Consider the following 113919-nt stretch of genomic DNA (forward strand, 5'->3'; position numbering starts at 1 on the left):
ACGTCGCCGCGCTCACCGTGGACGGCGACTTCGGGGCGGCGACGGACGCTGCGGTGCGTTCCTTCCAGTCGGCGCACGGGCTGAGCGTCGACGGCATCGTGGGCCCCGACACCTGGCAGGCGCTGATCGTCACCGTGCGGCAGGGCTCCACCGGCCAGGCGGTGTCGGCGGTGCAGAGCCAGCTCGACGCGCACGGCGCCGCGCTCACCGTGGACGGCGACTTCGGGGCGGCGACGGACGCTGCGGTGCGTTCCTTCCAGTCGGCGCACGGGCTGAGCGTCGACGGCATCGTCGGCCCCGACACCTGGCAGGCCCTGGTCGCCTGACCGCCGCCCGCTCTCCCGTCCCGTTCGTCAGAACTCTCCCGTCCCCGTTCCAGAGAAGAGGAGACACGCATGAACGAGTCACAGCCGCACGACCAGGTCATCGGGCGGCGCACGCTGCTGCGCGGCGCGGCCGGCGTGACCGCCGCGCTCGGCGCCGCGGCCGTCACCCTGGGCACGGCCGGCCCCGCCTCCGCGTACGGCTGGTCCCGCACCCTCCAGCAGGGCGCCTCCGGCTCCGACGTGGTCGAACTGCAGATCCGCGTCGGCGGCTGGGCCGCGTCCGGGGCCTCCCAGACGTACATCGCCTGGGACGGCGACTTCGGCCCGGCCACGGACGGCGCGGTCAGACGCTTCCAGTCCGCCTACGGCCTGAGCGCGGACGGCGTCGTGGGCCCGCAGACCCAGAGCGTGCTCAACAGCCTGGAGAGCGGCGACGGATCGACGGCGCACTTCGACTGGAGCGAGTTCACCTCGCACGACGGCTCCGGCTTCGGCGGCGGCAAGGTCGGCTCCGCCACGGTCAAGGAGAACGTGCGCCGGCTGATGTACAAGCTGGAGGCGCTGCGCAAGAAGGCCGGCGACAGCGCGGTCACCATCAACTCCGGCTTCCGCAGCGTCTCGTACAACTCCTCGGTGGGCGGCGCCTCCAACAGCATGCACTGCTACGGCGTCGCCGCGGACGTCGTGGTCTCGGGGCACACCACCTACCAGGTCTACAAGATCGCCGAGACCTGCGGGTTCTCCGGCCTGGAGGCGTACTCCCACTCCTGGCAGCACTGCGACAGCCGGGTCCAGTACCCCTCGTACGGCTCCGGCTCCTGGTGGTGGGAGAGCGGCGTGGTGTGACCGGCCGGGCGTTCGCGGCCCCCGGCACATGACAGCTGACAGATATTGAAATCTGTCAGCTGTCATGGCAGGGTGGGCGCCATGACGATGCGAACCCGAACCCTCGGAACCACCGGCCCCCAGGTCTCCGCCCTGGGCCTCGGCTGCATGGGCATGTCCGCGCTCTACGGCGACGCCGACCGCGCGGAGTCCATCGCCACCATCCACGCCGCTCTCGAAGCGGGCGTGACCCTGCTGGACACCGGCGACTTCTACGCCATGGGGCACAACGAGATGCTGATCGGCGAGGCCCTGCGCACCGCCCCGGCCGCCCTGCGCGAACAGGCCCTGACCAGCGTGAAGTTCGGCGCCCTGCGCGACCCGGAGGGCAACTGGAACGGCTACGACGGCCGCCCGGCTGCCGTGAAGAACTTCGCCGCCCACTCCCTCCAGCGCCTCGGCGTCGACCACATCGACGTCTACCGGATCGCCCGCCTCGACCCCGAGGTGCCGATCGAGGAGACCGTCGGCGCGATCTCCGAGCTGATCGAGAAGGGGTACGTCCGGCACGTCGGCCTCAGCGAGGTCGGCGCCGAGACCATCCGCCGGGCCGCCGCCACCGCCCCCGTCGCCGACCTGCAGATCGAGTACTCGCTGATCAGCCGGGGCATCGAGCGGGAGATCCTGCCGGCCACCCGCGAGCTGGGCATCGGCATCACGGCGTACGGCGTGCTCTCCCGCGGCCTGATCTCCGGGCACTTCTCCCGCGACCGGCAGCTGGCCGCGAACGACTTCCGCGCCCACTCGCCCCGCTTCCAGGGCGAGAACCTCCAGCACAACCTGAACCTGGTCGAAGCCCTGCGCAAGATCGCCGAGCAGAAGGGCGCGAGCGTCGCGCAGATCGCCATCGCCTGGGTCCTCTCGCGCGGCGAGGACATCGTGCCGCTCGTCGGCGCCCGCACCCGGGAGCGGCTCGGCGAGTCCCTCGGCGCGCTGGACGTCACCCTGGACGCGGCCGACCTCGCCGCCATCGAGGAGGCCGTGCCGGCGGACGCGGCGGCCGGCGACCGCTACCCGACCGTGCAGATGGCACACCTCGACAGCGAACGCTGACCGGGTGGCCGGGTACGGTCTAGGCATGGCACCGCCCGCAGAGACCCTGACCGCCGAGCGCATCCTCGAAGCGACCGAGGAGGTGCTGCGCCGCCACGGCCCGGCCAAGGCCACCGTGGTGGACGTGGCCCGCGCGCTCGGCGTCAGCCACGGCAGCGTCTACCGGCACTTCCGCACCAAGGCCGCGCTGCGCGAGGCGGTCACCAAGCGCTGGCTGGACCGGACGGCGGAGAAACTCGCCGTCATCGCCGCCGGGGACGGCACCGCGGAGGAGAAACTACGGGCCTGGCTCGCCGCACTGTTCGAGGCCAAGCGGCACAAGGCGGGCGACGATCCCGAACTGTTCGCCACCTACACGGTGCTGACCGACGAGAACGGCACGGTGGTCGGCGAGCACATCGCCGACCTGACCGGGCAGCTGACCCGGATCATCGCGGAAGGGGCCGGGTCGGGCGCCTTCCCGGTGCCCGACCCGGCCACTGCGGCCCGAGCCGTCTTCCAGGCCACCGGCCGCTTCCACGACCCCTGTCACGCCCGGGAATGGACCGTTCCCGGCGTCGACGAGGAGTTCACGGCCGTAGTGGACCTGCTGATACGAGGGCTGACGACACCCGCACGGTGAGCCTCGGGTGCGGGGGACGGCTCACCCGGGGGTCAGCTCACCTTCACCGTGACGGTGGGCGAGTGGACCTTGCCGGCCATGGTCGCGCTTGCGACGCGCAGCTTCTGGGAGCCGGTCTTGGTGAGCTTGGCGGTGATCGCGTACGAACTGCCCGTCTTCACCTTGCCGGTGGCCTTCAGCGGCACCCACTTGCCGTTCGTCTCCTGCTGGACGATCAGCGGGGAGCCGACCTTCAGGCCCTTGGTGCGCCCGGTCAGCAGCACCGTGTGACCGTGCTTCACCGAGGTCGGTCTGGCGGTGGCGGTGATCGACGCCATCCCTGCGGTCGGGCTGGCCATCGTCTTGGTGGGCGTAGGACTGGGACTCGGGCTCGCGGCGAACGCTCCGGCCGTTCCGCCGGAGAGCAGCGCCGCGGACAGGGCGCCGGCGCCGAGCGCGCGGCCGTAGTTGTGACGGAGTACCGAGGTCATGGTCGTCTCCTGTCGCTCGTGGAAGGGACGTCTCAAGGCTGACCCCGGTCCGTCACGCAGGCCACTCGAGTTGTCACGGTCCGTGACATTTGACCTCAACGACCCATCTGACCTGCGCTCTTACCCTCTTTTTCTTACCTTGACGGCTGCCGGGCGGCCGCCGGGTCGACCGTCGCCTGATGGGCCTCGGCCAGATGCTCCTCCGCCTTCAGCCACGGCAGGAACTGGGCCCCTCTGCGCCAGCCGCACGTGTCGCATCTGATCGTGCGCTGCACCCCGGTGCGCTGCACCCGGACCACGTGCTCCCGGCCGTGCCCGTCCCAACGGCTCACCTTGCTCGTGGTGTTGCCCTGCGCCATGACGCCTCCCGCTCCCTCGCGTCCGCGAACCCCGGCCGGACAGGAGTGTGCAGCACAACGAACATCAACAGGGGGAGCTTCACGCGGAGTTGTCCGAGCCGTGGCCGGGAGCGGGACCCTCCCCGCTCCGCCCGCCCGGCTCAGCCGACCTCGCGCGGCAGCCGCAGGCTGAGCAGCCCGGTCAGCACCACCCCGGCCAACTGCACCAGCAGCGTGGTGACCAGCGCGTCCCGCATCCCCATGCGCGGCACCAGGGTGAGGAACAGCGTGCCCAGCGTGGCCACGCCGAGCGCGAGCGCCGACTGCTGGGTGGTGACCATCACACCGCTGCCCACTCCGGCCCGGGCGGGCGGCACCTCGGACATCACGATCCGGAACACGTTGGGCAGTTGGAGCGCCTGCCCGGCACCGGCCACGGCGGCGCCCGGCAGCAGCGAGCCGAAGTCCAGGTGCGGCCAGTCCCGCCACGCCGCCAGCACGATCAGCAGCACGCCCACGCCCTGCACCACCGAACCGGCGGTCACGACCCGGGTGCCGTACCGGCCGATCAGCCGCGGCCCGGCGAGGGAGACGAACAGGAACGCCACGGCCATCGGCGCGAGTGCCAGCCCGGCCGGCACCGGACCGAGCCCCGCGCCCTGCTGCAGCGCCAGCGCGATCACGAACATGAAGCCGCTGAAGCCGATGGAGAACGGCAGCATCAGCACCAGACCGCGCCGCAGCGAGGCCAGCGCCAGCAGACTCGGCGGCACCAGCGGGGTCCGGCCCGCCCGGTCGGCCCGCCGCTCCACGGCCCAGAACGCCCCCGCGGCGAACGGGAACGCGGCCAGCGACAGCCAGGTCCACAGCGGCCAGCCCGCGGCCCGGCCCTCGGTGAGCGGGGCGAGCAGCGTCAGCAGGGAGGCCGCGAGCAGGACCGTGCCGGGCCCGTCGACGGGGTCGGGGTGCTGCGAGCGGGTCTCCGGCACCGCCCGCACGGCCAGGACCAGCCCCACCGCGACCACGGGCACGTTGACCAGGAACACCGACCGCCAGCCGGTCCCGGCCACGTCGGCGGCGACGAGGACCCCGCCGAGGATCTGCCCGGCGACCATGGACAGTCCGGCGGTGGCGCCGTACAGGCTCATGGCTTTGGCTCGGCGCGTGCCGCGGGTGGTGGCCTGGATGGTCGCGAGGACCTGCGGCAGCATCGCCGCGGCCGAGGCGCCCTGGGCGACCCGCGCCGCGACCAGGCTCCAGGCGCCGGGCGCCAGCCCGCAGGCCAGCGAGGTCAGGCCGAACGCGGCCATCCCGCCGAGGAACAGCCGGCGCCGTCCGAACAGGTCGCCGAGCCGCCCGCCGAGCACCAGCAGCACGGCGTACGCGACCCCGTACCCGGCCACGACCAGCTCCAGCACGGCCTCGCCCGCGGCGAGATCGGCGCCGATGGCCGGCAGGGCCACGTTGACGATGAAGAAGTCGACCAGCGGCAGCGCCGCTGCCAGCAGGACGGTGAACAGCCCGAGCCCGCCGAGCGCGGGCGGCGCGGCCGTCGTACGGACGGCCCGGGTGGTGACGGTTTCACTCATGTCCCCGAGCCTGCGCCGCCGCCCAGGGGGGTACCAGAGTGTCCTCATCCTGGTACAAGAACTACCTGGCAACAGGATCACGGACAGGGCACCCTGGGACCATGACGACCATGGCCACGGACCGGACCAGCCCCCCGCAGACGGCGAGCCGGGGCGGCTCGGAGATCCGGCGGCATGAACTGGCCGCGTTCCTGCGCAGCCGGCGTGAGCGCATCACCCCCGAGCAGGTGGGCCTGCCGCGCGGCGCCCGCCGCCGCACCCCCGGACTGCGCCGGGAGGAGGTGGCCCAGCTCTCCGCGGTCGGCGTGACCTGGTACACCTGGCTCGAACAGGCGCGCGACATCCAGGTCTCCGTGCAGGTGCTGGACGCCCTCGCCCGCACCCTGATGCTGGACGCCAGCGAACGCGCCCACCTGTTCCAGCTCGCCGGCGCCACCGACCCGACGCCGGCGACGAGCTGCCCGAGCGTGACCCCGGCACTGCGGCAGGTGCTGCGCCGGCTGGACCCGAACCCGGCCCTCATCCAGAACAGCCGCTACGACATCGTCGCCTACAACCGCACCTACGCCCTGCTCCTGGGCGACCTGGACGCGATCCCGCCCGAGGACCACAACTGCATGCTCCTCATCTACACCAACGAGGAGTGGCAGGGCTCGATCGTCCACCTCGAGGAGACCCAGCGCCTGATGGCCGCCAAGCTGCGCGCGTCCCTGGCCGGTCATCTCGGCGAGCCGGCCTGGAAGATGCTCCTGAAGCGACTGGAGGCGGAGTCCTCCGACTTCCGCGAGCACTGGCAGCGTTACGAGGTCGTCGGCAGCCGCACCCGGACCAAGGAGTTCCTCAACGCGCACGTGGGCCGCCTCAAGCTGGAGCACACCGACCTGTGGCTCGGCCCGGAGCAGGGCCCTCGCCTGGTGACGTACACCCCCGCCGACGAGGAGACCCGCGAGCGCCTGGAGCGGCTGTACGCCATCGCGCTCGCCCGCACCACCGCCAGGGCCTAGCCGGCCGAGGGGCGCTCGACGCGGCCGCGCCGCAGGGGGCCGGTGCGGGTGGCCGGCCGGGAAAACCGCTGTCCGGACGGCAGGGCGCGGTGATAGACAGCCGAGGTGGAAGAGACTCTGGAGTTCCCCGACCTGCTGCGGCTGATCGACGAGCGGTCGACCGCGTTCCGTGCCGCGGTCGCGTCCGCGCCCGGCCTCGACGCGCGGGTGCCGACCTGCCCCGAGTGGACCCTGTCCGACCTGGCGCGGCACCTGGGCGAGGGACGCCGCGCCTGGGCCGCCACGATCGCCGCGGGCCCGGCCGCCACGGCCAAGTCCGCACCGCAGGGCCCGGCCGCGCCCCAGGAGCGCGGCGCCCTCGTCGAGTGGCTGGCCGAAGCGACGCGGGAGCTGCTGGAGGCCTTGCGGGAGGCCGGCCCGGACCGCGGCTGCTGGACCTGGTGGGGCGCGTCGCAGTCGCCGCGGACCTGCGGCGCCGTCGCCCGGCACCAGCTCCAGGAGATCTCCGTGCACACCTACGACGCCCAGCTCACCGCGGGCGCGCCGCAGCCGCTGCCGGAGAGGGTGGCGCTCGACGGGGTCGAGGACTTCCTGTTCACCTGCTGCGCCACGACGGCCGCCTGGCCGCACCGGCCCGCCGTCGTCGACTACCACGCCACCGAGGGCCGCTCCTGGCGCACCTGGCTCTCCGCCGACGGCGCCCGGACCGCGCGCCTGCCCGCACCTGCCGCCGCTGAGCCCGGGGCGGCCGACGCCTCCCTGCGGGGCACGGCCGGTGACCTGGTCCTGGCCCTCTACGACCGCATCCCGCCGGACTCCCTGGACCTCGAAGGCGACGGCCGCCTCTTCGATCTGCTCCAGGCCTGGGAGCCGGAGGAGTAGAGCGGGACCCGGCGAAGGGCCGGGAACCCCTCGGCGCGGCCTAGCCGCGCCCCGGTGCTCCCACCGGCTGGCGGATCTCCGCCGCCTGGAGCTTCTCGGCCGTGCGCTCCGCCGTGCGGTGGGCCCAGGGGCCGCTGGTGAGCAGGCCGAGGACGAGGACGGCCAGGCCGCAGGCGGTGAGGATCCACCAGCCGGGGCGGGCCGCCGGGACGAAGGTGTCGCGGATGGCGGAGGCGTGGATGCCGGAGGCCAGCACCGCGCCGACCACCGCGACGCCGAGGGTCTGGCCCAGCTGCCGGCTCGTGGAGGCGACCGCGGCGGCGACGCCGGCCTGGGCGCGGGGCATCCCGGAGACGGCCGTGTTGGTGATCGGCGCGTTCACGAAGCCGAATCCGATGCCGAACAGGACGTAGCCGACGAGCAGGGTGGCGTTCGACGTCTCCGCCTCGAAGGCCGCGAAGAGGGCGCCGCTCGCCGTCATCGCCGTCCCCGCGATCAGCAGGGGCAGACGGGGGCCGCGGCTGCCGACCAGGCGGCCGGACAGGGGCGCGCACAGGAAGGTCGGCGCGGCCATCGGCAGCATCCACAGGCCCGCGTGCAGGGCGTCCAGGCCGCGGACGTTCTGCAGGTACAGCGTGGACAGGAACAGGAAGCCGCCCAGCGCCGCGAAGGCGCTGATCGCTATCACCGTGGCGCCGCTGAACGGGGCCGAGTGGAAGAAGCGCAGGTCGATGAGGGGTTCCTCGCGCCGCGGCTCGTACCAGAGCAGGCCGAGCAGGGCCGCGAGGGCGATCGCCGCGTAGGGGGCCACCGCGGCCGGGCCGGAGTCCGGCGCCTCGATGATCGCGTACGTCAGCGAGCCGAACAGGGCGATGACCAGGATCTGGCCGAGCGGGTCGGGCCTGCGGGCCTTGGGAGCGCGGGACTCGGGGACGAAGCGGAGGGTGAGCAGCAGCGCCGCGAGGCCCACCGGGAGGTTGATCCAGAAGATCGCGCGCCAGCTCACCGACTGCACCAGCAGGCCGCCGACCAGCGGTCCCGCCGCCATGGAGATGCCGACCACCGCGCCCCAGACGCCGATCGCGCGGGCCCGCTCCCGGGCGTCGGTGAAGGTGTTGGTGATGATCGACATGGCGACCGGGTTGAGCATCGAGCCGCCGACCGCCTGCACCATGCGGAAGATCACCAGCAGGGACAGGTTCGGCGCCAGCGAGCACAGCAGCGAGCCGACGGAGAAGACCACCAGGCCGGACATGAAGACCCGCTTGCGGCCGATCCGGTCGGCCGTCGACCCCGCGAGCATCAGCAGGGAGGCGAGGACCAGGGTGTAGGCGTCGATCGTCCACTGCAGGCCTGAGGTGCTGGCGTGCAGATCGCGCTGCAGGGACGGCAGCGCCACGTTCAGCACGGTGTTGTCCAGGCTCACGATCAGCAGGCTCATGCAGCAGATCGCGAGCACGAGCAGACGGCGGCGATGGCTCAACTCGGGCATGACGACAATCGTACGCTCAACTCGATAGTGCGTCTAACTAATAGTGTGCCTAATTGATGCGGTGTACACGATGATCGCTGCGGTCATCGTGCAGGGCCGGGGCGCGGACTCTCCCGGTACCCGCCCCGGCCGGAGGCCAAGCCGCCGCACCCCGCCGGTTCCTCGGCAGCGGCCTGCCGGGCCGGTCGTGCGGTGAGGGACAATGGGGGCTTGCCCCGTGTCCCGTGTCGTAGATCCGTCCCGGAGCCCTGTGATGACCCAGCCCCTGACCGTCGGCCCGCACGCCGTGACGCCGCCCGTCGTGCTCGCACCCATGGCGGGCATCACCAACGCGCCCTTCCGCACCCTGTGCCGTGAGTTCAGCGGCGGCAAGGGACTGTTCGTCAGCGAGATGATCACCACCCGGGCGCTGGTCGAGCGCAACGAGAAGACCATGCAGCTGATCAGGTTCGACGCGAGCGAGAAGCCCCGTTCGATCCAGCTGTACGGCGTCGACCCGGCGACCGTCGGCAAGGCCGTCCGCATGATCGCCGAGGAGGACCTGGCCGACCACATCGACCTGAACTTCGGCTGCCCCGTCCCGAAGGTGACCCGCAAGGGCGGCGGCTCGGCCCTGCCGTTCAAGCGGAACCTGCTGCGCGCCATCCTCCGGGAGGCCGTCAGCGGCGCCGGCGACCTTCCGGTGACCATGAAGATGCGCAAGGGCATCGACGACGACCACCTCACCTACCTCGACGCCGGCCGCATCGCCGTCGAGGAGGGCGTCACGGCGATCGCCCTGCACGGCCGTACGGCCGCCCAGCACTACGGCGGCACCGCCGACTGGGACGCCATCGCCCGGCTCAAGGAGCACGTGCCGGAGATCCCCGTGCTCGGCAACGGCGACATCTGGTCGGCCGACGACGCGCTGCGGATGGTGCGCGAGACCGGCTGCGACGGCGTGGTCGTGGGACGCGGCTGCCTGGGGCGGCCCTGGCTGTTCGCCGACCTGGTCGCGGCGTTCGAGGGGCGCACCTCCTTCGCGCGGCCGACGCTGCGGGAGGTCGCCGACGTCATGGTCCGGCACGCGACCCTGCTCGGGGAGTGGAGCGGCGACGAGACCAAGGGCGTGGTCGACTTCCGCAAGCACGTCGCCTGGTACCTGAAGGGCTTCGCGGTCGGCTCCGAGATGCGCAAGCGGCTGGCGATCACGTCGTCGCTGCAGGAGCTGCGGGCCGGGCTGGACGAGCTGGACCTCGACCAGCCGTGGCCGGCCGGCGCCGACGGGCCGCGCGGCCGTACCTCCGGCAACAACCGGGTGGTGCTGCCGGACGGCTGGCTGAAGGACCCGTACGACTGCGCGGGCGTCGGCGAGGACGCGGAGCTGGACACCTCCGGAGGGTGAGCTAGCCCTTCTTCGGGTGCGGGGTCGAGCCGTACGCCGTCAGGAAGCGGTCGCGGAACGCGCTCATCTTCCACACCGGGGCGTTGTGGGCGGGGCGCAGCCCGTCCGTCCAGCCCCAGGAGGCGATCTTGTCGAGGACCCTGGGGTCCTTGGCGACGATCGAGACCGGCACGTCACGGCTGGCGTGGTTGCCGCTGACCCGGGCGATGGGCTGGTGGTCGCCGAGGAAGACCAGCACGGTGTCCTTGCTGCCGTAGCGCGTCAGCCACTCGGTCAGCGCGGTCACCGAGTACTGGATCGACTTGCCGTACTCCTGGCGGGACTTGGTGGTGTCGGCGATGACGCCGGCCGGCTTGTTGCCGGCCGCCTGGATGCCCTTGAAGACCGACCCGTCGCCCAGCTGGTCCCAGCCGACCATCTTCGGGATCGGCGCCCACGGCTGGTGGCTGGAGGTGAGGATGAGCAGCGACATCCGCGCCTTGCCGTCGGCGGGCTTCTTGCTGTGCACCCGCTCCTGGTACTGCTGCAGCGCGTACTGGTCGGGCATGGTCGACCAGCTGAACTTCGGCCCCTTGTAGCCGAGTTCGAAGGCGTTGTAGACCTTGTCCAGGCCGTACCACTTCTGCTCCGGCCACGCCTTCTGCACGCCCGGCATGACCCCGACCGTGTCGAACGCGCCCGTCTTCCTGAACGCCTCGGTCAGGCTGAGGTGGTCGCTCGCCATGACCGTGCGGTAGCGCTGCTGGTTGCTGATCCACAGGCCCGACATGGTGGTGGAGTGGCCGAGCCAGCTGCTGCCTCCGTACGTCGCGGAGGTCAGCCAGCCGCTCTTGGCGTGGAAGCCCGCCTTGGCCAGGGCCTTGGTGCGGGCGTCGAGGGTCGCGTCGACGCCGGGCGCCATGATCGGGTCCTCGATCGCGCTGCGGCCGTAGCTCTCGATGAACGTGAAGATCATGTCCTTGCCGCGCAGATCCGGGACCAGCTGGCTGCCCGGGGTGTTGCCGAAGGCGTCGACCTTCGCCACCTTCTGGAACTCCGCCTCGTCCTTGAGCGTGGCCGACACCAGACGGGCCTGCGCCTTGAGCGCGTTGGCGGTGCTGTAGGCGGCGAGCGGCACGCCGGACACCTGCAGGCCCAGGGAGGAGCAGGTGATCCAGACCACCCCGGCGGCCAGCGTGCCCCGGGTCGCGATGCCGGTGTGCCGGGCGAGCAGATTGCTCAGCCGGACCATGGACAGCGCCAGCAGCAGGAAGAGGAGCAGCACCGCGGCGATCAGCCCGGCCACGGCGGCCAGCGTCTCCGTGCGGCCGAGCGAGTCCTCCAGATACGACTCCGCGTCACCGAACAGGCTCCAGTCCAGGACGACGTTGAAGCCGCGGCCGAGGTACTGCTTGAACCCCATGTCCAGCGCGTTCAGCACGGTCATCACGCCCAGCGCGACCCCGGACACCGCCGCCAGCGCCACCCGCGGCCGGCGCGGCAGCGCGATCAGCACGGCCGCGCCGATCACGGCCTCCGCCGGGATCCGCACGAACTGCCGCGGCTCCAGCCGGACCACGGAGTTCGGCATCACCAGCGCGGCGATCACCAGGGCGGCGGCCAGCACGGTGACGGAGACGGACACGCCCTGCGCCGCCGCGGGGTGCTCCTCGCGCCAGCGCCGGACACGGCCCCGCACCGCGGCCCAGGGGCGCGGCACGGAGCGGGCGCCGGGTACCGGGGGTGCGGACTGCTCCGGCTCGGCCTCTTCGGCTTCTGCTACGGCTGGTTCGCGCGTGCTCATGTCCTGGGACAACCCGGCGTCCTTCCCTACGTGACCCGATCCGCAGTCCCGTACGGCGACTCCCGGCCCCCTGTTCAGGGCACTGAGCAAACACCGGGCAAATACCGGCCCGGCAGAGGCGCTACACCCCGCCCATCGCCGTCAGCAGGGCGAGCGGCACCGCCGCCGACCGGGACTCGCGCACACACGCGTGCGGATACGGCACCGGCTCCGGATGCGTGTCCCTGCCGTAGCCGGCGAGCGCCTCCGGCAACCGGTGCCCGGCCGCCGTCGCCGCGTCCACCAGCGCGTGCGCCAGCGTCCGGGCCTCGTCGTGCAGGCCGTAGCGCGCGAGCCCCAGCGTGATCAGCGCGTTGTCGTGCGGCCACACGGAACCGCGGTGACAGGAGAGCGGATGGTACGCCGCCTGGCCCGCGGCCAGCGTCCGCACGCCCCACCCGGAGAAGAAGTCCGGCTCCAGCAGCCGCCGGCCCACGACCTCGCCGTACTCCTTGTCCAGCAGCCCCGACCACAGCAGGTGCCCGGCGTCGGACGCCAGCGCGTCGATCCGGCGGCCCTCGCCGTCCAGCGCGAGCGCCGGGAAGGAGTGCTCCGGCATCCAGAAGTCCCGCTGGAACCGGTCCCTGAGATCGGCGGCGGCCTGCTCCAGCAGGGCGCCGTACGTCTCGTCGCCCCACACCGTCCGCGCCAGCCACGCCGTGCGGCGCAGCGCGTCGTAGGCGTAGCCCTGCGCGCCCGCCGCCATCACCGCGCCGGTGGGCCGGGTGCCGTCGGCGCAGCAGATCGCGCCGGGGGAGTCCTTCCAGTTCTGGTTGGCGAGGCCGCCCTCGTCGGCGCGGTAGACGAGGTAGCCCCGCGAGGTCAGTCCGCCGTGGTCCAGCATCCAGCCGACGGCGGCCCGCGCGTGCGCCTGGAGCCGCAGGGCGGCCCCGGTGTCCCCGGTCTGTTCGACGTACGCGCCGAGCAGCACGAGGAACAGCGGGGTGGCGTCGACCGAGCCGTAGTACCGCCCGAACGGCACCTGCCCGAAGTGCGCCAGCTCGCCGTGCCGCACCTCGTGCACGATCTTGCCGGGCTGGGCGAGCGGGGAGGGGCCGGCGCCGGTGGCCTGGGTCGCGGCGAGCGCGAGCAGCGTGGCGGCGGCCGGCTCCGGGCGGTACGGCAGCGCGAACAGGGAGGTGAGCAGGGCGTCGCGGGCGAGCAGGGTGAGGAACCAGGGGGCGCCGCCGGCCGGGACCCGCAGCTCCTCGCCGTCCGGGCCGGTGGCCGGGACCTGGAGCGCGGCGAGGTCGGCGAGGCCCCGCGCGCAGGCCGCGGCCAGCTCCGGCCGACCGGTCGGGAAGGCCACGCCCTCCATGAACTCCCCCTCCAGCGCGAGGAGTTGACCATGCACGGCGGCCGGGTCGCGCGGCACCCGCACGGCCCGCCGCTCGCCGTGCGGACGGGCGATCACGCGCAGCAGCAGCTCGGTGCTGCCGTGCGGCGGCAGGTCCAGCGCCCACACCAGCCGCCGGGCGCCGGTGCCGGTCTCCTCCACGGCGTCGGGGGCGGGGTCCGCGGTGATCGTCGTACAGGACCGCCACTCGGCGCGCCGGTAGGTGAACTCGATGCCGTCGTCGAGGACCTGGCGGGAGCGTACGGCGCCGGGCTTGGCGTAGGTGCGGTGGTCCGAGCGGAGTTCGAACTGGTCGGTGAAGTCGGCGTCGGCGGTGACGGCGAGGCGGACGGTGGTGGGCACCGGACGGTTGCTGGTCACCCGCACGGACTCCACGAACGAGCCGTCGCCGACCGCCTGCCGGCGGAACAGGGTGTGCGCCGGGGGCTCCTGACGGCCGCCGCGCGGGACCAGGACGCAGCAGGGCGCGTCACTGTCGGTGACCGGGGCGAGAATCTCCGGGACGGCGCCGTCGACGGTGAGCTGCCAGCGGCTGAGGTGCCGGGCGTCCCGTACGAAGAACCCGTCCGGGGAGCCGCTGCCGCGGACCCCGCTGATGTCGCCCCGGTCGCCCACGGCGGCGAACGTCGCCCCGTGCACGAGCAGATGATGCCGGTCCGTCATCGCCGGATCCCTCCTTCGTCACTCCTGTCGAACGTGCCGGTGGCCGCCTCGGACACGCCCTCGCGCGCGCCCTTGAGAAGGTCTTGGTGCAGCTCGTGGTGCAGGTCCAGGGCGAGCGCCGCCGTCCAGCCGAAGCCGGTCGCGCCGCAGGCCTCGCCGGTGTACGGGTCGACGTACTCCGCGAAGCCGGTGGCCTCGGCGAGCTGCAGCACGGCCGCGCGCAGCGCGTCGGCCGACTCCTGCTCGCCGTGCACCCTGAGACCCCGCTCCAGCAGCCAGCTCGTGTTGAACCAGGCGGGCCCGCGCCAGTACCGGTGCGGGTCGAAGGCCTCACCGAGCAGGTCGTAGCTCGGCACCAGCCGGGTGCGGTCGCCGAGCCCGAAGTGCGGCCCGCACAGGGTGCGGACCAGCGCGGCGGCGATCTCACGCGGCAGCCCGGGCAGGAGAAGCGGCACCAGCCCCGACACACCCCGCTCGGGAACCAGCCCGCCCCGCGCACCGGGCACCCCCGCCGGCCCGTCCGGCCCGGGGCCCCTTTCCAGCCCGCTCGGGCCGTCGGTCCCCGGTGGGTTGCTCAGGCCGTTGGTCCACAGTGCGCTGCTCGGGCCGGGGCTCCGCTGCGGGTCGCTCGGGTCGCTCGCTCGCGGTCGGCCGCTCGTCCCCGGGCTCCGCTGCGGGCCGGTCGGGCCGGACGCCCCGGGGCGGTCGCTCCGGCCGGACACGTCCCGTCCGTCGTCCGGACCGGCCCCCCTCCGTCCACCGTCCGGGCCCGCCCCCCTTCGTCCACCGTCCGGACTGGACCCCCTCCGTCCGTCGCCCGGGCCGGGGCCGTCCCGCTCGGCCGCGTGCAGGTCCCGGCAGCGGAACATTCCGGCCGCCGGGTCCCACAGGCGGTCCACCAGCGCCGTCGTCAGCCGGTCGGCGCGGGCTCGGCGGGCGGCGCCGGAGGCGCCCAGTTCCTCGGCGATCCGGGCCAGGGCCTGTTCGGAGGCGATGAGCAGGGCGTTGAACGCCGGGTCCTCCACGGCGAACTCGCCCCCTCCGTCGGCGTACCCGGCGTCCCGGTAGTCGGCGGCCAGCCGCACGTACCGTCCGTAGTCCAGATCCGTCGGCCGGTCCTCGGGCGCGCCGTGGTCGAGGTCGGCGCGGCGGAAGGAGCGGGCCGGGGCCGGGGTGATCCGGGCGAGCGGAGCGTCCCAGCAGGGGCTGTTGTCCATGCCCTGCTCCCAGGGGTGGACCACGGACACCAGCCCGCCGCCGCCCAGGTCCCTGCGGTGCAGCAGATAGCGGTGCCAGGCGGCCAGCCGCGGGTACACCCGGGCCAGGAAGCCGCGGGCGCGCGACAGTTCGGGGTCGGCGCGGTGCACCAGCCAGGCCGCGAGCGCGTGCACGGGTGGCTGCACGATCCCGGACGTCTGTACGGTGCGCGGGGCGCCCGCCGCGCGGCCGGCGGTGGCGGAGCGCCAGAAGTCGGGGCTGGGGAAGTAGGCGTCGAGCGGTACGGAGGGGTTGAAGACGATGTGCGGCACACGCCCGTCCGCCCACTGGGCGGCCAGCAGCGTCTCCAGCTCGGTCTGCGCCCGCCGCGGCGAGAGGTGCCGCAGGCCGATCGCGATGAACGCCGAGTCCCAGGACCACTGGTGCGGATACAGGTTCCGGGAGGGGACGGTCGAGCCGCCCGTCCAGTTGGCGTCCAGCACGCGGGCCGCCTCGACGCGCAGGGAAGCGGTGGCCGGGGGAGCACAGGAGGTCCCGTACGGCGCGGGACGGACGGTGAGCTGCGTGCTGCGATCCACTCGGGGCTCCCCGAAGACGAAGACGCCCGGCCGGACGACCGGGTTTGGCGGTAACCGTCGTAGAGTTACGTCTATTTAACACGCAGAACTCACTATGTAATGCAGGGTTGGGGAACACAAGGGGGTGCGCATGACCGGACGTCCGGGAAGAGCCGGCAGGATCGGCGGACCGGCCGGCGCCGGAGAACTCCTCGAACTGGTCCGCAGCGGACGCGCGGTGACGCGCGGTGCGCTCCAGCAGGCGACCGGGCTGTCCCGGGCGACCGTCGGCCAGCGCCTGGACCGGCTGTTCCGGGCGGGCTGGCTGCGCGAGGGCGCCGGCGGCCCGGTCGGCTCGCCGCTCGGCGGCCGCCCCTCCATCACCCTGGAGTTCGACGACTCCCACGCCGTCGTCCTCGCCGCCGACCTGGACACCCGGCACGCCCGCGCGGCCGTGCTGTCCCTGACCGGCGAGATCCTCGCCGAGCACTCGGGGACCCTGGTGATCGGGGACGGCCCCGAGGTCGTACTGCCCGAACTGGGCGGCTGGTTCGGCGAGTTGCTGGAGAAGTCGGGTCGCCCCGCAGCGGACGTCTGCGGCATCGGCCTCGCCGTGCCCGGCCCGGTGGACACCCGGACCGGCCGGGTGGTGCAGCCGCCGATGATGCCGGGCTGGGACGGCTACGACATCACGGGCCGCCTGGGCCGCGCCTTCACCGAGCACACCGGCGCCCCGGCCGTCCCCGTCCTGGTCGACAACGACGCCAACCTCATGGCGTACGGCGAACAGCGCGCGGGCCACCCCGACTGCGCGGCCTTCGTCCTGGTCAAGGTCTCCACCGGCATCGGCGCCGGCGTGGTCGTGGACGGCTCGGTCTACCGGGGGATCGACGGCGGCGCCGGCGACATCGGGCACATCCGCATCGGCGCCGACGCGCTGTGCCGGTGCGGTGCGCAGGGCTGTCTCGCCGCCGTCGCGAGCGGGGGCGCCGTGGCCCGGCGGCTGGCGGAGAGCGGGGTGCCGGCCGCCTCCGGCGCGGACGTGCGGGACCTGCTGGCGGCCGGGCATCCGCAGGCGGCGGCGCTGGCCCGGGAGGCCGGGCGCCGGGTCGGCGACGTCCTGGCGACGGTGGTGACCCTGCTGAACCCCGGCGTGCTGATGATCGCGGGCGACCTGGCCGGAACCCCCTTCCTCACCGGCGTACGGGAGATCCTCTACCAGCGGGCGCTGCCCCGCTCCACGGCCCACCTGGACGTCGTGACCTCCCGGCTGGGGGAGCGGGCGGCGCTCATCGGAGCGGGGGCCCTGGTGGTGGAACACCTCTACGCGCCGGAGCGGGCCGAGGAGCGGCTGCGGGCGCTGGGCGTGTGACACGGGCGTGTGACATGGGAGTTTCCGGGTACTGGGCAGGGTCCGCATGGTGAAATCCGGCGGGCTGTGGCAGCGTGATTCTCGCCACCCTTGATAAGGGTTGCGCTCAGATGAGCGGATCTTGGGCGACTGCACTTCTCCAAGGGGTGGCACTGGGTGCCACCCCTTGATCGTTCATCGATCGAAATCAGACGTGCAGGATCCCCGCTCATGTGAGCGGAGAATGCGCCCTACGGAGGTAGTTGCATTCAAGAAGTGAACACATTCGATGGCGTCGGCTTGCCAAGCCTTGACTTTCGATCCGCTGGCGGACGACTGGTTACAGGCTCATGACGCACAAGTGGACGTACCGATGTTCCTTCGATCTGGGTATGTTCCTCGCCGTCAGGGCAGCCACCGCGGCCTCAAGGAGTCGAGACCCGTGTCGGAAAACAAAGAACCCCACGTAGTGAAGTTCGTTTACGACTTCACCGAGGGCAACAAGGACCTCAAGGACCTCCTCGGCGGCAAGGGCGCCAACCTCGCCGAGATGACCAACCTCGGTCTGCCGGTCCCTCCCGGCTTCACCATCACCACCGAGGCCTGCAAGGTCTACCTCGAGAGCGGCGAGGAGCCCGCGGCACTGCGTGACGAGGTGAGTGCGCACCTCGAGGCGCTCGAGGCCCGCATGGGCAAGAAGCTTGGCCAGCCCGACAACCCTCTGCTGGTCTCCGTCCGCTCGGGCGCCAAGTTCTCCATGCCCGGCATGATGGACACGGTCCTCAACATCGGCCTGTCCGACAAGTCGGTGCAGGGCCTGGCCGAGCAGGCCGGCGACGACCGCTTCGCGTGGGACTCCTACCGCCGCCTGATCCAGATGTTCGGCAAGACCGTCCTCGGCGTCGACGGCGACCTCTTCGAGGAGGCCCTCGAGGCGGCCAAGGAGGCCAAGAAGGTCACGGTCGACACCGACCTGGAGGCCGCCGACCTGAAGAAGCTGGTCACCAGGTTCAAGAAGATCGTCAAGGCGGAGGCCGGCCGGGACTTCCCGCAGGACCCGCGCGAGCAGATGGACCTCGCCATCAAGGCGGTCTTCGACTCGTGGAACGGCGAGCGCGCCAAGCTCTACCGCCGCCAGGAGCGCATCCCGCACGACCTGGGCACCGCCGTCAACGTCTGCTCGATGGTCTTCGGCAACCTCGGCCCCGACTCCGGCACCGGCGTCGCCTTCACCCGCGACCCCGCCTCCGGCCACCAGGGCGTCTACGGCGACTACCTGCAGAACGCCCAGGGCGAGGACGTGGTGGCGGGCATCCGCAACACCGTCCCGCTCGCGGAGCTGGAGAAGATCGACAAGAAGTCGTACGACCAGCTCATGCAGATCATGGAGACGCTGGAGAACCACTACAAGGACCTCTGCGACATCGAGTTCACGATCGAGCGCGGTCAGCTGTGGATGCTCCAGACCCGCGTCGGCAAGCGCACCGCCGGCGCCGCCTTCCGCATCGCCACCCAGCTGGTCGACCAGGGCCTGATCGACGAGACGGAGGCCCTGCAGCGCGTCACCGGCGCCCAGCTCGCCCAGCTGATGTTCCCGCGCTTCGACGAGGACGCGAAGGTCGAGCAGGTCGCGCGCGGCATCGCGGCCTCCCCGGGCGCGGCGGTCGGCAAGGCGGTCTTCGACTCGTACACGGCCGTCAAGTGGTCCCGCTCCGGCGAGAAGGTCATCCTGGTCCGCCGTGAGACCAACCCCGACGACCTGGACGGCATGATCGCGGCGGAGGGCATCCTGACCTCCCGCGGCGGCAAGACCTCCCACGCGGCCGTCGTGGCCCGCGGCATGGGCAAGACCTGTGTCTGCGGCGCCGAGGAGCTGGAGGTCGACACCAAGCGCCGCCGCATGACGGTCCCCGGCGGCCGCGTCGTCGAAGAGGGCGACGTCATCTCCATCGACGGCTCCACCGGCAAGGTCTACCTGGGCGAGGTCCCGGTCGTCCCGTCCCCGGTGGTGGAGTACTTCGAGGGCCGGATGCACCCGGGCGCCGACGACGCGGACGAGCTGGTCGAGGCGGTCCACCGCATGATGGCCTTCGCCGACCGCAAGCGCCGGCTGCGGGTGCGGGCCAACGCCGACAACGCGGAGGACGCGCTGCGCGCCCGCCGCTTCGGCGCCCAGGGCATCGGCCTGTGCCGCACGGAGCACATGTTCCTCGGCGACCGCCGCGAGCTGGTCGAGCGCCTGATCCTGGCGGACACGGAGGAGGAGCGCGAGGCGTCCCTGAAGGCGCTGCTGCCCCTGCAGAAGAAGGACTTCGTCGAACTCTTCGAGGCGATGGACGGTCTCCCCGTCACCATCCGCCTCCTCGACCCGCCGCTGCACGAGTTCCTCCCCGACATCACCGAGCTGTCGGTCCGCGTGGCCCTGGCCGAATCCCGCCAGGAGCCCCACGAGAACGACCTGCGCCTGCTCCAGGCGGTGCACCGCCTGCACGAGCAGAACCCCATGCTGGGCCTGCGCGGCGTGCGCCTCGGCCTGGTCATCCCCGGCCTGTTCACCATGCAGGTCCGGGCGATCGCCGAGGCGGCGGCGGAGCGCAAGGCGGCCAAGGGCGACCCGCGCGCCGAGATCATGATCCCGCTCGTCGGCACGGTCCAGGAGCTGGAGATCGTCCGCGAGGAGGCCGACAAGGTCGTCGCGGAGGTCGAGGAGGCGACGGGCACCCGGCTGAAGCTGGCGATCGGCACGATGATCGAGCTCCCGCGGGCGGCGCTGACGGCCGGTCAGATCGCCGAGGCGGCGGAGTTCTTCTCCTTCGGCACGAACGACCTGACGCAGACGGTGTGGGGCTTCAGCCGCGACGACGTCGAGGCCTCGTTCTTCACCGCCTACCTGGAGAAGGGCATCTTCGGCGTCAGCCCGTTCGAGACGATCGACAAGGACGGCGTCGGCTCCCTGGTGAAGGCGGCGGCGGAAGCCGGCCGCCGTACCCGCCCCGACCTCAAGCTCGGCGTCTGCGGCGAGCACGGCGGCGACCCCGAGTCGGTCCACTTCTTCCACGAGGTCGGCCTGGACTACGTCTCCTGCTCCCCCTTCCGCATCCCGGTCGCCCGCCTCGAGGCGGGCCGCGCGGCGACGCAGTCGGAGGGCAGCGACCACCGCTAGCCCCTTCCGGCCCCTCAACCCCGAAGCCGCCGCTGGTCCCCGACCCTCACCGATCGGCGGCGGCTTCGGCGCACCGAAGAGAGGGCGGCACCTTGTGCGGAGGTGCCGCCCTCTCGCGTGCCCGGCACCGACTGCGGCACCGACGACTTTCGGCCGGTGACCGGCGGTGCCCTCCGTGTGGCGATGGTCGGGGCTGTGTTCCGCTCAGAGAACTCCCTCCGTGTTCACCGGTCCCACCTGGAAGACGCCGGAGCAGATCGTCCACGGTGCCGGGAGCAGGGCTGCTGTGCGGGACGCCGGTGGGTAGATGCGCAGGTAGGCGCCGGTGCGCTGGCAGGCGCCGCCGACCGGGCCGTTGGTGGTGCGGACGGTCGCCGAGGCGGAGTGGCCGGGGGAGAGGGTGACCGTGCCGTAGGAGCGGCCGCTGCGGGTGGCGGCCGGGCCGATCTGGTGGTGGGCGGTGTCCAGGACGCTGACGCCCGGATAGCCGCGCAGGGCGCAGCTGCTCGTGCTGGTGTTGGTGAAACGGACCGGCCAGTACAGCGACCCGGCCGCGCCCTCCTTGCGGCCCATGGACAGGTACAGGTCGCTCACGGCACAGGTGCGGACCGTGGCCGGGGCCCGTGTGGCCGACCCGGTCGCGCTCCAGGCGGCTCCGCCCGCCGTGAGGCCCACGAGGGCGGCGGTCAGCGCGGTGGCCGCGGCGCGTCGGGGGAGGGTCCGGAGGAGTCCTGCGGACCCAGCGGAACTATTCGGATTTGTGTGAGGGAACATGGCACATCCGCCTCCATCGGGTGAACGGGTAGATGGGTGGATGAACGTCACTCTCTTTGATGCGTGCCGGGCCGGAAAAGTTGTGGGTCATCCGGCCAGGTTCGGGTCGGGTCCCAGCCATATGGAGGCCGTGCCCCGGGCGGTGACATGCGGCCGCAATCCGCCTTTCGCAATCGGCCCGCATGGTTGATCGTCGGGCGGTGCATCTATGACGAAGAGGCGACCGAGGTCTGGGGGACCGACGATGACGATGAGCCGTAGGGGAGTGCTGGCCGCGGGGGCCGCGGCGGGGGCCGGGCTGCTCGCCGCCTGCGGGTCGAACACCGGACGCGGCGGCGGGGCGTCGGGGACCGGGCTGTCGCAGTGGTACCACCAGTACGGCGAGACCGGCACCGAGCAGGCCGTGAAGCGGTACGCCGCCGCCTACAAGAAGGCGCACGTGAGCGTGCAGTGGCGGCCGGGGAACTACGACCAGCAGACCGCCGCCGCCCTGCTCACCGACTCCGGCCCGGACGTCTTCGAGGTCAACGGGCCGACGCTGGACCAGATCCAGGGCGGGCAGGTCGTCGACCTCACCGATCTGATCGAGGGCGTCAGGGACGATTTCAATCCGGCCGTGCTCACGCCGAAGACGTACGACGGCCGGGTCTGGGGCATACCGCAGGTCATCGACATGCAGATGCTCTACTACCGCAAGAGCCTGCTGAAGGACGCCGGACTCGAGCCGCCCGCCACGCTCGACGCGCTCGTGGACGCCGCCCGGGCGCTCACCAGAGGCAAGGTCAAGGGGTTGTTCCTGGGCAACGACGGCGGAGCGGGCGTGCTCGGCGGCACCCCGCTGTACGCCGCGGGGCTGCGGCTCGTCACCGAGGACGGCAAGGCCGGGTTCGACGACCCCGCCGCCGCCCGCACCCTCGGCAAGCTGCACCGGCTGTACGCCGACAAGTCCCTCCTGCTCGGGGCGCCCGCCGACTGGTCCGACCCGTCCGCGTTCGTCCAGGGGCTGACCGCGATGCAGTGGTCCGGGCTGTGGGCGCTGCCGCAGGTGCAGAAGGAGCTGGGGGACGACTTCGGCGTCCTGCCGTTCCCGAAGGACGGCAGCGCGGGCCGGCCCTCCGTGCCCGTGGGCGCGTACGGCTCCGCCGTCAGCGCGCGCAGCGGGCACAAGGCGGCCGCCAAGGAGTTCGTGCGCTGGCTGTGGGTCGAACGCACCGACTTCCAGGAGGACTTCGCGCTGTCGTACGGCTTTCACATCCCGGCCCGGATCTCGCTGGCGAAGAAAGCCGCCAAACTGCGCTCCGGCGCCGCCGCGGACGCCGTGCGCTTCACCACCGACCACGGCTACGCCCAGCCACTGCTGTGGACGCCGGCCGCCCAGACCGCCTACCAGGACGCGCTCAGCCGGATCATCCGGAACGGCGCGAGCCCGGAGAGCGAACTGCGGGCCGTCGTACGGAAGGTGACCGCCGAACTCGACCGCGTGAAGAAGGCGAAGAAGAACTCGTGAGGCGGCGCAGGACCCTGTGGTTCTGGGCGTTCGTGGGGCCCTTCGTGCTCGGGCTCGCGGTGTTCACCTACGTTCCGCTGCTGTGGAGCGTGGGCCTCAGCTTCTTCGACGCCCACAACACGGTCACGCCCACGCACTTCGTCGGGCTGGACAACTACACGGCGATGCTGCGGGACGACGCGTTCGTCGACAGCCTGAAGACCTTCCTCGCCTTCACGGCCTTCATCGTGCCGGTCACCTTCGTCTGCTCGCTCTCCCTCGCCCTGATGGTGAACCGGCTGGGGCGCGCCCGCGCGTTCTTCCGGTCGGTCTTCTTCCTTCCCGCCGCGTGCAGTTACGTCGTCGCAGCGCTGGTGTGGAAGATGTCGATCTTCAACGGCGTGCGCTTCGGGCTCGCCAACACCGTCCTCGGGTGGTTCGGCGGGGATCCCGTGGCCTGGCTGTCCACCACCGACCCGCCGTGGTACTGGCTGGTCATCGTGACCGTACGGCTGTGGCTGCAGGCCGGTTTCTACATGATCCTCTTCCTCGCGGGGCTCCAGCGGATCGATCCGGTGCTGTACGAGGCGGCCGCCGTGGACGGGGCCCGGCCCGGCTGGACGGTGCTGCGGCACATCACCCTGCCCCAGCTGCGGGCCACCTCGGTCGCGGTGCTGCTGCTGCTCGTCGTCAACGCCTTCCAGGCCTTCGACGAGTTCTACAACCTGCTGTCCGACGCCCGGGGTTACCCGCCGTACGCCCGGCCGCCGCTGGTCTACCTGTACTACACCGCGCTCGGCCAGGGGCAGAACCTCGGTCTGGGCAGCGCGGGCGCGGTGATCCTCGCGCTGATCATCGCGGTCGTCACGGTGGGGCAGGCGCGGTGGCTGCGGCTGGGAAGGACGGACACCGATGGATGACGCGCTGGTGCGGGCCGGGCGGGCGCTGAGGCTGGTGCTGCTGATCGTGCTCGCCCTGCTCTTCCTGGTCCCCTTCTATCTGCTGGTCCGCAACGGTCTGTCCGGTGAGCAGGACATCACCTCGCCCGGGTGGACCTTCTTTCCGCGCGAGGTGAGGTGGGGCAACGTCCGGGAGGTGTTCGACGATCCGTCCGTGCCGTTCGCCCGCTCCCTGCTCAACTCCGCACTGATCGCCCTCGCGACCACGCTGGGCACCCTGCTCCTGGCCTCGCTCGCCGGCTACGGCCTCGCCCGCATCCCGTACCGGCACGCGGACAAGGTCTTCTACGGCATCCTGGGCACCCTGCTGGTCCCGGCCGCCGTCACGTTCGTGCCGAGCTTCGTGCTGGTGTCGACGCTGGGCTGGATCTCCACCCTGCGCGGGCTGATCGTGCCGACGCTGTTCTCCGCGTTCGCCTGCTTCGTCTTCCGCCAGTACTTCCTGGGTTTCCCACGGGAGCTGGAGGACGCGGCGCAGGTCGACGGGCTCGGGTACTGGTGCACGTACTGGCTGGTGGTCGTGCCGAACGCGCGGCCGGTGTTCGCCGCCGTCGGCACCATCGTGTTCCTCGGGGCGTGGAACTCCTTCCTGTGGCCCCTGGTCATCGGGCAGGACCAGAGCGCCTGGACGGTGCAGGTGGCGTTGTCGTCGTTCACGACGTCCCAGGTGATCAGACTGCACGAACTGTTCGTCGCGGCCGTCGTGTCGATCCTGCCGTTGCTGGTGGTGTTCCTGTGCTTCCAGCGGTGGATCGTGGCGGGGGTGGAGCGGTCGGGGATCGACTGAGCGGGGTCAGGCGGTGGAGCCGCCGTCCACCACCAGGTCGGTGCCGACGACCGGGGCCGCCTCGTCCGAGGCCAGGTAGAGGACGGCCGCGGCGACCTCCTCGACGGTGGAGACCCGGCCGAGCGGGACCTCGGTGCGCATCCGCTCGGCCCGGCCGGTCTCGGTCTCGCCGGGCCCGAAGGACATGTCCGTGGCGGTGGGACCGGGGCTCACGGCGTTGATGCGGACGCCGTCGGCGATGTGGTCCAGGGCGGCGCTGCGGCTGAGGACGGACACGGCCGCCTTGGTGACGGCGTAGCCGGCGGTGCCGCGCAGCCGGCTGTGGACGCCGATCCGGGAGGCGATGTTCACGATCGCCCCGCCGTTCGGCTGGGTCCGCATCTGGGCGACCTCGGCCTGCGGGGCGAGGAGGACGCCGGTGACGTTGGTGTCGAGCATCGTCCGCCAGTCCTCCTCGGGCAGGTCCGCGGTGAGCCGCCCGCGCCCCGCCATGACGCCGGCGTTGTTCACCGCCACGTCGAGGGAGCCGAACCGCTCCACGGCGGCGGACACCAGGGCCCGCACCTCGGCGGCGCGGGTCACGTCCGCGCTGACGGCCAGCGCCTTGCCGCCCGCCCGCTCGATCAGTGTCACCGTCTCCTCCAGCGGCTCCCGGCGGCGTCCGGCGACGACCACGTTCGCGCCCTCGTCGGCGAAGGCGAGCGCGACGCCGCGCCCGATGCCGCCGCCGGCGCCGGTGACCAGGGCCGTGCGGCCGGTGAAGCGGGCACGTGCCGGGGCGGTGGTCATGATCTCCCCTGTTCTTGACCGATCGGTTAAGTATGAGGGTGGAAAAAAGCGCACCTCCGGTGGAGGTGCGCGAGTCAGTCCAGCAGCGCCAGGGCGCCCTCGGCGGCGGCCCGCACCCTGGCCGGGTCCGCGGAGGCCTTGCCGACCACCCGCAGCCCCTGCAGCACGACCAGCAGGGTGCGGGCGAGGGTCCACGGGTCGCGGTCCGCGGGCAGCTCGCCCTGCGCCTGGGCGCGGACCAGGGCGGAGTGCAGCAGGGTCTCCAGGTGGTCCCAGCTCTGCTCCACCCTGCGGGCGGCGGCGGGGTCGTGCGGGGTCAGTTCGACGGCCGTGTTGGTCACCAGGCAGCCCTGCTCCCGGGTCGGCCCGGCCGTGGCCTCGGCGGCGAACCGCCGGACCACCGCGCGCACCGCCGGCAGCACCGGGCCGGGCCGGGACAGCTCCCGGGTCAGCAGCGGGTGCTGCGCCTGCCCGTACCGGTCCAGCGCCCTCAGGTACAGCTCGTGCTTGCTGCCGAACGTCGCGTACAGGCTCGCCCTGCCGATGCCGAGGTGCTCGACCAGGTCGGCCATCGACGTCGCCTCGTAGCCGCGCCGCCAGAACAGCTCGAGGGCCGACTGCAGCGCGGCGTCCGGATCGAACTCCTTGGTCCTGGCCACGCGCCGCGGCCTAGGCTTTTCTGGAACGATCGGTCAAGCAAGTTGGCGATCGGTCAAGCAAGTTCAGGCCGCGCGCACCTCGTACGCCGCCACCCGGACCTCCGCGTCGTCCAGGCACTGGCCGCTGACCAGGTCGAAGCGCTGCTTCAGCAGCGGGGAGGCCACGAACGGGCGGCCGGCGTGGGTGCCGGTCAGACCGCGGGAGAGGACGGCGGCACCGGTGAAGGGATCGCGGTTGTCGACGGCGTACAGGCGGTCGGCGCGGTCCCGGAAGAGGGCCACCTGGCGGCCGTCCGGCAGCAGGGCGGCCACCCCGCGGCCCGGCGTCAGCGCGCTCAGGTCGCAGGCGGTGAACCAGCCCTCCGCCACGCGGAGCTGCACCTTCACATCGGTGGTCTCGACAGCCAGGGTCATCGGGCGCTTCCTTCCAGGACGTCGTCGGAGGGCCGCATGCCGATGTTCAGCAGCGGCAGGTCGGGCTTGATCTGGTCGCGCTCGGGGACGAAGGCGACGACCGGGTCCGGGGTGTCCGGGGCGTTCACGAAGGACACGAACCGGGCCAGCTTCTCGGGGTCGTTGATGGTCTCCGCCCACTCGTCGCGGTAGTGCGTGATGTGGGCCCGCATCAGCTGCTCCAGCTCGTCGCAGATGCCGAGCGAGTCGTGCACCACCACGTCCCGCACATGGTCGAGGCCGCCGGGGATGCGCTCCAGCCAGGTCGAGGTGCGCTCCAGGCGGTCGGCGGTGCGGATGTAGAACATCAGGAACCGGTCGATGAGACGGACCAGTTCGGCGTCGGACAGGTCCTGGGCCAGCAGGTCGGCGTGGCGCGGGGTGGCGCCGCCGTTGCCGCCGACGTACAGGTTCCAGCCGTTCGCGGTGGCGATCACCCCGAAGTCCTTCGACTGGGCCTCGGCGCACTCGCGCTGGCAGCCGGAGATCGCCGACTTCAGCTTGTGCGGCGACCTCAGTCCCCGGTAGCGCAGCTCCAGGTCGATCGCCATCCTCACCGAGTCCTGCACCCCGTACCGGCACCAGGTGGAACCCACGCAGGACTTCACGGTCCGCAGCGCCTTGCCGTACGCGTGGCCGGACTCGAAGCCGGCGTCCACCAACCGGGCCCAGATGAGCGGCAGCTGCTCGACCCGGGCGCCGAACATGTCGATCCGCTGGCCGCCGGTGATCTTCGTGTAGAGGCCGAAGTCGCGGGCGATCTCGCCGATCACGATGAGCTTCTCGGGCGCGATCTCGCCGCCGGGGATCCGCGGCACCACCGAGTACGAGCCGTTCTTCTGCAGGTTGGCCAGGAAGTGGTCGTTGGTGTCCTGAAGGGCCGCCTGCTCGCCGTCCAGGACGTAGCCGCTCGCGCCGATCGCCGGGGCGAGCGAGGCGATGATCGAGCCGACCGCCGGCTTGCAGACCTCGCATCCGTCGCCGCCCCGGGCGCCCTCACGGCCGTACCGGTCCAGCAGCTCCTGGTACGACGCGATGCGCAGCGCGAGGACGATCTCGTACAGCTCCTCGCGGGTCTGCGCGAAGCAGCCGCACAGGCCCTTGTCGACCTCCACGCCGGACGCCTCCAGCTCGGCGTCGACCAGCTGGCCGAGCACCTTCACGCAGGAGCCGCAGCCGGTGCCGGCCTTGGTGCACTTCTTCACCTCCAGCACGGTGGTGCACTGGTGCTCCGTCACCGCGCCCCGGATGGTGCCCTTGCTGACGTTGTGGCAGGAGCAGATGATCGCCTCGTCCGGCAGGGCGGCCGGGCCGAGCTGGGCCCCCGAGCCGGCTCCGGCGGGCAGGACGAGCGACTCGGGGGAGACGGGGGGCACCGAACCGGTCAGCGCGCGCAGGGTGCCGTACGCCTCGGCGTCGCCGACCAGGATGCCGCCGAGCAGCGTGCCGTCGGCGCCGATGACCAGCTTCTTGTACAGCCCGGCGCGGGAGTCGGAGTAGACGACGTCCAGGCAGTCCTCGGCGGTGCCGTGCGCGTCGCCGAAGGACGCCACGTCCACGCCGAGCAGCTTCAGCTTGGTGGACAGGTCGGCGCCGGTGAAGGACGCCTCGTCCTCGGCGATGGCGGCCGCGGCCGTCTCCGCCTGCTCGTAGCCGGGCGCCACCAGGCCGTACACCCGGCCGTCCGCCGCCAGCGCGCACTCGCCGATCGCGAACACGCGCGGGTCGCCGACGGTACGGCACTGCTCGTCGACGGTGATGCCGCCGCGCTCGCCGACCGGCAGGCCGCAGTCCCGGGCCAGCTGGTCGCGCGGGCGCACACCGGCGCTGAACACCACCATGTCCGCGGCCAGTTCGGAGCCGTCGGACAGCTTCATGCCGGTGACGGCGCCGGAGGCGTCCGTGACGATCTCCTGCGTGCCCACGCCCGTGTGCACGGTCAGACCCATGCCCTCGATGGTGCGCAGCAGCGCCGCGCCGCCGCCCTCGTCGACCTGCACCGGCATCAGGCGCGGCGCGAACTCCACGATGTGCGTGGCCAGTCCGAGCCCGTTGAGGGCACCGGCCGCCTCCAGGCCGAGCAGACCGCCGCCGACCACCGCGCCGGTCCTGGCCCTGGTCTTCGCGTACTGCTCGATGGCGAGCAGGTCCTCGATGGTCCGGTAGACGAAACAGCCCTCGGCGTCCTTGTTCGGCACCGGCGGCACGAACGGGTAGGAGCCGGTGGCGAGCACGAGGGTGTCGTACGCGAAGACCCGGCCGGAGCGGGCCGTCACCTTCCTGCCCGCCCGGTCGACGGTCTCGGCGGGGTCGCCGACGTACAGCTCGATGCCGTGCGCGTCGAGGAACCCCTGGTCGGTCAGCGAGAGTTCCTCGGGGCTCTTGCCCGAGAAGTACGAGGTGAGGGCGACGCGGTCGTAGGCGGGGCGCGGCTCCTCGCACAGCACGACCACGCGGTGCGTGGCGGTCAGGCCGCGCTCGGCGAGCGCTTCGAGGAAGCGCTGGCCGACCATGCCGTGGCCGACGAGCACGATCGTGGGGGTGGTGTCCGTGGACATCAGGAGCCTCCGTCGTTGGTGAGCAGGTGGAGCAGGGGGCCGCCGTCCGTCGGGAGCGGCTCTGCTCCCTCCCAGGCGCGGGCGAGCGCGCCGACGGTGCCGAGTTCGCCGACGAGGACCCCGCCGACCAGGCGGTCGTCGCGGACGACGACCTTGCGGTAGGTGCCGCGGGTGGCGTCGGCGAGCCGCACGACGTCGTCGCCCGGGCGGGCCTCGGTCTCGCCGAACGCGGCGAGGTCGAAGGGGGAGCCCGGGCCGGTGAGGGTCAGCCGGGTCAGGGAACGCGTGCCGGAGTACCGGGCGCGGGAGTCGCCGGCGAGCAACTCGGCGAGCGCGTCGGCCTGTTCGAGCGCCGGTGAGGCCAGGCCGTAGACCGTGCCGTCGTGCTGGACGCAGTCGCCGACGGCGTGGATGCGCGGGTCGGAGGTGCGCAGCTCGTCGTCGACGAGGATGCCCTTGTGGACGGCGAGGCCGGCCTGCTCGGCGAGCCCGGTGCGCGGGCGCACCCCGCAGGCGAGGACGACGAGGTCCGCGTCGAGCGCGTACCCGTCGGCCAGTTCCACCGACCGGACGGCTCCCGCGACCGAGCGCACGTCCCGCACCCGGCACTCGGTGTGCACCTCGACGCCCAGGTCGGTGAGGTGCCGCAGCACCAGCCGGGAGGCGTCCGGGTCGAGCTGGCGCTCCATGAGCCGCTCGGCCTGCTGGGCGAGGACCACCTGCGCGCCGCGTACGGCGAGCGCGCGGGCGGCGGAGACGCCGAGCAGTCCGCCGCCGATGACGACCGCGCGCGCCCCCGGCCGGACCGCCTTGGCCAGCCCCAGGCAGTCGTCCATGGTGCGGAACGCGTGGACGCCCTCGGGCAGTTGGTGGTCCGGGGTGAACAGGCCGCGCAGCGGCGGCAGCACGGGGTTGGACCCGGTGGCGAGAACCAGCGTGTCGTATGCGATCGAGGAGCCGTCGGCGCAGCTGACGGTCCGGGCGCCCCGGTCGATGCCGGTGACCCGGGCGCGCAGCAGCCCGTCCGGCGCGGGCAGGCCGATCACCTCGGGGGCGTACCGGCCGGCCAGCACCTCGGCGAGCAGCACCCGGTTGTACGGAGGGTGCTCCTCCTCGCCGACGAGCAGCGCGGGCGTGCCCAGTTCGCCGAGCCGCCGGGCGAGCCGTACGCCCGCGAGGCCGGCGCCGATCACCACCACACGCGTATTCGAGGTCATGTCCTCGAGCGTGCGGCCCCGACGTTACCCGGCCGCATCACCCCTGTTTCCCACGAGGAACGCTGCCCTCAGCCTGCGGCGCCTGGGCCTGTGAGGTCCGGAGGGTCGGTCGTCTCCCGGGTACGGCGGCGGCCTGGGGCTGGTCCCGGACCGGGGGACTGCCGTCTTGGCGGGCCGCGGGCCGGGCGGCTGTGTGGGTGGGGTCTTCCGTGCGGCGGGCGGCGGGCGGCGGGCCGGTGCGGCCTGCGTGGGCGGGGTTGCTGGTGTGGTGGGTCGCGGGCCGGTGCGGCTGTGTGGGTGGGGTCTTCCGTCGCGGCTGGTGGCGGGGCCGGTGCGGTCTGTGTCGGCGGGGGCTGCCGGTGTGGTGGGTCGCTCGGTGCGGCTGTGCGGGTGGGGACTCCCGTCACGGCGGGCCGCGGGCCGCAGGGCGATGTGGCCTGTGCCGGTTGGGACTGCCGCGTGGCGGGCGGATGGCCGGTGCGGTCTTTGTGGGCCGGGGCTGCCGGTGTGGCTGGTCGCATGGCGATACGGCTGGGCGTGCTTCGGGGGGCCGAGGTTAGGGTCGCGATCATGTCCGGCATACCTATGACGACCCTGGCCCTGCTGTGCGCCGCCTCGCTGGCGGCCGGGTGGATCGACGCGGTGGTGGGCGGAGGCGGCCTGCTGCTTCTGCCGGCCCTGCTGCTCGGGCTGCCGTCGGGGACCCCGGCCGCGTGGGCGCTCGGCACCAACAAGGCCGTCGCGATCGTCGGCACCACCGGGGCGGCGGTGACGTACGCCCGCAGGGCGCCGGTGGACGTCGGGACGGCCGTACGGATCGGGCTCGCCGCGCTCGCCGGTTCCTCGGTGGGCGCCTTCCTCGCGGCCGGGATGAGCACGGAGGTGCTCAAGCCGGTGATCATGGTGGTGCTGCTCGGGGTCGGAGCCTTCGTGATCCTGCGCCCGGCCTTCGGCACGGCTCCGGCGACCGGGCCGGCCACCCGGCGGCAGAAGCTCGCCGCGATCGGCCTGGCCGGCCTGGGCATCGGTTTCTACGACGGCCTGATCGGCCCCGGCACCGGGACCTTCCTGGTGCTCGCCCTGACCGCGCTGCTCCGGCTGGACCTGGTCACCGCCTCGGCCACCGCGAAGATCGTCAACTGCTGCACCAACGCCGGCGCCCTGGCGATGTTCTCCTGGCAGGGCACGGTCCTGTGGCAGCCGGCGGCCCTGCTGGCCGTCTTCAACCTCGCGGGCGGCGCCCTCGGCGCCCGCACCGCGCTCAAACAGGGCAGCGGCTTCGTCCGGGTGGTGCTGCTGACGGTCGTGTTCGCGCTGGTGGCGAACCTGGCGTACGAGCAGTGGGCGGCGTAGCGGACGGAAGGCCGGCGGCAGGCCGACGGTGGCTCGGCGTCCGGCGGGTCAGCGGCTCCCGGTGAGGTGCGCGAACACCACGACGTTGCCCAGGTAGCCGGTGCTCTTCGAGTAGCCGCCGCCGCAGGTGATGACCCGGAGTTCGGGGCGGGGGGCGGCGCCGTACACCTTGTCGTCGGGGAAGTTGTTCGCCGCGTACACCTCCACCGCGTCCACCGTGAACACGGCCACGGAGCCGTCCCGGCGGTCCACGTCGATCCGGGCGCCCCGCTTCAGCGCGCCGAGGTCGTAGAAGACGGCGGGGCCCTCGGCGTTGTCGACATGGCCGGCGACGATCGCGGTGCCGGTCTCGCCGGGCATGGTGCCGGCCTCGTACCAGCCGGCCAGGTTCTTGTTCCGGGCGGGCGGCACGTCCAGGCTGCCGGAGCGGGTGAGGGACAGGCCCATCAGCGGGGCGTTCACGCGTATGGAGGGGATCCGGATCCGGGTGGGCACCGACGGGGCGAGGGCGGGGGCGGCGGACCGCGCGCCTCCCGGCTCCGGGCGGCCCTCGGCGGCGGCCGGCTGGGGCGGCGCGTGCGTCTCACTGGCGCCGCCCAGCAGCCACACCCCGGAGCCGAGCGCCACGACGGTGACCGCGGCTATCGCGGTGTCGCCGAGCCTGTCGTGCCTGCTTCTGCTGCGCATACCAACCTCTCAGAAGGCAGACCCCGAGAACGCGTGACGGCGGGCCTCCGGGGACTTCGGTGGCGGCCCTCCCCCTCCGGGCCGCGAGGGGCATCGGACCCGGAGGGGGTGGACGTTGCGGTACCGGCGGACGGACAGCGGAGGGTGTCCGTCAGATCCCGTCGCCTCTCGCCCGGCGATGCAGGAGCCAGGTACCGCCCACGGCGGCGACGGCCAGTGCCGCCACACCCGCCGTGGTCTGCACGGGGTCGGTGCCGAGTGCGCCGCCGACCCCCGTCTTCATGCTTCCCCGCGGCTGCACCTGATCGTGCGCCGCGCTCACCGCGACCACCAGGTCGCCCGTCACCTGCCGTCCGCCCTCCGCGCACTTGGCGACGATCTCGTACGTCCCGGGCTGCGCCCCCGGCGGCACCTGGAACTGGCCGATCGCCTCGCCCTGGTGCGAGCTGGGCGCCAGCGTGAAGGTGCCGGCGCCGACCGCGCCCGCGTCCCCGACCGCCGAGCCCTTCTCGCCGCACGCCGCGGTGTTCACCGTGACCTGGCCGCCGGGCGTCACGGTCGCGGGGTACACGTCCAGGCTGCCGGTACCGGCCCAGGCGGGCGCCGCGGCCGCCACGACGAGCGCGGTACCGGTCAGCAGACGGGCGGTGCGTAGCATGGGTGCTCCCCAGAGCTTGTCCGACTGGTGTGTGCCCTGCCCTTCCGAGGTAACTGGCTCCGGCCCGCCTCCGCTCTCTGACGCCTCGTCAGGAATGCGGTGAACGGGTGTCGCGCCCCGCCCCCCACACGGACCAGCCACCGGCGTGTTCCCCCAGGTCACAGGCGGTCCGGCGGGGGCGGTGAGGGGGCTGTGCGAAGAGAACACGAATGGAGTGCGCCGGAACGCGGCAGGCCGGCGCCCGTCCCGGCGCCGGCCTGCCGCGTTCCGCACGCGTGAGGGTTCCCCGGTGTTCAGTTCACGTTGACGGCGCTCCAGGCCGAGGCGACGGCGTTGTACTCCGTGCTGCCCGCCCCGTACAGGTCCTTGGCGGCGTTGAGGGTCGCCGTGCGCGCCCCGGCGTAGTTCGTCGAGGAGGTCATGTAGACCGTCAGCGCCCGGTACCAGATCTTGCCGACCTTGTCCCGCCCGATGCCGGTGACGGTGGAGCCGTTGTACGTCGGCGAGTCGTAGCTCACCCCGTTGATGGTCTTCGGGCCGCTGCCCTCCGCCAGCAGATAGGCGAAGTGGTTGGCGACGCCGGAGGAGTAGTGGACGTCGAGGTTGCCGACCGAACTGCTCCAGTAGTCCGCCGAGTTGCCGTCCCTGGACGGCTTGTCCATGTAGCGCAGGGCGGTCTGGCCGAAGCCGGGCTTCACGATCTTCTCGCCGATGAGGTAGTCACCGGGGTCGGAGGGGTTGTTCGCGTACCACTCGACCATCGTGCCGAGGATGTCCGAGGTGGCCTCGTTGAGCCCGCCGGACTCGCCCGAGTAGGTCAGCGCGGCCGTCTTGGAGGTGACGCCGTGCGTCATCTCGTGCCCGGCGACGTCGAGGGCGACCAGCGGCCCGAAGGTGGTCCCGTCCCCGTCGCCGTAGGTCATGCAGAAGCAGCTGTCGTCCCAGAAGGCGTTGTTGTAGTTGCTGCCGTAGTGGACGCGGTTGTACGACCCCTTGCCGTCGCCGCCGATGCCGTTGCGCCCGTGGACGTTCTTGTAGTAGTCCCACGTCATGTCCGTGCCGTACTGGGCGTCGACGGCGGCCGAGGCGCGGTCGGCGGTGGTGCCGCTGCCCCAGTGGTTGTCGGCGTCGGTGAACAGGTCGGCGGGCGCCCTGCTGAAGCAGATGCCGAGGACGCACAGGTCCGTCTTGCCCCCGGCGTCCCCGGTGTAGGTGTTGCCGCGCGTGGGGTCCTTGAGCTGGTACGACGACCCCGACTGCGTCGTCTCGAGCGGCACCGTCCCGCTGTAGAGGGACTTGCCGTCGCCGGCGGCGGTCTCGATGCTGTCCCAGGCGTCGATCTGACGGCCGGTGCGCGCGTCGGTCAGCACCGTGCGGGCGACCGGGTTGCCGAGCGAGTCCACGCCGGCCGCGTCGGTGCGCCAGGCGAGCTTCGGGGCGCCGTGCAGGGCGTCGACGATCAGCTCGGGCCTGGCCTTGACCTGCCTGAGCGTGTCGCCGAGATGGAGGGCGCGCAGCGCGTTCACGGCGAGGCCGGCGGCCTTGGTGGCGGAGACCGCCGGGAGGACCGAGTCCAGGGATATGGTCCCGCGGGTGGCCCGGTTCGCGCTGCGGTAGGCGCCGTCCGGGGCGAGGTGGACCACGAAGTCGCCGCCCAGCACGGGCAGTCCGCGGTAGGTGCGGTCGTAGCGGACGTGCTGGGTGCCGTTGCCGTCCACGATCACGTCGCGGACGCTGGTCTGCTCGGCGGAGGTCAGGCCCAGCCCGGCGGCGTGGGCGAGGAGCGCGGACGCCGCGTTCTGGATCGCGGTGGCCCGGGTCGGTCTGGCGTCGGCGTGGGCGGTGGGGGACAGGGCCACGGACAGCAGGGTCGCGGTGGTGACGGCGACGCTGGCGGTGGTGGCGAGACGACGGGATCCTCGGACGTGCTGGCCTATCCGGCTCATCGGTCTCCTCGGGGGGAAGCGCCTGGCTGGGCGTGGGGGGCGGCGGCGCTGTTCCCAGAGATTTAAGGAGCCATGACATGTCATGTCCATAGCCCCTTCATGGAGATGTGTGTGGAGCCGAAGGGGGTACAGAATCGTTTCCGTGATCACTGAGGAGCTCGAGGAGCCCGGAACCCCGCTGCCCTTCTTCGTCTACGGCACGCTCCGCCCCGGCGAACCGAACCACGACCTGTTCCTGCGGGACCGCACCGCGTCCGAGGAACCGGCCCGCCTGCGGGGCGCCGCACTGTACGACGGCCCCGGCTATCCCTACGCCGTGGAACACCCCGGCGCCGAGATCCACGGCGAACTCGTCACCGCCCGCCCCGAGTCGTACCCCGGCCTGCTCGCCGCCCTGGACCGCCTGGAGGAGTACACCCCCGGCGACCCCCGCAACCTGTACGAACGCGCCGCCAGACCGGTCACCCGCGCCGACGGCACCACCGCCCTCGCCTGGGTCTACCTCGCCGCCGAGCCCGTCGCCGCCCGCCTGCGCGCCACCGGCACCCCCATCGACGGCGGCGACTGGCTGTCCCGCCGCTGACGACGGCTCACCCCACCACGCCAGAACGCCCGCGCGGGCTTCTTGACCCTCACACCGTGTCAGGCGGTCGGCTCGGAGACATCATGTTCACCATCGGAGACTTCGCCCGGCACGGCCGCGTCTCGGTCCGGATGCTGCGTCACTACGACGCGACCGGACTGCTGCGCCCGGCCCACGTCGACCCCGTGAGCGGCTACCGCTACTACACCGCGGCCCAGCTCGCCCGCCTCAACCGGATCATCGCGCTGAAGGACCTCGGCTTCTCCCTGCGGCAGGTCCGGGACATCGTGGACGAGAAGGCCGGCGCCGAGGAGCTGCGCGGCATGCTGCGGCTGCGGCGGGCGGAACTGGAGACCGCCGCGGCCGCCGCGGCCGCACGGCTGGTCCAGGTCGAGGCGAGGCTCCGAGCGATCGAGAGCGAGGGGCACATGCCCACGAACGACGTCGTCCTCAAGAACGTCCCCGCCGTCCGGGTGGCGGAGCTGACCGCCACCGCCGCGAGTTTCGGGCCCGAGCACATCGGCCCGGTCATCGGCCCGCTCTACGCCGAGCTGTTCCGGCGCCTTCGGGCGGCGGGCATCACCCCCACGGGCCCCGGCATCGCCCACTACGAGGACGCCCCCGAGGGCGGCGGCAGGATCACCGTCCACGCCGCCGTCCAGGTCTCCGCCCCCGTCCAGGACGGCACCTTCCGGATTCTCGACCTGCCCTCCCTCGGCCGGGCGGCGACCATCGTGCACCGCGGTTCCATGGACACCGTCCTGCCCACCGCCCAGACCCTGGCCCGCTGGATCGACGCAGGCGGCTACCGGTCGACCGGCTACCCCCGCGAGGTCAACCTGGAGTGCCCCGAGAACCGCGACGACTGGGTGACGGAACTCCAGGCGCCGGTCACCCGGGCCTGAGGCGTCCCGCCGCCCGGCCTCAGCGCGCGGCCTCCACCCGCACCGCGCACGACTTGAACTCCGGCATGCGGGAGGTGGGGTCGAGGGCGGGGTTGGTGAGGGTGTTCGCGCGGCCCTCGCCCGGCCAGTGGAAGGGCATGAAGACGGTGTCCGGGCGGATCGCGGTCGTGATCCTCGCCGGCGCCACGGCCCGGCCCCGCCGGGAGACCACCGCCACCGGGTCGCCCTCCGCCGCTCCGATCCGGGCCGCGAGGCGCGGGTGCAGCTCCACGAAGGGGCCCGGCGCGGCGGCGTTCAGGTCCGCCACGCGCCGGGTCTGGGCGCCCGACTGGTACTGCGCCACCACCCGGCCGGTGGTCAGCAGCAGCGGGTACTCGGCGTCAGGTTCCTCCGCCGTCGGGCGGTGGGCCACCGGCACGAACCGGGCCCGGCCGTCCGGCGTGGCGAACCGGTCCAGGAACAGGCGCGGGGTGCCCGGATGGGCCGCCTCGTCGTCGGACGGGCACGGCCAGAACACCCCGTTGTCCTCGGCCAGCCGCCGGTAGGTGATCCCCGAGTAGTCCGCCGGGCCGCCCGCGCTCGCCCGGCGCAGCTCCTCGAAGACCTCCTCCGGGTCGGCCGGGAAGCCCTTCTCCACCCCCAGCCGGGCCGCCAGCTCCCGCAGCACGTACAGGTCGCTGCGGACGCCGGGCGGCGCGGTGACCGCCCGGCGGCGCAGCAGGACCCTGCCCTCCAGGCTGGTCGTCGTGCCCGTCTCCTCCGCCCACTGGGTGACCGGCAGCACCACGTCCGCCAGCTCGGCCGTCTCCGACAGCACCACGTCGCAGACGGCGAGGAAGTCCAGCGACCTGATGCGCTCCTCGATGTGTGCCGCGCGCGGCGCCGACACCACCGGGTTGGAACCCATCAGCAGCAGCGCCCGGATCTCGGTGCCGAGGGCGTCGAGGAGCTCGTAGGCGCTGCGTCCCGGGCCGGGGAGGGCGTCCGGGTCGACCCCCCACACGCCGGCCACGTGCGCCCGCGCCTCGGGGTCGTCCAGTTTGCGGTAGCCGGGCAACTGGTCGGCCTTCTGGCCGTGTTCACGCCCGCCCTGCCCGTTGCCCTGACCGGTCAGGCAGCCGTACCCGGACAGCCGGCGGCCCGCCCGCCCCGTCGCCAGGCACAGGTTGATCCACGCACCCACCGTGTCCGTGCCCTTGGACTGCTGCTCCGGCCCGCGCGCGGTCAGCACCATCGCGTTCTCCGGCTCGCAGAACATCCTTACCGCCTCACGGAGTTGCGGGACGGACACCCCCGTGATCCGCTCCACGTGCTCCGGCCAGTGCGCCATCGCCGCGGCCCGCGCCTGCTCCCAGCCGCTGGTCCGCTCCCGGATGTACGCCTCGTCCGTCCGTCCCTCGGCCACCACCAGGTGCAGCAGGCCCAGCGCCAGGGCGAGATCGGTGCCGGGGCGGGGGGCCAGGTGCAGGTCCGCCTGCTCTGCCGTGCGCGTCCGGCGCGGATCGACGACGATCAACGTGCCGCCGTTCTCCCGCAGTTCCGTGAAGAACCGGAGCGACGGCGGCATGGTCTCGGCGAGATTGGAGCCGACGAGGATCACGCAGCCCGTCCTCGGGATGTCCTCCAGCGGGAAGGGCAGGCCCCGGTCGAGACCGAACGCCCTGGTGCCGGCCGCCGCGGCCGACGACATGCAGAACCGGCCGTTGTAGTCGATCTGCGAGGTGCCCAGCACCACCCGCGCGAACTTGCCGAGCGCGTACGCCTTCTCGTTCGTCAGCCCGCCCCCGCCGAACACGCCCAGCGCGTCCGCGCCGTGCTCCTCGCGTATCCCCCCGAGCCGCTCGGCGATCCGGTCCAGCGCCTCCGCCCAGCCCGCCTCGACCAGCCGGCCGCCGGAACGCACCAGCGGCGAGGTCAGCCGCACCGCGGGCGACAGCACCTGGGCCGCCGTACGGCCCTTGCCGCACAGCGCGCCCCGGTTCACCGGGAAGTCCGCCCGCTCCGAGACCTCGGCGCCGCCCTGCGGCAGGGGCGTGACGTTCATCCCGCACTGCAGGGCGCAGTACGGGCAGTGGGTCGGCGTCGCGGCGATGGTCTCCATGCCGCCAGCGTGCGTCGGACGTGTTACGGCACCGCCCGCCTTTCGGTTACACGCCCGGCACGGCGGCCTCCCCGCCCGGCCGGGGGCGCCGTGAGGTCCCTACTGGCGGCTCAGGGAGCGGCTGACGCCCGCCGCGATCGTCGTGGCCAGCACCCAGCCGGTGACGATCAGCAGGTACGACAGCCACTGGTACCAGCCCCGCGGCGCGTACGCCCCCTCCTGGCCGAAGTCGATGATCGGCAGCAGCAGGTCGAGGGTGTAGAAGAGCGGGTTGAACCCGGGCGCCTCCGACGGCTTCAGCGCGGGCGGACGGTGCAGGGCGAAGGCGAGCGTGCCGGCGCACAGCAGGAGCAGCAGCCAGAGCGCCGCCCGCATCGGCCGGAAGCCGTAGCCGACGGCCGCGTCCTGCAGCAGGCCCCACAGCCGGGCGTACGGCGGCAGGGTGCGGCGGTGCCGGCGCAGCTTGGCCAGCTGCACGGTGCGCGCGGCCGCGTCGTCGCCGACGGTGCGGTACGCCGTGGCGAGCTGCTCGTAGGGGTGCGGAAGGTAGCCGTCCCGGTCGCGTTCCAGCAGCGGAAGACGCCGCTCGGCGGGCAGGTGCGGGGTCAGCATGCGGTAGCCGAGCCCGTCGAGCTGCACCCGCCCGGGCCACACCTCGGGCGGCACGTGCAGCAGGTCGAGCTGGGCCCGGCGCAGGTTGACGTCCCCCTCGACGGGCGCGGCCTCCCGCAGCCACAGCTCGCCGATGGCGCTGCTGCTGGCGCGCAGGGCCGGGCCGCCCGGGTTGGACAGCCGGGCGTACGCCAGGTTGAGCTGGCGGGGTATCCGGGCGCCGCTCAGGTTGACCCGGCCCCGGGCGCGCAGCCGCATGGCGTGCAGGTCGGTGCCGACCGTCAGGACCTCGGCGTGCAGCGCGGTCCTCCCGGGGGCGTTCAGCTCCGCGTCGTTGAGGTTGACCTGGTTGCGGACGACCGCGCCGTTCAGGTGCACCTCGCCGTGCGCGACCAGCCCCCGGGCCCACACGTCCGCGCCCACCTCGGCGTGGCCGAGCTGGAGCACGGCCTCCTCGGGCACCTCGCCGGGCGTGCCCAGGTGCGCGCCGTTCGCGAAGAGCGCCCCGGCCAGCTTCGCCCCCTGCAGCCGCACCGGCCCCGGGATCCGGCAGCAGGTGAGCCGTACGACCCCTTCGGCCCGGAGATTCCCCGCGGTCAGCCCCGGCAGCACCGAGTCGCTCAGGACCAGGGCGACCATCCGCGCCCCGTACAGATCGGGCGCCTGCTCGAAGTGGCAGTGGCGCAGCCGGACCGGATGGCCGACCGTGCCGTACGTCAGGTCCAGCCGGCCGGTGATCCGCGCGCCCGTCACCTTCAGCCCGGCGACGCGTCCCTCCCGCACCGGGCCGCCCAGCAGCAGCTCCCGCAGCACCCGGGCCCGCAGCGTGCGCCCGGGCCCCCACGCGGCGCCGTCCGCGGCGTCCTCGTCCTCGCCCTCCCGGAAGTCGATGCCCTCGCCGAGCGGGAAGGCCTCCCACACGCGGCGCTCGGCGGGCGTCAGGTCCGTGATCTCCACGCTCAGCCCCGTGCTCCCGCCAGCGCCCTGGCGACCCCGGTCTCCCGCGGTCCGAGGAACGTCGGATCCGGGTGGAACACCGCGTCCAGCAGCGCCTTGCCCGCCGCGAACACCTCGCGTGTCCCGCCGTAGTACCAGGTCACGTCGTGTTTTTCGGCGACCCCGACGCCGTACGAGTCGATCCCCGCAGCCTCGCACAGCGTCACCGCGCGCCGGATGTGGAAACCCTGGCTGACCAGCACGGCCCGGTCCACCCCGAAGATCTTCCTGGCCCGCACACAGGAGTCCCAGGTGTCGAACCCGGCGTAGTCCCGGACGATCCGGTCGCCGGGCACCCCGTGCCGCGTCAGGTAGGCGCGCATGGCGTCCGGCTCGTCGTAGTCCTTGCGGCTGTTGTCCCCGGTGACCAGCAGGACCTGCACCCGCCCCTGCCGGTACAGCCGCGCCGCCGCGTCCAGCCGGTGCGCCAGGTACGGCGACGGCTCCCCGTGCCACAGCCCCGCGCCGAACACCACCGCCACGGGCGCCCGCGGGACGTCCGCCGCCGTGCGCAGCCGGCCGTCCGTGGACAGGAACAGCCAGGTCGCCGGCAGCAGCGCCAGCACACACCCGGCCATCACGGCCTGCACCAGCCGCCGCTGCCCCGTGCGGGTGCGCGGCAGCCGCGGTCGACGGATCCTCATCCGGCCCCCCAAGATCTGCTGTCGCCCGGGAAAGACGCCGTCCGCCCCCGTCCGGTTCGCCTCACATCGAGCGTCCGTACGACGTGAAGCAGCGGAAAACGCCCGTCACCGCCCGGCAACGGCCCCGCAACCTCACGCCGTCAGGATCCTGTCATGACGGCGTCGCATCCTCCCCGCTCCGAGCCCCGCGCCCACCTCGACAGCACGGCCCACCTCATGGACAGCATCAGCAGCCAGGTCACCGGCCGGCTGCGCCTGCTGTCCCCGCTCGGCCGGCGCCGCCCGGCCCCGGCCCTGGTCCTGGTCGCCCACGGCAGCCGTGACCCCCGCGCCCTCGAGACCGTGCAGGCCCTTGCGGAGCGGGTGCGCGAACTGCGGCCCGCCGTCCCCGTCCGCCTGGGCCACATCGAGCTGAACGAGCCGCTGCTCCCGGACACCCTCGCCGCCCTCGGCGACACCTCCGCCGTCCTCGTCCCGCTGCTGCTGTCCCGCGGCTACCACGTCAAGCGGGACATCCCCGAGCTGGCCGCCGCCGCCCCGGCCCGCACCCGCCGGGCCGCCCCGCTCGGCCCCCACCCGCTGCTGGCCGAGGCCCTGTACGACCGCCTGGTGGAGGCGGGCTGGCCGACGGCCATGGACGCCGCGACCCGGCGCGCGAGCGCGGTGGTCCTGGCGGCGGCGGGCTCCCGCGACCCCGACTCGGCCACCGACACCCGCCGCACCGCCCGCCTCCTCGCCGACCGCCTGGGCGTGCCGGTCGTCCCGGCCTACGCCTCGGCGGCGACCCCGGCCGTCCCCACGGCCGTACGGGCCCTGACGGCGCGCGGCCGGCACCGGGTGGCGGTCGCCTCGTACTTCACGGCACCGGGCCGCTTCGCGACGCAGTGCGCGGACGCGGCGCCGTGGACGGCGTCGGCCCCGCTGGGGACGCACCCGGCGATGGCGCGTCTGGTCCTGCACCGGTACGACGAGGCGAGGGCGATGGGGCAGGCGGAACTGGCTTCAGCGTGAAAGAGGCGCGGGGCAGTACCGGCTGAGGGGCGCGGGGCTGTGTCGACATGCGGCTCCGCCGCGTGGGCGCGGGAACCGCGACGCACCCGCACCCGCCCGACAACAGAACCCGGCAGACGAGTGGGCTTACTGTCGAGCTATGGAAGGCGCACCCGACGCAGCGTACGACCCCACCTCAGCGGAGCGTTACGCCCCCGAGCCCGACAAACGCCCCGGCCGCACCGCCTTCCAGCGCGACCGCGCCCGCATCCTCCACTCGGCCGCCCTGCGCCGCCTCGCCGGAAAGACCCAGGTCGTCACCCCGGAAGCCCGCAGCCGGGTGTGGGACGCCAGCCCCCGCACCCGCCTCACCCACTCGCTCGAATGCGCGCAGGTCGGCCGGGAGCTGGGCGCGGCCCTCGGCTGCGACCCGGATCTGGTGGAGGCCGCCTGTCTGGCCCACGACCTCGGCCACCCGCCCTTCGGGCACAACGGCGAACAGGCGCTGAACGCCTTCGCGGACGACTGCGGAGGTTTCGAGGGCAACGCCCAGTCGCTGCGGATCCTGACCCGCATCGAGCCGAAGCGGTTCACCGAGAAACGGTCCGTCGGCCTCAACCTCACCCGGGCCGCCCTCGACGCCGCCACCAAGTACCCCTGGCCGCGCGGCGCCCACCCCACCGACCCGGCGTCGCGGAAGTTCGGCGTCTACGAGGACGACCGCCCGGTGTTCGACTGGGTCCGCGCCCACGCCCCCGGCATCCGCACCTGCTTCGAGGCCCAGGTCATGGACTGGTCCGACGACGTGGCGTACTCGGTGCACGACGTGGAGGACGGGCTGCACGCCGGGCACATCGACCCCAACTGCCTGCACGCCGAGCCGGAGCGGCAGGCGGTGTTCGAGGTGGCCGTCGGCCGGTACGCCCCGGCGGACACCGACCCGGCCGAGCTGGCCGCCGCCCTCGACCGGCTCCAGGACGAGGAGTGGTGGCCGCACGGCTACGACGGCACGGCGGTCGCCCAGGCCCGCCTGAAGGACGCCACCAGCCAGCTCATCGGCCGGTTCTGCCTGGCCGCCGAGGGCGCCACCCGCGCCGCGTACGGCTCCGGCCGGCTCACCCGCTACGGCGCCGAGCTGGTCGTACCCCGCGAGACGCGGATGGAGTGCGCGGTGCTCAAGGCGGTCGCCGACCGGTATGTGATGCAGCGCGCCGAGCAGGAGCGGCTGCGCGCCGATCAGCGGGTCGTCGTGGCCGAGCTGGCCGAGGCGCTCACCGCCCGCGCGCCGGACGGCCTCGACCCGCAGTTTCGGGCACTGTTCGACGGGGCAGACGACGACCACGCGCGCAAGCGGGTGATCGTCGACCAGATCGCCTCCCTCACGGACGCCTCCGCACGCTCGCTCCACGCGAGACTGACGGGGCATATGTGAAAGGAACATGTCGTCCGTGGCCTGATCGGGTCACTCCCCCTTCCCGCAGCACGCCCGGTGCGGGACGCTCGCATGTGGCGGCACCCTTACGAGGAGGCATCAAGTGGTCGACGCGGATCAGACATTCGTCATCGTCGGGGGCGGACTCGCCGGCGCGAAGGCGGCCGAGACGTTCCGGGCGGAGGGCTTCACCGGCCGGGTGATACTGATCAGTGACGAGCGCGACCACCCCTACGAGCGTCCGCCGCTGTCCAAGGGCTACCTGCTCGGCAAGGCCGAGCGCGACAGCGTCTTCGTGCACGAGCCGGCCTGGTACGCGCGCAACGACATCGAGCTGCACCTCGGCCAGTTCGTCGACCGCATCGACCGCAGCGCGAAGACGGTCCGCTTCGGCGACGACGGCACCCTGGTCCGCTACGACAAACTGCTCCTGGTCACCGGCGCCGAGCCGCGCCGCCTGGACATCCCCGGCACCGACCTGGCCGGCGTGCACCACCTGCGCCGGCTCGCGCACGCCGAGCGGCTCAAGGGCGTGCTCGGCTCGCTCGGCCGGGACAACGGGCACCTCGTGATCGCGGGCGCCGGCTGGATCGGCCTGGAGGTCGCGGCGGCGGCCCGCGAGTACGGCGCCGAGGTCACCGTGATCGAGCCGTCGCCGACCCCGCTGCACGGCGCGCTCGGCCCCGAGCTGGGCGAGGTCTTCGCCGAGCTGCACCGCGAGCACGGCGTCCGCTTCCACTTCGGGCGCCGGCTCACCGAGATCGTCGGGCAGGACGGCATGGTCCTCGCCGTGCGCACCGACGACGGCGAGGAGCACCCGGCGCACGGCGTCCTCGCCGCGATCGGCGCGGCCCCCCGCGTCGGCCTCGCGGAGGCGGCGGGCCTTGAAATCGCCGACCGGGCGCAGGGCGGCGGCATCGTCGTCGACGAGCGGCTGCGCACGTCCGACCCGGACATCTACGCGGCCGGTGACGCGGCGAACTCCCCGCTCGTCGGGTCCGGCACCCGGGTGCGGGTCGAGCACTGGGCCAACGCCCTGAACGGCGGACCGGCCGCCGCGCGCGCGATGCTCGGCCAGGAGGTGACGTACGACCGCGTGCCCTACTTCTTCACCGACCAGTACGACCTCGGCATGGAGTACAGCGGCTGGGCGCCCGCCGGGTCGTACGACCAGGTGGTGATCCGGGGCGACGCCGGGAAGCGGGAGTTCATCGCCTTCTGGGTGAAGGAGGGCCGGGTCCTGGCCGGGATGAACGTGAACGTGTGGGATGTCACAGAGCCGATCCAGAAACTCATCCGGTCCGCGGCGCCGGTGGACCTGGACGCCCTGGGCGACCCGCACGTGCCTCTGGACAGCCTCGCTTCCTGAGCACAGGGTGTGTCAGCGCACCCCGGGTGTGTCGGCGGTGCCCCGTAGAATCACCTCGTGGCAGGACGGATCAACGACGAGGACGTGAAGGCGGTACGGGACGCGGTCCCGATCGACGCCGTGGTCTCCGAGTACCTCCAGCTGCGCAACGCGGGCGGCGGCAACCTCAAGGGCCTGTGCCCGTTCCATGACGAGAAGTCGCCGTCCTTCCAGGTCAGCCCGAGCAAGGGACTCTTCCACTGCTTCGGCTGCCAGGAGGGCGGCGACACCATCACCTTCGTGATGAAGGTGGACCACCTGTCCTTCTCGGAGGCGGTGGAGCGGCTGGCGGCCCAGGCCGGCATCACGCTGCGCTACGAGGAGGGCGGGTACAACCCGGCCCACCAGCGCGGCGAGCGCATCCGCCTGGTCGAGGCCCACAAGATCGCCGCGCAGTGGTACGCCGAGCAGCTCGCCACCAGCCCCGAGGCCGAGACCGGCCGGGTCTTCCTCGCCGAGCGCGGCTTCGACCAGGCCGCCGCCGAGCACTTCGGCGTCGGCTACAGCCCCCAGGGCTGGGACCACCTCACCCGCTATCTGCGCGGCAAGGGCTTCACCGACAAGGAACTGCTCCTGTCCGGTCTGGCCCAGGAGGGCCGGCGCGGCCCCATCGACCGCTTCCGGGGCCGGCTCATGTGGCCGATCCGGGACATCAGCGGCGAGGTCGTCGGCTTCGGCGCCCGCAAGCTGTACGAGGCGGACAACGGCCCGAAGTACCTGAACACGCCCGAGACGGCGATCTACCGCAAGAGCCAGGTGCTGTACGGCATCGACCTCGCGAAGAAGGAGATCGCCAAGACCAGCCGCGCCGTCGTCGTCGAGGGCTACACCGACGTCATGGCCTGCCACCTCGCCGGGGTGACGACGGCCATCGCCACCTGCGGTACGGCCTTCGGCGGCGAGCACATCAAGATCCTGCGCCGGCTGCTGATGGACAACGGCAGCGCGCGCGTCATCTTCACCTTCGACGGCGACGCCGCCGGCCAGAAGGCGGCCCTGCGCGCCTTCGAGGACGACCAGAAGTTCGCCGCCGAGACGTACATCGCGATCGCGCCGGACGGCATGGACCCCTGCGAGCTGCGGCTGGCCAAGGGCGACGAGGCGGTGGCGGACCTGGTCGAACCCCGCACCCCCCTCTTCGAGTTCGCGCTCCGCCACATCGTCAGCCGCTACGACCTGGACACCCCGGCCGGCCGGGCCGCCGCGCTGGACGAGGCGGCGCCCGTCGTCGCCCGCATCAAGAACAGCGGCGCCCAGCACGAGGTCGCGGTCGAACTCGCCGGCATGCTCGGCATCCTCGACACCCAGTTCGTGGTCCGGCGGGTGGCCCAGCTGGCCCGCTGGGCGAGGGAGGGCAAGGGCTCCGCGCAGCAGGACCGGACGCGCCCGGCCGACCGGCAGTGGGCGGCGCCCGCGTCCCGCCCGGTCAGCAGCGGCCCGGCGCTCACCCTGCGCAACCCGGTCTACGCCGCCGAGCGGGAACTGCTCAAACTCGCCCTGCAGCGCCCCGAACTGGTCTCCCCGGCCTTCGACGCCTACGGCGTGGACGAGTTCACCGCGCCGCCGTACGCGGCCGTGCGCCAGGCGATCGCCGAGGCGGGCGGCGCCGAGTACGGCGTACCCGACCCGCAGGAGTACCTGGTCCGGGTCCGCGAGGCAGCGCCCGACGACACCGTGCGCGCGATGGTCACCGAACTGGCGGTCGAGCCGATCCTGCGCCGCACGGTCGACGAGGTCTACGCCGGCACGGTCCTGGTCCAGATCCGCCGCCGCGCGGTGGAACGCCGCATCCACGACATCCAGTCCCAGATGACGCGCCTCGCGGGCGGCGGCGACCCCGCCCGACTGGCCGCCGTACAGAACGAGCTGTGGGTCCTCCAGCAGTACGACCAGGCACTCCGCGAGCGGGGCGCGGAGGCGCTGTAGGGGCCTGCACCGCCCTGCCCCCCTCCGGTACCCAAAGGCCCGCAGTTGCCGAGCGCATAGTCCGGCGAACCGGGTAACCGACCGGTGACGGACCGGACGCAAAAAGTCACCGCACGCCCCTCGTGGCGGGGATGTGTCTTCCCCCACACTGGGTCCGGTGCCCGAGTCCTCGGAGCGCAGGCCGTCGACTCTCCGCTTCCGAAGTGCCGCTGCCGCAGCCGACGGCAGCGATCATCCTGGAGGTCGCCCCCGTGCAGACCCAGACCCTCACCCAGACCGACAGCGCCACCGGTACCACCGCGGACGACCCGGACGCCGAGCCGGACGTCCTCATGGCCGTGCCCCCGCAGAGCCGCCCCGTCCTCCACCCGGAGAACGGGCCCGCCGAGCCGGCCGAACCGCCGGCGGAAGCGCTCGTGGACGAGCCCGAGGAGACCGCCGAACCCGTCGAGGCGGCCGTGTCGGCGCGGACCGAGACCGCCGGCCCCTCGGCCGACCTGTTCCGCCAGTACCTGCGCGAGATCGGCCGCATCCCGCTGCTCACCGCCGCCGAGGAGGTCGAACTCGCCCGCCGCGTCGAGGCCGGCCTGTTCGCCGAGGAGAAGCTGAGCAACACCCCTGACCTGGACAGCGAGTTGGCCCTCGATCTGGACCGGCTCGTGGTCATGGGGCGGATGGCCAAGCGGCGGCTCATCGAGGCCAATCTGCGGCTCGTCGTCTCCGTCGCCAAACGCTACGTCGGCCGCGGCCTGACCATGCTCGACCTGGTGCAGGAGGGCAACCTCGGTCTGATCCGCGCGGTGGAGAAGTTCGACTACGCCCGCGGCTACAAGTTCTCCACCTACGCCACCTGGTGGATCCGCCAGGCCATGTCCCGGGCCCTGGCCGACCAGGCCCGCACCATCCGCGTCCCGGTGCACGTCGTCGAGCTGATCAACCGGGTCGTCCGGGTGCAGCGGCGCATGCTGCAGGAACGGGGCTACGAGCCGACGCCCGCGGAGGTCGCCGCGCACCTCGACCTGCCGCCCGAGCGGGTCTCGGAGGTGCTGCGCCTCGCCCAGGAACCGGTCTCGCTGCACGCCCCGGTCGGCGAGGAGGACGACGTGGCCCTCGGCGACCTGATCGAGGACGGGGACGCCGCCAGCCCCGTCGAGTCGGCCGCGTTCCTGCTGCTGCGCCAGCACCTGGAGGCGGTGCTGTCGACGCTCGGCGAGCGCGAGCGGAAGGTCGTACAGCTCCGTTACGGGCTCATCGACGGCCGGCCCCGCACGCTGGAGGAGATAGGCCGGCTGTTCGGGGTGACCCGGGAGCGGATACGGCAGATCGAGTCCAAGACCCTCAACAAGCTCCGGGACCACGCGTTCGCGGATCAGCTCAGGGGCTACCTGGACTGAGAAGACCGGAAAAGAGGGGGACCGCCGGCCGGCGGTCCCCCTGGTGCCTAGTCCACCTCGGCCACGGCTTGCGTGAACTGGGCCTTGTACAGCCGGGCGTACGCGCCGTCGGCCGCCAGCAGCTCGGCGTGCGCGCCCTGTTCGACGATCGACCCGTTCTCCATGACGAGGATCGTGTCGGCGTCCCGGATGGTCGACAGCCGGTGCGCGATCACGAACGAGGTACGTCCGGCCGCCAGCTTCGCCATCGCCTTCTGGATCAGCACCTCGGTACGGGTGTCGACGGAACTCGTCGCCTCGTCCAGCACCAGGATCACCGGGTCGGACAGGAACGCCCGCGCGATGGTGATGAGCTGCTTCTCACCGGCGCTGACCCCCGTCCCCTCGTCGTCGATGACGGTGTCGTACCCGTCGGGCAGGGTGCGGATGAACCGGTCGGCGTGCGCGGCCCGCGCGGCCTCCTCGATCTCCCCGCGGGTGACCTCCCGGGAGGTGCCGTAGGCGATGTTCTCCGCGATGGTGCCGCCGAACAGCCAGGTGTCCTGCAGCACCATGCCGATCCCGGACCGCAGTTCGTCGCGCGTCATCCTCCGGATGTCCACCCCGTCGAGGGTGATCCGGCCGCCGGTGACGTCGTAGAACCGCATCAGCAGGTTGACCAGCGTGGTCTTGCCCGCGCCGGTGGGGCCCACGATGGCCACCGTGTGACCGGGTTCCACGGTCAGCGACAGGTCCTCGATCAGCGGCTTCTCCGGCTCGTACCGGAACGACACGTGCTCCAGGCACACCCGCCCGCGCAGCTCGGCCGGCCGCTCGCCCGGCACCGGGTCCGCCTCCTGCTCCTCCGCGTCCAGGAGTTCGAAGACCCGCTCGGCCGAGGCGACACCGGACTGCACCAGGTTCGCCATCGACGCGACCTGCGTCAGCGGCATGGAGAACTGGCGCGAGTACTGGATGAACGCCTGCACGTCACCGATGGACAGCGCGCCGGACGCCACCCGCAGGCCGCCGACGACCGCGACCAGCACGTAGTTCAGGTTCGACACGAACATCATCAGCGGCTGCATGACGCCGCTGTTGAACTGGGCCTTGAACGCGGCCTGGTACAGCGCCTCGTTCTGCTCCGCGAACTGCTTCGCCGACTCCTCCTGCCGGCCGAACACCTTCACCAGGGCGTGCCCGGTGTACATCTCCTCGACGTGGGCGTTCAGCTTGCCGGTGGAGCGCCACTGCTGCACGAAGTGCGGCTGCGACCGCTTGCCGACGCGGGTCGCCACCAGGAACGACAGCGGCACGGTGACCAGCGCGACCAGCGCCAGGATCCAGGAGACGTAGAACATCATCGCGAGCACGCCGATGATGCTCAGCACCGAGTTGATCAGCTGGCCCATCGACTGCTGGAGCGTCTGCCCGATGTTGTCGATGTCGTTGGTGGCCCGGCTCAGCACCTCGCCGCGCTGGCGCTGGTCGAAGTACGACAGCGGCAGCCGCGACAGCTTCGTCTGCACGGCGCCGCGCAGCCGCAGCATGGTGCGGTTCACGGACCGGTTGACCAGCCGGGTCGCCACCGCCATCAGCAGGCCGGCGACCAGGAACGTGCACAGCGCGAGCAGCAGGACGGTGCCGACGGCGCCGAAGTCGATGCCCTTGCCGGGCGTGAAGTCGGTGCCCTGCAGCATGTCCGCGATCCGGCCCTGGCCATGGGCCCGCATCTGTTCGAGGACCTGCTGCTTGGTGGCCCCGGCGGGCATCCGCCGGCCGATGATGCCGGAGAAGACCAGGTCGGTGGCCCGGCCCAGGATCTTCGGGCCGATCACGTTCAGGGTCACGCTGACGACCACGCAGAGCAGCAGGCCGTAGATGGTGAACCGTTCGGGTCTGAAGTGGGACAGGAGCCGTTTGCCCGACCCCTTGAAGTCCATCGAGCGCTGGTCGGGGCCGCCCCCGGCCATCATGCGTCCCATGGGCCCGGCCATCAGGCAGCCTCCGCTTCCGTCAGCTGGGAGAGCACGATCTCCCGGTAGGTCTCGTTGGCCGCCATCAGTTCCCGGTGCCGGCCGGAGCCGACGACCCGGCCCTCGTCCAGCACGATGATCCGGTCGGCGTCGCGGATGGTCGCCACCCGCTGGGCGACGATGACGACGGTCGCCTCGGCGGTCTCCCGGGCGAGCGCGGCGCGCAGGGCGGCGTCGGTGGCGTAGTCGAGCGCGGAGAAGGAGTCGTCGAAGAGGTAGATCTCCGGCCGCTGCACCAGGGTGCGGGCGATGGCGAGCCGCTGCCGCTGACCGCCGGAGACGTTGGTGCCGCCCTGCGCGATCGGCGCGTCCAGCCCGCCCTCCAGTTTCCGCACGAAGTCCTTGGCCTGCGCCACCTCCAGCGCGTGCCACAGTTCCTCGTCGGTCGCGTCCGGATTGCCGTACCGCAGATTGGTGGCGACCGTGCCCGCGAACAGGTACGGCTTCTGCGGCACCAGTCCGACCGTCCGGGCGAGCAGCTTCGGGTCGACCTCGTCCACCCGCACGCCGTCGACCAGGACTTCACCCTCGGTGGCGTCGAACAGCCGCGGGACCAGCCCGAGCAGCGTGGACTTGCCGCTGCCGGTCGAGCCGATCACGGCGGTCACCTCGCCCGGGCGGGCCACCAGGTCGACGGCCTTCAGCACCGGCTCCTCGGCGCCCGGATAGCGGAAGCCCGCGCCCCGGAGCTCCAGATGGCCGTGCGCGCGCAGCTCGGTGACGGGCGCGGCCGGCGGGACCACGCTGGAGTCGGTGCCGAGGACCTCCTCGACGCGCTCGGCGCACACCTCCGCGCGCGGCACCATCATGAACATGAAGGTGGCCATCATCACGGACATGACGATCTGCATCAGATAGGCGAGGAACGCGGTCAGGTCGCCGATCTGCATCCCGCCGCTGTCGATGCGGTGGGCGCCGAACCACACCACCGCGATGGACGACAGGTTCACCACCGTCATGACCATCGGGAACATCAGCGCGAGCATCCGCCCGGTGGCCAGCTGCATGTCGGTCAGGTCGCCGTTGGCCTTCCCGAACCGCTCCTGCTCGTAACCGTCCCGCACGAAGGCGCGGATGACGCGGTTGCCGGTGATCTGCTCGCGCAGCACCCGGTTCACGGTGTCCAGGCGCACCTGCATCGACCGGAACAGCGGCCGCAGCCGGCGCACGATGAGGGTGACGCAGAGCGCCAGCACCGGCACCACCGCGACCAGCACCCCGGACAGCGGCACGTCCAGGCCGAGCGCCAGCACGATGCCGCCCACGCACATGATGGGCGCCGACACCATCAGGGTGAACGACATCAGGACCAGCATCTGGATCTGCTGTACGTCGTTCGTCGTACGGGTGATGAGCGAGGGCGCGCCGAAGTGACCCACCTCACGCGCGGAGAAGGACTGCACCCGGTCGAAGACGGCGCCGCGCACGTCCCGGCCGAGCGCTGAGGCGGTCCGCGCACCGAAGTACACGGCACCGATGTTGCACACGACCTGCGCCAGCGAGATACCGATCATCAGGGCGCCGAAGGAGAGGATGTAATCCGTGTCACCCTTCACGACACCGTTGTCGATGATGTGCGCGTTCAGCGTGGGCAGGTAGAGGGTGGCGCAGGTCTGCAGGAACTGCAGCAGTACCAGGAGGGCGATGGGCTTTCTGTAGGGCCTGAGATAGGCCCGCAGGAGTCGTATGAGCACGCTGGGTCTTCCGGAGGTCGGCGGGCGGGAGCTGGTGAGGTGTCCTTGGCCCCTATCGTCCGACACTCCACCCGCGTTACCTCAACCGATTAACCGGAGGACGGGCCGCATCGAGCCGTCGGCGGTACGGGACGGCCGCCCGTGCCGGGGTCAGGCGTGGAACGCGCCCGGGTGGGTCTGTTCGCGTACCGCCGTGAACTGCTGCCGTACCGCCTGCCCCACGGCCAGCTCGTCGCCCGGCTCCAGCACCTGCGCCGCCGCGCCCTGCCAGGCCGGCGGGGTGCGCGGGTCGAGGGCGCCCTGCGACACGCCGAGCGCCCAGGCCGCCTGCCGGGCCGCGCCGATCGCCGCGTAGTCGGCCGGCTGCGGCACGACGACCTGCGCGCCGAACAGCGAGGGCGCCGAGGCCTGCACGGCGGGCAGCTCGGCGGCCGGGCCCAGCAGGAAGATCCGCCGCACGTCCACGCCCCGCCCGCGCAGCACGTCCAGCGCGTCGCCGAGCCCGCACAGCATGCCCTCGAACGCGGCCCGCGCCAGATGCTCGGGCTTCATCGACTCCCGCCTGAGCCCCGCGAGGGTCCCCGCGGTGTGCGGCAGGTTCGGCGTCCGCTCGCCCTCCAGGTAGGGCAGCAGCACCAGCCCGTGGGCCCCCGGCGTGGACTTCATCGCCAGCTCCGACAGGCTCTCCAGGTCCGGCAGCCCGAGGAGTTCGGCGGTCCCGCGCAGGGTCCGTACGGCGTTGAGGGTGGTGACGACCGGCAGGTGCATGCCGGTGGCGTCGGCGAGCGAGGTGATCATCCCGGACTGGTCGGCGAGCGCCTCGGGATGCACGGCCATCACGGACCCGGACGCCCCGAGCGAGACGACGGCGTCCCCCAGCCCGATCCCGAGCCCGAACGCGGCGGCCATGGTCTCCCCGGTCCCGGCGGAGATCAGCAGCCCCTCCGGAGTCGTACCGGCCGCGTCCGACGGGCCGATCACCTCCGGCAGCATCGCCTGGTGCCCGAGCGCCAGCTCGACCAGATCCGGCCGGTACGCGCCGGTGGCGGCCGACCAGTACCCGGTCCCGGAGGCGCCACCGCGGTCGGTGGTCCTGCGCACCGGCCGGCCCAGCAGCTGCCAGACCAGCCAGTCGTGCGCCTGGAGCAGTACGGCGGTCCTGCGGGCGTTCTCCGGCTCGTTCTTGGCGAGCCAGCGCAGCTTGGTGACCGGCTGCGCGGCGGAGGGCACGCACCCCACGGCCTGCGCCCAGGCCTCCCGGCCGCCGAGCGCGTCGACGAGGTCGGCCGCCGCGACCTGCGCCCGCTTGTCCCCGCCGGCCATCGCCGGGCGCACGGTGCTGCCCTGCGCGTCCAGCGGGATCAGCGCGTTCTGCTGGGCCGACACGCCGATGGCCTGCACGCCCTCCAGCAGCCCGCCGCCGGCCGCCTCGCCGAGGGAGAGCAGCCACGCCTGCGGATCCACGTCGCTGGGCCGGCCCTCGACCGGGTGCGGGGCGTACCCCTGCCGTAGTACGGCACCGGTGTCCGTGTCACAGACCACGATGCGTGTGAAGTCCGGTGCGCTGTCCAAGCCGGCGACTATCCCCATGCACCGAATTTTGCAGCATCGGCGGGGATGCTCGTCGCCTACGTGTCGCTGGTGCCCCAGTCGTCCTCGGGCGTGCCGTTCAGGCTCCGGTCCCGCAGGGACCTGACGCGCTGGGCCACGCTCTCGGGAACCCGGTCGCCGACCTTGTGGCCGACCGTGTGGAAGGCCTTGCCCGCGTACTGCCGGCCCTGCTGGGCGGCGGTCTCGGCGGTGTTGCGCACGGCGGGGTTCTGCGCGATCCGCTGAGCGGACTTCTTCAACTGCTCGTACCGCTCGCGTCCGGCCCTCGTGCCGAGTACGTAACCGAGGGCCAGTCCGGCGACGAACGTGAGCCGGTAGCGCATGGCTGCCACCCTTCCCTTGTCCAGGACTGCGGTGCGACGTGGGGCGCCGAGGGGAACCGATTGGCGGAGCACCCCCCTGCTTGCGCTAATGTATGTGTCGCAGCGAGCGCCCGCCCCCTGGCGAATACCCAAGGAGCTACGTTCGATGCAGTCGAGGCGATCCTCCGTAGCTCAATTGGCAGAGCAGCCGGCTGTTAACCGGCAGGTTACTGGTTCGAGTCCAGTCGGGGGAGCTTCGGTCCTCCGTAGCTCAATTGGCAGAGCAGCCGGCTGTTAACCGGCAGGTTACTGGTTCGAGTCCAGTCGGGGGAGCGCGGTGAAGAGGACCCCTTGGGGGTCCTTTTTCATGCCCGCGGGAACCGCCGTGCCTGCGCTGTTGTCCTCAAGGTCATGAGCAGCGCGGAAGCCGGTCTTCCGAAGCAGGAGATCGTATGAGCGGCTATGCTGCGGCAGACGGCGCGCACACATGTACGCGACACGCCGTTATGGGGCGGTAGCTCAGCCGGTTAGAGCAGCGGACTCATAATCCGTCGGCCGTGGGTTCGAGTCCCACCCGCCCCACCGGGCACTGCACGCGCAGAAGCGTTTCTACCTGCAGAAACGTATGACGGAGGGCCGCCACGCCAGCGTGGCGGCCCTCCTTCACTCCCTCAGACCAAGATCCAGGGGACACACAGGGGACACGGTGCGGGCGACATACGAGTCATAGGAGAAATCGGCCGTATCACCTGATCGGTGCCGTGGAGGGAAAGTGTCGAGCGAGGCCTCGGCTCTCTGTCGCCTCTTCCGCACGCCGGGGCGCCGCAGCTCTTGGCGCGGCGTATCGCTGATCTCGGCTCACCGGTACTGCGACCGTGTCCATTGGCTTCGGGATTGCCCCCTCGGCTGGAGCGAGGGCTCGACAGCGGCTACCCGTCTGACCCGCGAAACGGGAACACACAGGCGAGATCGAGGCCGGGGCCGAACGGGGGGCAGGGGAACGCATTCCGCACCTGCCGCCTCGCGGTTGAATGGCGGGCGTGGCACGGAAAGTGGTGGGGTTCGACGAGGACGATCTGCGGGCGCTTGCGGGGGCTCGGTCGTTCGAGCGGGGGCTGGGGTACCTGGACGCGGTGAGCGGTCTGGAGGTGGGGGAGGGCTCGGTCACCGCCGTGGTGCACGGTACGGATGTCTACGAGGTGGAGCTCACCCTCGGCGGGGACGACGGGCTCTCGGGATGGTGTGACTGCCCCTACGGGCAGGAGGGCAACTTCTGCAAGCACTGTGTGGCCGTGGGGTTGACCCTGCTGCGGCTGGCGAAGACGATCCCGCACCAGCGGGCAGTTGCACAGGCGCGCGCCTCCGGGCTGGAAGCGTGGCTCACGGCGCTGTCACGTGACGAACTCCTGGCGCTGGTGCGGGAGCAGATCGCCGAGGACCGACGGCTGCGCAGGCGACTGGAGTTGCGGGCCGCCGCCGCTCACTCCGACCTCGGTACGCTCCGGGACCGGATCATGACCCTGATCGATCCGCGCCCCTTCGCCCGCTACGGATATGTCGAGTACGCCGAGGCCCCCGGGTATGCGCGGCAGGTGGCAGAGGCGGCGGCCGCACTGCGCGCCCTGAGCGCCGACGGGCGAGCGGCGCACGCGGTCGGCCTGGCCGAGGAGGCGATCCGGCTGCTGGGGGAGGCCTATCGGGAGATCGACGACTCCGACGGCGTGGTCGGGGAGGCCGCGGCCGCGGTGGCCGCGGCCCATCTGGAAGCATGCGGAGCCGCGCGCACCGACCCGGAGCGGCTGGCCGAGTGGCTGGTCGGCCACGTACTCGGCGATGACAGTGAGGTGACGGATCTGGATCCGCTCGACTACACCGAGGTGCTGGGGCCGAGCGGGCTGGCCCGCATGCGGCAGCTGGCGACCGAGGCGCGGCGGCGCAGCCCGTCCGGCTGGGCGGAGCGGTATCTGATGGAACGTCTGGTCAAGGCGGAGGGTGACGTCGACGCGCTGGTCGCCCTGTATGCACAGGACCTCGACCCGTCCGGTGCCACGCATCTGCACATCGCTGAGGAGCTGGAATCGGCGGGCCGCGCAGACGAGGCGCTGGCCTGGGCGGAGCGCGGACTGCGGGACTGCGCCGCCGAGACGCACATCGATGGCCGCCTGGCCGACTACGTGTGCGCCCGGTACGTGAAGGCGGAGCGGTCGGCGGATGTGGTCGGGATGCGCCGGGCCCGGTTCCGTGTCGAGCGGTCCCTGGCCGCCTACCGGCAGCTGCGCGCTGCCGCCCGGGCGGCGGAGTGCTGGGAGGACGAGCGAGCATCCGCGCTGGCCGCCCTGGAAGAGGACGCCCGCCGTGAGCGCGGCGGTTGGTACGGCGGGACCGTTCTGATCGACGCACTGTTCGACGACGGCGACCTGGACGCCGCCTGGCGGGAGGCGGCCGGCCGGGCCGACGACCAGCAGTGGGAGCGACTCGCCGACCTGTCGCGCGGGACGCGTCCGTCCGAGGCGCTCGCGGTATACCTGCGGCTGGTCGAGCGGCTGAAGGAGCCGACCGGCGACCGCGCATACGAGCACCTGGCACGGCTGCTGCTGGGTGCTCGCGACTGCCATCGCGCGCTGGGGACCGAGGAGGCGTTCACCGCGTATCTCACCGGCCTGCGGACGGAACTGAAGCGCAGGCGGAAGCTGATGAGCATCCTCGACCGCTACGGGCTGTGAATGGAGTGCGATCAGTCCTTGAGATCGATCATCCGTACTGGCTGTCCGGTCGCACGGGCGATCGTTTCGAAGTCGCGGTCGTAGTGGAGCAGCGTCAGCCCCGCCTCCTCCGCCGCAGCGGCGACCAGCAGGTCGACGGGGCCTGCACTGCGATGCTCGCCCTTGACGGTGAGCAGTTCCTGGATGACGCGTGCGCGTCGGTAGATGCCGTCGGGCATGGGGCACCAGGTGTAGTGGGCGTTCAGCGTGCGCTTCACACGTTCCCGGTCCGCCGCCGAGCGTGCGGAATAGAGGACTTCCAGTTCGGTGATGTCGCACAGGGCGACGAGCCCCGCGCCGATCCTGTCGTCCCACTCGGCCGTCGTCCGGCCGAGGAGGACGCGGGCGACGGCGGAGGTGTCGATCAGGTAGTCGGCGACGGTCACTCATCCGCTCCTGCATCGCGAACACCGTCCGGCCCGCCGGTGGGCCGGTACTTGCTCTTGTGGAGGAGGACATCCATGTCGAGGGCGCCCTCCGCGACCAGTTCGCGGGCTTCTCCGAGAGCGCGCAGTCGCCGGTAGCGGGCGGTGACCTCCCGAAGGGCGGTGTTGATGGTGTCGCGCTTGGTCGTGGTGCCGAGTTCCTTGGCAGCGGCCTCCAGTGCCTCGTCGTCGAGATCGATCACGGTGCGGCTCATGGGCGCCTCCATGTGTATACGCGGCTATATATCAATATACATGATCCAGTATGTTCGATGGTGGGTGTTGCCCGTTGCGAGGGGGCCTGGCAGCAGCCCGGCGCAAGGAATGTCGACCGGGGCTGCCGCAGCCGAGTGGCGTCGCGAGGCATGGGCCGCGGCCGGGCTCCTCAAGGACGCCCCCCTCCTCCACCGTCTCGCTCTCGGCCCACACCCTCGCTCTCGACTGGTCGACGGACGCAGGCGAACCCGTGGTCCTGATCCTGTGTCACCTCGCTCGGTACCCGCCGCGCAGGCACCCGCCGTGGTCCCTCGGCGTGCGCATCGAGGAGGATGCGGTACTCGACGACCTGTTGGCCGACCTCGGCCAGTGAGCGGGGGCGGTGACGGCGCCGTGGCCATCTCACCGCGTGTCCAGCGCCGCGGCAGGGCCTCGCCGGCGGAGGAGGCAAGAGCCGGGACGGATCGGAAGACCGAAAAGGACTCATAATCCGTCGGCCGTGGGTTCGAGTCCCACCCGCCCCACCGGGCACCACAGGTGCAGAAGCGTTTCTATCTGCGGAAACGTAGGAATGAGGGCCGCCACACCAGCGTGGCGGCCCTCCTTCACTCCCCCGGACCAGAATCCAGGCCGCCATGACCGGCTCGGCGGGCGCCGGAGCCGGAGCTTCCGTAGATTGAGGGGAGAGCTACCAGCAGGAACGCCTGTGACACCGAACATCGACTACCCAGGGGTGTTCGCCGCCCTTCCGAGCCCGTGCCTCGTGCTCGGCACGGACCTGGTGATCGCCGATGCCAACCGGGCGTTCTGCGAGGCGACCGGACGGAGCCGGGCCGAGCTGCTCGGGCAGTACCTCTTCGACATGTTCCCGGACAACCCCGCCGACCCGGAGGCCGACGGGGTGGACACGCTCAAGGCCTCCTTGCACCGGGTGCTGGCCTGCGGCCAGACCGATCACATGGCGTTGCAGAAGTACGACATCCCGGTCCCCGGCAGCCCCGAGGTGTTCAAGGAACGGTGGTGGACCGCGATCAACGTCCCCGTCATCGGCCCGGACGGGAAGGTCGCCTGGATCATCCACCGGTCCGAGGACATGACCGACGTCGTCCACGCCCGCCGCACGGCGCACCTGCCGCCGGTCAGCCCCGGCCGGGAAGCGGCCATGGAAGCCGAGCTGTACGCCCGGGCGCGGCAACTGCAGGAGCTGAACGAGGAGTTGCGGCAGGCCCACGCCCGTGAACGGCGCATCGCGGTCGCCCTGCAGGAAGCCATGCTCCACTCCCCGGACCTCGCGCGGCACCCGAACATCGCCGTGCGCTACCTGCCCGCGACCGGATCGCTCAACGTGTGCGGCGACTGGTACGACGCGGTCGACCTGCCCGGGGACCGCTTCGCCGTCACGGTCGGCGACGTGGTCGGCCACGGGCTGACGGCCGCCACCGTCATGGGCAGGCTCCGCAGCGCGCTGAGCGCCGCAACCCGCACCGTCCACGGCCCCGCCCAGGCGCTGGAGGTCCTGGGGCTCTACGCACGCTCGGTCGAAGGGGCACTGGCCGCCACCGCCGTCCAGGTGCTCGTCGACTGTCACAGCCACCTGCTCATCTACAGCAGCGCCGGCCACCCCCCGCACGTCCTGCTGCACCCGGACGGCTCCTGCGACCTGCTCGACCAGGCCACCGACCCACCGCTGGGCGCCCGCCCCGACCACGTCCCCCGCCCCCAGGCCAACGCGGCCTACGCCTCCGGCGACACGCTCATCCTCTACACCGACGGCCTGATCGAACGCCGCGGTGAGGACATCGACGCCGGTCTGGCGCGGCTGACCTCCACGCTCGCCACCTGCACCGAGTTCGGCGCGGAACATCTCGCCGACGCCCTCCTCGCCCGCCTCGGCCTCGCCAGTGGCGCCGACGACGACATCGCCATCGTCGTCGTCCGCATGGACCGCACGACCCGGCCGTACTGAGGGCCCCCAGGGCGAAGGCCGACACGGTGATCACGCCTCGCCCTCTCGATCGCCCCGCGCTCTGGTTGACCCGTACATGCTTGAACGGCCCGCGTCCTGGGCACGGACCTCCTACCGGCGTCGATCGCCGGGCCGTTTCGGCAGAGGGAGGGCGTCATGGACCGCCGCATCCGGGTACGCGTCAGCCGGCGCCCCGCCGCCCCGCGCGGGCAGGAGATCGACCGCAGGACACCGTCCGGACGCATCCTGCCGTACTGAGTCCGGCGAGGGTCTCCGCGCCGGTACGGCTGTGCCGCCGCGCCCGGTTGTGGTGCCGGAGGAGTGAGACGAGGCGCATTCGGGGCACACCTTTTCTTCGTGCGAACGGGAGAACAGGGGAGATTGGCCGGGACCGGCGCACGGCCGCCGCGGTCCGGGCGTCCGGGGATCGGGGCGTCGGTGGCATGACTGAGACGACCGGCGCGTTCGCCGGGCCGGCCGGGCCGTTCGTGCATCCCGCGCTGTTCTACCGCGACAGGGAGGAGTACCTCGCCGGCACCGTCCCCTTCGTGCGCGAGGCGCTGGCGGCCGGCGCGCCCGTCGCCGTCGCCGTGCCGGGGGAGAACCTGCGGCTGATCCAGGACGCGCTCGGGTCCGACGGCGAGGCCGTACGGTTCCTGGACATGCGGGAGGCCGGGCGCAACCCCGGGCGGATCATCCCCGGCGTGCTGCGCGCCTTCGCCGACGCCCAGCCGCCCGGCCGGCGCGTCCACATCATCGGCGAGCCCGTCTGGGCCGGCCGCAGCCCCGCCGAGTACCCGGCCTGCGCCCAGCACGAGGCGCTGATCAACGCCGCCTTCCAGGGCCGCGAGGTCACCATCCTGTGCCCGTACGACACCTCCCGTCTGGACGAGCGCGCCCTCGCCGACGCCCACGCCACCCACCCGGTCGTCATCCCCGCAGGCCCCGGCCCGCAACGGGGCAGCGGGGCCTACGACCCCGGGGCCGTCGTCGCCCGCTACAACACGCCGCTGCCCCCCGCTCCCGGCGCCGGACCGGGCGTGCTCACCGCCGCCTTCGACGAGGACGGCCTGCCCGACGTACGCCATCTGGTCACCGGGCACGGGGAACGGCTGGGCCTGGCCGGCAGGGCCCTGGAGAACCTGTCGCTGATCACCGCCGAGCTGACCACCAACAGCGTGGTCCACGGCGGCGGTTCGGGGGAGGTCACGGTGTGGGCCGAGGCCGGGCATGTGCTGTGCGAGGTGCGTGACGGGGGCAGGCTCGCCGATCCCCTGGCCGGCCGCCGCCCGGCCCCTCCGCACCGGCCGGGCGGGCGCGGGCTGCTGCTGGTCAACCTGGTGGCCGACCTGGTCCGGGTCCACACGGGGGACGGTGGGACGACGGTCCGGTGCTACGTGGCTCTGTGACCCGCGCCGGGCACATGGGGCCGAACGAGGAAGCCCGGCGAACGGACCTACGCCGCCAGGGGGTTGAGGACCAGCGGCTCGATCCGGCCCTCCAGCATCGCGCCGAGGCCCTGGGCCGCGCAGACGTCGGGGCGCTCGGCGATGTGCACCGGCATGCCGGTGGCCTCCCGCAGCATCTGGTCGAAGCCGGGCAGCAGCGCCGAACCGCCGACCATCGTGATCCCGCGGTCGGCGAGGTCGGCGACCAGGTCGGGCGGGCACTCGCGCAGCACCTTGCCGATGCCGTCGAGGACCGCGGTCAGCGGCGTCTGGATGGCCTCGCGTACGGCAGCGGTGTCGACCTGCACGCTGCGCGCGAGCCCGGTGGCCACGTCCCGGCCGTGGATCTCGGTCATCTCCGGGCCCTGCGGGGTCAGCCCGGTGCCCGACAGGGCGACCTGCAGCGGCCGTACCGCCTGGCTGGGCAGCATCAGCTCGTGCTCGTGCCGCAGCAACTGCACGATCGCGTGGTCGACGGCCTCGCCGCCCACCGGGATCCGCTCGGCGGTGACGATGGAGCCGAGGGAGAGGACGGCCACCTGGGTGGCGGCGGCCCCGCACACCATGATCATGGTGGCTTCGGGGCGCTCCACGGGCAGCCCGCAGCCGACGGCCGCGGCGATCAGCGTGTCCACCAGCTCCACCCGCTTCGCGCCCAGCCCCACCAGCGTCTCTATGGTCGCCCGCTGGGCCAGCGGATCGGCGTCGTGCGGGGTGCAGGCCGCCGCGCGCAGCCGCAGATTGCGCCGCAGCTGACGGCGCGTCCTGTCGCCGAGCAGCTGCCGCAGCATGCGCTGGGCCATCTCGATGTCCACCACCGTGCCGCCGGAGATGGGCCGTACGACCCGGATGTAGGCCGGCGTCCGGCCCGTCATCTGCTCCGCGAACTCGCCCACCGCTATGAGCGCGCCGGTCCGGGTGTTCACGGCGGCGGCGGAGGGCTGGTCGACGACGAGACCGGCACCCTTCACGTACACCCGGGTGCGGGCCGCGCCCAGGTCGACGGCGAAGTGGCAGCGGCGCAACTGCTCCAGACTGACGGTCACGGCGGATCCTCCCGAGTACGCGGGGCGTGGGCGCCCGCCCGGTCGGCGGGTGTCTCCTCTCCCTGCATCGTGCGCGGGGCCCGGGGGCGGGCGCCTTCTGGAGGGGGCCGGGCGGGGTGCCGCCGAACGGGGGTACTTCGCGGCCCCGGGCGTGTCACAGGCTCTGCGCGGCACGCAGCAGAGGTAGAAGGCCGGGGCCCTGTGCCTCACCGCGGGCAGGTCCTCGTACGGCCGCCCGTCCTCCGGCGCGGGGACGTCCTCCTACGGCGGCCCGTCCTCCGGCGTGCCGTCCTGCGGCGGGGAACCGTCGTCCGGTGTGTCCTCGGGGCCGTACAGCAGGGAGGGCAGATCGTCCTCGGTGGGGAAGGAGCCCAGGGGGAGGTCGTCGGGGCCCCGCGTGAACGCGCCGGACGGGGCGCTCCCGGGAGGCTGCTCCGGGTCGACCGGCCCGGTGTCGTCGGCGTGGTCGCGGCGCAGTTCGTGGCCGAGGGCCAGAAGGACGGGATCGTCGCCGCCGGACTCCTCGTACTCCTCGAACACCTCCAGGGCCTCCTCGGTGCGGCCGAGCCGTTGCAGCGCGAGCAGCAGCAGACGGCGGTAGTCCGCACGGGCCGGGTAGGCGTGCAGGAGTTCGCCGAGGTCCGTCGCCGCGCGCTGGAACTCACCGAGTTCGAGATCGAGTTCGGCCCGCTTGCGATACAGGGTGTGGCTCAGGTGGAGGAGGCGGGTGCGGGCGGTGCGGGCGGCGGGTCCGGGGACGTCCGCGAGGGGGCCTGCGCTTCGCCACAGGCTCAGAGCCGTGGCCAGGCGTTCACGCGCCTCCCCGAGGGAGCCCTGCACCGCCAGGGCGGTGGCTGCTCGCTCCAGTTCCTCACAGTGCAGGAGGTCCACGTAGTCGACACTGGTGTGCAAGGCGTAGCCGTCGGGAGACGTCGCCAGCACACCGGGCCCGAGCGCCTGTCGCAGGCCGGACGCCAGGCGGGCGAGGACCGTCCCGGCGTCCCCGGGTTCCTCGGCCGGACGCCACAGACCGGCCCGCAACTCGTCACGGCTCACCTTGCGGCCGTGCCGGAGCAGCAGCAGGGCGAGCAGCGCCCGCGACAACGGGTCGAACTCCGGCGTCCCCTCGGCCAGATCGACGGTCAACGGGCCCAGGAGGTAGTAGAAGCGCCGACGGCCGTAACTCGCCTGTGCCCACTGGCCCAGTTCCGGGTCCAGGAGCTGCTGCGCCCCGCTTGTCCGGGACTGCGGCCGGGGCGCCGCCAGCAGGCCGAGGGCGCGCGCGTAGGGGCCGCGCAGCGGCTCGGGCAGGTGGCGGAGCTCTTGTGCCTCGATCGGCTGCCGCAGCCGCGAGGTGCCGGCGGCCAGGTGCAGCATCACCTCGCACAGGTCCCGCAGGTCCTGGGCCGGCTCCCACACCGGTGCCGGTTCGAAGAGGCTCAACTTCACCGTGCCGTCCGGCAGCAGCAGGACGCGGGTCATGTCGAGGGCGCCGTGCTGGACGGACGCCGCATGGGCCGCCAGCAACGCCCGCGCGAGCTGAGCCCCGATCGACACCGTCAGCGGCGCCGGGAGGCGGTAGCCGTTGGATCCCGCCAGGGCGTTCAGCGGGATGCCGTCCAGGTGTTCCATGACGACGTACGGGATGTCGTCCTCGATGCCGAAGTCGTGGACGGTGACGACGTTCGGGTGGTCCAGGGCCTTGAGGGCCTCCGTCTCGCGCAGGAACGCCGCCCGCCGTACGGGGTCGGTGAACGGCCGGCGCAGCCGCAGCACCACCCTCCGGTCGGCCGCCTCGTCCTGCGCCAGCCACAGGGAGCCGCTCGGGCTCATCCGCCGCAGCAGCCGGTACCGGCCGCCCAGTCCCGCGGGCATCGGCAGCGCGCCGCTCCCGGTCAATCTGCGCAGGCCGTCCCGTCGTACCGTCGCGAACGGTTCCCCGTCCGGCGCGGCGCCGTCACGGGCGCCGGGCGCGGGGGTCACCGCGCGGAACTCGCCGGGGGCCGACCCGGCCCGCTCCTCGATCAGCCCGCCGGTGCGGGCGAGCAGGTCGGCCGTGCGGTTGCGGGACGAGCGGGGCAGGCCGCGCAGCAGCAGGTCCCGGACGCCGGGCCGGAAGGCGTAGCTGCCCGGCGGTCCGGGGGAGGTGGTGAGCAGACCGCTGAGGACGACCTCGGCCAGGTGCTGCGGGCGCGGGTCGGGCTCGACCGCGCGCTGCACCAGCCGCATCACCGGCAGGTCGGGGCGGCCGACGGCCAGATGGGCGGCCAGCCGGACCGCCTCCGGGGAGGCGGTGCCGCGGAACCGCAGGACCAGTTCCTCGGCGGAGAGCCGGCCGAGGTCGGTGCGGCCGCCGGGGTCCGGGTGGTCGCCCAGCGGCGCGGCCGAGCCGGGGAACCCGCTGCCGCCGGCCGACGCCAGCAGGGCCGCCCAGTTCGCCAGCCAGCGCGGTGCGGCCTCCAGGACGGGCAGCGCGACCGCGCCGGGCGCCGCGAACCGCGCCGGATCGCCGTCGTACGGCGCGAACGTCAGCGCCGCCGCCGGTGCCGCCGGGAACGGCGCGGTCAGCACGCCCGCCACGGCGGGCAGGGCGGTGTCCCGCCACAGGTGCTCGGGCAGCGGCTGGACGACCGCGACGGGCATCCGGCGGCACCAGCGGCGCAGGGTCGCCTCCCACCGGTCGCCCGCCGGGCCCGGCCGCCACTGCGGGCCCATGCAGTCGCTGATCACGAGGGTCACCGTGCGTCCGTCGGCCGGGGCGTGCGTGCCCGCAGGCCGCACCGTGCCGTCGGGGGTGAGCCGGATCGGGCTCACCGTGCGGAAGACGCCCGACTGGGCGACGGCGGCGTGCAGTTCACGGATCAGGGGCCGCCAGACGGGCATCGTCGGGCCCGTGTCCCGCACCAGGTTCAGGCGCAGCCAGCGCTCCTCGGCGGGGCGGAGCACCGGCAGCCACCACTCGGGGGCGGCGCCGAGACGGGCGATGCGGTCGGCGGTGGCGTGCTCGTCGAGCCGGTGACCCGAGGGCGCGTCGGTGTGCCGTTTCAGCGGGCGCAGCGCGCGTTGCAGTTCCAGCGGGTGGCGCAGCATCGGCGGTGCGGGCGCGAGCAGCGCGGCGTACGGGCCGGGCGGGCCCGGCGCCGGTGCGGGCAGGTGCAGCGGGGTGCGCGGCTCGTCGGCGGGCCCGGTGCGGGCGGGCTCCGGCGGCGGGGGCCGGTGGGCCGCGTGGACCGGCGGCACGGGCGGCTGCCGGGCGGCGGGCACGGGTGGCCGCCGCCCCGGTGGGGTGGCCGGCTCCGGCGGCGGTGGGGCGGCCGGCGCGGGTGCGGCCGGCTCCCCGGCGGGCGGCGGCTCCATCTGCCGTGCCAGCCAGAGCAGTTCTGCCACTTCCAGCGGGGTCGCGGCCAGGCCGCCCGCCGCCTCGGCCAGGGCGGCGGCCAGGCGGGCGAGCGGGTCCCGGGGACGGTCAGCGGGCATCCGGCTGCCGGCCCTCGCCGAGGTAGGGCATCAGCCGCCGGGCCAGCCCGTCCAGGGAACCGTCGGGCAGATCGGCGGAACGGGCCAGATAGATGGCGTTGAGCAGCTGGTCGGTGGCCAGGTCGCCGCCGTCCACCCGGGACAGGAAGCGGCTGATCAGCGTCTGCGCGTAGGCGTCCGGTTCGCCGTCGAAGTGGGCGCGGACGATGTCCGCGAGCTGCTCCTCGTCCGGCTGCCGCAGCCGCAGCGTCACACACCGGCGCAGGAACGCGGGCGGGAACTCGCGCTCGCCGTTGCTGGTCAGCACGACGAACGGGAAGGCGCGGCAGCGGACCCGGCCGCGTTCGACCGGGACCCGGTCGTGGGTGCCGTCGGCCATCACCCGCGCCTTGGGCACGTGCCGGGCCACACGCACCAGTTCGGGGATCTCGTACCGGCCCTCCTCCAGCACGTTCAGCAGGTCGTTGGGCAGGTCCAGGTCGCCCTTGTCGATCTCGTCGACGAGCAGCGCCCGGGGGCGGGTGTACGGCAGCAGGGCCGTGCCGAGCGGGCCGAGCCGCAGGTGGTCCTCCACGCCGGACTCCGGGGCCGGGCCGGGCGCGCTGTGCCGGGCCGCGTACAGGCGGGACAAGGGGTCGTACTGGTACAGGCCGTCGTGCAGCGTGCTGCGGCTGGTGATGTTCCAGCGCAGCACCGGGCCCAGCCGCAGCTCGCGGGCCACCGCGTAGGCCAGCGAGGACTTGCCGGTGCCGGGCGGGCCGGTGACGAGCAGCGGGCGGCGCAGGTACAGCGCCGCGTTGACCAGTTCGACGGTCTCCGGGGTGGCCCGGTAGGTCCGCGCGCGGTGCGTGCGGTCCGGTGAGGTGGCCGCGGAGTCGGCGGCGTCCTCCGGCGTGTCCAGCGGGGGGCCGCCGTCGAAGGCGCGCCAGGGCGGCGGCGGGGGCAGCGCGGCGATGCCGTCGTGCGGCTCCTTCGTGCCGGTGTACACGGGCCACAGGGGCATGGCGGGCGGTCCTTCTCTCGGTGGCTCAGGCCACGGGGGTGTGCAGGCTGGCGGGGGGCTCGGGGAAGCAGCGCGGGTCGTCCCACAGCAGCTGGACGTCGCGCGCCCAGTGCCGCTCGGGCTCCTCCTCGGCCGCGGCCTCCTCCCGCAACAGCTGGATGTGCCGGGGCAGTTCGGCCGGGGGGACGCCCTCCACGCGCCGGGCGAGGGCGTCCAGGAACGCCGTACCGGGGCACGGCGCGGTGTGCCCGGCGGCGCCGGGGCAGCCCTGCCGCGGCCACAGCAGAACGGGCACGGGCATGTTCAGGCCCGCCTCGAAGTGCTCGGGCACGGCGCCGGGCGGGGCGGCGAACCCGGCCAGTCCCGCCTCCTGCTCGCGCAGCCGTTTGCGCAGGCCCAGGGACGGGGTGCCGCAGTCCACCCGGTGCAGGACCGGGGCGCCGCCCGCCGCCAGCTGCTGCCACTTCTTGCCGAGCTGGTGACGCAGCCGGGCGCTGCGGTGCCGGGAGCGGTCGGTGACGACCACGGGGTGGGCGCAGCCCAGCGGGGTGGGGTCCTCGGCGCTGCACGCCCAGTGCGCCACCGGCAGGTCCAGCAGATCGCGGGGCAGCGTGAAGGTGAGCAACTCGTCGGCGCCGAAGGCGAGTTCTGCGAAGGCCCGGTCGATGCCCCGCTGGATGTACGCCTGCATCCGGGCGCGCGGCAGCCGGGCCGTGCCCACCGGCCGCCGCCGTCCGTCGCGGTACGCCGACACCGCGACCGTGATCTGGTCGGGGCCGGCGCCGCTGTGGTCGACCTCGATCAGGATGGGCGCCCACGCGGCCGGCGCGGACCCGGCGGAGGGCGCGGGTGCGGCCGGTGCGGGCCCGTCGAGCAGTTCCGTGAGCCGGTCCGCGAACCGGGTGAGCGCCTCGGCGGGTTCCCCGACCTCGCACTGCACGTAGCCCGCCGCCGCCCGCAGGGAGGGGAAGCCGCCCGGCGGCAGGGGCGGCCCGAAGTCGCCGACGGCGTCCACGAACAGCTGGTCCGGGGAGCACACCAGCCCGGTGTCCTCGGCCCTGTCCACCAGGGCGTGCAGCCGCCGTGCCGGATCCCCGGCGCCCGCGCCGTCCGGCAGCAGCCCGGCCAGCGCCGGCCAGTGGCGGGCCAGCACCTCGGTGGGCAGCATCCGCGCGACCAGCACCCCGGGCTCGCCCGCCATCTGGGCGACCATGCCGACCACCCGCCCGTCCGGCAGGGCCGCGGCGGCGCCGCTGAAGCCGTGCGTCAGCGGCTGCCCGTGCCCGGTCACGGCCTCCAGCTGGACCCACTCGCCGGCGATGCGCGTGGCGGACCGGGCGCGGTACCACGCGAGCTGCCCCTCCTCGTAACCGTCCGGGAAGCCGTACGCCTCCAGCGCCACCCCCGCCAGGGCCCGTTCGGCGTCCACGGGGGCGAAGCGCGCCGGGCTCTGCGGCACCGGCCGGGCCAGTTCCAGCACGGCGAGGTCGCCGGGGTCGGTGGCGCCGCCCGCCCAGCCGCCGTGCACGGCCACGGTCGCGGGCACCCCGGTGACGTCCGGCCGGTTCGGGAACGACACCGTCAGCGTGCCCGGTTCGCTGTGGTGGACGACGTGCGCGCAGGTCAGCACCGTGCGGGGGCCCACCAGGAAACCCGCTCCCGCCACCGTGCCCCGGCACTCGATCCGGGCATGCCAGGAAGCGCCCGTCATGAGCGGGTCGTCGGCTCCGGGACGGCGGCCGGTGCGGCGGGCGCGGCCGGCGGTGCGGTGGCCGGGTGCGGCGCCGTCCAGCCCAGGCGTACCACCAGCTGTCCCTCGGCCGTGCCCTTGGCGATGACCGCGCCGGCCTCCGCGGTCAGCTTCACCCCGAACTCCAGCTCCACCGAGTCGGGGCGCAGGCTGCCGTCGCGGAACACCCGCAGCGCGGACTGGGCCGCCGAGCGCACCCCGTCCAGGGCGCCCTCGAAGGTGCGGGACGCCTGGGCCGCCGGGCCGCCGTCGCCGCGGCCGACCAGGCGGGTCCCGGTCCCGGGCTCCACGCTCTCCACGACGACCACCGCGCCGTCGTCCGTGGTGAACTCCAGCAGTCTGCCCATGGTGTTCATCGCCCCCGCGCTCGGTCCAACGGCACGTCCATTGTGCGGGACGGGTGCTGACGGTGTCTCGGATACGCGTCGGCAGGGTCGGCGCATCTGGCGGGAAGCCGCCAGGGCGCGTTTCCGCCGCCGACGGTCAACACCCGTGCAACAGACGGCACATGACACTCGTCCCAGCACGCGAGCCACTCGGACAGACACACCGACGAGAAGAGGCGTGGATGACCAGAGGACCAGTCGGACCCAGCGGGCCGGTCGGACCCGGCCCGGGAGCCGCACGCCGGGCGGTCGTGGCGGTGGCGGGGCTGGTGGGCGCCCTGCTGCCGGCCGGACCGGCAGCGGCGGCGGCCCCGGCCCCGGCCCCGCACACCACGGCCCCCGCACCGGCCGGTACGGCCGCCGGGGCCGTCACCGTCACCCTCGTCACCGGCGACAAGGTGACCGTCACCGACCTGGGGCACGGGAAGAAGACGGTCACCGTGCGGCGGCCCGAGGGAGCCACCGGGGCCGTACGCACCCAGCGCAGCGACGGCGACATCAGCGTCGTACCGGACGAGGCGCTGCCGTATCTGCGGGCCGGGACGCTGGACCGGCGGCTGTTCGACGTGAGCGGGCTGATCCGGCAGGGGCTCACCGACGCCAGGACGGACGCGACCCCGCTGATCGTGGCCTACGCCAAGGGCGCGCGGGCCGCCACCCCGGCCGGCACCGCACGCGCCCGGAACCTGTCCAGCCTGCGCGGGGCCGCCGTCGAGGCCGGCAAGGGGCGCACCTTCTGGCGGTCGTTCACCCATCACGACGGCGTCGCCAAGGTGTGGCTGGACGGCACGGTGAAGGCGGACATGGCCGAGAGCAACACCCAGATCGGCACCCGGGCCGCCTGGGACGCGGGGCTCACCGGCAAGGGCGTCACCGTCGCGGTCCTCGACACCGGCGCCGACCTGAGCCACCCCGACCTCGAGGACAGGGTCACCACCAGCAGGAGCTTCGTCGACGGCGAGGACGTCGCCGACCGCGACGGGCACGGCACCCACGTCGCCTCCACCGTCGGCGGCAGCGGAGCCGCCTCCGGCGGCACCGAGAAGGGCGTCGCGCCCGAGGCCGCCCTCGCCGTCGGCAAGGTGCTGGACGACCAGGGCTCGGGCAGCGAGTCCCAGATCATCGCCGGGATGGAGTGGGCGGCACGCGAGGTGCACGCCCGGATCGTCTCCATGAGCCTCGGCTCGACCGAGCCGAGCGACGGCACCGACCCGATGGCCGAGGCCGTGAACACCCTGTCGAAGGAGACCGGGGCGCTGTTCGTCGTCGCCGCCGGGAACACCGGTGCCCCCTCCTCCATCGGCTCGCCGGGCGCCGCCGACGCGGCCCTCACCGTCGGCGCCGTCGACTCCGCCGACCAGGCCGCCTACTTCACCAGCGCCGGACCCCGCTACGGCGACGACGCCCTCAAGCCGGACATCGCGGCTCCCGGCGTCGACATCCTCGCCGCCCGCTCCCAGCTCACCGACGGCAGCGGCTACTACACCTCGATGAGCGGCACGTCCATGGCGACCCCGCACGTCGCCGGGGTCGCCGCGCTCCTCGCCCAGCAGCACCCCGACTGGACCGGCGCGCAGCTGAAGGACGCGCTGATGTCCACCTCGAAGCAGGTCGACGCGTCCGTGTACCAGCTGGGCGCGGGCCGGGTGAGCGTCCCCGACGCCGTGCACGCGTCCGTCACCGCCACCGGCAGCGCCGACCTAGGCTTCCACCGCTGGCCGTACGACACCGACCATCCCGTCACCCGCACCCTCACCTACACCAACTCCTCGGCCGAGCCGGTCGAGTTGAAGCTGTCCGTGCGAGGCGCCCCGGACGGCGTCGCCACCCTCGCCGGCACCTCCCTCACCGTCCCGGCCCACGGCACCGCCTCCACCACGGTCACCGGCGACGCGTCCAGGGCGCCGGCCGGCGAGACCAGCGGGCAGGTCGTCGCCGCCGACCCGGCCGGGAACACGGTCGCGCACACCGTGTTCGGGCTGGTCAAGGAGGACGAGCGGTACACGCTCACCGTCCACGTCAAGGACCGCGCGGGCGCGCCCGCACCGGCCGACCTCACCGTGCAGCGGCTCGCGGCGGGCGAGGACGCCCAGCAGGCCCGGGTCGGCGACTCCGGCACACTGCGGCTGCGCCTCAAGCCCGGCGCCTACGCCCTCGCCACCTTCCTCGACGTGCACGGCAGCCACGGCGCCGACTCCCTCGGCCTCGGCTTCCTCAGCGCCCCCGAGATCACCCTCGACCACGACCAGGACGTCACCCTCGACGGCCGCAGCCTGCGCGAGGTCAGGGCCGAGGTGGACCGGCGCACCGAGACCCACCAGCTCCTCATGGAGTACGACCGGCAGGCGAACGGCGCCGACCTCTTCGGCGCGGTGCAGGTGCCCCTCGCCTACGACAGCGTCTTCGCCGCGCCCACCGCGCGCGTCACCCAGGGCTCCTTCGAGTACCGCACGGTGTGGCGGCTGGCCGAGCCGGAGCTGGCGGTGAAGGGGATCGGCGAGGCGACCGTGCAGCCGGGCGGCACGCTGATCGAGGGCCGTACCCGGCTGCCGCTGGCCGACGTCGGCGACGGACCCTTCACCGGGGTCTCGGGCAAGGCGGTCCTCGCCCACCTCGCCGACGGCGCCGACCCGGCCGCGCTCGCCCGGGCCGCGCAGGACGCGGGCGTCCGGGCGCTGTTCGTGACGGACGACGCGCCCGGCCGGCTGACGGCCTGGTGGGGCACCGACGACAACGCCGACCGGCCGCTGCAGATCGCCACGGTGAACGCCGCCGACGCGGCCCGGCTGCGGGCGATGCGGTCGGTCGGCATGACCGGCACCGCCGACTCGCCGTACGTGTACGACCTGTCGCAGGGCCACCGGGGCGCGGTCCCGGACCGGGATCTCACCTACGCCCCGGGAAAGCGCCGACTGGCCGCGCTGCACGTGCGGTTCCACGCCGGCCGCCCGGCGGACGGCGGCGAGTTCCGCTACTCCCTCACCGACGCCTTCCCGGTCGGCCTCGGCTTCCAGGAACGCGTCCGCCTGCCCGCCGAGCGCACCGACTACGTCTCCACCGGCCCCGGCCAGCTCTGGCACGAGTCCGTCACGGTCGGCGACGGCACCCTGGAGGAACGCAGCGGCCTCGTCCGCTACGAGGGCGGTTCCCGTCCGGTGCTGAACTGGTTCGCTCCGGTGTGGCACCCCTGGCTCGGCACCGGGCTCGGCTGGGGGCAGCAACGCTCCGGCGACCAGATCCAGCTGAACACCCCCGGCTGGGGGGACTCCGGGCCGGACCACACCGGGTTCGGCGACGTGTGGAGCGCCGACAGCGGCATGACCCAGACCACCGCCGTCTACCTCGACGGCACACTCGTCGGCCGGGGCACGGGCTCCGCCGCGTACGTGTGGGACGCCCCGGCCGACGCGCACACCTACAAGGCCGTCACCGACACCGCGCTGGACCCGGCACGCTGGCCGGCGGCCACCCGGGGCCACTCGGAGTGGACGTTCCGCTCGGCCGCGACACCGGAGGACCACTGGACCACCCTGCCGCTGATCAACCTCGCGTACGACATCGGCACCGACCTCGCGGGCGCGGTCCGCGGGGGCTCGCGGATCCCGGTGGGGCTCAGCGCGTCGTACGTGGCCGGGGCGCGGGACACGGGCACGCTGGGCGGGGGCCGGCTGGAGGTGTCGTACGACGGCGGCGGCACCTGGACGTCCGTCCCGCTGACCGGCGCGCACGCCTCCTGGCACGGCACGCTGAGGGTGCCGCGCGGCGCCGCCTCCGTCTCGCTGCGGGCCTTCGCCCACGACGACAAGGGGGGTTCGGTGACGCAGGAGATCGTCCGGGGGGTGGCCGTGCGCTAGCCGGGTGGCACCACGCCCCGGATCACCCCCAGCTCCACCAGGTCCTGCGGCCGGATGCGCAGCTGTTCGGCGGTCGCCTCCACCTCGTCCTCCGGGCGTTTGAGTATGGCGGCCGCCAGTTCCGGGGCGATCACCGAGAAGTAACTGTCCGGCGTGGCCCAGGTGTTGCCCGGCGCGGCCAGCGCGAGCGCTCCGCCGGAGCCGCCCTCGCCGATGACGAGCGTGGTGACCGGGACCCGGGCCGTGGCCACCGCGCAGAACAGCTCCGCGATCGCGGCCCCGGCCGCCTGCCGCTCCGCCTCGGCGTCGTTGGCGGCGCCGGGGGTGTCCACCAGCGTCAGCACCGGGATGTCGAGCCGGTCCGCGAGCCGGATCAGCCGGGCGGCCGTGCGGTACCCGGCGGGCCGGGTCGCCGTGCCGGTCTGGGCCGCGTAGGCCACGGTACGGCCGTCCCGCTCGCCGAACCCGCACAGCATGCCCTCGGGGTCCGCACCCCCGCACCGGTCACCGGTGAGCGACACCGTCCGGCTGAAGTAGGCGTCCAGGTAGGCGCGGGCGCGGGGGCGTTCGGGGGAGCGGGCGCGGCGGACCGCCTCCCAGCCGGTGGCGGGCAGGTCCGGGGCGCCGAGGGCGGCCGGCGCCGGGGCCTCCCGGGCCGGGGTGGTGAGCAGCCGCAGCCACCGGCCCAGGGTCTCGCGCAGCTCCCCGGGCGGCACCACCGCGTCGACCGAGCCCGCCGCCACCTGCGCCTCCGCCGTGTACGCGGCCGGATCCGCGCCGGCCGGCCGGACCCGGGAGCCCGCGAAGCCCACCTGGGCGCCCGGCAGGGCGAGGATCACATCGGCTCCGGCGCCGAGGGTGGCCCAGCCGCCGCCGGTCGTGGGATCGCGCAGCACCGCGATCTGCGGCAGGCCCGCCTCCCGGGTGAGCGCCGACTCGCGGGCCACCCGCTGCAGCTGGCCGAGGGCGAGCATGCCCTCCTGCATCCGGCTGCCTCCGGTGGCGACCAGCGGCACGACCGGGAGCCGGTGGGCGCGGGCGTGGTGGTACGCCGCTTGAAGCCGGTCGCCGGTGCGCTCGCCCAGGGAGCCGCCGAGGAAGCCGAACTCGAAGGCGATCAGCACGGCGCGGGTGCCGCCGACGCGCGCGGTGCCGCAGACGACGGACTCCTCCTCGCCGGTGCGCTCGGCGGCGCGGGTCCGCGAGGCGTCGTAGCCCGGCCAGCCGAGAGGGCCGTCCGGCTTCGGTTCGCTTGTGGGGCAGGGGAGTTCGGTGAAGGCCGACTCGTCGGCGACGAGGGCCACGATCTCCCGGGCGGAGTGCCGCTCAGGCATCGGCCAGCGCCCGCTTCATGATCTTCCCCATGTCGTTGCGGGGAAGGGCGTCCAGGTAGCGGACGACGCGGGGGCGCTTGTGCGGGGCGAGCCGGCCGGCCACATGGTCCGCCAGCTCCTCGGCGGCGGGCGGCGCCTGCGGGTCGGCCGGGACGATCCAGGCCACGATCCGCTCGCCCAGGTCCGGGTCCGGCTCCCCGGTGACCGCGGCCTCGCGCACCGCCGGATGCTCCAGCAGCGCGTTCTCGATCTCACCGGCCCCGATCTTGTAGCCGCCGCTCTTGATCAGGTCCGTGGCCTTGCGCCCGACGATCCGCACGTATCCGTCGGGTTCGCGCACGGCCATGTCGCCGGTGCGGAAGAACCCGTCGGCGGTGAAGGCGGCGGCCGTGGCCTCGGGCCGGTTCAGGTACCCGGTGAACAGGTTGGTACCGCGCACCTGGATCTCGCCGACGCTCTCCCCGTCCCACGCCGTGATCGGCGTGCCGTCCTCCTCCACGAGCCGCAGCTCCACACCGGGCAGCGGCACCCCCACGGTGCCCGCGCGGGGCTCCCCGTCGGCCCGCACGCTCGTGTTCATGAGGGTCTCCGTCATGCCGTACCGCTCGATCACCCGGCGGCCGGTCGCCGCGGCGATCCGCTCGTGGTCGTGGACGGGCAGCGCGGCCGAGCCGGAGACCAGCAGCCGGGCCCCCGCCAGCGCCTTGGCCAGCTCCGGGTCCCGGGGCAGGGCCTCGGCGACGCGGTGGTACATCGTCGGCACCCCGAACAGCATGGTCGCGCCCGCGTTCAGCTCCCGCGCCACGCCCTCGGTGGAGAACCGGCCCAGGTGCCGGACGCTGCCGCCGCGCCGCAGCGGGCCGAGGGTGCCCAGCACGAGCCCGTGCACATGGAACAGCGGCAGCCCGTGCACCAGCACGTCGTCCGCCGTCCACTGCCAGGCGTCGGCGAGCGCGTCCAGGGTGGTGGCGACGGCCCGCCGGGGCAGCACCGCGCCCTTGGGCGGGCCGGTGGTGCCGGAGGTGTAGACGACCAGCGCCGGGTCCTCGTCGGATGAGGTGTCCTCGGGTACCGCGCCGGACGCGGACGCGTCGACGTCCAGCCGCTCCAACTCGCCCACGACGCCGGGAAGTTCGGCACCCGGCGCGGCCAGCACCAGCGCGGGCGCGCTGTCGGAGACGATGTGCGCGAGTTCCTTCCCGCCCGACTTCGGGTTCAGCGGCACCGCGGCGGCGCCGGCGAGCAGCACGCCGGTCACGGCGACGGCGGTCTCCAGCTCGTTGGCGGCCCACACGGCCACGCGGCCGGCGCCGCGCAGCCGGGCGGCGAGCGCGCCGGCGGCCCCGGCCAGCGCGCCGTACGTCAGGGACCGCTCACCGAACCGCAGGGCGATCCGGTCGTCAGGACCGTCCGTGAGAGCGGGGAAGAGGGAGGACACGCGGCGCACTCCTTACTGTGGGTCGACCGTTGCCACCTTCCTACACCAGACGCCTGGTACCGACGACCGCATGGCTGAGCGGGCGCCCACCCGTCTGCCAGTCCCGGGCGCCGGCGGCCGCGGGCGGGTGGTGGGCTGGTCGAGCCCGCGCGGCGGAGCCGCATATCGACACAGCCCCGCGCCCCTGGGGAACCGCAGTGCCGTCGGCCGCGCAGTGACGCCGTAGTCCGTCGACGCCGGTGCAGGCGTCCGTGCCGGTCGGGGCCATGCCACCGCATCCTGGCCTGTCTCAGGCGGTCGCCGCCACGATGTCCGCCACGACGCAGCTGACGTTGTCGGGTCCGCCGGCCGCGTTGGCCTCGTCGATCAGCGTCCGGACCGCGTCATCGGCAGCGAGCAGCTCCTTGATCCGTTCCTCGGCCACCGCCTCGGTCAGCCCGTCGGAGCACAGCAGGTACCGGTCGCCCTCGCGGACCTCCTGCAACCGCACGTCCGGCACCGGATCCGCCCCGCCCGCCAGTGCCTTGAGCAGCAGCAGCGACTCCGGCCGCACCCGGTGGTCCCGGGTGATCCGGGACAGCTCCCCGTCCCGCAGCAGATAGGCCCGGCAGTCCCCGACGTGCGCGAGTGCCAGCTTCGCGCCCGTCCACAGCAGCGCGGTCAGCGTGGTGCCGGCCTCGCCCGTGCCCCCGGCCGCCTCGCACACCGCCGCGCCCGCGGCGCGCACCGCGTCCTCCAGCGCGGTCAGCACACCGTCCGCGGGCAGTTCCTCCGCCTCGTCCAGGTACCGCAGCGCCCGCACCGCGGCACTGCTCGCGGGCGCCCCCGCCGGGCCGAAGCCGTCGGCCACGGCGAGCAGCCTGCGGCCCGCGTACACGGTGTCCTGGTTGGCGGGGCGCACGAGCCCCCGGTCGGAGTCGGCGCGATGACGCAGTTCCAGCATGATGGCGTGGTCCCTTCTCGACTGGTCGGTCAGCTGGTCGACGAGGAACGCGGCGAGATCCCGCCGGGCGGCCGTCTCCGCCTCGACGCGCGCCCAGTACGCCCGTATCTCCCGCGCGGCGCCGGCCGCGTCCAGGGCGCACACCGCGCGGATCCGGGCCAGCGGCATGCCGAGGCGCCGCAGCCAGGCCACGAGCCGGGCCCGGCCGAGCTGCTCGACGGCGTAGTACCGGTAGCCGGTGTCCGGGTCGACCCGTGCGGGCCGCAGCAACCCCAGCTCGTCGTACAGCCGCAGCGCCTTCGGCGAGAGCCGGCTCGCCCTGGCGAAGGCGCCGATCGTCAGCAGCTCCATGCGCACCTCGCGCTCCTCGTCGTCCGCCACCGATGCTGGGGCTTCACCGAAGGTGAAGGTCAACCGCGCTGTTCCGGTTCCCTCCGCTTGTTAGCCTCGGTGCCGATCGAACCGACGTACGACAGGGAGTCCGCCGTGCCCCGCATCGCCCTCGCCACCTACGACCCCGGCGCCGAGCCCGGCAAGGACACCGATCTGCCGGAGCTGGTGCGGGCGCTCGGCGACGCCGGGGCCGAGGCGGAGGCCCGGTACTGGGACGACCCGGACGCCGACTGGGGCGCGTACGACCTCGTGGTCATCCGCTCCACCTGGGACTACAGCTGGCGCGCCGCCGAGTTCGCCGCCTGGGTGGACCGGGCCGGCGCGCTGACCCGGCTCGCCAACCCGGCCCCGGTGGTGCGCTGGAACACCGACAAGCGCTACCTCGGCGAGCTGGCGGCGGCCGGCGTGCCCACCGTGCCCACGCGCTACATAGCCCCGGGCGAGCCGGCCGACCTGCCCGCCGACCACGAGTACGTCGTCAAGCCGACGTCGGGCGCGGGCGCCCGCTTCGCCGCCCGCTACACCCCCGACCGGCACGAGACGGCGGTACGGCACCTCGCCCGGATGCACGCCGAGGGCTTCACGGCGATGGTCCAGCCGTACCTGCGCGGCATCGACGTCAGCGGGGAGCGGGCCCTGCAGTTCTTCGGCGGGCGGCTGCTGCACGCCAGCCGCAAGGGCGCGGTGCTGGCGCCGGGGACGCCGTACGACGCGGAGAAGGTGGCGCACCCGGACCTGGAGCGGTGGGAGCCGACGGCCGCCGAACTGGCGGTCGCCGACAAGGCGCTGGGCGCGGTCCCGGGCGGTTCCGGGCTGCTGTACGCGCGGGTGGACCTGGTGGACGGCGAGGACGGCGAGCCCCGGCTGATGGAGCTGGAGCTGGTGGAGCCGAACCTGTTCCTGTGGCTGCATCCGGAGTCGCTGGAGCGGGTGGTGGAAGCGATCCTGCACGCGGCCGGGACGGACTGACGCCCCTGGCCTGCCACGGGTGCCGTCGCCTATCGGACCGTCTCCCGGCACGCCTGCGCGTACGCCCGCACCAGCGGCCGGTCCCCGTCCTCCCGCCGCCACGCCAGTGCGTAGCGGCCGGGGTCGATGCCGCGGACCGGGCGGGTGGTGACCCCGCCCAGGGTGATCAGGGGCGCGTTGCCCTCCGCCACCAGGCAGACGCCGAGGCCCGCGACCAGGGCCTCGTACGTCTCCTCCGTGCCGGAGACCTCCGCGCCGACGCGGGGCGGGCGGCCGGCGCGGGCGTCCAGGGCGAGCCAGTGGTCGCGGAGGCGGCCCGCGCTCTGGGGGAGGGCGAGGAACGGCTCGTCCAGCAGGTCCGCGAAGTCGATCTCGGAGCGGGCGGCGAGGCGATGGGACTCGGGCAGGGCGAGCAGCCGGGGTTCCTCGGCGACCACCGTCCAGGCGTAGCGCTCCTCGTCGGGCAGCGGGAGCCAGACGAAGGCGACGTCCGCGGTGCCGTCCGCCAGGCCGGCCGTCGGATCGTCCCAGCTCATCTGGCGCAGCCGGACCGTGACCCCGGGGTGGGCGGCGGTGAAGCGGGAGCGGACGGCCGGCAGCAGGCCGCCCCGGCCCGGGCTGGTGCTCATGCCGACGACCAGCGTGCTGCGCTGGGCCGCCTTGGCCGCCTCCACGGCCGCCGCGCCCGCCTCCCACGCCGCCAGCACGGTCCGCGCGTGGGGGAGCAGCGCCTCACCCGCCGGTGTCAGGGCCACCCCGTGCCGGCCGCGCCGGAACAGCTCCGCCCCCAACTGCCGCTCCAGCGCCCGGATCTGCTTGCTCAGGGCGGGCTGGGAGACGTACAGCTTCTCGGCGGCGCGCGTGACGTGCAGTTCCTCGGCGACCGCGACGAAGTAGCGCAGGTCGCGGGCGTGGACGTCCTTGGTCATAACCGATGGTTATCACCGCGGGTCTTGGACGGGCAACGGCCTCCGGCGGCAGCCTGGGCGGTGTCGAACGAATCGAGAGGTCCGGGGAGTTGTGATGAACAAGGTGTGGCTGGTGACCGGGGCGGGCAGCGGTTTCGGGCGGGCGATCGCCGAGGCGGCCGTCGCCGCCGGTGACGTGGTGGTCGGCGCGGTCCGGCGGCCCGAGGCCCTGGACGACCTGGTGGCCGCCCATCCCGACCAGGTGGAGGCGCTGCGGCTGGACGTCACCGAGGTGGCCGCGGCCGAGGAGGCGGTCCGGGACGTCGTGGACCGGCACGGGCGGATCGACGTGCTGGTCAACAACGCGGGCCGGACCCATGTCGGCGCCGTCGAGGAGACCACCGACCAGGAGCTGCGGGACCTGTTCGACCTGCACCTCTTCGGGCCCGCCGCGCTGGTGCGGGCGGTGCTGCCGGCCATGCGGGAGCGGCGCTCGGGTGCGATCGTGCAGATGAGCAGCATGGGCGGCCAGATGTCCTTCGCGGGCTTCGGGGCGTACAGCGCCACGAAGTTCGCCCTGGAGGGCCTGTCCGAGGCGCTCGCCGACGAGGTGCGGGAGTACGGCGTCAAGGTGCTGATCGTGGAGCCGGGCGCGTTCCGGACCTCGCTGTTCGAGGCCGGCCGGGCCGGAGTCAGCTCCGACACCGGCACGTACGCCAAGGTGGGCGAGACCCGCGGCTTCGTCGCCGGCGGGCACGGCGGACAGCCCGGCGACCCGGCCAAGGCGGCCGCCCTGATCCTGGCCGCGCTGGACTCCGAGGACACCCCGCTGCGGCTGCCGCTCGGCGACGACGGGGTGAGCGCCGTCCTCGGCCACCTCGACCAGGTCCGCGAGGACGTCGCCGCCTGGGAGAAGCGGACCCGGGCGACGGGGTTCGACGACTGAGCCGGCCGGGCTAAGTGAGGACGCCCGTGCGCTGCAGCAGCCCCCAGGTGAACTCCGCGACCACCTCGTGCCGTACGCCGTCGCGGTCGGGCGCGGTGAAGGCGAGCCCCCAGCGGGTCGGCGCGGTGCCCTCCAGGGGGCGGGCCGGGGCGAAGGCGCGGGCGGCCTCGTCCACCGTGCACGACCAGGGGGCCAGGTCGTCCAGGGTCCGCAGCCGGGGCGGCGGGGCGCCGGGGGCGCGCACCAGCCACTCGTTCCACACCGCGCCGTCCGGCCCGACCAGCACCTCGAAACGCAGGTCGGGCCAGAGGGGCAGGGCCCAGCGCCGGGCCTCGCAGTCGGCGTCGCCCAGCCGGCGCGGGTGGACGGACTCGGGCGCGCCGAGGACCGAGCGGTACCGGGACGCGGCGGACCGCGCCCTGGGCGAGCGGACCATCGCCTGCCAGCGCTTGTTGGTCTCCCGCATCTCGGCGATCGACACCCCGAGCCGCCGCCGGGCGTCCTCGACCAGCTCCGGGTTGTGGTCGGCCATGCGGCGCAGCAGCACCAGCTGGAAGTCGAGGTCCATGGCACCCATGGTGCCCGGCCCCCGGGTGTCCGCTCCCACCCATTGCCCGCGCAACGCCGCATGACTAGCCTGTGTTCGTCATGCCGATCGCCTGTTGATATCTCGAACACCCGGGATGTCGGACGGCGCTTAGACCCAAGGGAGGGGGCCGGACGTGGGACGCCTCGTGCCTGCCGTGACCCGGGCTCTCGACATTCTGGAGCTGTTCCTCGACGGGGACGGGACGCTCTCCGCACCCGACATCGTGCGCAGGCTCCAGCTGCCGCGCACCACCGTGCACGAACTGGTCACCACGCTCGCCGCGCGGTCGTACATCGTGCCCGTGCCCGGACAGCCCGGACGCTACCGGCTCGGGGTGCGCCCGTACCAGCTCGGCAGCCGCTACGCCGAACAGCTGGACCTCGCCGCCGAGGGCCAGCAGGTGGCCCGCTCGGTCGCCGAGACCTGCGACGAGACCGTCCACGTGGCGATCCTCGAGGGCACCGACGTCATCTACATCGCCAAGGTCGACTCCACGCACGCGGTGCGCATGGTCTCGGCCGCCGGCCGCCGGCTCCCCGCCCACTGCACCTCCGTCGGCAAGATGCTGCTCGCCTCGCTGCCGGAGCAGGAACTCGCCGCCCGCATCCCGGACGACGCCGAGCTGACCGCGATGACCCCGAACAGCATCACCGAACCCGGCGCGCTGCGCGAGGCCCTGGCCGGGATCCGGCAGCGGGGCATCGCCGTGGAGAGCCGCGAGTCCAACCCGGACGTCAGCTGCGTGGCCGCGCCCGTGCGCGACCGCACCGGCCAGGTCGTCGCGGCGCTGTCCATCTCGGTCCCCATGATCCGCTGGAGCGACGAGCGCCGGGTCGAGCTGGAGCAGCTCGCGGCGAAAGGCGCGGCGGAGCTGTCCGAGCGGCTCGGCCACCGGAGCGCGCTGTGAGCGCCGGGTACGAGGTCGCCGTACGGGCCGAGGCGGAGCTGGGCGAGGGCCCCACCTGGGATGCGGCGACGGGCCGGCTGATCTGGCTCGACATCCTGAGCATGCGGGTGCAGACCTACGACCCGGCGACGGGCCGGCGCACGGTGCGCACCACCGAGCAGCACGTGGGCGCGGTCAAGCCGCGCGCGGGCGGCGGACTGGTGCTCAACCTGCGGGACGGCGTGGGCCTGCTGGACCCCGACGACGGCTTCCGCTGGCTGCACCACGAGCCGGTCCAGGGCCGCCGCGCGAACGACGCGGCGGTCGCGCCCGACGGCTCGCTGTGGGCGGGCACCATGCGCTACGACGAGGCGCCGGGCGGCGGCACGCTGACCCGGTTCACCGGCGACGGCACGGCGGAGACGGTGCTCTCCGACGTCACGGTCAGCAACGGCACCGGGTGGAGCCCCGACGGGCGCCTGATGTACTACACCGACACCCCGACCCGCCGGGTGGACGTCTTCGACTACGACGGCGAGCGCGTCCACGGCCGCCGCACGCTGGTGGAGATCGAGGACGGCGCGGGCTTCCCGGACGGGCTGACGGTCGACGCGGACGGATGCGTGTGGGTGGCGCTGTGGGACGGGGGAGCGGTGCGGCGCTACACGCCGGACGGCGTCCTGGACCGGGTGATCACCCTGCCCACGCCGCGCACGACGGCCTGCGCGTTCGGCGGCGCCGGCCTGACCGACCTGTACGTCACGACCGCGCGCGTCGGCCTGCCGGCCCCGCATCCGGTGGCGGGGTCCTTGCTGGTGATCCCGGGCGCGGGCCAGGGCCTGCCCCAGCCGGCGTTCAGGGGCTGATCCCGGAGGGCGGCGGGCTAGAGCAGCTCCGCCGCCTTCCGCTCCTCCGCGGTCAACGGCGGCCCTGCCAGCGGGGGTTTCAGGGGTCCCACCGCGGCGGCGGCGAGCACGCTCGGGGTCAGCAGGACCTGGGCGCCCCGTTCCAGCGACGTCACGTCGGTGACCCGGCGGGCGACGCGTCCGTTGCCCGTCGCGGTGTACATCAGCCGTCCGACGTAGGCCGAGACGAGCCGGTCCCGCAGGGTCGGGCCGGAGGCCGTCGCGCCGGGGTAGAACACGTCCTGGCCCAGCGCCAGGTCCCATGCGGCGCGGACCGGGCGGGCGACGGCCCGCTGCACGCGGCGCGCCAGTCCGGGCCGGCCCCAGCCGTGCCGCCGGACCACCTCGCGGAGCAGTACGGCGCTCTGCGCGGCGGCGGACAGGCCGTGGCCGTAGACGGGGTTGAACACGGCGAGCGCGTCGCCGAGGACGGCGAAGTTCTCGGGCCAGGCCGGCATGCGCTCGTAGAAGTGCCGGCGGTTGAGCGTGGCGCGGGTGACCGCCACGTCCGACAGCGGCTCGGCGTGCTCCAGCAGCTCGCCGAGCAGGGGATGGCGCAGCCGGTCGCGGGCGAAGGGGAGGAACTCCTCGTTCGCGGCGGAGGGTTCGCCGCCGCGCGTGCCGGCGAGGGTGACGATCCAGCGGCCGTTCTCGACGGGCAGCAGGAACCCGGAGCGTCCCGGCCCGTCGGCCCGGGGATCGAGTTGCAGGTTGACCACCGGGAAGTCCTCCCGAGCGCCCTCGGGCGCGAGGAAGAGCCGGCTCGCGTAGACCAGGCCCGGGTCGGCCTCGCGGGTCCGCGGCGCGGGCAGCCCCAGCTCCGCCAGCCAGCGCGGGGCCCGCGAGCCGCGCCCGGTGGCGTCGACCACCAGGCCGGCCGGCAGGGTGTGCTCGGCGCCGTCCCGGGACCGGACGCGTACGCCCGTCACCGCGGCACCGGTGCCGGTGAGGCCGAGCGCCTCGGCGCCGTCGAGGAGTTCGATCCGCGGGTCGGCGAGGACCTGTGCGCGGATCGTGGCGTCCAGCAGGTCCCGGCCGGCCAGGATCACATGGTGGGACTCGGGCCAGCGCCGGAACCAGCCCTGCGCGGACAGGGCGACCACGCCCGTGGTGACGGGGTGCCGGCGCCCGCCCGCCGCCTGAAGCGCTTCGGTGATGCCCGGCAGCAGCTCCTCCACGGCCCGCACGCCGCCCGACCACAGCATGTGGGCGTGCCGGGCCTGCGGCAGCCCCTTGCGGGGCTCGGCGCCCCGGGGCAGCGTGTCACGCTCGACGACGACCACCCGGTCGGCGGAGTCGGCCAGCGCGCGTGCCGCGAGCATGCCGGTGTGGGATCCCCCCAGCACGACGGCCGTTCTGGCGGGCAAGGAGGCTTCACTCATGCGCGGGCACGCTCTCTGCCGGGGCGGCCGCGCGGGCGCGTACCGCCGTGATCTCGTCGTGGTGGCGGAGGGCTTGGGACACGGCCTGGATCTCCCGCAGGAGGTAGGCGGTGTCCGGGCCGGAGGGGGAGCCGGCGGCCCGGTCGCGGGCCGGCCGCTCGCCGCCCGCGGCCTCCAGCAGCGTCACCGCGGCGGCCAGGGCCCTGGCCCGGCCGGGTGCGCAGCCGAGGGCGAGAGCGGCGTCGTACGCACGCGTGCGCAGGTCCTCGTCCAGGTGGCGGGAGAGTTGCAGCAGGGCGTCGCGGATGAACGTCTCGCGGCGGATCAGGCGCAGTTCGGCGGGGGCGTGCGGGGCGAACGGCTCGCGCTCGCCGGTGACGGTGCGCATCAGCTGGTACAGGGGGCGCAGCGCGCGGTGGCGCAGCCGGACGTGCCAGCGCTCGTGCAGATACTGGCCGACGTGCGGGACGATGAAGCCCGCCGCGACCAGGCTGGCGGAGACGCAGGCGCCCGCCGGTGCCACGTTGGTGCTCAGCCAGTCCAGGTCGTGTCCGGTCCAGCGGGCGACGACGGCGGTGAGCTTGGCCGCGTCGAAGCACAGGTTCGTGGCGTAGCCGACGCCCAGCAGCCGCAGTCCCCAGCGCAGCCAGGCGTCCAGGCCGTCGGTGCGTTTCCAGTTCCAGATCAGCCGGGCCGTGATCGAGCAGGCCACGGTGTGGGCGACGAGGTAGAGCAGGATCTCCTCGCGCATGAACGGCGTGGTGGCGTAGTAGGTGTCCAGGTCCCGCAGCCGCTCCACGGGCACGTCGGCGAGGGCGAACAGCACCCACAGGGCGACGACCACGCCCGCGTAGACCGACACCACCCAGCGGGTCGTCCGGCGGGTGCGGGCCGCGTCGGAGCGGCCGTTGCGCCAGGCGGTGATCAGCAGCAGCCAGGACGCGCACAGCGCGGTGAGCAGCGAGTACACCCAGGGCGCCGAGATGTTCGGCACCCCGGTGACCCGGTTGGTCCAGGCGACGGTCCGGGGGGCGGCGAAGACGAACACCGCGCACGCGAACAGCAGCAGCCCGCCGACGGCGCGCAGCAGGGGGTCCCGCCACATCCGGAGGATGCCGGGCAGCTTGATGACCAGGGCGACGGCCAGGACGGCCGTCGGGATCCAGAAGGACACGGAGATCTCGCCGAGCGGCTCCGGCGGATCGAACGCGAGCATCACCGCGCGGCACCTCTCCTTTTCGGCGCCCGGTCCGCCTCGGGGGCGCGCCCCTTCGGCTCACCCGTCGCCTCGACACGTCCCCGGTAGCCGAGGGTCCGCTGCACCGGGCCGAGGGACCGCGGCGCCGGGCCGGGAGGGCCGTCGGAGCCGGCGCCGGCGAGCCGGCGCCGGAACCGGGCCGCCAGGCGGTGCCCGAAGTCGTCCGCCTCGGCCTCGTCGGCCTCCCGGGAGCCGTGGCGCGCGGCCACCGTGAGGGGCGTGTCCCGCCAGCCGGGCGCGTCGGCGAGCGCGCGGGCGGCCGCGTCGCCGGCGACGCCGGGATGCCGGCGCCCGGTGTGCAGATGCCACAGCTCATGGCCGAGGATCACCAGTTGCTGCACGGCCTCGGCCCGCTCCTCGACGATCACCAGGTCGAAGTCGGCGAACTCCAGCCACAGCCCGGTGACCTCGATCTCGTCCGGGAAGCGCTCGAAACGCAGCCGCACCGGCCGCCCGCCGCGCAGGGCGCTCATCTCCTCGCACAGCGCACGGCACAACTCCCGTACCCCGCCGGGCGGTTCCGGCCGGGCCTCGACGGCGGCGGCGAGGCCGGCGGCCAGCGCGCGCATCGCCGAGCCGGGCCGGGAACGCCGCAGCCGTGCGGCCAGGCGTGCCGTGCGCTCCCGCGCGCCCGCGATGCCCATCGGTCCCCCTTCCGCCGGTCCGAGCGTACGCGGCTGGGCGTGTCCCCGTCATGACATCGCGGCGAGGTGCGCCGGACGGCCGCCCCTTGAAAACCCGCCTATGAGCTTGTGTCCGACCCATTGACGCGGCAAGTGCTTCGAATCTACGGTCCCGTTCGAAGTTACGAGCGTCATTCGATATATCGAACGTCTGCTTTCTGATCCACGATCCTCGGGACGGTGGGGGCAAGGTATGGGACAACCTGGCCTGAATCGCAGGCAACTCCTGGGCGCCGCGGGAGGGCTGGCGGTGGCCGGCGCCTTCGGCTTCGCCGCACTCGGCACCGGAGCCGATGCGCTCGCCTCCACCGCGCGCACCCGCGTGCGCTACTGGAACCTCTTCAGCGGCGGCGACGGCTCCAACATGATCGCGATGCTGGACGCCTTCCGTGCGAGCCACCCCGGCATCGCGGTGAAGGACGCCACCCTCCAGTGGGGCAGCCCCTACTACACCAAGCTCGCCATGGCGGCCGCCGGAAACCGCGCCCCCGACCTCGGCGTGATGCACATGGGCCGGGTCGCGGGCTTCTCGCCGGGCCGCCTGCTGGACCCCTGGGACGTCGGCCTGCTCGCCAAGTACGGCGTGCGGGAGGCGGACTACAACCCCAGGCTGTGGCAACGCGGCGTCATCGACGGCAAGTTGTACGCGCTGCCGCTCGACATCCACGTACAGCTCTGCTTCTACCGCAGGGACGTGCTGAAGAAGGCCGGCCTGCTCGGCGACGACGGCCGGATGATCCCGGTGACCTCCACCACCGAGTGGTTCGACGTCCTGAAGAAGGCCAAGGCCGCCCAGAAGAAGGGCCTGCAGACCATCGGCCTGTGGACCAACGACCAGAACTTCCAGTGGTGGTTCTTCGTCGCCTTCTACACCCAGCTCGGCGGCCAGTGGTTCAACGACGCCCGTACCGAGGTCCTCTTCGACACCGGCAAGGCCACCCAGGTCCTGGAGTTCTTCCGGCAGCACGTCACCGACGGCTATGTCATCCCGGGCGCGCCCACCGGCGAGCAGTTCATCAACGGCGCCCCCTTCACCTGGGAGGGCAACTGGTCGGTGCCGGTCTTCTCCGCCGCCAAGCTCGACTACGGCGCGACCCCGCTGCCGCCCGTCTTCGGCAGGCAGGCCACCCACGCCGAGTCGCACTCCTTCGTCCTGCCGCACCAGGCGGGCCGCGGCGGCGCCACCAACGAGGCCGCGCACCAACTGGCCGCCTACGTCGTCCGGCACGCCCTCCAGTGGGCGGCCGGCGGACACATCCCCGCCTACACGCCGACCCTGTCCACGGCCGCGTACAAGAAGCTCCAGCCGCAGAACGAGTACGTCTCCGCCATGGACCACCAGGCCACCGAGCCGAAGGTGTGGTTCGCGGGCTCCACCGGCATCCTCGCCCAGGACCTCGGTCCGATGGTCGTCTCCTCGACCATGGGCTCGGCGAAGCCCGCCTCGGTCGCGCGGAAGATGAAGAACCAGCTCGTCAAGCTCCTCGCCGGTAAGAACCCGATGGACGGCAAGACCGCCGCGCAGGGAGGTGCGGCCGCATGACGACCAGTGCCGAGAACATCGTCGCCCCCGCGCGCGTACGCACCGCCGCGGCCACCGCGACCGTCCGCCGCAAGCAGGGCTTCCAGCACGGCGGCTGGTTCGTCGCCCCGTTCCTGCTGCTGTTCGTGCTCTTCGTGATCTGGCCGCTGCTGCGCGGCGTCTACCTCAGTTTCACGGACGCCAACATCTCCGGCGAGGGCGCGAGCTTCATCGGCCTCGACAACTACCGCGAGGCGCTGCACGACCCGATGATGTGGGACGCGCTCGGCCACAGCGCCTACTTCACCCTGCTCGTCGTGCCGTGCATCACGGTCCTCGCCTTCCTCCTCGCGATGCTCGCCCACCACATCGAGCGCGGGAAGTGGCTGTGGCGCCTGTGCTTCTTCGCGCCCTTCCTGCTGCCCTCGACGGTCGCGGGCAACATGTGGCAGTGGCTGTTCACCCAGGGCATCGGCCTGTTCAACCAGACCCTCGGCATCGACACGCCCTGGCTGACCGACAAGTCGTACGCGATGCTCGCCATCGTCATCGAGACCCTGTGGTGGACGGTCGGCTTCTCCTTCCTGCTGTACCTCGCCGCGCTCCAGGGCATCCCCGCCCACCTCTACGAGGCCGCCAAGCTGGACGGCGCCAACGCCTGGCACCGCATGGTCCACATCACCCTGCCGATGCTGCGCCACATCACCGGCCTGGTGATCGCGCTCCAGGTCCTCGCCTCGCTCCAGCTCTTCGACCAGGCCGTGGTGATGTTCGACTTCGGCACCGGCCCGGAGAACAGCACCCGGCCGTTCGTGCAGTACACCCTCGAACAGGGCTTCACCAGCTACCGCGTGGGTTACGCCTCCGCGATGTCCATCATCTTCTTCGTGATCATCGCAGTCGTCGCCCTGGCGCGGATGTGGCTGCTGCGCAACCGTGAGGAGGGCGGCCGATGACCACCGCCGTACAGATCCGCAAGCGGTCCCGCAGGCCCTGGACGCCGAGCCAGATCGTCCTCACGCTGATCGGCGTCGCCGTCTCCGCCGTGTTCGTGGCGCCGATCGCCGCGGCCCTGTTCACCTCGCTGAAGTCCGAGGCCGAGGCCGCCGAGATCCCGCCGCACTGGCTGCCGAGGCACTGGACCGGGCAGGCCTGGAAGGCCCTGTTCGACACCGGCAACATCACGAACTGGTTCGTGAACTCCCTGGTCGTCTCCGTCTGCGTGACCACCATCGTGCTGCTGGTCAGCGCGCTCGCCGGATACGGCTTCGCGCGCACCGAGTTCCGCGGCAAGAGCGTCCTCATGGGCGTCGTCATGGCGGGCCTGATGGTCTCCCCGGCGGTCCTCGGCGTGCCGCTGTTCACCACGGTCCAGCAGATGGGCATGGTCGACACCTACTGGGGCATGATCCTGCCGCAGTGCGCGCCCGCCGCGATGGTCTACATCCTCTACAAGTTCTTCCAGGGCGTCCCGCGCGAACTGGAGGAGGCCGCCTTCATCGACGGCGCGGGCCGCTGGCGGGTGTTCTTCACGATCGTCCTGCCGCTGTCCCGCCCCTCCCTCGCCGCGGTCGGCATCTTCACCTTCATCGCGTCCTGGAACAACTTCCTGTGGCCCTACATGGTCACCAACAACCCCGACCTGATGACCATGCCGAACGGCATCGCGACCGTCATGAACTCCTACGGCATCCAGTGGGCCCAGCTCATGGCCGGCGGCCTGATGGCGGGCCTGCCGCTGATCGTCGTCTTCGTCTTCTTCCAACGGCAGATCGTGGCGGGCGTCGCCCACACGGGATTGGCGGGACAGTGAGTGTGCGCAGAGCGGTGACGGCCGCCGCGGCGGCGGTTCTCCTGGCCGTCCTCCCCAACACGGCGCAGGCGGCGGCGAGTTACCCCGACCCCCTGCCGATCAACGGCCAGCAGATCATCCACGACCCCACGGTCATCCACCTGAAGTCCGGCGGCTACGTCGCCTACTCGACCGGCGGGATCATCGGAGCCCGCACGTCGAAGGACCTGCGCCAGTGGGACGACGCCGGCAACGCCTTCGCCGCCCCGCCGAGTTGGTGGTACGAGTACAACGACACCGGTGACCCCTGGGCCCCGGACATCTCGTACCGGGCGGGCCGGTACTGGCTGTACTACGCCGTGTCGAGCTGGGGCACCAACCACTCCGCGATCGGCGTGGCCACCTCCCCCTCCGGCCTGCCCGGCACCTGGACCGACCACGGCAAGGCTTTCAGCTCGGAGACGACGGACACCTGGAACGCCATCGATCCCGCGGTCGTCCGCGCCGACGGCAGGCTGTGGATGGCGTTCGGCTCCTACTGGACCGGCATCCGCATGGTCGAACTCGACCCCGCGACCGGCAAGGCGATCCCCGGCGCCGAGGTCCGCCACCTGGCGACCCGCCCCGACGCCCCGTACGCGGTCGAGGGCGCGTCGATCGTCCACCACGGCCGCTACTACTACCTGTTCGCCTCGTACGACGCCTGCTGCCAGGGAGTGAACTCCACCTACAAGATCCGCGTCGGCCGCTCGGCCTCGGTGACCGGCCCCTACACCGACAGCACCGGCAAACCGATGCTGGAGGGCGGCGGCGATCTCGTCCTGGCGAGCCACGGCCGCTACATCGGGCCCGGCGGAGAATCCGCGTTCCGCGCCGACGGCACGACCTGGCTGGCCTACCACTACTACGACGCGAACGACGACGGCACGCCCAAGCTGGGCCTGAACCGGCTCGCCTGGCGTTCCGACTGGCCTGTTGTGAAGTGACCCGAGAGGATCCCATGAGCAAGAGCACCGCCCGCTTCACCCTCGACCCCGCCTTCACCGTCGGTGCGGTCGACCCCCGCCTCTTCGGCTCCTTCGTCGAACACCTCGGCCGCTGCGTCTACACGGGCATCCACGAGCCCGGCCACCCCTCGGCCGACGAAGCCGGACTGCGGACCGACGTCCTGGAGCTGGTCCGGGAACTCGGCGTCACCGCCATCCGCTACCCGGGCGGCAACTTCGTCTCCGGATACAAGTGGGAGGACTCGGTCGGCCCCGTCGAGAACCGCCCCCGCCGCCTCGACCTCGCCTGGCACTCCACCGAGACCAACCGCTTCGGTCTGTCCGAGTACATCGCGTTCCTGAGGAAGCTCGGCCCCCAGGCCGAACCCATGATGGCCGTGAACCTCGGCACCCGCGGCGTCGCCGAGGCCCTCGAACTCCAGGAGTACGCCAACCACCCCTCCGGCACCGCCCTGTCCGACCTGCGCGCGGCCCACGGCGACAAGGAACCCTTCGGGATCCGGCTGTGGTGCCTCGGCAACGAGATGGACGGCCCCTGGCAGACCGGGCACAAGACGGCCGCCGAGTACGGCCGGCTCGCCGCCGAGACCGCCCGGGCCATGCGCCAGGCCGACCCCGCCGTCGAACTGGTCGCCTGCGGCTCCTCCGGCCAGGCCATGCCCACCTTCGCCGAGTGGGAGGCCACCGTCCTGCAGGAGACGTACGACCTGGTCGACTACATCTCCCTGCACGCCTACTACGAGCCCGCCGGCGGCGATGTGGACTCCTTCCTCGCCTCGGCCGTCGACATGGAGTCCTTCATCGAGAACGTGGTCGCCACGGCCGACCACGTCGGCGCGAGGCTGAAGTCGAAGAAGAAGATCAACCTCTCCTTCGACGAGTGGAACGTCTGGTACCTCTCCAAGTGGCAGGAGCAGGCCCAAACCTTCGAGCAGACGGACTGGCCCGAGGCGCCCCGGCTGCTGGAGGACAACTACAGCGTCACCGACGCCGTCGTCTTCGGCTCGCTGCTGATCGCCCTGCTCCGGCACGCCGACCGCGTCACCGTCGCCTGCCTCGCCCAGCTGGTCAACGTGATCGCCCCGATCATGACCGAACCGGGCGGCCCGGCCTGGCGGCAGACCACCTTCTTCCCGTTCGCGCAGGCCTCGAAGTACGGCCGGGGCGAGGTCCTCGACGTGCGTGTGGACTCGCCGACGTACGAGACGAAGAAGTACGGCGAGACCGACCTGCTGCACGCCACGGCCGTCCGCGCCGCCGACGGCACCGTCACCGTGTTCGCGGTCAACCGCAGCCGCACCGACGCCCTGCCGCTCGAGGTCGCCCTCAACGGGCTGGAGCTGACCACCGTCACCGAGCACAGCGCGCTCGCGGACGCCGACCCCGACGCCCGCAACACCCTGGACGACCCCGAGCGGGTCGTCCCGCACCGGGTCGAGGGCGCCGCCGTGGCGGACGGCATCCTCACCGCCGTACTGGAACCGCTGTCCTGGAACGTGATCAGGCTGGCGTGATCACACCGGGGTGACCGGCAGCCCGCCCGTCGCCCTGCCGAGCAGCGTCAGCCGCACCGACCCGGGGCCCGACAGCGTGGTGAACTCCGACAGGACCGCCAGTGCGAGGGTGTTGGCGCCCCGGGTGCGCAGGATGCCGTTCGGCAGCACGAAGGTGTGCTGCGGGCCCACCTCGTTGATGTACTGGCCCAGGTTCCAGCCGTTGAGGAAGATCTGCGCCCGGTAGGCGCGGTACGGGTCGTCCTGGAGGGTCAGGCCGATCGAGGCGTCGATGTCGGCCGGGACCGACAGGCGGAAGGTGGTCCGGTACCAGGTCACGCCCTGGTACCGGGCCGCCCGCGGGAAGCTCGCCTGCTCCCAGTCGTGGTCCGCGAAGCCCGGCAGGTGCCAGCCCTCCCGCTCGCCGTACAGGCCGCCGTTGTTCATCGGGCCGCGCACCGGATCCGGGGCCGCCGCGCCCTGGATCCGCCAGCTCACCTTCGGCGAGCCGCCCTTGAAGGACGCGGCCGTCAGACCCCGCGCCGCCTTGTGCGTGTCCAGCGCCTTGCCGTCCTCGTCGTGCTGCATGCGCCGCACCAGCACCGACAGCACGTGCCGGCCCGGCGTGCGCAGCGCGGCACGGACCGGGAAGGCCGCCGTGTCCGCCCACGTGCCCTTGCGGACCGTGGTCGTCTTGTCCGGCACCGGCATCCGGTGGGTGCCGAGCGGCTCGCCGTCCAGCCAGGCCATCAGCAGGCCCTGCGTGCCGGTGCTGTAGGCGAGCGAGACCTCCTCCAGACCGGTGGCGTCCGTGAAGGAGCCGCGGTACCAGACGTCTCCGTAGTGGAAGCCGTAGTCGTCGGCGAAGAGGACCGGCTGACCGTCCGGGACCGGCGTGGTGCTGAACGTCGTGGTCCGGTCCGCGACCGTCCAGCGCGAGTCGTCGAAGCCGGGCCCGGCCTCCGGGTTCTCCGTGCGCATCCGCCAGCCGCCCAGCTCGGGCAGCCGCACCTCGGGCACGGCCGGGAGCAGGCCGGTGGTCATCAGGCTGCCGGACAGGGTGACCCGGGTGGGCAGCGTGCGGCCGTTCCACACCAGGGTGTCGGTCCCGCGCGGCCCCCACACCTCGATGCTCGTCGTCTCGGTGACGTCACCCGTCAAGTGGACCTCGTTGCCGCGCACCTCGGCGTGGCGCAGCAGCGCAGGGCCGTACACCAGCAGGGTCCCGGACGGGGTGTCGTACGGGAAGAGGCGTACGGCGGTGGCGTCGTCGGCGAAGAGCAGCAGCAGCGGGGTGTCGGTCTCGCCCTTCTGCACCAGCACCCGGGTCAGGCCGCCCTGCCCGAGCGGCACGTTCACATGCAGGGAGTCGTCGTCCAGGACCCACGCGGCCTCCGGGTCCAGCCGCATGACGTTCGGCCCGACCGGGCACTTCAGCACCAGCTCGGCCATGTCGCCGTGCCGTCCCGAGAACACGGCGATGGCCTGCCGCCCCGCCGTCACGCACATCACCGGCTCGGCGGTGGCGTACTTCAGGGTCCGCCCGCCCAGCTTCAGTCCGGTGGTCAGCAGCCGGGCGTCCCTGCCGGGCACGGTGATCCGCACCCGGCCGGCGTCGGTGGGCAGATCGGCGGTGACCGCGTCCGCGCCGTCGTTGCGGGCGACGTAGACGTGCGCGCCGGTGTCCGGGTTGGCCAGGTGGTAGACCTTCAGGCCCTCGGCGTGCACGTCCGCCGCCCGGTCCAGCTTGGCGAAGTCGGGCACCCGCTGCAGCAGATGGCCCAGCTGGTGCATCGGCGCGATCTTGTCGGTGACGTTGCGGGCCTCGTCGATGGCGGCGCCGTAGTCGTACGACGTGTAGACGACCGGCGCGGGCAGCCAGCCCCAGGAGGTCCCGCCGAAGGTCATGTACACGTTGTGCAGGGTGAGCCCGTTGGCGAGGTTGGTGAGGTAGAAGCGCCGCTCGTAGGCCGCGTCCCGGGTGCGCCGCGCCTCCGCGTACCCCTTGCCGTCGAACCAGGCCCCGCCCCACGGGTCGAACCAGCCGCCGCCGAACTCGGGCACGAACCCGGGCGTCGTGGGCGAGGCGCTGGCCCCGCCCTTCGCCCCGCCGGGCCCGAACGTGCCCCAGTCGGGCGGGGTCTGCGACGGCGACGGATACCCGTCGAAGCCGTACAGCCAGCCGCCCTTCTCACCGCCGGTGTCGAAGGAGCCGGGCGTCCAGTACCCGTTCCGGCCCTTGTCGTTGTGGAACAGCGGGACGTCGATGCCGTCCGCCCGCACCTTCTTGTAGAGGTGCGCCATGTACGCCCGGCCGGTGGCGTCACCGGGGTGCGCGTCGTACTCGTTCTCGATCTGGTACAGCAGGACCGTGCCGGTGCCCTGGGTGAACTGGTGCCGGCGGGCGATCCGGTTCACCTGGGTCAGCCACTCGTCGACGTGTGCCAGATAGTCGGGGTCGTCGGTGCGGGCGGTGCCCTTCGCCGCCGTCAGCCAGCCGGGGAAGCCGCCGCCGTCCACCTCGGCGTTGATGTACGGGCCGGGCCGCAGGATGACGTACAGGCCGGTCTCGGCCGCCGTCCGCAGGAACAGGTCCAGGTCGCGGACGCCGGTGAAGTCGTACGTCCCCGGCGCGGAGGAGTGGTAGTTCCACGCCACGTAGATGCTGACCGCGTTGAACCCGTGCGCCCGCATCTTCTGCAGCACGTCCCGCCACAGGGACGGGCTCGGCAGCCGGAAGGGATGCATCTCGCCGGACCACACGACCAGCCGTCTGCCGTCCACCAGCAGCGAGTAGCGGTCGTAGCCGATGGTGTGCGGCCGGCCGTCGGCGCTCGGCGGGGCGGGCGCCGGGCCGGTGGGCACACTGCGCGCCGCGTACGCCGAGGGCGCCCCGGGGCCGCCGCTGCCGCCCAGGGCGAGCCCGAGCGCGGCCGAGCCGGCCAGGGCACTGAAAGTACGTCTGCTGAGCGCCAAGGTGGATCCTCCCGGGCGATCTTACGGGGCGCGGGTGCGGCCATTCTCCACGCGGGGACGCCCCGCACCGGACCGTGAGGATCTCGGCCCGGGTGGATCACGCGGTACGGGCGGTACGGGAGCCGGCCGTACGGCAGGGTAACGGCCCGGTGAAGGCGGAGGAAATCGCCGCGGTGCGCGCCGGCGTCCGCCGGATCCGGACGCCGGGTGGACGGGCGGTGTGAACGGCCGGTTGTGAATGGCCGGAGTCCGCCCTCCCGGACGTGAGCGGGCCTTCCTACGATGCGGAGCGCTTCACCGCTTCACAGGTTCCACACAGGCCCCCCACATCCGACCTCGGGAGAAACCATGGCTGGTGGACTGTTCCTGGGCGGCGCCGTCGCGGCGCTGCTCACCACCGCGCTGCCCGCGCACGCGCCCTCCTCGGGCGTGTTCGACAACCCGCCCCCGGACAGGATCGTCATCGACGTGGCGACGGTGAACGGCTCCGGCTGCCCCGCGGGCACCGCGGCGGTCGCCGTCTCGCCGGACAACACCGCTTTCACGGTGACCTACAGCGACTACCTCGCCCAGGCCGGCGGCGGCTCCGACCCGACGGCCTTCCGCAAGAACTGCCAGCTCAACCTGATCGTCCACGTCCCCCAGGGCTTCACCTACGCGATCGCCGAGGCCGACTACCGCGGCTTCCTCTCGCTCCAGCCCGGCGCGAGCGCCACGCAGAGGGCCTCGTACTACTTCCAGGGCTCCTCGCAGACCGTCCCCAGGACCCACCCCTTCTCCGGCGCCTACAACGACGACTGGCAGGCCACCGACACCACGGACTGGGCCCAGCTCGTCTGGGCGCCCTGCGGGGTGCAGCGCAACTTCAACATCAACACCGAGCTGAGGGTCAGCGCGGGCACCACGTCCGCCGACAAGGTCAGCTTCATGACGATGGACTCGACGGACGGGGACATCAGCACGGTCTACCACCTGGCATGGAAGGAGTGCCCGAGCGCGTAGTGGGCGCGTCTAGGCCCCCGCCGCGTTCGGCCAGCTCTGCGCGTCGGGCCAGCCCGTCGCCGGGGCCGGGGTCAAGCCGGCCGCCGGTGCCGGCGTCGGGCGCGTCTCGGGCGCGGGTGCCGTCATGCCGCGCACCTGGGCCGCCGTGAGGCCGCCGCGCGCCGGGACGCCGGGCGGGGTGCGCGCCACCACGGCCGCGGGCGCCATCGGCTGCGGGGCCGGAACCGGCATCGGCTGCGGGGCCGGCGCGGGCACGGGCACCGGCATCGGCTGCCGGGCCGGCGCGGGCGGTACGGCGGCCGGGAGCGGCATACCGGTGCCGGCCGCCGGAGCGGGAGCCGCCGGGGACGGGGCGGCCGGGGCGGCGGGCGGCATCGACTGGGCCTGCGCGGCCAGGCCCCGTACCCCGGAGCCGTTGGTCTCGCTGACCAGGCGGTCCACCGCCGCCGTACCCGAGCTGTAGCTGGTCCCGGTGCCCAGCTCGGGTACGGCGGCTCCCCTCCTGGACCCGTAGAGCACCTGCTCCAGGCCGGACACCAGGCGACGCACGTCGACCTGGGGGCGCACCACGAGTCTCAGGAAGCGGCTGGAGGAACCGATCTTGTTGCCGCACTCGCGGACCAGGATCCGGTGCTCGGTGAGCATCCGGTCCCGGACCACCGTGCCCTCGGCGCCGACGGGCAGGCGGACGAACAGGAAGTTCCCCTGCGAGGGGTACACCGTCAGGCCGGGCAGCGCGGACAGGTGGCTGGCCATCTCCAGGCGGTCGCGGCGGATCTGCGTGAGGCTCTGCGCGTACTCGGCGCCGTGCTCCTTCAGCATGAACACCAGGTGCTCGGCGAAGGAGTTGAGGTTCCACTTGGGGAGCATCGAGCGGATCCTGCCCGCCAGCGCCGGGTTCGCGACCAGGTAGCCGAAGCGGATGCCGTGCAGGCCGAGGTTCTTGCCGAGGCTGCGCAGGACGATGACGTTCGGGCGGAGCAGGGCCTCCTGGACGACGCTCGGCTCGGCCTCCGCGTCGGCGAACTCCAGGAAGGACTCGTCCACCACCACCAGGTCCAGGTCGGCCATGGCGTCCAGGAACTGGACCACCTGCTGCTTGCGCAGATACCCGCCGTCCGGGTTGTTGGGGTTGCAGATCACCGCCGCCCGGGTCCCGCGCTTGTGGATGAACGCGGCGTACTGCGCCAGGTCCAGGGCGAAGCCGCTCGCCTCCTGCAGGGGGAACATGTCGACCCGCTTGCCGGTCTCCATCGGCTGGTCGGTCCAGCGCCCGAAGGTGGGGACCGGCACCGCCAGCGACTCGCGGACCAGGAGGTGGTCGATCCAGGTGATGAGCTCCGTCGAGCCGTTGCCCATCGCCACGCAGCTCGGCGGCAGCCGGAGCATGCTGCACAGCTCGCCGGCGATGGTGCCGGCGTCGCTCGGGTAGTACGTGACGATCTCGCGGAGCCGCGCCGCCAGCTCCTCGTACATGGCCGGCGTCGGGAAGTACGGGTTGCACGGGATGCAGAAGTCCACCGGGCCGGTTCCGTCGCCGCCCTCGCGCGTCAGCGACGCCATCGAGGGGCTGTGCGCGGCGGTGCCGCGGAACAACGAGGTGACGTTGCCGGCCAAAGGGACCTCCGTTTCGGGGCGGCCCGTGCGGGGGAGCACGGGCCGCCCTTCAGTACGGAGACGGATGTGTCACCGTTCAACTCTGGTGACACGGGCGGCGTTTCAGACGCCGAACCGGTGGATGGTGGTCGTGCGGTAGGTCTGGCCGGGCCTGAGCACCGTGGACGGGAACGACGGCTCGTTCGGCGAGTCCGGGAAGTGCTGGGTCTCCAGGGCCAGGCCGTCGCCCTGCCGGTAGGTGTGGCCGGACTGGCCGACGAGGGTGCCGTCGAGGAAGTTGCCCGAGTAGAACTGCACACCGGGCTGGTCGGTGTAGATCTTCAGGGTGCGGCCGGAGCCGGGGTCGCGCAGGGTCACCACGTGCTCGGGCCCCGCGGTCACGCCCTTGTCCAGCACGAAGTTGTGGTCGTAGCCCTTGGCGGTGACCAGCTGCGGGTGGCCGACGCGGATGTCCCGGCCGATCGGCTTGGCGTGCGTGAAGTCGAACGGGGTCCCCTTGACCCGTGCCAGCTCCCCGGTGGGGATCAGGCCCGAGTCGGTGGGGGTGTACCGGCTCGCTGCCAGCCAGAGTTCGTGGTCGTAGATGCCGCCGCTGCCCTCGCCCGCGAGGTTGTAGTAGGTGTGGTTGGTGAGGTTGACGATCGTCGGCTTGTCGGTGGTCGCCTCGTAGTCGATCCGCCAGTCGCCGTGCCGGGTGAGGGTGAAGGTGACCTTGGTCTTCAGCGTGCCGGGGTAGCCCATCTCGCCGTCGACGCTCGTGTAGTACAGGTGCAGGCCGACGTCGGAGCCGGAGACGAAGGGCTCGATGTCCCAGACCTTGGTGTTGAAGCCCTTGGCGCCGCCGTGCAGGCTGTTGACCCCGTCGTTGACGGACAGCTGGTACTTCGTGCCGTCCAGGGTGAACTGGCCCTTGGCGATGCGGTTGCCGTAGCGGCCGATGGTGGCGCCGAAGTACGTCGTGCCCTTCACGTACGAGTCGAGGTCGTCGTAGCCGAGGGAGACGTTGGCGTACCGGCCGTGCCGGTCGGGGATCTCCAGGGACTGGACGATGCCGCCGTAGGAGAGGACCTTCAGCCGGGTGCCGCCGTTCTCCAGCGACCAGCGGTGGACCTTGGTGCCGTCGGCGAGCGTGCCGAACAGCTCCTTGACCGGCTTGCGGCCGCCCGGCGAACCGGCGGCGGCCTGGGCGCTGCCCGAGCCGAGGGTGGTGGCGGCTATTCCGGCCGCCGCGGCGCCTGCGATGACCGTGCGTCTGTTCAGTTCCATGCAGTTGCTCCCGAAAGAGGAGGGGCCCCGCCGTGAGGCGGCGGGGCCCGATCTGACCTACGAACCGGACTTGCGCTTGTTCCACACGTCGAACCCGACCGCGGCCAGCAGGGCCAGGCCCTTGATGACCTGCTGCCAGTCGGTGCCGACGCTGAGGAGGTTCATGCCGTTGTTCAGCACGCCGAGGACGAGACCGCCGATGATGGCGCCGAGGACGGTGCCGACACCGCCGCTCATGGAGGCGCCGCCGATGAACGAGGAAGCGATCGCCTCCAGTTCGAAGCCGTCGCCCGCCTTCGGCGAGGCCGCGTTCAGACGGGCGGCGACCACCAGACCCGCCAGGGCCGCGAGCACGCCCATGTTCAGGAACACCTGGAAGGTGATGCGCTTGTCCTTGACGCCGGACAGCTTGGCCGCCGGCAGGTTGCCGCCGATGGCGTAGATGTGCCGGCCGAAGACCGAGTTGCGCATCACGTAGCCGTAGCCGCCCACCAGCACGCCGAGGATGATCAGCACGATCGGCGCGCCGTCGTAGCTGGCCAGCAGCAGGGTCAGGACGAGGATCGCGGCGACCAGCGCGACGAGCTTGAGCAGGAAGAGGTTCCTCGGCACCACGTCGAGGGAGAACTCCTGCTGGCGGCGCCGGTCGCGCACCTCCTGCCACACCACGGCCGCGACCAGGACGATGCCGAGGAGCAGGGTGAGGTTGTGGTAGTTGGTGTTCGGGCCGACCTCCGGCAGGAAGCCGTTGCCGATCTTCTGCAGGCCGTCCGGGAACGGGCCGAGGGTCTGGCCCGAGAGGAAGATCTCCGTCAGGCCGCGGAAGAGCAGCATCCCGGCGAGGGTGACGATGAACGACGGTATGCCGAAGTAGGCGATCAGGAAGCCCTGTACGGCGCCCGCCGCCGCGCCCACCAGCAGGCACAGCACCAGGGCGACGGGCCAGGCCACATGGTGCTGCACCGTCAGCACGGCCGCGAACGCGCCCACGAACGCCGTGATCGAGCCGACCGACAGGTCGATGTGCCCGGCGATGATCACCAGCATCATGCCGATCGCGAGGATCAGGATGTAGCTGTTCTGCAGCACCAGGTTGGAGACGTTGCGCGGCAGCAGCAGGTCGCCGCCGGTCCAGACCTGGAAGAGGACGACGATCAGGCCGAGCGCGATCAGCATGCCGTACTGGCGCATGTTGCGGCGCAGGCCGCCCAGTATGAGCTGCAGCAGCCCCTCGCCGGCGCCCGGGCCGGACCTGCCCGGCGGCGCGGCGGCCGGGCTCTTGTCGGTGACGTCCGTGCTCATCGCGTTACCTCTTTGTCCTTCGTCATCTGGCGCATCAGCACTTCCTGCGTGGCCTCGGCCCGCGGCACCTCACCGGTCAGCCGCCCGGCGGCCATCGTGTAGATGCGGTCGCACATGCCGAGCAGTTCGGGCAGTTCGGAGGAGATGAAGACGACCGCCTTGCCCTGGGCGGCGAGCTGGTCGATGACCGTGTAGATCTCGTACTTGGCGCCCACGTCGATGCCGCGCGTGGGCTCGTCCAGGATCAGCACGTCGGGACCGGCGAAGATCCACTTGCTGAGGACGACCTTCTGCTGGTTGCCGCCGGACAGCTTGCCCACCGGCTCGAACACCGTCGGCGCCTTGATGTTCATCGACTTGCGGAAGCCCTCGGAGACCTGCCGCTCCGCCTGCTCGTCCACCACACCCCGCCGGGCCACCTTCCTCAGCGCGGTCAGCGAGATGTTCCGGTTGATGGTGTCGATGAGGTTGAGCCCGTAGTGCTTGCGGTCCTCGGTGACGTACGCGATGCCGTGCTCCACCGCCTCCGCGACGGTCTTCGTGCGGATCTCCTTGCCGTCCTTGAGGACCGTGCCGCCCGCGTAGCGGCCGTAGGTGCGGCCGAAGACGCTCATCGCGAGTTCGGTGCGGCCGGCGCCCATCAGGCCCGCGATGCCGACGATCTCGCCCCGGCGGACGCTGATCGACACGTCGTCCACGACCCTGCGCTGCTGGTCGATCGGGTGCAGCACGGTCCAGTTGCGGATCTCCAGCGCGGGCGCCGCGCCCTCCTCCGGGTGGTGCGGGGTGCGCTCGGGGAAGCGGTGGTCCAGGTCGCGGCCGACCATGCCGCTGATGATCCGGTCCTCGGTCGTCTCCGGCGCCTTCACGTCGAGCGTCTCGATGGACCGTCCGTCGCGGATGATCGTCACCGAGTCGGCGACCCTGCGGATCTCGTTCAGCTTGTGGGAGATGATGATCGAGGTGATGCCCTGGTTCTTCAGCTCCAGGATCAGGTCGAGGAGTTTGCCGCTGTCCTCGTCGTTCAGGGCCGCCGTCGGCTCGTCGAGGATGAGCAGCTTCACCTCCTTCGACAGCGCCTTGGCGATCTCCACGAGCTGCTGCTTGCCCACGCCGATGTCGGCGACGCGGGTCTCCGGGTGCTCGTCGAGGCCGACGCGGCGCAGCAGTTCGGTGGCGTGACGCAGGGTCTCGCGCCAGTTGATGAGCCCGCGCGTGGCGTGCTCGTTGCCGAGGAAGATGTTCTCCGCGATGGAGAGGTACGGCACCAGCGCCAGCTCCTGGTGGATGATGACGATGCCGCGCTGCTCGCTCGCCCGGATGTCCTTGAAGCGGCAGACCTCCCCCTCGAAGAGGATCTCGCCCTCGTAGGTGCCGTGGGGATGGACGCCGGAGAGGACCTTCATCAGGGTCGACTTGCCGGCGCCGTTCTCCCCGCAGATGGCGTGGACCTCGCCCTGCCGGACGGTCAGGGTGACGTCCGACAGCGCCTTGACACCGGGAAAGGTCTTGACGATCGAGCGCATTTCCAGGACGGGTCCCGCCATGGTCGTGCCTTCCAGTCGGTGGGAATCGGGGGGCGGGCTTACTTGAGCTCGGACGCGGTGTAGTAACCGCCGTCCACGAGCACCTGCTGGTAGTTGGACTTGTCGACGCTGACCGGCTGCAGCAGGTAGGCGGGCACGACCTTGCTGCCGTTGTTGTATGTCTTGGTGTCGTTGACCTGCGGCTTCTTGCCCTTCAGGGCGTCGTCGACCATGGTCGAGGCGACCTTGGCGAGCTGCCGGGTGTCCTTGTAGACGGTCTGCGTCTGCTGCCCGGCGATGATCGACTTCACTGAGGCCAGCTCGGCGTCCTGGCCGGTGATGACCGGCAGCGGCTTGCTGCCCGAGCCGTAGCCGTCCGACTTCAGCGCGGACAGGATGCCGATGGAGATGCCGTCGTACGGCGAGAGCACCGCGTCGACCCGGCCGCTCTTGTAGGAGGAGGTGAGGAGGTCCTCCATGCGCTTCTGCGCGGTGGTGCCGTCCCAGCGCAGGGTGGTGACCTGGTTGAGCTTGGTCTGCCCGGACTTGACCACCAGCTGCTTCTTGTCGATGTACGGCTGGAGCACGCTCATCGCGCCGTTGAAGAAGTACTTGGTGTTGTTGTCGTCGTTGGAGCCCGCGAACAGCTCGATGTTGAACGGGCCCTTCTTGCCGGCGTCCAGGCCGAGCTTGTGCACGATGTAGGTGCCCTGCAGGACGCCGACCTTCTCGTTGTCGAAGGAGGCGTAGTAGTCGACGTTCGGGGTGCCGAGGATCAGCCGGTCGTAGGCGATCACCGGGATGTTCGCCTGGTGCGCCTCCTGGAGCACGTTGTTCAGCGACTTGTTGTCGATCGCCGCGACGATCAGGCCCTTCACGCCCTGCGTGATGAGGTTCTCGATCTGCGAGACCTGGGTGCTCGGGTCGTCCTCGCCGTAGACCAGCTTGGTCTTGTAGCCCTTGGCCTTGAGGTTCTTGACGACGTTGTTGCCGTCGGCGATCCAGCGCTCGGAGGACTTGGTCGGCATCGCGATGCCGATGGTGGCGCCCTTGACGTCACCCGTCTTCTCCTTGCTGCCGCCCGAGCCGCTCTGCCCGCAGGCGGTCAGGGTCAGGGCGAGCGAGGCGGCTCCGGCTATGGCGGTGAGTGCGGCTCTGCGGTTGCGCATGGTGTGTCCGTCCTTGGTCGTCTCGTCGTTGAGGGTCACGCGTTGCTGGGGAAGCGGTTGAGCGGGCCGGGGAGGCGGGAGCCGAGCGGCGCCATGTCGCCGTCCGCGCCGTGCCGGGCGAGCAGGTCCAGGGCGAGCCGGCCGCGCCGCACCCGCTCCCGGGCGGTGTCCAGGGTCACGTCGCGCAGGTGGGTGCCCCACGGGTAGATGCCGGGCGCCTTGGACAGGCCGAACTTCAGGTAGAGCGGTGCGCCGCGCCGGATCAGCTCGGCGACCTCGTACATCCGCACATAGCCGCCGAGGTCGTCGGGGGCCTCGATGTACATGTCCATCGGGGCGCGGGACACCCGGCGGATCTCGGTGAGGTGGTCCAGCGTCAGATCGCTGGGCACGTTGACGGAGTCGGCGCCGAGCCGCTCGAAGACGGCGTACGAGGCCGGGTTGACGGGGCCGATGAGCGCGGAGACCTTCAGCGTGGTGTCGGCCGGGATGATGCCGTTCTCGCGCGCCCGGTGCAGCGTCCACAGCACGCCCTCGTCGGCCACCAGCAGGCACTTCACGCCCAGTTCGGTGGCCCGTACGGCGTCCTCGACGCAGCCGGCGACGGCGTCGTGGCCCCGTGCGCGCAGTCCGGCCCCCCGCGAGTCGGAGCGCACCGAGCCGCCGATGTCCCAGGTGCCGCGCGGGCCGGTGAACAGGCAGAGTTCGATGTCGCGTGCGGCGGTGGCCTCGACCATCTCGGTGATCTCGGCGTCGGTGAGCATCCACACGCCGCTGCCCTGGCTGATCCGGTGGATCGGCACGTCGAGGCGCGAGGACTCCTTCAGGACGACCGCCAGCGCTTCGGGACCCTCGCACGAGGGGATCTCGGTGCGCCAGCGGCCGCCGCCGGGGAAACTGTGCGCGGAGGCGTCGGCGGGGTCGAGGGCGGGCGCGCCCAGGCCGAGAGAGGTGAGCGCCTGCTCACCGGGTCGGCGGGCCGCCGGGGCGGAAGCGTCGGTCGTCACAAGCTGTCCTTCGTGGTGTTCGGTATTTCGGACGAGGTTCGCGGCTCTGGGTGTGAAAAAGGCGCTGCCGCCTTGGTGGTACGCCGGTCAGGGCGCCGTCAGGTCACGTCCTGACCGGCGTACGTCTTCAGGGGCGGAGCAGCACCTTGCCCACCTTCGGATCGCCGGCCCCGGCCAGCTCGATGGCCCGCGGGAACTCGGTCAGCGGCAGCTCGTGGGTGACCAGCGGCAGCGGGTCGAGCAGCCCGGCGCCGAAGACCCGCACGGTGTGCGCCCAGGCGTCCGGCGGCGCCCCGAAGACGGTGTGCACCTCCAGCTGCCGTACGACGAGGTCCGTCGGGTCGAGCCCGTCCGCGCCCGGCGCCGGGATGCCGGTCAGCACCAGGCGCCCGCCGCGCCGCAGCAGCGAGGCGGCGGTGCGCGCGGCCGACGCGGACCCGGCGGTCTCGATCACGACGTCGAAGTCGTCGGGGAGTTCGTCGTCCATGAGCCGGAAGTCGCTCGCCCCGAACCGCCGGGCCAGTGCCTCCCGGGCGTTCCCGGTGCCCACGACGAGCAGCCGGGCCGGGGAGACCGCCTTGAGGAACTGCACGGCGAACATCCCGAGCGTGCCGGTGCCGACCACCGCGACCCGTTCGCCCGGCCGGGCGTTCGCCTTCAGGGCCGCCGCGGCGACGCAGGCGGCCGGCTCCAGCAGGGCGGCGGCGGTGAGGTCGGCGTCGTCCGGCAGGACGTGCAGCAGCCGGGCCGGCAGGGTGAGCGTGGCGGCCATGGCGCCAGGCCGGGTGAACCCGGTCTCCTCGTACCCGGCCGTGCACAGCGTGGTCTCGCCCGCGTGGCAGCGGTCGCACACCTGGCAGTTGCGGAAGCCCTCACCGACCACCTTGCGGCCGACGAGCCCCTCCGGCACCCCGGCGCCCACCCGCGACACCGTCCCCGACCACTCGTGGCCGGGCGTCAGCGGGTAACGGACGTAGCCCTCGGGCCGGTTGCCCTGGTACACCTCGCGGTCACTGCCGCAGATGCCGACCGCGTGCACGGCCACCAGGGCCTCGCCCGGGCCGGGCTCGCGGGGCGTGTGCGGCTCGACCCGGTGCTCGCCGGGCGCCCGGACGACGACCTGGGAACTCACTCGCCGTCCTTCGGGTTGCGCTTCTCCCAGCCCTCGGCCCACAGGTCGAAGTGGGCCCGCTGCTGCGGGAACTCGGCCGCCGCGTCGACGTCCAGCTCGACCCCGAGCCCCGGCGCGTCGGAGAGGTGGAAGCAGCCGTCCTCCGGGTTCACCTGCGGCGCGCCCTTGACCACCTTCTTGATCTCCGCGTCCGCGAAGTCGTTGAAGTGCTCCAGGATCTTGAAGTTCGGCGAGGTGAAGCCGACCTGGAGGGAGGCGGCGGTGAGCACCGACCCGCCCACGTTGTGCGGCGCGACGAGCATGTAGTGCGTCTCGGCGGTGGCGGCGAGCTTGCGGGTCTCCCAGATGCCGCCGAGGTGGCCGACGTCCGGCTGGATGATGTCCACCGCCTGGCTGTCGAACAGCTCGCGGAACTCGATCCGGTCGTGGATGCGCTCACCCGTGGCGACCGGGATGTCCACCTTGGCGGCGACCTTCTCCAGCGCCTTGAGGTTCTCCGGCGGCACCGGCTCCTCCAGCCAGGCCGGCTTGAAGGGGGCCATCTCCCTGGCCAGCCGGACGGCCGTGGCGGGGGAGAAGCGGCCGTGCATCTCCAGCATCAGCTCGGCGTCCGGGCCGATCGCGTCCCGCACCGCCTCGATCAGCGAGACGGCGTACAGGGTCTCCTGGTGGTCCAGCTCGAAGTGCCCGGTGCCGAACGGGTCGATCTTCAGCGCCCGGTACCCGCGCTCCATCACCCCCTGGGCGGCCTTGTGGTACGCCTCCGGCGTTCGCTCGGTCGTGTACCACCCGTTGGCGTACGCCTTGACCTTGTCGGTCACGTTGCCGCCGAGCAGCTGCCACACCGGCACGCCCAGCGCCTTGCCCTTGATGTCCCAGCAGGCCATCTCGACGACCGCGATGCCGGACATCACGATCTCGCCCGCGCGGCCGTAGTCGCCGTACTTCATCCGGCGCACCAGGTCCTCGACCGCGAACGGATCGGAACCGACAATGTGGTTGACCTCGGCCTCGCGCAGATAGCCGATCAGCGCGTCGGTGTGACCGAGCATCCGGGTCTCTCCGACTCCCGTGATCCCTTCGTCGGTGTGCACCTGGACGTAGGTCAGGTTGCGCCATGGCGTGCCGACCACGTGCGTGCTGATTCCGGTGATGCGCACGGCAGTTGCCCCTCGGTTGTTCGAGATTTCGTCACACGTTCGAAATGCTGGCGTGACAGTAAGGACGGTGCGGTAGGGGTGTCAATGGGTCGAACAGGTAACGGTTTCGGCAAGCCTTTCGAGAATTGTTTCGCTGCTCCACCAAACCTTCACAGAGGTGCCTAGGAACGGGACCGATCGGGAATCTAGTCTTCCGGCGTCATGGACTACTGCCACCCGTGCCAACGGCACCTGAACGGCGCCCTGGCCTGCCCCGGGTGCGGAACTCCCGTGCGCGCCTCCGCGGAAGCGGCGGCCGCGCACGCGCGCGCGGGCACGGGTGGAACACCGGGCTACGGCGGCCGGCAGGCTCCCGCCGGGGCCGCCTACGGCACCCCTGCGCAGGGGTACGCCCCGTACCGCGCGCACGTCCCCGAGCAGCGCCACGGCTCCCCCGAGGAGTGGTACGCCGCCCCCGCCCCTGCCGGGGCCCAGGCTTCCACCGGGGCTTACGCCGGCTCCGGGGCCCACGCCGGCTCCGGGCCCGCGAGCGGCCTCGGCCACGCTGCGGAACCGGGCCCCGACCCGTACGCCGAAGCGGACGCCGACCCGTATGCCGAGCGGGACCCCGGCATGTACGCCGAGGCGGACGCCGACCCGTATGCCGAGCCGGAGCCGGACAGCGACCCGGAACCGGAGTCGGGCCCCGATGCCGACGCGGACCCCGAGCACGGTGGCCGGGCCGCCCGGCGCCGGGCGCGCGGGGCCGCCACGGTGAGCCCCGCCGACGCCGACTCCAGCCGCCGTGACCGCAAGGCCGCCGCACACCGGCGCCGGCGCCGCCGCGCCGTGCTGATCACCGCGGGATTCGTGCTGGCCGCGGGCAGCCTCGGCCTCGCCGAACTCGGCACGGACGCGCCCTTCTCGCCCTTCTCCAGCGGGCAGTCCGACGCCGCCGAGGGCGCCGCAGCCGACGGCGGCTCGTCCTCCGCCTCACCCGGCGCCACGGCCGACCCGGCCGCGGACGCCTCCGGCGCGACCCCGGGCGCGGCCGGCTCCGCATCCCCGGACGCCTCGGCCTCCGCGTCCGCCTCCAAGTCCCCCAAGGACAAGGCATCCAAGACGCCCGACGCCAAGGACACCGGCTCGCCGCGGCAGACCGCCGGGACGGGCGCCGGCGCCACGTCCGCGGCCCCGGCGCCCCCCGCGACGTCCGCTCCGGCCGCCACCCCGTCCAGCGCGCCCACGGCGTCCCGCCCGGCCCCGACGCCCTCGCCGAGCAAGACCTGCACACGTTTCCTGTGGTGGTGCACCTGAGCCGCACCCGGTTCCGGCGCGCCACCCCTCGCCATCCGCCATCCGGGGCAGCGACGACACCCCCCGGCACTCCGGGCGGTTGAGTCGAACGGGCGCATCGCGCCGTACCGGTCTCGGGAACGTCCGCGGCGGGAACGGGCGTTGTGCGAGGGGGAGCAGCGAGCAGCGGCTCAGTTGAGGAGAGCGGATGACGCAGCAGATCACCGTCCACGGCACGGTCGCCGAGGGCTTCGAGGCGGTGCGCGAGGAGTTCGCCGCCTTCGTCGCCGCCGAACGCGACGACTACGAAGGCCAGTTGTGCGCGTATGTGCACGGCCGGCGGGTCGTCGACCTCTGGGCGGGCGGCGAGGCGGACTCGCTGTACGGCGTGTTCTCGTCCACGAAGGGCGCCGCGCACCTGGTGGTGGCCCTCCTGGTGCAGGACGGCACGCTGGAGCTGGACCGCAAAGTGACCTACTACTGGCCGGAGTTCGGCGCCGAGGGCAAGGGCGCGGTGACCCTGCGGGAGCTGGTGACGCACCGGGCGGGCCTGGTCGGGATCGACGCCGGGTTCTCCGCCGAGGAACTGGCCGACGACCGGGCGGTGGCCGAACGCCTCGCCGACCAGAAGCCGTTCTGGCGCCCGGGGACGGCCTTCGGCTACCACGCGCTCGTGATCGGCGCGCTCACCGGAGAGGTGGTCCGCCGGGCCACGGGCCACACGCTCCAGGAGGTCTACGAGGAGCGGGTGCGCGGGCCGTACGGCATGGACTTCTTCCTGGGGCTGCCCGAGTCCGAGGAGCGCCGCTTCCGCCCGGTCCGGCCGATGGCCCCGACGCCCGAGCAGCAGGCCCTGCTGGACGCCCAGCCGACCGGCCCGCACACGCTGGCCTCGATCGCCTTCAACGCGCACGCGCCGCGGCCGGCCACGCTGGAGGAGTACGCCAACTCCCGCCTCGTGCGCGCCAAGGGTCCGGCGTCGGCGGGCGGGGTCGCCTCCGCGCGGGGGCTCGCGACGATGTACGCGGCGGCGATCAGCGAACTGGACGACCGCCCGCCGCTGCTCAAGCCCGACACGGTCGCGGAGGTGGGCCAGATCCACTCCGTCGGCTACGACCTGGTGGCCCGCGCCCACAAGGCGTACGGCCTCGGCTTCCAGGCCACCGCCGACATGTGGCACCCGGTGCTGGGCGCCGGCGCCTTCGGCCACAGCGGCGCGGGCGGCTCCCAGGCCTTCGCGGACCCCCGCAGCGGCCTCGCCTACGGCTACACGCGCCGGCGGATGGCGTTCCCGGGCGGCGCGGCCCCGGAGAACGAGCGCTTCGTGCGGGCGGTGCACAGGGCGGCGCCGGCCGGCTGAGAGGCCCCGGCCGAAAAGAAGACCGCACCCCACGTCCAAGGGTGCGGTCTCCGCAGTGCGCAACGACGGCCGTCAGACCAGCGTCACGCTGATGTCGCCCCGCGTCGCCTTCGAGTAGGGGCACACCTGGTGGGCCTTCTCGACCAGTTCCCGGGCCTTGGCGGCATCGACGTGCGGGATGTCCGCCGAGATCTCCACGATGATCCCGAACCCGTCCTCGTTCTTGCCGATCCCGACCTTCGCGGTGACGGTCGACCCGGAGACGTCGGCCCCCTCCTGCCGGGCGACGACGCCCAGCGCGCCCTGGAAGCAGGCGGAGTATCCCGCGGCGAACAGCTGCTCCGGGTTGGTCCCGGCGCCGCTGCCGCCCATCTCCTTGGGCGGGTTGACGACGACGTCGAGTCGGCCGTCGTCCGTGGCGACCCGGCCGTCCCGGCCGTTCTCGGCTGTGGCGACGGCGGTGTACAGGACGTCGGACTGCGTGATGGGCATGCGGTTGTCTTCCTCCTCGGTCCGCCGCGACTCGCGCCCACGATCGACGGCGGATTTCGGAAAGAAGTTACCGCATGCCGGAAACGTCGGCCAGGCCCGGCCGGCCTCAGAGCTTGACGATCATCTTCCCGGTGTTGTCGCCGCGCAGGACGCCGAGGAAGGCCTCCAGGTTGTTCTCGATGCCCTCGACGATCGTCTCCCGGTACTTCAGCCGGCCCGAGGCGACCCACGGCCCGACCTCCCGCACGAACTGCGGCTGCAGGTCGTAGTGGTCGCCGACGAGGAAGCCCTCGATGCGGCCCCGGGTCTGGATGAGGCGGGCGAGGTTCCTGGGGCCCGGCGCGGGCTCGGTGTCGTTGTAGACCGAGATCATGCCGCAGACCGCGATCCGGCCGCCCTCGCGCAGGGAGCCCACGGCCGCCTCCAGGTGGTCCCCGCCGACGTTGTCGAAGTACACGTCGATGCCGTCCGGCGCGGCCTGCCGCAGCTGCTCGCTCACCGGCCCGTTCTTGTAGTTGAACGCGGCGTCGAAGCCGTACTCGTCCAGCAGCAGCTTCACCTTCTCGTCGGACCCGGCCGAGCCGATGACCCGCGAGGCCCCCTTGAGCTTGGCGATCTGCCCCACCTGGCTGCCCACGGCGCCCGCGGCGCCGGACACGAAGACGATGTCGCCCTCCTTGAAGGAGGCGGTGCGCAGCAGGCCGGCGTAGGCCGTCAGTCCGGTCATGCCGAGCACGCCGAGGTAGGCCGACAGTGGCACGTCGTGGGCCTTGTCGTCGACCTTGACGGCCGGAACGACCGCCGGCCCGACCTTGACGGCGTTCTTCGCGTCCACGACCGCGTACTCCCGCCAGCCGAAGAAGTGCAGCACGTGGTCCCCGGGCGCGATGCCCTCGGCGTGGGACTCGATCACCTCGCCGACCGCGCCGCCCTGCATGGCCTTGCCCAGCTCGTACGGCGCGGCGTACGACTTCGCGGCACTCATTCGGCCCCGCATGTACGGGTCGACGGAGAGGTACTTGTTCCGCACCAGCACCTGGCCCTCGCCCGGAGCCGGGACCGGGGTCTCGACGAGCGCGAAGTCCTCGGGCTTCGGCCAGCCCACGGGACGGCTGAGCAGATGCCACTCGCGGTTGATCATGACAGGGCCTTTCTCGGTGGTGCAAATAGTTCAGAACCTGAAACAACGATGCTCCTGAATATTTCAGGATGTCAAGTAACCGGGTATCCTGGAGTCCATGTCCACCCCATCGAAGACCCGCCGCCCCGACGCCCTCACCATGGAGGTCGTCGAACTGATCGGTGACGTCGTCGCCCGTTTCTACGCGGACTACGAGAAGGCGGCGGGCGAGCACGCGCTGACCGGTCCCCAGGCCCGGCTGCTCAGCCTGCTCTCGCTGGAGCCGCTGCCCATGCGGAAGCTGGCGCAGAAGCTCAAGTGCGAGCCGTCCAACGTCACCGGGATCGTGGACCGCCTGGAGTCCCGGGGCCTGGTCGAGCGGCGCCCGGACCCCGCCGACCGCCGGGTGAAGCTGGCCGCCGCCACCGAGGAGGGCGTCCGGCTCGCCACCGACCTGCGCGAGGGCCTGCGCTTCGCCCGCGAGCCCCTCGCCGGCCTGTCGGAGGAGGAGCGCCGCTCCCTGCGCGACCTGCTCCGCCGGATGCTGGACGCCTGAACCCCGCGGAGGAAGCCCGGACCCCGCCGGTAGAGTCTGCGCCATGCGTGATCTCGGGGCGGGATTCGGTCATCTTCTCAAGGGCCAGCGCTGGATGGCCCGGCACGGCCGCTCTTACGGCTTCGGGCTGCTGCCCGGCCTGATCACGCTGGTCCTGTACGCGGCGGCGCTGGTCGCGCTCGCCGTGTGGGGCGAGGACGCGGTCGCCTGGGCGACGCCGTTCGCGGACGACTGGTCCAGCCCGTGGCAGGGCCTGTTCCGCGGCTTTCTGACGGCCGTGCTCTTCGCCCTCGGCCTGCTGCTCGCCGTGCTGACCTTCACCGCGGTCACCCTCCTGGTCGGCCAGCCCTTCTACGAGAACCTGTCGGAGCAGGTCGACGCCGACGTCTCGCCCGACGGCACCGCCCCGCGCTCGGAACTGCCGCTGTGGCGCGAGCTGTGGATCTCCGCCCGGGACAGCCTGCGCGTCCTGGTGCGGGCCGCCGTGTGGGGCGTGCTGCTGTTCGCGCTCGGCTTCCTTCCCGTCGTCGGCCAGACGGCCGTCCCCGTGATCGGCTTCTTCGTCACCGGGTTCTTCCTCACCGAGGAGCTCACCTCCGTCGCCCTCCAGCGCCGGGGCGTCGAACTGCGCGCCCGCCTCGCGCTGCTCCGGTCCCGCAGGACCCTGGTCTGGGGCTTCGGCACCCCCCTCGGCCTCGCCTTCCTGGTCCCGTTCGTCGCGGTGTTCCTGATGCCGGGCGCGGTCGCGGGCGCCACCCTGCTCGCCCGCGAACTGCTGGGGGAGGACGACGAGGCGGACTGCGGGGAGGACGACGAGGAGGACACCGCCGCCGGCACCGGCCCGGCCGCGCCCACCCGCCGGACCGACTGAGAGACGCTCTCCGGCGTCGAACGCCTGGTCGTTTGTGAAAGGTTCGTACGAGATCGCCGTCGGACGCCCGATCGCGGGCCGCGGGCTCACCGCGCCGATTAACGTCTGATCCGGGACAAGTCCCCCCGAGCGGCCCCGGTCCGGGACCTGACCCCTGGACCGGGGGCTCGTGCCGGGGCGCCCGCGCGCGGAACCTCAGCGGACCCCGAAGCCGTACACCGTCTCCGACCGGAACACCTCGCCCGGCCTCAGCACCGTGCTCGGGAAGCCGGGCTGGTTCGGGGAGTCCGGGAAGTGCTGGGTCTCCAGGGCGATGCCCTCGCACGGGGCGAACGGCTCGCCCAGGTGGTCGGCGGTGTACAGCTGCAGGCCCGGTTCGGTCGTCGACACGGTCAGCGTGCGGCCGGAGGCCGGGTCGTGCAGCTCGGCCACCTCCTCCGGGGCGGCCGTCACCCCCTTGTCCAGCACGAAGTTGTGGTCGTAGCCGGAGCCGACCTTGCGGGCCGTGCGGAAGTCGAACCGGGAGCCGGTCACGTCCTGGAGGGCGCCCGTCGGGATCAGGTCCGCGCCGGCCGGGGTGATGCGGGACGCGGCGAGCCGCAGCTCGTGCCCGCCCGCGTGGCCCGCGCCGGCCAGGTTGAAGTAGCTGTGGTTGGTGAGGTTGACCACGGTCGGCGCGTCCGTGACCGCCTCGTACGCGATGTGCAGCGCGCCCGAGGCGTCCAGGGCGTACGTCGCCGACACCTCGAGCCGGCTCGGGAAGCCCTGCTCGCCGTGCGGACTCACCCGGGACAGCCGCACCCCGTGCTCCACGGGCTCGGCCTCCCACACCCGCTTGTCGAACCCGTGCGCGCCGCCGTGCAGGCAGTTCGCGCCCTCGTTCGGCTCGAGGGCGTAGACCGCGCCGTCCAGCGGGAAGCGGGCCTGCCCGATCCGGTTGGCGTACCGGCCGATCAGGGCGCCGAGGAACGGCTCCGGATGGGCGAGATAGCCGTCCAGACCGGGGAAGCCCAGCACCACGTCCGCCGTCCGGCCCTCCCGGTCCGGCACCTCGACCGACCGCACGATCCCGCCGTACGTCAGGACCTCCACCCGTGTCCCGGCGCGCTCCAGGGTCCAGCGGTGGACCGGGGTGCCGTCGGAAACCGTGCCGAAAAGTTCGCTCATGTGGGAAACAGTAGGCGATGCGTGTCCTAGCCAACCGGATCGGCCGCGGTGACCGTCCGGTACGCGATCGCCGCGAGCCGGGCCTGGCCGTCCTTGCTGGGGTGGAACCAGTCCCAGCGGCTCAGCTGGCCGGTGCCGAACCGGTAGTCGTAGACCGCGTTGTTGTCGAAGCGGCAGCGGCGGTCCCGGGCGCAGACGTCCTTCAGCACCTCGTTGTACTCCACCACCCGCTGCTGCACCCGGTCCCGGCGCAGCATGGCCGCGCTGGTCAGGTCGTCCGCGTCGGACAGCATCGACGGGCAGATGCCGAGCTTCCACACCTCCTTGCCCAGCGGACTGGTCCGGCCCTCGGACCACAGCCGCTTCAGGTTCGGCACGCTCGCCACGTACACCTGCGTCCTCGGCGACGCGGCGCGCAGGGTGCGCAGGGCCTCCTCGAAGTCGGCGCGGAAGCCGGCCACCGGGGTCATGGCCCGCGCCGAGGACCGGCAGGCGTCGTTGGCGCCCACCATCACCGTCACCAGTCCGGGGCCGTGCTCCGCCGCCTGGGACATCTGCTCGGGCAGGTCCGCCATCCGGGCGCCGGTCACCGCGTAGTTCCAGCTGCGCCGCGCCGCGCCCGCGGGGCCGAGCAGCCGCACCGCCAGGCTGTCCACCTCGGTGTCGCTGCCCGTCGCCCAGGACACCTCGGGGCAGTCCGACAGCACCGTGCACGCGTCGAAGCCGCGGGTGATGGAGTCGCCGACCGCGGCGACCGAGTCCGGGCTGCGGTTCCACACCGGCCCGGCCGCGCGCGCCCTGGTGCCCTTGGGCGCGGGCGAACTGCCGCCGCCCGCGCCGCATCCGGCGAGGCCCAGCACCGCGGCCGCCACGACGGCGAGAGCGGCTCGCGTACGGCTGCTCGGCTTGCGCATCCTGCTGGTCCCCTCGTCGCCGGACCCGGTGCCTCCCGGGTGAACGTGTGTGCTTCCCCCCATGACAACGTGCGAGGGTTCCCGAACGGGCGCGCGGGAACGGAGCACCCCCGTACAAGCGTCCCCCTGGGTGAATGGCGGAGGTTTCCTGGCACCGGGACCGACGGTACGTCACACTCCTTGCACCGCCGCAGGGTAGCCTCGCCATCAGCGCGGCCGTCGTGCCACTGCCGCCAGCCAGTCCGCAAGATGTCCCGCTCTGCCCGGAGGTTCCGGTGACGACACGTGGAGTTCTGTACGTGCACTCCGCGCCGCGCGCGCTGTGCCCGCACGTCGAGTGGGCCGTCGCCGGGGTGCTCGGCACCCGCGTCAGCCTCGACTGGATCCGGCAGCCCGCCGCCCCCGGGACCTGGCGCTCGGAGTTCTCCTGGCAGGGCGAGGCCGGTACGGCCTCCAAGCTGGCCTCCGCGCTGCGCGGCTGGCACCTGCTGCGCTTCGAGGTCACCGCCGAACCGTGCCCGACGGCCGAGGGCGAGCGCTACAGCTGCACCCCGGACCTGGGCATCTTCCACGCCGTCACCGGCATCCACGGCGACATCCTCATCCCCGAGGACCGCCTCCGCGCGGCGCTGACCCGCTCCCAGCGCGGCGAGACCGACCTGGAGGCCGAGATCGCCAAGCTGCTGGGCAAGCCCTGGGACGACGAACTGGAGCCCTTCCGGTACGCCGGCGAGGGCGCGCCGGTGCGCTGGCTGCACCAGGTGGTCTGAGCCACCCGGACACGACGGCCGGACATGACGGCCGGACACGACGGAGGGCCCCTGCCGAACCCGAGGTTCGGCAGGGGCCCTCACGCACGTTCTCAGAGCGTCCGGAAGGCCAGCACCACGTTGTGCCCGCCGAAGCCGAACGAGTCGTTCAGCGCGGCGATGCGGCCCTCGGGCAGCTGACGGGCCTCGCCGCGGACCACGTCCGCGTTGACGTCCGGGTCGAGGTCGTCGAGGTTGATCGTCGGCGGAGCCGTGCGGTTGGCCAGCGCCAGGATCGACGCGACGGTCTCGATGCCGCCGGCGCCGCCCAGCAGGTGACCGGTCATCGACTTGGTCGCGGAGATCGCCATGTGGTCGACGTCGTCGCCGAACACCTTGCGCAGCGCCTTGATCTCGGCGACGTCGCCCTGCGGCGTCGACGTGGCGTGGGCGTTCACGTGCACGACCTCGGCCGGCTTCAGATCCGTGCTGTCCAGCAGGTTCTGCAGCGCGTGCGCGATGCCGTTGCCGGACGGCTCCGGCTGCGTGATGTGGTGGGCGTCGGCGGAGATGCCCTGGCCGACCGCCTCGACGTAGATCCGGGCGCCGCGGGCCTTGGCGTGCTCCTCGGACTCCAGGACGATCACGCCGGCGCCCTCGCCGAGCACGAAGCCGTCACGGCCGGAGTCGAAGGGGCGGGACGCGCCCTGCGGGTCGTCGTTGTTCTTGGACATCGCCATCATGTTGCCGAACGCGGCGATCGGCAGCGGGTGGATGGCGGCCTCGGTGCCACCGGCCACGACCACGTCCGCACGCCCGGTGCGGATCATCTCGATCGCGTACCCGATGGCCTCCGCGCCCGAGGCGCAGGCCGAGACGGGGGTGTGCACACCGGCGCGGGCGCCCAGCTCGATGCCGACGTTGGCCGCCGGGGAGTTGGGCATCAGCATCGGCACGGTGTGCGGGGAGACGCGGCGGACGCCCCGCTCCTTGAGGATGTCGTACTGGTCCAGGAGCGTCGTCACGCCGCCGATGCCGGAGGCGATGACCGCGCCGAGGCGGTCGGGGTTCACGGACGCGTCCTCGCCGGCCTTGGCGGCGAACCCGGCGTCCTTCCAGGCCTCCTGAGCGGCGATCAGCGCGAACTGCGCCGAGCGGTCCAGCTTGCGGGCCTGCGGCCGGGGGATGATCTCGCCGGGATCCACGGCGATCTGCGCGGCGATGCGGACCGGCAGGTCGGCCGCCCACTCCTGCTCCAGAAGGCCGACGCCGGACTTGCCGGCGACCAGGGCCTCCCAGAACGAAGCTGCGTCGCCACCCAGCGGTGTGGTTGCGCCGATACCGGTGACGACCACGGTGCGA

90 protein-coding genes, 4 tRNA genes and 1 pseudogene (1 of these 95 running past the window's edge) are annotated in these 113919 nt (G+C 72.8%); 43 read left to right on the forward strand and 52 right to left on the reverse strand.

Annotated elements, in window-relative coordinates; translation table 11 throughout:
* From ACGFZN_RS23160 to ACGFZN_RS23175, 4 genes are all read left to right on the forward strand, one after another.
* Positions 1-326: peptidoglycan-binding protein (locus tag ACGFZN_RS23160; RefSeq protein ID WP_393860357.1), on the forward strand; the 326-nt coding region annotated here is incomplete at its 5' end.
* Between the two features lie 69 nt (positions 327-395).
* Positions 396-1172, forward strand: coding sequence for a D-Ala-D-Ala carboxypeptidase family metallohydrolase (locus tag ACGFZN_RS23165; RefSeq protein WP_393860358.1), 777 nt, complete (start codon positions 396-398; stop codon positions 1170-1172).
* Between the two features lie 81 nt (positions 1173-1253).
* A complete protein-coding gene (locus ACGFZN_RS23170; RefSeq protein WP_393860359.1) occupies positions 1254-2264 on the forward strand; it encodes an aldo/keto reductase in 1011 nt (336 codons plus the stop codon).
* A 25-nt stretch (positions 2265-2289) separates the two neighbouring features.
* Positions 2290-2886 (forward strand): TetR family transcriptional regulator, encoded by a 597-nt coding sequence (locus ACGFZN_RS23175; protein ID WP_393860360.1) that lies wholly within the window; start codon positions 2290-2292, stop codon positions 2884-2886.
* A 32-nt stretch (positions 2887-2918) separates the two neighbouring features.
* On the opposite strand, the gene ACGFZN_RS23180 is transcribed toward ACGFZN_RS23175, so the two are convergent.
* From ACGFZN_RS23180 to ACGFZN_RS23190, 3 genes are all read right to left on the reverse strand, one after another.
* Positions 2919-3356: a hypothetical protein gene (locus ACGFZN_RS23180; RefSeq protein WP_393860361.1), complete on the reverse strand. Its 438-nt coding sequence runs from the start codon at positions 3354-3356 to the stop codon at positions 2919-2921.
* A gap of 134 nt (positions 3357-3490) precedes the next feature.
* Positions 3491-3715, reverse strand: a complete 225-nt coding sequence (locus ACGFZN_RS23185; protein WP_393860362.1) for a hypothetical protein — start codon at positions 3713-3715, stop codon at positions 3491-3493.
* 140 nt (positions 3716-3855) lie between these two features.
* Positions 3856-5283 carry an MFS transporter gene (locus ACGFZN_RS23190; RefSeq protein ID WP_393860363.1) on the reverse strand — a complete coding sequence of 476 codons (1428 nt, stop codon included), beginning with the start codon at positions 5281-5283 and terminating at the stop codon, positions 3856-3858.
* A gap of 101 nt (positions 5284-5384) precedes the next feature.
* Here ACGFZN_RS23190 and ACGFZN_RS23195 point away from each other — a divergent pair, with 101 nt between their 5' ends.
* The gene (locus ACGFZN_RS23195) at positions 5385-6287 is read left to right on the forward strand and encodes a helix-turn-helix transcriptional regulator (RefSeq protein WP_393860364.1); all 903 of its coding nucleotides are present in this window, start codon (positions 5385-5387) and stop codon (positions 6285-6287) included.
* A gap of 105 nt (positions 6288-6392) precedes the next feature.
* Entirely contained in the window at positions 6393-7169 is a 777-nt protein-coding gene (locus ACGFZN_RS23200; RefSeq protein WP_393860365.1) for a maleylpyruvate isomerase N-terminal domain-containing protein, read from the forward strand.
* Between the two features lie 40 nt (positions 7170-7209).
* Here ACGFZN_RS23200 and ACGFZN_RS23205 read toward each other — a convergent pair whose 3' ends face one another.
* Positions 7210-8661, reverse strand: a complete 1452-nt coding sequence (locus ACGFZN_RS23205) for an MFS transporter (protein WP_393860366.1) — start codon at positions 8659-8661, stop codon at positions 7210-7212.
* 253 nt (positions 8662-8914) lie between these two features.
* Here ACGFZN_RS23205 and dusB point away from each other — a divergent pair, with 253 nt between their 5' ends.
* Positions 8915-10045, forward strand: coding sequence for a tRNA dihydrouridine synthase DusB (gene dusB, locus ACGFZN_RS23210; RefSeq protein WP_393860367.1), 1131 nt, complete (start codon positions 8915-8917; stop codon positions 10043-10045).
* 1 nt (position 10046) lies between these two features.
* Here dusB and ACGFZN_RS23215 read toward each other — a convergent pair whose 3' ends face one another.
* The 3 genes from ACGFZN_RS23215 to ACGFZN_RS23225 form a co-directional block, all read right to left on the reverse strand.
* Entirely contained in the window at positions 10047-11828 is a 1782-nt protein-coding gene (locus ACGFZN_RS23215) for a CDP-alcohol phosphatidyltransferase (protein WP_393860368.1), read from the reverse strand.
* A 121-nt stretch (positions 11829-11949) separates the two neighbouring features.
* Positions 11950-13887, reverse strand: a complete 1938-nt coding sequence (locus tag ACGFZN_RS23220) for a glycogen debranching N-terminal domain-containing protein (protein ID WP_393860369.1) — start codon at positions 13885-13887, stop codon at positions 11950-11952.
* Positions 13884-15683, reverse strand: a complete 1800-nt coding sequence (locus ACGFZN_RS23225) for a hypothetical protein (RefSeq protein ID WP_393860370.1) — start codon at positions 15681-15683, stop codon at positions 13884-13886. The genes ACGFZN_RS23220 and ACGFZN_RS23225 overlap by 4 nt, the downstream gene beginning before the upstream one ends.
* A gap of 130 nt (positions 15684-15813) precedes the next feature.
* Between ACGFZN_RS23225 and ACGFZN_RS23230 the strand changes: the two genes are divergently transcribed.
* Positions 15814-17034: an ROK family protein gene (locus tag ACGFZN_RS23230; RefSeq protein ID WP_393860371.1), complete on the forward strand. Its 1221-nt coding sequence runs from the start codon at positions 15814-15816 to the stop codon at positions 17032-17034.
* A gap of 421 nt (positions 17035-17455) precedes the next feature.
* A complete protein-coding gene (gene ppdK / locus ACGFZN_RS23235) occupies positions 17456-20176 on the forward strand; it encodes a pyruvate, phosphate dikinase (RefSeq protein ID WP_393860372.1) in 2721 nt (906 codons plus the stop codon).
* Positions 20177-20380: 204 nt separating this feature from the next.
* Here ppdK and ACGFZN_RS23240 read toward each other — a convergent pair whose 3' ends face one another.
* Entirely contained in the window at positions 20381-20770 is a 390-nt protein-coding gene (locus ACGFZN_RS23240) for a DUF4232 domain-containing protein (RefSeq protein WP_393860373.1), read from the reverse strand.
* Positions 20771-21194: 424 nt separating this feature from the next.
* On the opposite strand from ACGFZN_RS23240, the gene ACGFZN_RS23245 reads away from it, so the two are divergent.
* The 3 genes from ACGFZN_RS23245 to ACGFZN_RS23255 are packed head-to-tail and all read left to right on the forward strand — an operon-like array spanning position 21195 to position 24182.
* A complete protein-coding gene (locus tag ACGFZN_RS23245) occupies positions 21195-22457 on the forward strand; it encodes an ABC transporter substrate-binding protein (RefSeq protein WP_393860374.1) in 1263 nt (420 codons plus the stop codon).
* On the forward strand, positions 22454-23356 hold the full coding sequence (locus ACGFZN_RS23250) for a carbohydrate ABC transporter permease (RefSeq protein WP_393860375.1): 903 nt from the start codon (positions 22454-22456) through the stop codon (positions 23354-23356). Before ACGFZN_RS23245 ends, ACGFZN_RS23250 begins: the two co-directional genes overlap by 4 nt.
* Positions 23349-24182: a carbohydrate ABC transporter permease gene (locus ACGFZN_RS23255; protein WP_393860376.1), complete on the forward strand. Its 834-nt coding sequence runs from the start codon at positions 23349-23351 to the stop codon at positions 24180-24182. Before ACGFZN_RS23250 ends, ACGFZN_RS23255 begins: the two co-directional genes overlap by 8 nt.
* 6 nt (positions 24183-24188) lie before the next feature.
* Here ACGFZN_RS23255 and ACGFZN_RS23260 read toward each other — a convergent pair whose 3' ends face one another.
* From ACGFZN_RS23260 to ACGFZN_RS23280, 5 genes are all read right to left on the reverse strand, one after another.
* Positions 24189-24971 (reverse strand): SDR family NAD(P)-dependent oxidoreductase, encoded by a 783-nt coding sequence (locus ACGFZN_RS23260; protein ID WP_393860377.1) that lies wholly within the window; start codon positions 24969-24971, stop codon positions 24189-24191.
* 74 nt (positions 24972-25045) lie between these two features.
* Positions 25046-25630, reverse strand: coding sequence for a TetR/AcrR family transcriptional regulator (locus tag ACGFZN_RS23265; RefSeq protein WP_393860378.1), 585 nt, complete (start codon positions 25628-25630; stop codon positions 25046-25048).
* A gap of 63 nt (positions 25631-25693) precedes the next feature.
* On the reverse strand, positions 25694-26044 hold the full coding sequence (gene nirD / locus ACGFZN_RS23270; RefSeq protein ID WP_393860379.1) for a nitrite reductase small subunit NirD: 351 nt from the start codon (positions 26042-26044) through the stop codon (positions 25694-25696).
* Positions 26041-28641, reverse strand: coding sequence for a nitrite reductase large subunit NirB (gene nirB, locus ACGFZN_RS23275; RefSeq protein WP_393860380.1), 2601 nt, complete (start codon positions 28639-28641; stop codon positions 26041-26043). Before nirB ends, nirD begins: the two co-directional genes overlap by 4 nt.
* Positions 28641-29858 carry an NAD(P)/FAD-dependent oxidoreductase gene (locus tag ACGFZN_RS23280; protein WP_393860381.1) on the reverse strand — a complete coding sequence of 406 codons (1218 nt, stop codon included), beginning with the start codon at positions 29856-29858 and terminating at the stop codon, positions 28641-28643. The genes nirB and ACGFZN_RS23280 overlap by 1 nt, the downstream gene beginning before the upstream one ends.
* 570 nt (positions 29859-30428) lie before the next feature.
* On the opposite strand from ACGFZN_RS23280, the gene ACGFZN_RS23285 reads away from it, so the two are divergent.
* Positions 30429-31211, forward strand: a complete 783-nt coding sequence (locus tag ACGFZN_RS23285) for a sulfite exporter TauE/SafE family protein (RefSeq protein WP_393860382.1) — start codon at positions 30429-30431, stop codon at positions 31209-31211.
* 48 nt (positions 31212-31259) lie between these two features.
* On the opposite strand, the gene ACGFZN_RS23290 is transcribed toward ACGFZN_RS23285, so the two are convergent.
* The 3 genes from ACGFZN_RS23290 to ACGFZN_RS23300 form a co-directional block, all read right to left on the reverse strand.
* The gene (locus ACGFZN_RS23290; RefSeq protein ID WP_393860383.1) at positions 31260-31898 is read right to left on the reverse strand and encodes a class F sortase; all 639 of its coding nucleotides are present in this window, start codon (positions 31896-31898) and stop codon (positions 31260-31262) included.
* 151 nt (positions 31899-32049) lie between these two features.
* Positions 32050-32556, reverse strand: coding sequence for a hypothetical protein (locus ACGFZN_RS23295; RefSeq protein WP_393860384.1), 507 nt, complete (start codon positions 32554-32556; stop codon positions 32050-32052).
* 293 nt (positions 32557-32849) lie between these two features.
* Positions 32850-34502 (reverse strand): M4 family metallopeptidase, encoded by a 1653-nt coding sequence (locus tag ACGFZN_RS23300; RefSeq protein ID WP_393860385.1) that lies wholly within the window; start codon positions 34500-34502, stop codon positions 32850-32852.
* Positions 34503-34644: 142 nt separating this feature from the next.
* Here ACGFZN_RS23300 and ACGFZN_RS23305 point away from each other — a divergent pair, with 142 nt between their 5' ends.
* A complete protein-coding gene (locus tag ACGFZN_RS23305) occupies positions 34645-35085 on the forward strand; it encodes a gamma-glutamylcyclotransferase family protein (RefSeq protein ID WP_393860386.1) in 441 nt (146 codons plus the stop codon).
* Between the two features lie 83 nt (positions 35086-35168).
* Entirely contained in the window at positions 35169-35990 is an 822-nt protein-coding gene (locus tag ACGFZN_RS23310) for a MerR family transcriptional regulator (RefSeq protein ID WP_393860387.1), read from the forward strand.
* 19 nt (positions 35991-36009) lie between these two features.
* On the opposite strand, the gene ACGFZN_RS23315 is transcribed toward ACGFZN_RS23310, so the two are convergent.
* From ACGFZN_RS23315 to ACGFZN_RS23325, 3 genes are all read right to left on the reverse strand, one after another.
* Positions 36010-38091, reverse strand: a complete 2082-nt coding sequence (locus ACGFZN_RS23315) for a molybdopterin oxidoreductase family protein (RefSeq protein ID WP_393860388.1) — start codon at positions 38089-38091, stop codon at positions 36010-36012.
* Positions 38092-38190: 99 nt separating this feature from the next.
* Positions 38191-39660, reverse strand: a complete 1470-nt coding sequence (locus ACGFZN_RS23320) for a membrane-associated oxidoreductase (protein WP_393860389.1) — start codon at positions 39658-39660, stop codon at positions 38191-38193.
* Between the two features lie 2 nt (positions 39661-39662).
* Positions 39663-40343, reverse strand: coding sequence for a vancomycin high temperature exclusion protein (locus tag ACGFZN_RS23325; RefSeq protein WP_393860390.1), 681 nt, complete (start codon positions 40341-40343; stop codon positions 39663-39665).
* Between the two features lie 153 nt (positions 40344-40496).
* Between ACGFZN_RS23325 and ACGFZN_RS23330 the strand changes: the two genes are divergently transcribed.
* The 5 genes and pseudogenes from ACGFZN_RS23330 to ACGFZN_RS23350 all read left to right on the forward strand — a co-directional run.
* A complete protein-coding gene (locus ACGFZN_RS23330; protein ID WP_393860391.1) occupies positions 40497-41354 on the forward strand; it encodes a sirohydrochlorin chelatase in 858 nt (285 codons plus the stop codon).
* A gap of 139 nt (positions 41355-41493) precedes the next feature.
* Positions 41494-42765 carry a deoxyguanosinetriphosphate triphosphohydrolase gene (locus tag ACGFZN_RS23335; RefSeq protein WP_393860392.1) on the forward strand — a complete coding sequence of 424 codons (1272 nt, stop codon included), beginning with the start codon at positions 41494-41496 and terminating at the stop codon, positions 42763-42765.
* A gap of 103 nt (positions 42766-42868) precedes the next feature.
* Positions 42869-44134 (forward strand): NAD(P)/FAD-dependent oxidoreductase, encoded by a 1266-nt coding sequence (locus ACGFZN_RS23340; RefSeq protein WP_393860393.1) that lies wholly within the window; start codon positions 42869-42871, stop codon positions 44132-44134.
* 57 nt (positions 44135-44191) lie between these two features.
* On the forward strand, positions 44192-46099 hold the full coding sequence (gene dnaG / locus ACGFZN_RS23345) for a DNA primase (protein ID WP_393860394.1): 1908 nt from the start codon (positions 44192-44194) through the stop codon (positions 46097-46099).
* Positions 46100-46290: 191 nt separating this feature from the next.
* Positions 46291-47493, forward strand: a pseudogene (locus ACGFZN_RS23350) (RNA polymerase sigma factor); the annotation flags it as partial.
* A 47-nt stretch (positions 47494-47540) separates the two neighbouring features.
* Here ACGFZN_RS23350 and ACGFZN_RS23355 read toward each other — a convergent pair.
* The 4 genes from ACGFZN_RS23355 to ACGFZN_RS23370 form a co-directional block, all read right to left on the reverse strand.
* The gene (locus ACGFZN_RS23355; protein ID WP_393860395.1) at positions 47541-49469 is read right to left on the reverse strand and encodes an ABC transporter ATP-binding protein; all 1929 of its coding nucleotides are present in this window, start codon (positions 49467-49469) and stop codon (positions 47541-47543) included.
* Positions 49469-51202: an ABC transporter ATP-binding protein gene (locus ACGFZN_RS23360; protein WP_393860396.1), complete on the reverse strand. Its 1734-nt coding sequence runs from the start codon at positions 51200-51202 to the stop codon at positions 49469-49471. The genes ACGFZN_RS23355 and ACGFZN_RS23360 overlap by 1 nt, the downstream gene beginning before the upstream one ends.
* A 150-nt stretch (positions 51203-51352) precedes the next feature.
* The gene (locus ACGFZN_RS23365) at positions 51353-52792 is read right to left on the reverse strand and encodes an FGGY family carbohydrate kinase (RefSeq protein WP_393860397.1); all 1440 of its coding nucleotides are present in this window, start codon (positions 52790-52792) and stop codon (positions 51353-51355) included.
* A gap of 38 nt (positions 52793-52830) precedes the next feature.
* Entirely contained in the window at positions 52831-53136 is a 306-nt protein-coding gene (locus tag ACGFZN_RS23370; protein WP_393860398.1) for a YtxH domain-containing protein, read from the reverse strand.
* A 160-nt stretch (positions 53137-53296) separates the two neighbouring features.
* Between ACGFZN_RS23370 and ACGFZN_RS23375 the strand changes: the two genes are divergently transcribed.
* From ACGFZN_RS23375 to ACGFZN_RS23390, 4 genes are all read left to right on the forward strand, one after another.
* Positions 53297-53369 (forward strand) — tRNA-Asn (locus ACGFZN_RS23375).
* Between the two features lie 6 nt (positions 53370-53375).
* Positions 53376-53448, forward strand: a tRNA-Asn gene (locus tag ACGFZN_RS23380).
* A gap of 175 nt (positions 53449-53623) precedes the next feature.
* Positions 53624-53697: transfer RNA gene (locus ACGFZN_RS23385), tRNA-Ile, on the forward strand.
* A 458-nt stretch (positions 53698-54155) separates the two neighbouring features.
* A complete protein-coding gene (locus ACGFZN_RS23390; RefSeq protein WP_393860399.1) occupies positions 54156-55838 on the forward strand; it encodes an SWIM zinc finger domain-containing protein in 1683 nt (560 codons plus the stop codon).
* Between the two features lie 11 nt (positions 55839-55849).
* On the opposite strand, the gene ACGFZN_RS23395 is transcribed toward ACGFZN_RS23390, so the two are convergent.
* Positions 55850-56263 (reverse strand): PIN domain nuclease, encoded by a 414-nt coding sequence (locus ACGFZN_RS23395; RefSeq protein WP_393860400.1) that lies wholly within the window; start codon positions 56261-56263, stop codon positions 55850-55852.
* Positions 56260-56517 (reverse strand): type II toxin-antitoxin system VapB family antitoxin, encoded by a 258-nt coding sequence (locus ACGFZN_RS23400; protein ID WP_132783601.1) that lies wholly within the window; start codon positions 56515-56517, stop codon positions 56260-56262. The genes ACGFZN_RS23395 and ACGFZN_RS23400 overlap by 4 nt, the downstream gene beginning before the upstream one ends.
* Before the next feature lie 457 nt (positions 56518-56974).
* On the opposite strand from ACGFZN_RS23400, the gene ACGFZN_RS23405 reads away from it, so the two are divergent.
* The 3 genes from ACGFZN_RS23405 (at position 56975) to ACGFZN_RS23415 (ending at position 59893) form a co-directional block, all read left to right on the forward strand.
* A tRNA-Ile gene (locus ACGFZN_RS23405) sits at positions 56975-57042 on the forward strand.
* A 182-nt stretch (positions 57043-57224) separates the two neighbouring features.
* A complete protein-coding gene (locus tag ACGFZN_RS23410; RefSeq protein ID WP_393860401.1) occupies positions 57225-58484 on the forward strand; it encodes a SpoIIE family protein phosphatase in 1260 nt (419 codons plus the stop codon).
* A 443-nt stretch (positions 58485-58927) separates the two neighbouring features.
* Positions 58928-59893 (forward strand): anti-sigma factor RsbA family regulatory protein, encoded by a 966-nt coding sequence (locus ACGFZN_RS23415; RefSeq protein ID WP_393860402.1) that lies wholly within the window; start codon positions 58928-58930, stop codon positions 59891-59893.
* 47 nt (positions 59894-59940) lie between these two features.
* Here ACGFZN_RS23415 and ACGFZN_RS23420 read toward each other — a convergent pair whose 3' ends face one another.
* The 5 genes from ACGFZN_RS23420 to ACGFZN_RS23440 form a co-directional block, all read right to left on the reverse strand.
* Positions 59941-60978 (reverse strand): rod shape-determining protein, encoded by a 1038-nt coding sequence (locus ACGFZN_RS23420; protein WP_393860403.1) that lies wholly within the window; start codon positions 60976-60978, stop codon positions 59941-59943.
* 261 nt (positions 60979-61239) lie between these two features.
* A complete protein-coding gene (locus ACGFZN_RS23425) occupies positions 61240-64455 on the reverse strand; it encodes an SAV_2336 N-terminal domain-related protein (protein WP_393860404.1) in 3216 nt (1071 codons plus the stop codon).
* The gene (locus ACGFZN_RS23430; RefSeq protein WP_393860405.1) at positions 64445-65458 is read right to left on the reverse strand and encodes an AAA family ATPase; all 1014 of its coding nucleotides are present in this window, start codon (positions 65456-65458) and stop codon (positions 64445-64447) included. The genes ACGFZN_RS23425 and ACGFZN_RS23430 overlap by 11 nt, the downstream gene beginning before the upstream one ends.
* A gap of 25 nt (positions 65459-65483) precedes the next feature.
* Complete coding sequence (locus tag ACGFZN_RS23435; RefSeq protein ID WP_393860406.1) at positions 65484-67169, reverse strand: trypsin-like peptidase domain-containing protein; 1686 nt, start codon at positions 67167-67169, stop codon at positions 65484-65486.
* Positions 67166-67555, reverse strand: coding sequence for a CU044_2847 family protein (locus tag ACGFZN_RS23440; protein WP_393860407.1), 390 nt, complete (start codon positions 67553-67555; stop codon positions 67166-67168). Before ACGFZN_RS23440 ends, ACGFZN_RS23435 begins: the two co-directional genes overlap by 4 nt.
* 221 nt (positions 67556-67776) lie before the next feature.
* On the opposite strand from ACGFZN_RS23440, the gene ACGFZN_RS23445 reads away from it, so the two are divergent.
* Positions 67777-71448, forward strand: a complete 3672-nt coding sequence (locus ACGFZN_RS23445; RefSeq protein WP_393860408.1) for a S8 family serine peptidase — start codon at positions 67777-67779, stop codon at positions 71446-71448.
* Here ACGFZN_RS23445 and ACGFZN_RS23450 read toward each other — a convergent pair.
* From ACGFZN_RS23450 to ACGFZN_RS23460, 3 genes are all read right to left on the reverse strand, one after another.
* Positions 71445-72782 (reverse strand): carboxyl transferase domain-containing protein, encoded by a 1338-nt coding sequence (locus ACGFZN_RS23450; protein ID WP_393860409.1) that lies wholly within the window; start codon positions 72780-72782, stop codon positions 71445-71447. The genes ACGFZN_RS23445 and ACGFZN_RS23450 overlap by 4 nt on opposite strands.
* On the reverse strand, positions 72775-74220 hold the full coding sequence (locus ACGFZN_RS23455) for an acyl-CoA synthetase (protein ID WP_393860410.1): 1446 nt from the start codon (positions 74218-74220) through the stop codon (positions 72775-72777). Before ACGFZN_RS23455 ends, ACGFZN_RS23450 begins: the two co-directional genes overlap by 8 nt.
* 289 nt (positions 74221-74509) lie before the next feature.
* Entirely contained in the window at positions 74510-75514 is a 1005-nt protein-coding gene (locus ACGFZN_RS23460; RefSeq protein WP_393860527.1) for a MerR family transcriptional regulator, read from the reverse strand.
* Between the two features lie 135 nt (positions 75515-75649).
* On the opposite strand from ACGFZN_RS23460, the gene ACGFZN_RS23465 reads away from it, so the two are divergent.
* Positions 75650-76525 carry a RimK family alpha-L-glutamate ligase gene (locus ACGFZN_RS23465; protein ID WP_393860411.1) on the forward strand — a complete coding sequence of 292 codons (876 nt, stop codon included), beginning with the start codon at positions 75650-75652 and terminating at the stop codon, positions 76523-76525.
* 29 nt (positions 76526-76554) lie between these two features.
* On the opposite strand, the gene ACGFZN_RS23470 is transcribed toward ACGFZN_RS23465, so the two are convergent.
* On the reverse strand, positions 76555-77454 hold the full coding sequence (locus ACGFZN_RS23470) for a LysR family transcriptional regulator (protein WP_393860412.1): 900 nt from the start codon (positions 77452-77454) through the stop codon (positions 76555-76557).
* A gap of 94 nt (positions 77455-77548) precedes the next feature.
* Between ACGFZN_RS23470 and ACGFZN_RS23475 the strand changes: the two genes are divergently transcribed.
* On the forward strand, positions 77549-78379 hold the full coding sequence (locus ACGFZN_RS23475) for an oxidoreductase (protein WP_393860413.1): 831 nt from the start codon (positions 77549-77551) through the stop codon (positions 78377-78379).
* Positions 78380-78389: 10 nt separating this feature from the next.
* Here the strand turns inward: ACGFZN_RS23475 and ACGFZN_RS23480 are convergent, their stop codons facing one another.
* Positions 78390-78947, reverse strand: coding sequence for a hypothetical protein (locus tag ACGFZN_RS23480; RefSeq protein WP_393860414.1), 558 nt, complete (start codon positions 78945-78947; stop codon positions 78390-78392).
* A gap of 154 nt (positions 78948-79101) precedes the next feature.
* Between ACGFZN_RS23480 and ACGFZN_RS23485 the strand changes: the two genes are divergently transcribed.
* Entirely contained in the window at positions 79102-79875 is a 774-nt protein-coding gene (locus tag ACGFZN_RS23485; protein WP_393860415.1) for an IclR family transcriptional regulator, read from the forward strand.
* Positions 79872-80720 carry an SMP-30/gluconolactonase/LRE family protein gene (locus ACGFZN_RS23490; protein WP_393860416.1) on the forward strand — a complete coding sequence of 283 codons (849 nt, stop codon included), beginning with the start codon at positions 79872-79874 and terminating at the stop codon, positions 80718-80720. The genes ACGFZN_RS23485 and ACGFZN_RS23490 overlap by 4 nt, the downstream gene beginning before the upstream one ends.
* A 17-nt stretch (positions 80721-80737) precedes the next feature.
* Here the strand turns inward: ACGFZN_RS23490 and ACGFZN_RS23495 are convergent, their stop codons facing one another.
* Genes ACGFZN_RS23495 through ACGFZN_RS23505 form a run of 3 tightly spaced genes read right to left on the reverse strand, consistent with a single transcriptional unit; the run spans position 80738 to position 84043 of the window.
* Positions 80738-82141 (reverse strand): FAD-dependent oxidoreductase, encoded by a 1404-nt coding sequence (locus ACGFZN_RS23495; protein ID WP_393860417.1) that lies wholly within the window; start codon positions 82139-82141, stop codon positions 80738-80740.
* Positions 82134-83357 carry an MAB_1171c family putative transporter gene (locus ACGFZN_RS23500; protein ID WP_393860418.1) on the reverse strand — a complete coding sequence of 408 codons (1224 nt, stop codon included), beginning with the start codon at positions 83355-83357 and terminating at the stop codon, positions 82134-82136. The genes ACGFZN_RS23495 and ACGFZN_RS23500 overlap by 8 nt, the downstream gene beginning before the upstream one ends.
* Positions 83357-84043 carry a toxin-antitoxin system, toxin component family protein gene (locus ACGFZN_RS23505; RefSeq protein WP_393860419.1) on the reverse strand — a complete coding sequence of 229 codons (687 nt, stop codon included), beginning with the start codon at positions 84041-84043 and terminating at the stop codon, positions 83357-83359. The genes ACGFZN_RS23500 and ACGFZN_RS23505 overlap by 1 nt, the downstream gene beginning before the upstream one ends.
* Before the next feature lie 232 nt (positions 84044-84275).
* Between ACGFZN_RS23505 and ACGFZN_RS23510 the strand changes: the two genes are divergently transcribed.
* The 5 genes from ACGFZN_RS23510 to ACGFZN_RS23530 are packed head-to-tail and all read left to right on the forward strand — an operon-like array spanning position 84276 to position 89917.
* Positions 84276-85625: an extracellular solute-binding protein gene (locus ACGFZN_RS23510; RefSeq protein WP_393860420.1), complete on the forward strand. Its 1350-nt coding sequence runs from the start codon at positions 84276-84278 to the stop codon at positions 85623-85625.
* Positions 85622-86560 carry a carbohydrate ABC transporter permease gene (locus ACGFZN_RS23515; RefSeq protein ID WP_393860421.1) on the forward strand — a complete coding sequence of 313 codons (939 nt, stop codon included), beginning with the start codon at positions 85622-85624 and terminating at the stop codon, positions 86558-86560. Before ACGFZN_RS23510 ends, ACGFZN_RS23515 begins: the two co-directional genes overlap by 4 nt.
* Positions 86557-87417, forward strand: coding sequence for a carbohydrate ABC transporter permease (locus ACGFZN_RS23520; protein ID WP_393860422.1), 861 nt, complete (start codon positions 86557-86559; stop codon positions 87415-87417). The genes ACGFZN_RS23515 and ACGFZN_RS23520 overlap by 4 nt, the downstream gene beginning before the upstream one ends.
* The gene (locus ACGFZN_RS23525) at positions 87414-88382 is read left to right on the forward strand and encodes an arabinan endo-1,5-alpha-L-arabinosidase (RefSeq protein ID WP_393860423.1); all 969 of its coding nucleotides are present in this window, start codon (positions 87414-87416) and stop codon (positions 88380-88382) included. The genes ACGFZN_RS23520 and ACGFZN_RS23525 overlap by 4 nt, the downstream gene beginning before the upstream one ends.
* Positions 88383-88396: 14 nt before the next feature.
* Positions 88397-89917 carry an alpha-N-arabinofuranosidase gene (locus ACGFZN_RS23530; protein ID WP_393860424.1) on the forward strand — a complete coding sequence of 507 codons (1521 nt, stop codon included), beginning with the start codon at positions 88397-88399 and terminating at the stop codon, positions 89915-89917.
* On the opposite strand, the gene ACGFZN_RS23535 is transcribed toward ACGFZN_RS23530, so the two are convergent.
* Positions 89918-92872 (reverse strand): beta-galactosidase, encoded by a 2955-nt coding sequence (locus ACGFZN_RS23535; RefSeq protein ID WP_393860425.1) that lies wholly within the window; start codon positions 92870-92872, stop codon positions 89918-89920.
* A gap of 348 nt (positions 92873-93220) precedes the next feature.
* Between ACGFZN_RS23535 and ACGFZN_RS23540 the strand changes: the two genes are divergently transcribed.
* Entirely contained in the window at positions 93221-93874 is a 654-nt protein-coding gene (locus ACGFZN_RS23540) for a DUF4360 domain-containing protein (RefSeq protein ID WP_393860426.1), read from the forward strand.
* A gap of 9 nt (positions 93875-93883) precedes the next feature.
* Here ACGFZN_RS23540 and ACGFZN_RS23545 read toward each other — a convergent pair whose 3' ends face one another.
* From ACGFZN_RS23545 to ACGFZN_RS23580, 8 genes are all read right to left on the reverse strand, one after another.
* A complete protein-coding gene (locus ACGFZN_RS23545) occupies positions 93884-95491 on the reverse strand; it encodes an aminotransferase class I/II-fold pyridoxal phosphate-dependent enzyme (protein WP_393860427.1) in 1608 nt (535 codons plus the stop codon).
* Between the two features lie 102 nt (positions 95492-95593).
* A complete protein-coding gene (locus tag ACGFZN_RS23550; protein WP_393860428.1) occupies positions 95594-96757 on the reverse strand; it encodes an aldose epimerase family protein in 1164 nt (387 codons plus the stop codon).
* A 57-nt stretch (positions 96758-96814) separates the two neighbouring features.
* Complete coding sequence (mmsB, locus tag ACGFZN_RS23555) at positions 96815-98059, reverse strand: multiple monosaccharide ABC transporter permease (protein WP_393860429.1); 1245 nt, start codon at positions 98057-98059, stop codon at positions 96815-96817.
* Positions 98056-99606: a multiple monosaccharide ABC transporter ATP-binding protein gene (mmsA, locus tag ACGFZN_RS23560; RefSeq protein WP_393860430.1), complete on the reverse strand. Its 1551-nt coding sequence runs from the start codon at positions 99604-99606 to the stop codon at positions 98056-98058. The genes mmsB and mmsA overlap by 4 nt, the downstream gene beginning before the upstream one ends.
* Positions 99607-99644: 38 nt before the next feature.
* A complete protein-coding gene (gene chvE / locus ACGFZN_RS23565; protein ID WP_393860528.1) occupies positions 99645-100754 on the reverse strand; it encodes a multiple monosaccharide ABC transporter substrate-binding protein in 1110 nt (369 codons plus the stop codon).
* Between the two features lie 35 nt (positions 100755-100789).
* Positions 100790-101761 (reverse strand): hypothetical protein, encoded by a 972-nt coding sequence (locus ACGFZN_RS23570; protein ID WP_360144022.1) that lies wholly within the window; start codon positions 101759-101761, stop codon positions 100790-100792.
* Positions 101762-101888: 127 nt separating this feature from the next.
* Positions 101889-102893, reverse strand: a complete 1005-nt coding sequence (locus ACGFZN_RS23575) for a zinc-binding dehydrogenase (protein WP_393860431.1) — start codon at positions 102891-102893, stop codon at positions 101889-101891.
* Positions 102890-104053 carry a mandelate racemase/muconate lactonizing enzyme family protein gene (locus ACGFZN_RS23580; RefSeq protein WP_393860432.1) on the reverse strand — a complete coding sequence of 388 codons (1164 nt, stop codon included), beginning with the start codon at positions 104051-104053 and terminating at the stop codon, positions 102890-102892. Before ACGFZN_RS23580 ends, ACGFZN_RS23575 begins: the two co-directional genes overlap by 4 nt.
* A gap of 270 nt (positions 104054-104323) precedes the next feature.
* On the opposite strand from ACGFZN_RS23580, the gene ACGFZN_RS23585 reads away from it, so the two are divergent.
* Positions 104324-105349: a hypothetical protein gene (locus ACGFZN_RS23585; RefSeq protein ID WP_393860433.1), complete on the forward strand. Its 1026-nt coding sequence runs from the start codon at positions 104324-104326 to the stop codon at positions 105347-105349.
* A gap of 187 nt (positions 105350-105536) precedes the next feature.
* Positions 105537-106688, forward strand: a complete 1152-nt coding sequence (locus ACGFZN_RS23590; RefSeq protein WP_393860434.1) for a serine hydrolase domain-containing protein — start codon at positions 105537-105539, stop codon at positions 106686-106688.
* 72 nt (positions 106689-106760) lie between these two features.
* Here ACGFZN_RS23590 and ACGFZN_RS23595 read toward each other — a convergent pair whose 3' ends face one another.
* Entirely contained in the window at positions 106761-107180 is a 420-nt protein-coding gene (locus ACGFZN_RS23595; protein ID WP_393860435.1) for an organic hydroperoxide resistance protein, read from the reverse strand.
* 106 nt (positions 107181-107286) lie between these two features.
* Positions 107287-108321 (reverse strand): NADP-dependent oxidoreductase, encoded by a 1035-nt coding sequence (locus ACGFZN_RS23600; protein ID WP_393860436.1) that lies wholly within the window; start codon positions 108319-108321, stop codon positions 107287-107289.
* A 97-nt stretch (positions 108322-108418) separates the two neighbouring features.
* On the opposite strand from ACGFZN_RS23600, the gene ACGFZN_RS23605 reads away from it, so the two are divergent.
* Together ACGFZN_RS23605 and ACGFZN_RS23610 are read left to right on the forward strand one after the other, a co-directional pair.
* On the forward strand, positions 108419-108856 hold the full coding sequence (locus ACGFZN_RS23605; RefSeq protein WP_393860437.1) for a MarR family winged helix-turn-helix transcriptional regulator: 438 nt from the start codon (positions 108419-108421) through the stop codon (positions 108854-108856).
* Between the two features lie 43 nt (positions 108857-108899).
* The gene (locus ACGFZN_RS23610) at positions 108900-109727 is read left to right on the forward strand and encodes an EI24 domain-containing protein (RefSeq protein ID WP_393860438.1); all 828 of its coding nucleotides are present in this window, start codon (positions 108900-108902) and stop codon (positions 109725-109727) included.
* Between the two features lie 195 nt (positions 109728-109922).
* Here the strand turns inward: ACGFZN_RS23610 and ACGFZN_RS23615 are convergent, their stop codons facing one another.
* Together ACGFZN_RS23615 and ACGFZN_RS23620 are read right to left on the reverse strand one after the other, a co-directional pair.
* Positions 109923-110894, reverse strand: coding sequence for an aldose epimerase family protein (locus ACGFZN_RS23615; RefSeq protein WP_393860439.1), 972 nt, complete (start codon positions 110892-110894; stop codon positions 109923-109925).
* Positions 110895-110920: 26 nt separating this feature from the next.
* Positions 110921-111808 (reverse strand): SGNH/GDSL hydrolase family protein, encoded by an 888-nt coding sequence (locus tag ACGFZN_RS23620; RefSeq protein ID WP_393860440.1) that lies wholly within the window; start codon positions 111806-111808, stop codon positions 110921-110923.
* A gap of 275 nt (positions 111809-112083) precedes the next feature.
* On the opposite strand from ACGFZN_RS23620, the gene ACGFZN_RS23625 reads away from it, so the two are divergent.
* On the forward strand, positions 112084-112578 hold the full coding sequence (locus ACGFZN_RS23625) for a DUF3145 domain-containing protein (protein WP_330340336.1): 495 nt from the start codon (positions 112084-112086) through the stop codon (positions 112576-112578).
* A 92-nt stretch (positions 112579-112670) separates the two neighbouring features.
* On the opposite strand, the gene fabF is transcribed toward ACGFZN_RS23625, so the two are convergent.
* On the reverse strand, positions 112671-113919 hold the 3' portion of the coding sequence (gene fabF / locus ACGFZN_RS23630; RefSeq protein WP_393860441.1) for a beta-ketoacyl-ACP synthase II. 14 nt of this gene lie beyond the right edge of the window; 1249 of the gene's 1263 nt are visible here — the last part of the coding sequence; the start codon falls outside the window, past its right edge — the gene reads right to left on this strand; it ends in the stop codon at positions 112671-112673.

Origin of the sequence: Streptomyces sp. NPDC048192 (assembly GCF_043202415.1) — a bacterium.
Classification (GTDB): Bacteria; Actinomycetota; Actinomycetes; order Streptomycetales; family Streptomycetaceae; genus Streptomyces.

Bases quoted from the DNA above. Each gene is read 5' to 3' on its own strand.
- ACGFZN_RS23530 (WP_393860424.1), top strand. From the start codon at position 88,397: ATGAGCAAGAGCACCGCCCGCTTCACCCTCGACCCCGCCTTCACCGTC.
- ACGFZN_RS23280 (WP_393860381.1), bottom strand. From the start codon at position 29,858: ATGACCTCGAATACGCGTGTGGTGGTGATCGGCGCCGGCCTCGCGGGC.
- ACGFZN_RS23600 (WP_393860436.1), bottom strand. From the start codon at position 108,321: ATGATCAACCGCGAGTGGCATCTGCTCAGCCGTCCCGTGGGCTGGCCG.
- ACGFZN_RS23505 (WP_393860419.1), bottom strand. From the start codon at position 84,043: ATGGGCATCGCGGGCGCGCGGGAGCGCACGGCACGCCTGGCCGCACGG.
- ACGFZN_RS23370 (WP_393860398.1), bottom strand. From the start codon at position 53,136: ATGCGCTACCGGCTCACGTTCGTCGCCGGACTGGCCCTCGGTTACGTA.
- ACGFZN_RS23460 (WP_393860527.1), bottom strand. From the start codon at position 75,514: ATGGAGCTGCTGACGATCGGCGCCTTCGCCAGGGCGAGCCGGCTCTCG.
- ACGFZN_RS23615 (WP_393860439.1), bottom strand. From the start codon at position 110,894: ATGAGCGAACTTTTCGGCACGGTTTCCGACGGCACCCCGGTCCACCGC.
- ACGFZN_RS23170 (WP_393860359.1), top strand. From the start codon at position 1,254: ATGACGATGCGAACCCGAACCCTCGGAACCACCGGCCCCCAGGTCTCC.
- ACGFZN_RS23195 (WP_393860364.1), top strand. From the start codon at position 5,385: ATGACGACCATGGCCACGGACCGGACCAGCCCCCCGCAGACGGCGAGC.
- mmsA (WP_393860430.1), bottom strand. From the start codon at position 99,606: ATGGCGGGACCCGTCCTGGAAATGCGCTCGATCGTCAAGACCTTTCCC.
- ACGFZN_RS23245 (WP_393860374.1), top strand. From the start codon at position 21,195: ATGACGATGAGCCGTAGGGGAGTGCTGGCCGCGGGGGCCGCGGCGGGG.
- ACGFZN_RS23445 (WP_393860408.1), top strand. From the start codon at position 67,777: ATGACCAGAGGACCAGTCGGACCCAGCGGGCCGGTCGGACCCGGCCCG.
- ACGFZN_RS23315 (WP_393860388.1), bottom strand. From the start codon at position 38,091: ATGGAGACCATCGCCGCGACGCCGACCCACTGCCCGTACTGCGCCCTG.
- ACGFZN_RS23255 (WP_393860376.1), top strand. From the start codon at position 23,349: ATGGATGACGCGCTGGTGCGGGCCGGGCGGGCGCTGAGGCTGGTGCTG.
- ACGFZN_RS23175 (WP_393860360.1), top strand. From the start codon at position 2,290: ATGGCACCGCCCGCAGAGACCCTGACCGCCGAGCGCATCCTCGAAGCG.
- ACGFZN_RS23500 (WP_393860418.1), bottom strand. From the start codon at position 83,357: ATGCTCGCGTTCGATCCGCCGGAGCCGCTCGGCGAGATCTCCGTGTCC.
- ACGFZN_RS23230 (WP_393860371.1), top strand. From the start codon at position 15,814: ATGACCGGACGTCCGGGAAGAGCCGGCAGGATCGGCGGACCGGCCGGC.
- ACGFZN_RS23325 (WP_393860390.1), bottom strand. From the start codon at position 40,343: ATGAGGATCCGTCGACCGCGGCTGCCGCGCACCCGCACGGGGCAGCGG.
- ACGFZN_RS23450 (WP_393860409.1), bottom strand. From the start codon at position 72,782: ATGCCTGAGCGGCACTCCGCCCGGGAGATCGTGGCCCTCGTCGCCGAC.
- ACGFZN_RS23510 (WP_393860420.1), top strand. From the start codon at position 84,276: ATGGGACAACCTGGCCTGAATCGCAGGCAACTCCTGGGCGCCGCGGGA.
- ACGFZN_RS23190 (WP_393860363.1), bottom strand. From the start codon at position 5,283: ATGAGTGAAACCGTCACCACCCGGGCCGTCCGTACGACGGCCGCGCCG.
- ACGFZN_RS23495 (WP_393860417.1), bottom strand. From the start codon at position 82,141: ATGAGTGAAGCCTCCTTGCCCGCCAGAACGGCCGTCGTGCTGGGGGGA.
- ACGFZN_RS23220 (WP_393860369.1), bottom strand. From the start codon at position 13,887: ATGACGGACCGGCATCATCTGCTCGTGCACGGGGCGACGTTCGCCGCC.
- ACGFZN_RS23480 (WP_393860414.1), bottom strand. From the start codon at position 78,947: ATGGACCTCGACTTCCAGCTGGTGCTGCTGCGCCGCATGGCCGACCAC.
- nirB (WP_393860380.1), bottom strand. From the start codon at position 28,641: ATGTCCACGGACACCACCCCCACGATCGTGCTCGTCGGCCACGGCATG.
- ACGFZN_RS23295 (WP_393860384.1), bottom strand. From the start codon at position 32,556: ATGCTACGCACCGCCCGTCTGCTGACCGGTACCGCGCTCGTCGTGGCG.
- ACGFZN_RS23595 (WP_393860435.1), bottom strand. From the start codon at position 107,180: ATGCCCATCACGCAGTCCGACGTCCTGTACACCGCCGTCGCCACAGCC.
- ACGFZN_RS23515 (WP_393860421.1), top strand. From the start codon at position 85,622: ATGACGACCAGTGCCGAGAACATCGTCGCCCCCGCGCGCGTACGCACC.
- ACGFZN_RS23620 (WP_393860440.1), bottom strand. From the start codon at position 111,808: ATGCGCAAGCCGAGCAGCCGTACGCGAGCCGCTCTCGCCGTCGTGGCG.
- ACGFZN_RS23610 (WP_393860438.1), top strand. From the start codon at position 108,900: ATGCGTGATCTCGGGGCGGGATTCGGTCATCTTCTCAAGGGCCAGCGC.
- ACGFZN_RS23435 (WP_393860406.1), bottom strand. From the start codon at position 67,169: ATGACGGGCGCTTCCTGGCATGCCCGGATCGAGTGCCGGGGCACGGTG.
- ACGFZN_RS23470 (WP_393860412.1), bottom strand. From the start codon at position 77,454: ATGACCAAGGACGTCCACGCCCGCGACCTGCGCTACTTCGTCGCGGTC.
- ACGFZN_RS23355 (WP_393860395.1), bottom strand. From the start codon at position 49,469: ATGGCCGGGCCCATGGGACGCATGATGGCCGGGGGCGGCCCCGACCAG.
- ACGFZN_RS23260 (WP_393860377.1), bottom strand. From the start codon at position 24,971: ATGACCACCGCCCCGGCACGTGCCCGCTTCACCGGCCGCACGGCCCTG.
- ACGFZN_RS23550 (WP_393860428.1), bottom strand. From the start codon at position 96,757: ATGGAACTGAACAGACGCACGGTCATCGCAGGCGCCGCGGCGGCCGGA.
- ACGFZN_RS23215 (WP_393860368.1), bottom strand. From the start codon at position 11,828: ATGAGCACGCGCGAACCAGCCGTAGCAGAAGCCGAAGAGGCCGAGCCG.
- ACGFZN_RS23285 (WP_393860382.1), top strand. From the start codon at position 30,429: ATGTCCGGCATACCTATGACGACCCTGGCCCTGCTGTGCGCCGCCTCG.
- ACGFZN_RS23475 (WP_393860413.1), top strand. From the start codon at position 77,549: ATGAACAAGGTGTGGCTGGTGACCGGGGCGGGCAGCGGTTTCGGGCGG.
- dusB (WP_393860367.1), top strand. From the start codon at position 8,915: ATGACCCAGCCCCTGACCGTCGGCCCGCACGCCGTGACGCCGCCCGTC.
- ACGFZN_RS23185 (WP_393860362.1), bottom strand. From the start codon at position 3,715: ATGGCGCAGGGCAACACCACGAGCAAGGTGAGCCGTTGGGACGGGCAC.
- ACGFZN_RS23425 (WP_393860404.1), bottom strand. From the start codon at position 64,455: ATGCCCGCTGACCGTCCCCGGGACCCGCTCGCCCGCCTGGCCGCCGCC.
- ACGFZN_RS23330 (WP_393860391.1), top strand. From the start codon at position 40,497: ATGACGGCGTCGCATCCTCCCCGCTCCGAGCCCCGCGCCCACCTCGAC.
- ACGFZN_RS23365 (WP_393860397.1), bottom strand. From the start codon at position 52,792: ATGGGGATAGTCGCCGGCTTGGACAGCGCACCGGACTTCACACGCATC.
- ACGFZN_RS23310 (WP_393860387.1), top strand. From the start codon at position 35,169: ATGTTCACCATCGGAGACTTCGCCCGGCACGGCCGCGTCTCGGTCCGG.
- ACGFZN_RS23540 (WP_393860426.1), top strand. From the start codon at position 93,221: ATGGCTGGTGGACTGTTCCTGGGCGGCGCCGTCGCGGCGCTGCTCACC.
- ACGFZN_RS23430 (WP_393860405.1), bottom strand. From the start codon at position 65,458: ATGCCCCTGTGGCCCGTGTACACCGGCACGAAGGAGCCGCACGACGGC.
- chvE (WP_393860528.1), bottom strand. From the start codon at position 100,754: ATGCGCAACCGCAGAGCCGCACTCACCGCCATAGCCGGAGCCGCCTCG.
- ACGFZN_RS23205 (WP_393860366.1), bottom strand. From the start codon at position 8,661: ATGCCCGAGTTGAGCCATCGCCGCCGTCTGCTCGTGCTCGCGATCTGC.
- ACGFZN_RS23180 (WP_393860361.1), bottom strand. From the start codon at position 3,356: ATGACCTCGGTACTCCGTCACAACTACGGCCGCGCGCTCGGCGCCGGC.
- ACGFZN_RS23520 (WP_393860422.1), top strand. From the start codon at position 86,557: ATGACCACCGCCGTACAGATCCGCAAGCGGTCCCGCAGGCCCTGGACG.
- ACGFZN_RS23400 (WP_132783601.1), bottom strand. From the start codon at position 56,517: ATGAGCCGCACCGTGATCGATCTCGACGACGAGGCACTGGAGGCCGCT.
- ACGFZN_RS23605 (WP_393860437.1), top strand. From the start codon at position 108,419: ATGTCCACCCCATCGAAGACCCGCCGCCCCGACGCCCTCACCATGGAG.
- ACGFZN_RS23290 (WP_393860383.1), bottom strand. From the start codon at position 31,898: ATGCGCAGCAGAAGCAGGCACGACAGGCTCGGCGACACCGCGATAGCC.
- ACGFZN_RS23300 (WP_393860385.1), bottom strand. From the start codon at position 34,502: ATGAGCCGGATAGGCCAGCACGTCCGAGGATCCCGTCGTCTCGCCACC.
- ACGFZN_RS23590 (WP_393860434.1), top strand. From the start codon at position 105,537: ATGACGCAGCAGATCACCGTCCACGGCACGGTCGCCGAGGGCTTCGAG.
- ACGFZN_RS23415 (WP_393860402.1), top strand. From the start codon at position 58,928: ATGACTGAGACGACCGGCGCGTTCGCCGGGCCGGCCGGGCCGTTCGTG.
- ACGFZN_RS23165 (WP_393860358.1), top strand. From the start codon at position 396: ATGAACGAGTCACAGCCGCACGACCAGGTCATCGGGCGGCGCACGCTG.
- mmsB (WP_393860429.1), bottom strand. From the start codon at position 98,059: ATGAGCACGGACGTCACCGACAAGAGCCCGGCCGCCGCGCCGCCGGGC.
- ACGFZN_RS23335 (WP_393860392.1), top strand. From the start codon at position 41,494: ATGGAAGGCGCACCCGACGCAGCGTACGACCCCACCTCAGCGGAGCGT.
- nirD (WP_393860379.1), bottom strand. From the start codon at position 26,044: ATGACCCTGGCTGTCGAGACCACCGATGTGAAGGTGCAGCTCCGCGTG.
- ACGFZN_RS23440 (WP_393860407.1), bottom strand. From the start codon at position 67,555: ATGGGCAGACTGCTGGAGTTCACCACGGACGACGGCGCGGTGGTCGTC.